General features: G+C 52.9%; 106 protein-coding genes and 1 tRNA gene (2 of these 107 only partly in view). 51 read left to right on the top strand and 56 right to left on the bottom strand.

The annotated features are described in order from the left end of the window. On the top strand, window positions 1–53 hold the 3' portion of the coding sequence (ccmI, locus tag ACFO3I_RS17090) for a c-type cytochrome biogenesis protein CcmI (RefSeq protein WP_377336086.1). It extends 1,135 nt beyond the left edge of the window; the window shows 53 of its 1,188 coding nt (coding positions 1,136–1,188); its start codon lies off the left edge, out of view; it ends in the stop codon at window positions 51–53. Window positions 54–258: 205 nt separating this feature from the next. After that, a complete protein-coding gene (locus ACFO3I_RS17085; RefSeq protein ID WP_377336085.1) occupies window positions 259–1,677 on the top strand; it encodes a peptide MFS transporter in 1,419 nt (472 codons plus the stop codon). A gap of 132 nt (window positions 1,678–1,809) precedes the next feature. Here the strand turns inward: ACFO3I_RS17085 and ACFO3I_RS17080 are convergent, their stop codons facing one another. The 8 genes from ACFO3I_RS17080 to tsaA all read right to left on the bottom strand — a co-directional run bounded on the left by ACFO3I_RS17080 (window position 1,810) and on the right by tsaA (window position 9,603). Continuing rightward, window positions 1,810–2,670 (bottom strand): SH3 domain-containing protein, encoded by an 861-nt coding sequence (locus ACFO3I_RS17080; protein ID WP_377336084.1) that lies wholly within the window; start codon window positions 2,668–2,670, stop codon window positions 1,810–1,812. 16 nt (window positions 2,671–2,686) lie between these two features. Next, the gene (locus tag ACFO3I_RS17075) at window positions 2,687–3,826 is read right to left on the bottom strand and encodes an alpha/beta hydrolase (RefSeq protein ID WP_377336083.1); all 1,140 of its coding nucleotides are present in this window, start codon (window positions 3,824–3,826) and stop codon (window positions 2,687–2,689) included. Window positions 3,827–4,045: 219 nt separating this feature from the next. Then, window positions 4,046–4,807, bottom strand: coding sequence for an MlaA family lipoprotein (locus ACFO3I_RS17070; protein WP_377336082.1), 762 nt, complete (start codon window positions 4,805–4,807; stop codon window positions 4,046–4,048). A gap of 111 nt (window positions 4,808–4,918) precedes the next feature. Then, window positions 4,919–5,710: a TetR/AcrR family transcriptional regulator gene (locus ACFO3I_RS17065; RefSeq protein WP_377336081.1), complete on the bottom strand. Its 792-nt coding sequence runs from the start codon at window positions 5,708–5,710 to the stop codon at window positions 4,919–4,921. Window positions 5,711–5,712: 2 nt separating this feature from the next. Then, window positions 5,713–6,018, bottom strand: coding sequence for a DUF6170 family protein (locus ACFO3I_RS17060; RefSeq protein WP_377336078.1), 306 nt, complete (start codon window positions 6,016–6,018; stop codon window positions 5,713–5,715). A gap of 47 nt (window positions 6,019–6,065) precedes the next feature. Further along, window positions 6,066–7,787 (bottom strand): proline--tRNA ligase, encoded by a 1,722-nt coding sequence (locus tag ACFO3I_RS17055; RefSeq protein ID WP_377336076.1) that lies wholly within the window; start codon window positions 7,785–7,787, stop codon window positions 6,066–6,068. Between the two features lie 57 nt (window positions 7,788–7,844). Then, window positions 7,845–8,924, bottom strand: a complete 1,080-nt coding sequence (locus tag ACFO3I_RS17050; protein ID WP_377336074.1) for a Kelch repeat-containing protein — start codon at window positions 8,922–8,924, stop codon at window positions 7,845–7,847. After that, window positions 8,842–9,603 (bottom strand): tRNA (N6-threonylcarbamoyladenosine(37)-N6)-methyltransferase TrmO, encoded by a 762-nt coding sequence (tsaA, locus tag ACFO3I_RS17045; protein ID WP_377336072.1) that lies wholly within the window; start codon window positions 9,601–9,603, stop codon window positions 8,842–8,844. The genes ACFO3I_RS17050 and tsaA overlap by 83 nt, the downstream gene beginning before the upstream one ends. A 262-nt stretch (window positions 9,604–9,865) precedes the next feature. On the opposite strand from tsaA, the gene purU reads away from it, so the two are divergent. Genes purU through ACFO3I_RS17030 form a run of 3 tightly spaced genes read left to right on the top strand, consistent with a single transcriptional unit; the run spans window position 9,866 to window position 11,738 of the window. Next, window positions 9,866–10,699, top strand: a complete 834-nt coding sequence (gene purU, locus ACFO3I_RS17040) for a formyltetrahydrofolate deformylase (RefSeq protein ID WP_377336070.1) — start codon at window positions 9,866–9,868, stop codon at window positions 10,697–10,699. Between the two features lie 32 nt (window positions 10,700–10,731). Continuing rightward, a complete protein-coding gene (locus tag ACFO3I_RS17035; protein ID WP_377336068.1) occupies window positions 10,732–11,214 on the top strand; it encodes an acyl-CoA thioesterase in 483 nt (160 codons plus the stop codon). Next, complete coding sequence (locus ACFO3I_RS17030; RefSeq protein ID WP_377336066.1) at window positions 11,214–11,738, top strand: hypothetical protein; 525 nt, start codon at window positions 11,214–11,216, stop codon at window positions 11,736–11,738. The genes ACFO3I_RS17035 and ACFO3I_RS17030 overlap by 1 nt, the downstream gene beginning before the upstream one ends. Here the strand turns inward: ACFO3I_RS17030 and can are convergent. Then, window positions 11,725–12,381 carry a carbonate dehydratase gene (can, locus tag ACFO3I_RS17025; RefSeq protein WP_377336064.1) on the bottom strand — a complete coding sequence of 219 codons (657 nt, stop codon included), beginning with the start codon at window positions 12,379–12,381 and terminating at the stop codon, window positions 11,725–11,727. The genes ACFO3I_RS17030 and can overlap by 14 nt on opposite strands. Window positions 12,382–12,551: 170 nt before the next feature. Between can and galU the strand changes: the two genes are divergently transcribed. Together galU and ACFO3I_RS17015 are read left to right on the top strand one after the other, a co-directional pair. Further along, complete coding sequence (gene galU / locus ACFO3I_RS17020) at window positions 12,552–13,445, top strand: UTP--glucose-1-phosphate uridylyltransferase GalU (RefSeq protein ID WP_377336062.1); 894 nt, start codon at window positions 12,552–12,554, stop codon at window positions 13,443–13,445. Between the two features lie 168 nt (window positions 13,446–13,613). Beyond that, the gene (locus ACFO3I_RS17015; RefSeq protein ID WP_377336060.1) at window positions 13,614–14,141 is read left to right on the top strand and encodes an H-NS family histone-like protein; all 528 of its coding nucleotides are present in this window, start codon (window positions 13,614–13,616) and stop codon (window positions 14,139–14,141) included. A 74-nt stretch (window positions 14,142–14,215) separates the two neighbouring features. Here the strand turns inward: ACFO3I_RS17015 and ACFO3I_RS17010 are convergent, their stop codons facing one another. Continuing rightward, a complete protein-coding gene (locus ACFO3I_RS17010; RefSeq protein ID WP_377336058.1) occupies window positions 14,216–14,959 on the bottom strand; it encodes a YciK family oxidoreductase in 744 nt (247 codons plus the stop codon). A 210-nt stretch (window positions 14,960–15,169) separates the two neighbouring features. Between ACFO3I_RS17010 and ACFO3I_RS17005 the strand changes: the two genes are divergently transcribed. The 3 genes from ACFO3I_RS17005 (at window position 15,170) to ACFO3I_RS16995 (ending at window position 19,287) form a co-directional block, all read left to right on the top strand. Next, a complete protein-coding gene (locus ACFO3I_RS17005; protein WP_377336056.1) occupies window positions 15,170–17,548 on the top strand; it encodes a VolA/Pla-1 family phospholipase in 2,379 nt (792 codons plus the stop codon). Window positions 17,549–17,647: 99 nt separating this feature from the next. After that, window positions 17,648–18,640: a protease SohB gene (gene sohB / locus ACFO3I_RS17000; protein WP_377336053.1), complete on the top strand. Its 993-nt coding sequence runs from the start codon at window positions 17,648–17,650 to the stop codon at window positions 18,638–18,640. After that, a complete protein-coding gene (locus tag ACFO3I_RS16995) occupies window positions 18,640–19,287 on the top strand; it encodes a thiopurine S-methyltransferase (protein ID WP_377336050.1) in 648 nt (215 codons plus the stop codon). The genes sohB and ACFO3I_RS16995 overlap by 1 nt, the downstream gene beginning before the upstream one ends. Before the next feature lie 68 nt (window positions 19,288–19,355). Here the strand turns inward: ACFO3I_RS16995 and ACFO3I_RS16990 are convergent, their stop codons facing one another. Continuing rightward, window positions 19,356–20,663 (bottom strand): dicarboxylate/amino acid:cation symporter, encoded by a 1,308-nt coding sequence (locus tag ACFO3I_RS16990; RefSeq protein WP_377336047.1) that lies wholly within the window; start codon window positions 20,661–20,663, stop codon window positions 19,356–19,358. 256 nt (window positions 20,664–20,919) lie between these two features. Here ACFO3I_RS16990 and ACFO3I_RS16985 point away from each other — a divergent pair, with 256 nt between their 5' ends. Beyond that, window positions 20,920–23,127 (top strand): Ig-like domain-containing protein, encoded by a 2,208-nt coding sequence (locus tag ACFO3I_RS16985; protein WP_377336045.1) that lies wholly within the window; start codon window positions 20,920–20,922, stop codon window positions 23,125–23,127. Between the two features lie 66 nt (window positions 23,128–23,193). Here ACFO3I_RS16985 and astB read toward each other — a convergent pair whose 3' ends face one another. Beyond that, entirely contained in the window at window positions 23,194–24,531 is a 1,338-nt protein-coding gene (gene astB, locus ACFO3I_RS16980; RefSeq protein WP_377336043.1) for an N-succinylarginine dihydrolase, read from the bottom strand. Window positions 24,532–24,761: 230 nt separating this feature from the next. Here astB and topA point away from each other — a divergent pair, with 230 nt between their 5' ends. After that, entirely contained in the window at window positions 24,762–27,350 is a 2,589-nt protein-coding gene (gene topA / locus ACFO3I_RS16975; RefSeq protein WP_377336041.1) for a type I DNA topoisomerase, read from the top strand. 68 nt (window positions 27,351–27,418) lie between these two features. On the opposite strand, the gene ACFO3I_RS16970 is transcribed toward topA, so the two are convergent. Together ACFO3I_RS16970 and ACFO3I_RS16965 are read right to left on the bottom strand one after the other, a co-directional pair. Then, the gene (locus tag ACFO3I_RS16970; RefSeq protein WP_377336039.1) at window positions 27,419–28,174 is read right to left on the bottom strand and encodes a hypothetical protein; all 756 of its coding nucleotides are present in this window, start codon (window positions 28,172–28,174) and stop codon (window positions 27,419–27,421) included. Between the two features lie 91 nt (window positions 28,175–28,265). After that, window positions 28,266–28,958: a sensor histidine kinase gene (locus tag ACFO3I_RS16965; RefSeq protein WP_377336037.1), complete on the bottom strand. Its 693-nt coding sequence runs from the start codon at window positions 28,956–28,958 to the stop codon at window positions 28,266–28,268. 135 nt (window positions 28,959–29,093) lie between these two features. Here ACFO3I_RS16965 and cysB point away from each other — a divergent pair, with 135 nt between their 5' ends. Then, a complete protein-coding gene (cysB, locus tag ACFO3I_RS16960; RefSeq protein WP_377336035.1) occupies window positions 29,094–30,071 on the top strand; it encodes an HTH-type transcriptional regulator CysB in 978 nt (325 codons plus the stop codon). A 62-nt stretch (window positions 30,072–30,133) separates the two neighbouring features. Here the strand turns inward: cysB and queC are convergent, their stop codons facing one another. Further along, window positions 30,134–30,793: a 7-cyano-7-deazaguanine synthase QueC gene (queC, locus tag ACFO3I_RS16955; protein WP_377336033.1), complete on the bottom strand. Its 660-nt coding sequence runs from the start codon at window positions 30,791–30,793 to the stop codon at window positions 30,134–30,136. An 89-nt stretch (window positions 30,794–30,882) separates the two neighbouring features. Between queC and queE the strand changes: the two genes are divergently transcribed. Next, window positions 30,883–31,548, top strand: coding sequence for a 7-carboxy-7-deazaguanine synthase QueE (gene queE, locus ACFO3I_RS16950; protein WP_377336031.1), 666 nt, complete (start codon window positions 30,883–30,885; stop codon window positions 31,546–31,548). Between the two features lie 38 nt (window positions 31,549–31,586). Here the strand turns inward: queE and ACFO3I_RS16945 are convergent, their stop codons facing one another. The 9 genes from ACFO3I_RS16945 to ACFO3I_RS16905 all read right to left on the bottom strand — a co-directional run bounded on the left by ACFO3I_RS16945 (window position 31,587) and on the right by ACFO3I_RS16905 (window position 39,398). Next, on the bottom strand, window positions 31,587–32,003 hold the full coding sequence (locus tag ACFO3I_RS16945; RefSeq protein WP_377336029.1) for a DUF2069 domain-containing protein: 417 nt from the start codon (window positions 32,001–32,003) through the stop codon (window positions 31,587–31,589). After that, entirely contained in the window at window positions 32,000–32,584 is a 585-nt protein-coding gene (wrbA, locus tag ACFO3I_RS16940) for an NAD(P)H:quinone oxidoreductase (protein ID WP_377336027.1), read from the bottom strand. Before wrbA ends, ACFO3I_RS16945 begins: the two co-directional genes overlap by 4 nt. Then, window positions 32,581–32,928: an arsenate reductase (glutaredoxin) gene (gene arsC / locus ACFO3I_RS16935; RefSeq protein WP_377336025.1), complete on the bottom strand. Its 348-nt coding sequence runs from the start codon at window positions 32,926–32,928 to the stop codon at window positions 32,581–32,583. The genes wrbA and arsC overlap by 4 nt, the downstream gene beginning before the upstream one ends. A gap of 9 nt (window positions 32,929–32,937) precedes the next feature. Then, window positions 32,938–34,398, bottom strand: a complete 1,461-nt coding sequence (gene bepA / locus ACFO3I_RS16930; RefSeq protein ID WP_377336023.1) for a beta-barrel assembly-enhancing protease — start codon at window positions 34,396–34,398, stop codon at window positions 32,938–32,940. After that, window positions 34,399–35,067 (bottom strand): hypothetical protein, encoded by a 669-nt coding sequence (locus ACFO3I_RS16925; RefSeq protein WP_377336021.1) that lies wholly within the window; start codon window positions 35,065–35,067, stop codon window positions 34,399–34,401. Window positions 35,068–35,183: 116 nt separating this feature from the next. Beyond that, entirely contained in the window at window positions 35,184–37,187 is a 2,004-nt protein-coding gene (locus ACFO3I_RS16920; RefSeq protein ID WP_377336019.1) for a TonB-dependent receptor family protein, read from the bottom strand. Further along, window positions 37,187–38,299 carry a PQQ-dependent sugar dehydrogenase gene (locus tag ACFO3I_RS16915; protein WP_377336017.1) on the bottom strand — a complete coding sequence of 371 codons (1,113 nt, stop codon included), beginning with the start codon at window positions 38,297–38,299 and terminating at the stop codon, window positions 37,187–37,189. Before ACFO3I_RS16915 ends, ACFO3I_RS16920 begins: the two co-directional genes overlap by 1 nt. 94 nt (window positions 38,300–38,393) lie before the next feature. Further along, window positions 38,394–38,861: a thioredoxin-dependent thiol peroxidase gene (bcp, locus tag ACFO3I_RS16910; protein WP_377336015.1), complete on the bottom strand. Its 468-nt coding sequence runs from the start codon at window positions 38,859–38,861 to the stop codon at window positions 38,394–38,396. A gap of 9 nt (window positions 38,862–38,870) precedes the next feature. After that, complete coding sequence (locus ACFO3I_RS16905; RefSeq protein WP_377336013.1) at window positions 38,871–39,398, bottom strand: glycine cleavage system transcriptional repressor; 528 nt, start codon at window positions 39,396–39,398, stop codon at window positions 38,871–38,873. Window positions 39,399–39,526: 128 nt separating this feature from the next. Here ACFO3I_RS16905 and dapA point away from each other — a divergent pair, with 128 nt between their 5' ends. The 12 genes from dapA (at window position 39,527) to ACFO3I_RS16845 (ending at window position 54,268) form a co-directional block, all read left to right on the top strand. Further along, complete coding sequence (dapA, locus tag ACFO3I_RS16900; protein WP_377336011.1) at window positions 39,527–40,414, top strand: 4-hydroxy-tetrahydrodipicolinate synthase; 888 nt, start codon at window positions 39,527–39,529, stop codon at window positions 40,412–40,414. Between the two features lie 113 nt (window positions 40,415–40,527). After that, a complete protein-coding gene (gene bamC, locus ACFO3I_RS16895; protein WP_377336009.1) occupies window positions 40,528–41,490 on the top strand; it encodes an outer membrane protein assembly factor BamC in 963 nt (320 codons plus the stop codon). Window positions 41,491–41,586: 96 nt separating this feature from the next. Then, window positions 41,587–42,303, top strand: a complete 717-nt coding sequence (gene purC, locus ACFO3I_RS16890) for a phosphoribosylaminoimidazolesuccinocarboxamide synthase (RefSeq protein ID WP_377336007.1) — start codon at window positions 41,587–41,589, stop codon at window positions 42,301–42,303. Window positions 42,304–42,375: 72 nt separating this feature from the next. Next, window positions 42,376–43,521, top strand: coding sequence for a DUF2066 domain-containing protein (locus ACFO3I_RS16885; protein WP_377336005.1), 1,146 nt, complete (start codon window positions 42,376–42,378; stop codon window positions 43,519–43,521). A 2-nt stretch (window positions 43,522–43,523) separates the two neighbouring features. Further along, window positions 43,524–44,243 (top strand): DnaA regulatory inactivator Hda, encoded by a 720-nt coding sequence (gene hda, locus ACFO3I_RS16880; RefSeq protein WP_377336622.1) that lies wholly within the window; start codon window positions 43,524–43,526, stop codon window positions 44,241–44,243. 94 nt (window positions 44,244–44,337) lie between these two features. After that, complete coding sequence (pheS, locus tag ACFO3I_RS16875) at window positions 44,338–45,318, top strand: phenylalanine--tRNA ligase subunit alpha (protein WP_377336002.1); 981 nt, start codon at window positions 44,338–44,340, stop codon at window positions 45,316–45,318. Window positions 45,319–45,333: 15 nt separating this feature from the next. Continuing rightward, on the top strand, window positions 45,334–47,721 hold the full coding sequence (pheT, locus tag ACFO3I_RS16870) for a phenylalanine--tRNA ligase subunit beta (protein ID WP_377336000.1): 2,388 nt from the start codon (window positions 45,334–45,336) through the stop codon (window positions 47,719–47,721). Window positions 47,722–47,723: 2 nt separating this feature from the next. Continuing rightward, entirely contained in the window at window positions 47,724–48,035 is a 312-nt protein-coding gene (locus tag ACFO3I_RS16865; RefSeq protein WP_337840308.1) for an integration host factor subunit alpha, read from the top strand. A 134-nt stretch (window positions 48,036–48,169) separates the two neighbouring features. Next, complete coding sequence (locus ACFO3I_RS16860) at window positions 48,170–49,111, top strand: YbgA family protein (RefSeq protein WP_377335998.1); 942 nt, start codon at window positions 48,170–48,172, stop codon at window positions 49,109–49,111. Beyond that, window positions 49,111–50,523 carry a deoxyribodipyrimidine photo-lyase gene (phrB, locus tag ACFO3I_RS16855; RefSeq protein ID WP_377335996.1) on the top strand — a complete coding sequence of 471 codons (1,413 nt, stop codon included), beginning with the start codon at window positions 49,111–49,113 and terminating at the stop codon, window positions 50,521–50,523. The genes ACFO3I_RS16860 and phrB overlap by 1 nt, the downstream gene beginning before the upstream one ends. Window positions 50,524–50,602: 79 nt before the next feature. Further along, window positions 50,603–51,796: an RsmB/NOP family class I SAM-dependent RNA methyltransferase gene (locus ACFO3I_RS16850; protein WP_377335994.1), complete on the top strand. Its 1,194-nt coding sequence runs from the start codon at window positions 50,603–50,605 to the stop codon at window positions 51,794–51,796. A 66-nt stretch (window positions 51,797–51,862) separates the two neighbouring features. After that, window positions 51,863–54,268 (top strand): EAL domain-containing protein, encoded by a 2,406-nt coding sequence (locus ACFO3I_RS16845; protein WP_377335992.1) that lies wholly within the window; start codon window positions 51,863–51,865, stop codon window positions 54,266–54,268. Here ACFO3I_RS16845 and ACFO3I_RS16840 read toward each other — a convergent pair. Beyond that, complete coding sequence (locus ACFO3I_RS16840) at window positions 54,260–55,087, bottom strand: CvfB family protein (RefSeq protein ID WP_377335990.1); 828 nt, start codon at window positions 55,085–55,087, stop codon at window positions 54,260–54,262. The two genes, ACFO3I_RS16845 and ACFO3I_RS16840, sit on opposite strands and share 9 nt — an antisense overlap. Continuing rightward, window positions 55,081–55,728: a YaeQ family protein gene (locus ACFO3I_RS16835; RefSeq protein WP_377335988.1), complete on the bottom strand. Its 648-nt coding sequence runs from the start codon at window positions 55,726–55,728 to the stop codon at window positions 55,081–55,083. Before ACFO3I_RS16835 ends, ACFO3I_RS16840 begins: the two co-directional genes overlap by 7 nt. Before the next feature lie 60 nt (window positions 55,729–55,788). On the opposite strand from ACFO3I_RS16835, the gene ACFO3I_RS16830 reads away from it, so the two are divergent. Next, complete coding sequence (locus ACFO3I_RS16830; RefSeq protein ID WP_377335986.1) at window positions 55,789–56,088, top strand: hypothetical protein; 300 nt, start codon at window positions 55,789–55,791, stop codon at window positions 56,086–56,088. Between the two features lie 15 nt (window positions 56,089–56,103). Here the strand turns inward: ACFO3I_RS16830 and ACFO3I_RS16825 are convergent, their stop codons facing one another. Continuing rightward, window positions 56,104–57,597, bottom strand: a complete 1,494-nt coding sequence (locus ACFO3I_RS16825; RefSeq protein WP_377335984.1) for a DUF3413 domain-containing protein — start codon at window positions 57,595–57,597, stop codon at window positions 56,104–56,106. Between the two features lies 1 nt (window position 57,598). Next, entirely contained in the window at window positions 57,599–57,826 is a 228-nt protein-coding gene (locus ACFO3I_RS16820; protein WP_377335982.1) for a YejL family protein, read from the bottom strand. A gap of 72 nt (window positions 57,827–57,898) precedes the next feature. On the opposite strand from ACFO3I_RS16820, the gene yejK reads away from it, so the two are divergent. Continuing rightward, window positions 57,899–58,936 (top strand): nucleoid-associated protein YejK, encoded by a 1,038-nt coding sequence (yejK, locus tag ACFO3I_RS16815; RefSeq protein WP_377335980.1) that lies wholly within the window; start codon window positions 57,899–57,901, stop codon window positions 58,934–58,936. A gap of 24 nt (window positions 58,937–58,960) precedes the next feature. On the opposite strand, the gene ACFO3I_RS16810 is transcribed toward yejK, so the two are convergent. The 5 genes from ACFO3I_RS16810 to ACFO3I_RS16790 are packed head-to-tail and all read right to left on the bottom strand — an operon-like array spanning window position 58,961 to window position 61,943. Beyond that, the gene (locus ACFO3I_RS16810) at window positions 58,961–59,206 is read right to left on the bottom strand and encodes a DUF2897 family protein (protein WP_377335978.1); all 246 of its coding nucleotides are present in this window, start codon (window positions 59,204–59,206) and stop codon (window positions 58,961–58,963) included. Next, entirely contained in the window at window positions 59,206–59,925 is a 720-nt protein-coding gene (locus ACFO3I_RS16805; protein WP_377335975.1) for a M15 family metallopeptidase, read from the bottom strand. The genes ACFO3I_RS16810 and ACFO3I_RS16805 overlap by 1 nt, the downstream gene beginning before the upstream one ends. Then, the gene (gene dapE, locus ACFO3I_RS16800) at window positions 59,922–61,055 is read right to left on the bottom strand and encodes a succinyl-diaminopimelate desuccinylase (RefSeq protein ID WP_377335973.1); all 1,134 of its coding nucleotides are present in this window, start codon (window positions 61,053–61,055) and stop codon (window positions 59,922–59,924) included. The genes ACFO3I_RS16805 and dapE overlap by 4 nt, the downstream gene beginning before the upstream one ends. 10 nt (window positions 61,056–61,065) lie before the next feature. After that, complete coding sequence (locus tag ACFO3I_RS16795; RefSeq protein WP_377335971.1) at window positions 61,066–61,425, bottom strand: ArsC family reductase; 360 nt, start codon at window positions 61,423–61,425, stop codon at window positions 61,066–61,068. A 14-nt stretch (window positions 61,426–61,439) separates the two neighbouring features. Then, on the bottom strand, window positions 61,440–61,943 hold the full coding sequence (locus ACFO3I_RS16790; protein WP_377335968.1) for a PTS glucose transporter subunit IIA: 504 nt from the start codon (window positions 61,941–61,943) through the stop codon (window positions 61,440–61,442). Between the two features lie 559 nt (window positions 61,944–62,502). Here ACFO3I_RS16790 and yfbV point away from each other — a divergent pair. Further along, complete coding sequence (gene yfbV, locus ACFO3I_RS16785) at window positions 62,503–62,946, top strand: terminus macrodomain insulation protein YfbV (RefSeq protein ID WP_377335966.1); 444 nt, start codon at window positions 62,503–62,505, stop codon at window positions 62,944–62,946. Here yfbV and ACFO3I_RS16780 read toward each other — a convergent pair. Beyond that, window positions 62,943–63,569 (bottom strand): energy-coupling factor ABC transporter permease, encoded by a 627-nt coding sequence (locus ACFO3I_RS16780; protein ID WP_377335964.1) that lies wholly within the window; start codon window positions 63,567–63,569, stop codon window positions 62,943–62,945. The two genes, yfbV and ACFO3I_RS16780, sit on opposite strands and share 4 nt — an antisense overlap. Beyond that, window positions 63,569–64,381: an exodeoxyribonuclease III gene (xthA, locus tag ACFO3I_RS16775; RefSeq protein WP_377335962.1), complete on the bottom strand. Its 813-nt coding sequence runs from the start codon at window positions 64,379–64,381 to the stop codon at window positions 63,569–63,571. The genes ACFO3I_RS16780 and xthA overlap by 1 nt, the downstream gene beginning before the upstream one ends. A 136-nt stretch (window positions 64,382–64,517) precedes the next feature. On the opposite strand from xthA, the gene ACFO3I_RS16770 reads away from it, so the two are divergent. Together ACFO3I_RS16770 and deoC are read left to right on the top strand one after the other, a co-directional pair. Further along, on the top strand, window positions 64,518–65,201 hold the full coding sequence (locus tag ACFO3I_RS16770) for a M48 family metallopeptidase (protein ID WP_377335960.1): 684 nt from the start codon (window positions 64,518–64,520) through the stop codon (window positions 65,199–65,201). A 234-nt stretch (window positions 65,202–65,435) separates the two neighbouring features. Then, window positions 65,436–66,173 (top strand): deoxyribose-phosphate aldolase, encoded by a 738-nt coding sequence (gene deoC, locus ACFO3I_RS16765; RefSeq protein WP_377335958.1) that lies wholly within the window; start codon window positions 65,436–65,438, stop codon window positions 66,171–66,173. A 22-nt stretch (window positions 66,174–66,195) separates the two neighbouring features. Here deoC and ACFO3I_RS16760 read toward each other — a convergent pair whose 3' ends face one another. Together ACFO3I_RS16760 and ACFO3I_RS16755 are read right to left on the bottom strand one after the other, a co-directional pair. Then, a complete protein-coding gene (locus ACFO3I_RS16760) occupies window positions 66,196–67,884 on the bottom strand; it encodes a tetratricopeptide repeat-containing response regulator (protein ID WP_377335956.1) in 1,689 nt (562 codons plus the stop codon). A gap of 138 nt (window positions 67,885–68,022) precedes the next feature. Further along, window positions 68,023–68,107, bottom strand: a tRNA-Tyr gene (locus ACFO3I_RS16755). A gap of 111 nt (window positions 68,108–68,218) precedes the next feature. Between ACFO3I_RS16755 and ACFO3I_RS16750 the strand changes: the two genes are divergently transcribed. Beyond that, window positions 68,219–68,695 (top strand): VC2046/SO_2500 family protein, encoded by a 477-nt coding sequence (locus ACFO3I_RS16750; protein ID WP_377335953.1) that lies wholly within the window; start codon window positions 68,219–68,221, stop codon window positions 68,693–68,695. A gap of 10 nt (window positions 68,696–68,705) precedes the next feature. On the opposite strand, the gene ACFO3I_RS16745 is transcribed toward ACFO3I_RS16750, so the two are convergent. From ACFO3I_RS16745 to ACFO3I_RS16735, 3 genes are all read right to left on the bottom strand, one after another. Next, window positions 68,706–69,206, bottom strand: a complete 501-nt coding sequence (locus ACFO3I_RS16745; RefSeq protein ID WP_377335950.1) for a YchJ family protein — start codon at window positions 69,204–69,206, stop codon at window positions 68,706–68,708. Between the two features lie 88 nt (window positions 69,207–69,294). Next, window positions 69,295–69,738 carry a SulA-like leucine-rich domain-containing protein gene (locus ACFO3I_RS16740; protein WP_377335948.1) on the bottom strand — a complete coding sequence of 148 codons (444 nt, stop codon included), beginning with the start codon at window positions 69,736–69,738 and terminating at the stop codon, window positions 69,295–69,297. Window positions 69,739–69,824: 86 nt separating this feature from the next. Beyond that, the gene (locus ACFO3I_RS16735) at window positions 69,825–70,253 is read right to left on the bottom strand and encodes an SEL1-like repeat protein (RefSeq protein ID WP_377335946.1); all 429 of its coding nucleotides are present in this window, start codon (window positions 70,251–70,253) and stop codon (window positions 69,825–69,827) included. A 128-nt stretch (window positions 70,254–70,381) separates the two neighbouring features. Between ACFO3I_RS16735 and ACFO3I_RS16730 the strand changes: the two genes are divergently transcribed. The 7 genes from ACFO3I_RS16730 to ACFO3I_RS16700 all read left to right on the top strand — a co-directional run bounded on the left by ACFO3I_RS16730 (window position 70,382) and on the right by ACFO3I_RS16700 (window position 83,396). Then, complete coding sequence (locus tag ACFO3I_RS16730) at window positions 70,382–71,128, top strand: DUF3581 family protein (protein ID WP_377335944.1); 747 nt, start codon at window positions 70,382–70,384, stop codon at window positions 71,126–71,128. Further along, window positions 71,116–71,421: a YciI family protein gene (locus tag ACFO3I_RS16725; RefSeq protein ID WP_377335942.1), complete on the top strand. Its 306-nt coding sequence runs from the start codon at window positions 71,116–71,118 to the stop codon at window positions 71,419–71,421. The genes ACFO3I_RS16730 and ACFO3I_RS16725 overlap by 13 nt, the downstream gene beginning before the upstream one ends. A 108-nt stretch (window positions 71,422–71,529) precedes the next feature. After that, window positions 71,530–73,401, top strand: coding sequence for a tetratricopeptide repeat-containing diguanylate cyclase (locus ACFO3I_RS16720; protein ID WP_377335940.1), 1,872 nt, complete (start codon window positions 71,530–71,532; stop codon window positions 73,399–73,401). Window positions 73,402–73,436: 35 nt separating this feature from the next. Further along, window positions 73,437–76,886 (top strand): exodeoxyribonuclease V subunit gamma, encoded by a 3,450-nt coding sequence (gene recC / locus ACFO3I_RS16715; RefSeq protein WP_377335938.1) that lies wholly within the window; start codon window positions 73,437–73,439, stop codon window positions 76,884–76,886. Then, window positions 76,886–80,554, top strand: a complete 3,669-nt coding sequence (recB, locus tag ACFO3I_RS16710) for an exodeoxyribonuclease V subunit beta (protein ID WP_377335936.1) — start codon at window positions 76,886–76,888, stop codon at window positions 80,552–80,554. The genes recC and recB overlap by 1 nt, the downstream gene beginning before the upstream one ends. A gap of 23 nt (window positions 80,555–80,577) precedes the next feature. After that, window positions 80,578–82,491, top strand: coding sequence for an exodeoxyribonuclease V subunit alpha (gene recD, locus ACFO3I_RS16705; protein ID WP_377335934.1), 1,914 nt, complete (start codon window positions 80,578–80,580; stop codon window positions 82,489–82,491). Between the two features lie 92 nt (window positions 82,492–82,583). Continuing rightward, on the top strand, window positions 82,584–83,396 hold the full coding sequence (locus ACFO3I_RS16700; protein WP_377335932.1) for an undecaprenyl-diphosphate phosphatase: 813 nt from the start codon (window positions 82,584–82,586) through the stop codon (window positions 83,394–83,396). A 64-nt stretch (window positions 83,397–83,460) separates the two neighbouring features. Here ACFO3I_RS16700 and ACFO3I_RS16695 read toward each other — a convergent pair whose 3' ends face one another. From ACFO3I_RS16695 to wecA, 4 genes are read right to left on the bottom strand one after another with little or no spacing between them, the layout of a single operon-like run. Next, complete coding sequence (locus ACFO3I_RS16695; protein WP_377335930.1) at window positions 83,461–84,666, bottom strand: polysaccharide pyruvyl transferase family protein; 1,206 nt, start codon at window positions 84,664–84,666, stop codon at window positions 83,461–83,463. Continuing rightward, window positions 84,659–85,696, bottom strand: a complete 1,038-nt coding sequence (locus ACFO3I_RS16690; RefSeq protein WP_377335928.1) for a nitroreductase family protein — start codon at window positions 85,694–85,696, stop codon at window positions 84,659–84,661. The genes ACFO3I_RS16695 and ACFO3I_RS16690 overlap by 8 nt, the downstream gene beginning before the upstream one ends. After that, a complete protein-coding gene (locus tag ACFO3I_RS16685; RefSeq protein ID WP_377335926.1) occupies window positions 85,693–87,009 on the bottom strand; it encodes a flippase in 1,317 nt (438 codons plus the stop codon). Before ACFO3I_RS16685 ends, ACFO3I_RS16690 begins: the two co-directional genes overlap by 4 nt. A 7-nt stretch (window positions 87,010–87,016) precedes the next feature. Continuing rightward, window positions 87,017–88,084 carry a UDP-N-acetylglucosamine--undecaprenyl-phosphate N-acetylglucosaminephosphotransferase gene (wecA, locus tag ACFO3I_RS16680; protein ID WP_377335924.1) on the bottom strand — a complete coding sequence of 356 codons (1,068 nt, stop codon included), beginning with the start codon at window positions 88,082–88,084 and terminating at the stop codon, window positions 87,017–87,019. 247 nt (window positions 88,085–88,331) lie between these two features. On the opposite strand from wecA, the gene ACFO3I_RS16675 reads away from it, so the two are divergent. The 6 genes from ACFO3I_RS16675 to ACFO3I_RS16650 all read left to right on the top strand — a co-directional run bounded on the left by ACFO3I_RS16675 (window position 88,332) and on the right by ACFO3I_RS16650 (window position 94,291). Next, on the top strand, window positions 88,332–89,384 hold the full coding sequence (locus tag ACFO3I_RS16675) for a glycosyltransferase family 4 protein (RefSeq protein WP_377335922.1): 1,053 nt from the start codon (window positions 88,332–88,334) through the stop codon (window positions 89,382–89,384). 27 nt (window positions 89,385–89,411) lie between these two features. Continuing rightward, window positions 89,412–90,137: a WecB/TagA/CpsF family glycosyltransferase gene (locus tag ACFO3I_RS16670; RefSeq protein ID WP_377335920.1), complete on the top strand. Its 726-nt coding sequence runs from the start codon at window positions 89,412–89,414 to the stop codon at window positions 90,135–90,137. A gap of 102 nt (window positions 90,138–90,239) precedes the next feature. Further along, on the top strand, window positions 90,240–91,142 hold the full coding sequence (locus ACFO3I_RS16665; protein WP_377335918.1) for a glycosyltransferase: 903 nt from the start codon (window positions 90,240–90,242) through the stop codon (window positions 91,140–91,142). Beyond that, on the top strand, window positions 91,139–91,813 hold the full coding sequence (locus tag ACFO3I_RS16660) for a hypothetical protein (RefSeq protein WP_377335916.1): 675 nt from the start codon (window positions 91,139–91,141) through the stop codon (window positions 91,811–91,813). The genes ACFO3I_RS16665 and ACFO3I_RS16660 overlap by 4 nt, the downstream gene beginning before the upstream one ends. Beyond that, on the top strand, window positions 91,801–93,057 hold the full coding sequence (locus tag ACFO3I_RS16655) for an O-antigen ligase family protein (RefSeq protein ID WP_377335914.1): 1,257 nt from the start codon (window positions 91,801–91,803) through the stop codon (window positions 93,055–93,057). Before ACFO3I_RS16660 ends, ACFO3I_RS16655 begins: the two co-directional genes overlap by 13 nt. Continuing rightward, a complete protein-coding gene (locus tag ACFO3I_RS16650) occupies window positions 93,047–94,291 on the top strand; it encodes a lipopolysaccharide biosynthesis protein (protein ID WP_377335912.1) in 1,245 nt (414 codons plus the stop codon). The genes ACFO3I_RS16655 and ACFO3I_RS16650 overlap by 11 nt, the downstream gene beginning before the upstream one ends. 62 nt (window positions 94,292–94,353) lie before the next feature. Here the strand turns inward: ACFO3I_RS16650 and wecC are convergent, their stop codons facing one another. Continuing rightward, window positions 94,354–95,586, bottom strand: coding sequence for a UDP-N-acetyl-D-mannosamine dehydrogenase (gene wecC, locus ACFO3I_RS16645; protein WP_377335910.1), 1,233 nt, complete (start codon window positions 95,584–95,586; stop codon window positions 94,354–94,356). A 179-nt stretch (window positions 95,587–95,765) separates the two neighbouring features. Here wecC and ACFO3I_RS16640 point away from each other — a divergent pair, with 179 nt between their 5' ends. After that, complete coding sequence (locus ACFO3I_RS16640; protein WP_377335908.1) at window positions 95,766–96,497, top strand: hypothetical protein; 732 nt, start codon at window positions 95,766–95,768, stop codon at window positions 96,495–96,497. A gap of 31 nt (window positions 96,498–96,528) precedes the next feature. Here the strand turns inward: ACFO3I_RS16640 and ACFO3I_RS16635 are convergent, their stop codons facing one another. Next, the gene (locus ACFO3I_RS16635; protein WP_377335906.1) at window positions 96,529–97,572 is read right to left on the bottom strand and encodes a Leu/Phe/Val dehydrogenase; all 1,044 of its coding nucleotides are present in this window, start codon (window positions 97,570–97,572) and stop codon (window positions 96,529–96,531) included. Between the two features lie 212 nt (window positions 97,573–97,784). On the opposite strand from ACFO3I_RS16635, the gene ACFO3I_RS16630 reads away from it, so the two are divergent. Next, the gene (locus ACFO3I_RS16630) at window positions 97,785–98,207 is read left to right on the top strand and encodes a DUF4826 family protein (RefSeq protein ID WP_377335904.1); all 423 of its coding nucleotides are present in this window, start codon (window positions 97,785–97,787) and stop codon (window positions 98,205–98,207) included. Between the two features lie 73 nt (window positions 98,208–98,280). Here the strand turns inward: ACFO3I_RS16630 and ACFO3I_RS16625 are convergent, their stop codons facing one another. The 5 genes from ACFO3I_RS16625 to ACFO3I_RS16605 all read right to left on the bottom strand — a co-directional run bounded on the left by ACFO3I_RS16625 (window position 98,281) and on the right by ACFO3I_RS16605 (window position 103,152). After that, window positions 98,281–99,435 (bottom strand): ribosomal protein uL16 3-hydroxylase, encoded by a 1,155-nt coding sequence (locus tag ACFO3I_RS16625; RefSeq protein WP_377335902.1) that lies wholly within the window; start codon window positions 99,433–99,435, stop codon window positions 98,281–98,283. 62 nt (window positions 99,436–99,497) lie between these two features. Further along, window positions 99,498–100,868 carry an adenylosuccinate lyase gene (gene purB / locus ACFO3I_RS16620; protein ID WP_377335900.1) on the bottom strand — a complete coding sequence of 457 codons (1,371 nt, stop codon included), beginning with the start codon at window positions 100,866–100,868 and terminating at the stop codon, window positions 99,498–99,500. 11 nt (window positions 100,869–100,879) lie between these two features. Further along, window positions 100,880–101,515, bottom strand: coding sequence for a high frequency lysogenization protein HflD (hflD, locus tag ACFO3I_RS16615; protein ID WP_377335898.1), 636 nt, complete (start codon window positions 101,513–101,515; stop codon window positions 100,880–100,882). Between the two features lie 3 nt (window positions 101,516–101,518). Further along, entirely contained in the window at window positions 101,519–102,619 is a 1,101-nt protein-coding gene (mnmA, locus tag ACFO3I_RS16610) for a tRNA 2-thiouridine(34) synthase MnmA (protein WP_377335896.1), read from the bottom strand. Between the two features lie 68 nt (window positions 102,620–102,687). Then, window positions 102,688–103,152: an NUDIX domain-containing protein gene (locus tag ACFO3I_RS16605; RefSeq protein ID WP_377335894.1), complete on the bottom strand. Its 465-nt coding sequence runs from the start codon at window positions 103,150–103,152 to the stop codon at window positions 102,688–102,690. A 228-nt stretch (window positions 103,153–103,380) separates the two neighbouring features. Here ACFO3I_RS16605 and ACFO3I_RS16600 point away from each other — a divergent pair, with 228 nt between their 5' ends. Continuing rightward, window positions 103,381–105,603: an NADP-dependent isocitrate dehydrogenase gene (locus ACFO3I_RS16600; RefSeq protein ID WP_377335892.1), complete on the top strand. Its 2,223-nt coding sequence runs from the start codon at window positions 103,381–103,383 to the stop codon at window positions 105,601–105,603. Window positions 105,604–105,678: 75 nt separating this feature from the next. Here the strand turns inward: ACFO3I_RS16600 and cspD are convergent, their stop codons facing one another. Then, window positions 105,679–105,894, bottom strand: coding sequence for a cold shock domain-containing protein CspD (gene cspD, locus ACFO3I_RS16595; protein ID WP_337840253.1), 216 nt, complete (start codon window positions 105,892–105,894; stop codon window positions 105,679–105,681). Between the two features lie 251 nt (window positions 105,895–106,145). On the opposite strand from cspD, the gene clpS reads away from it, so the two are divergent. Continuing rightward, window positions 106,146–106,466 carry an ATP-dependent Clp protease adapter ClpS gene (clpS, locus tag ACFO3I_RS16590; protein WP_377335889.1) on the top strand — a complete coding sequence of 107 codons (321 nt, stop codon included), beginning with the start codon at window positions 106,146–106,148 and terminating at the stop codon, window positions 106,464–106,466. Between the two features lie 43 nt (window positions 106,467–106,509). Then, window positions 106,510–108,777: an ATP-dependent Clp protease ATP-binding subunit ClpA gene (clpA, locus tag ACFO3I_RS16585; protein ID WP_377335887.1), complete on the top strand. Its 2,268-nt coding sequence runs from the start codon at window positions 106,510–106,512 to the stop codon at window positions 108,775–108,777. A gap of 59 nt (window positions 108,778–108,836) precedes the next feature. On the opposite strand, the gene infA is transcribed toward clpA, so the two are convergent. The 4 genes from infA to trxB form a co-directional block, all read right to left on the bottom strand. Further along, window positions 108,837–109,055 carry a translation initiation factor IF-1 gene (gene infA, locus ACFO3I_RS16580; RefSeq protein WP_008610216.1) on the bottom strand — a complete coding sequence of 73 codons (219 nt, stop codon included), beginning with the start codon at window positions 109,053–109,055 and terminating at the stop codon, window positions 108,837–108,839. A gap of 96 nt (window positions 109,056–109,151) precedes the next feature. Next, on the bottom strand, window positions 109,152–109,853 hold the full coding sequence (locus ACFO3I_RS16575) for an aspartate/glutamate leucyltransferase (protein WP_377335884.1): 702 nt from the start codon (window positions 109,851–109,853) through the stop codon (window positions 109,152–109,154). Further along, on the bottom strand, window positions 109,846–110,568 hold the full coding sequence (aat, locus tag ACFO3I_RS16570) for a leucyl/phenylalanyl-tRNA--protein transferase (RefSeq protein WP_377335882.1): 723 nt from the start codon (window positions 110,566–110,568) through the stop codon (window positions 109,846–109,848). The genes ACFO3I_RS16575 and aat overlap by 8 nt, the downstream gene beginning before the upstream one ends. 16 nt (window positions 110,569–110,584) lie before the next feature. Beyond that, window positions 110,585–111,541 carry a thioredoxin-disulfide reductase gene (gene trxB, locus ACFO3I_RS16565; RefSeq protein ID WP_377335880.1) on the bottom strand — a complete coding sequence of 319 codons (957 nt, stop codon included), beginning with the start codon at window positions 111,539–111,541 and terminating at the stop codon, window positions 110,585–110,587. A 188-nt stretch (window positions 111,542–111,729) separates the two neighbouring features. Here trxB and ACFO3I_RS16560 point away from each other — a divergent pair, with 188 nt between their 5' ends. Further along, window positions 111,730–113,968, top strand: partial view of an ATP-binding protein gene (locus ACFO3I_RS16560; RefSeq protein ID WP_377335878.1) — the 5' portion only. 1,010 nt of this gene lie beyond the right edge of the window; 2,239 of the gene's 3,249 nt are visible here — the first part of the coding sequence; it begins with the start codon at window positions 111,730–111,732; its stop codon lies off the right edge, out of view.

The following is a 113,968-nucleotide window of genomic DNA, read 5'->3' as shown; positions in this document are numbered from 1 at the left end:
TGTTGGACTTGGCCAATTCGCCGCTGCAGCTGAGTCTGACCCTGCAGCCCTGATGCTCTGCGGGTTGATTGATTTTTGAGCAAACAGCCCCTGTTATCCCAAAGCCAGCCCGCTGTGGCTGGTTTTTACTTTTCATTTGCAGCCCAATCGGCTATAACACGGCAGTTTGCCTGCTGTTCAGGCAGGCTTGAGTTGCTGTATAGCGCTCTGGTTGTGACCCGCAACATAACTAAAACAACAGAACTCTAGGAACACGTTATGAATCAACCTCCAGCTTCGGGCACCCTGTTCGGGCACCCGAAAGGACTATTTTTATTGTTCTCCACGGAAATGTGGGAACGTTTCTCTTACTACGGTATGCGTGCGCTGCTGATCCTGACCTTGGTCGCAGCCACTGAATCCACCAACCCTGGTTTTGGCATGAGTAATGGCGATGCCTTATTAACCTACGGGTACTACACAGGTCTGGTCTACGCCACCACCTTGTTTGGTGGTCTGATTGCCGACAATTGGTTAGGCCAACGCCGCTCGATCATTATTGGCGGCATTTTGATGGCCATCGGCCAGTTCACTTTGTTTGCGGCCACACCACATAGCCTGGATCTGTTTTACGTCGGTTTAGGTTTTATTATCTGTGGTAACGGTCTGTTCAAACCAAATATCTCGGCGATCGTGGGTGATTTGTATCAGCCAGGTGATGCCCGCCGTGATGGTGGTTTTAGTATTTTCTATATGGGTATCAATATCGGTGGCTTCCTGGCCCCGTTAATCACGTCCTCGTTAGGTGAAAGTGATGCCTTTGGCTGGCGCTATGGTTACTTAGCCGCTGGTGTTGGTATGACCTTGTCAGTCGTCATCCAGCTGTTGTTCGCGCAAAAGTACCTGGGCGATTTAGGCCGGGTTCCGGGCCGTATCTTATCTCATACTGAAGCCGGCACGGCGGCGCCACTGACCAAAGTGGAATTTGATCGTCTGCGTGTGGTGTTATTCCTGTTTATTTTTGTGACTATGTTCTGGCTGGCCTTTGAGCAGGCTGGTGGTTTGATGAGCCTGTTTGCCTTGTCGCATACCGACCGTTTTATTGGTACTTTTGAAGTGCCTGCCGGTTGGTTCCAGTCACTGAACTCGTTATTTATTATAATATTTGCGCCTTTCTTTGCCTGGTTATGGGTGACGTTAAGCTCAAGGAAAATTCAGGCCGATGCACCTATTAAGATCCTGTTCGGTATGCTGCTGACCGCTATTGGTTTTGGTTTCCTGATCATGGGTGTGTTTGAGATGCAAACCAGCCCTGGCTCCAAAGCTAGCATGCTGTGGTTGACCCTGGCTTTCCTGTTCCATACCTTTGGTGAGTTATGTATTTCTCCGGTCGGTTTGTCGCTGATGACCAAACTGGCGCCGGTGAAGCTGGCCTCTCTGGTGATGGGTATTTGGTTCCTGATGCCTGCTGTGGCTCAGTACCTGGCAGGTTTCGTTGGCGCTTACTCAGACTCTGCTGGCGATAACCCTGCGATGGTCGAGTTTGCTGCGTCTCTGGGCGTACGTCAGGCTGATGCCGGCTTGCTGGTGGTGTTCGGTGGTATCGCTGTCGCGCTGGTGGTGTTTGCCGCTGCGCTCTGGTTACTGTCCGGTACCTTAGTGCGCTGGATGCACGGCGCCGAACGCTTACAAGCTTAAGTTGCTTCAGGCGCAGGCCGCTCAGCCCAGCCCGCGCCATTGAGCACTAAAAAAGCCAGTTCATGACGAACTGGCTTTTTTCTTGCCGCCTTCTCTGCTGTCGGCATGCCTGATGGCCATAGCTATGCCGCTTTAGCTTGTCAGGTAATCTCTGCGGCGCACGAACCTGTCTCTTGGTACTTTTTCGTCGCTACACCAATAGGTTTCATCTGCCATAAGTTGTGCCATGGCGCCGCTGTTATAGCGGACCAGCAGTGGTTGCAATTTCAGCCTGCTCGATGGGGTGTAGTCACCCCGATAGCGTAAATCGACCACCAGATCCTGTACTTTGGCCGGAAGCTGCGCCCAGTCGGTTGGACCATAACGTGCCACCAGATCTGGTTTGCGGCAAATTCGCATCACATCGCTTAGCATCTGCTGATAAGTCAGGGTAAAAAGTTGTTTTTGCTGAGCCGGGTTGATTTCAAAACTGCCAAGTTGTTGTTGAAGCAAAAAGCGCCTGGCGGTTGCGCCACTTAAACCGGCGGCACGGCTAAATTGGCTGGCACTGTCGCTGCTAAGTCCGCAGCTGGTTAAATCGGCTTTAATGCTCGCCGGGGTTTTGTCACGCATATCGTAACCTCGGCCTAACGTGACGCCAGAGCTGTCAGTGGGCACATGCGGCTGGCGGCTAAAGTAGCGGCCAGGTTGTTCCATGCCTTCCGCATCAAAGGTAAGCTGACCTGCGGCCACCTGAAAATCATTCTGGTTGTGGTCTGACGGTATCGGCCCTGAGGCGGCCGGCTCTGGTAACGGGGATGACAGGGCGATATAGGCTTTGGCTGCGTAGCCTTGCTGATTGCCGGCGCGGATGCGATACCAGTTACCGGCTTCGGCCAGCACTTGCACTGGCCTGTTTTTGCTCAGGCGAGCCAGGACAGGGCTTTGGCTGTCTGGCGCCTGGCGCAGCATCAGCTGGCCGGATTTGATTTGAATGGAGCCTGCTTGATTCATGGGTGCTCCTTCTGGCTTAGCCAAATAGCCAGACATTGGCATACAAGGGGTGGCGAAGCCGGCGTAGCATTGGGTCGGCCGGACTGACTCCATCCATGCTGTGGCGCAGGTCGAGATTGATATCGCCCATCAGGTAATAACTGTGTTCAACCAGGCCCTGTACTACGGCACTGCAGTCGAGTTGCTGAATTTTTTGATGCAGTGCAGCTGGGCGGGCAGCGCCTGCTGAACCTAAACGGTCTGGATTGCCTTTTGTGTAATCAGAGATCACCAGCGCATTGTCGCCTTTGTTGTGATAAACCGTGACTTGCCGTGCCAGTTCATGCAAGCGGCCAAGTTTGGCCGGATCCTCCAGCGCCGTGTCGTCGACATCAGGTGCACATAAAAATACCTGTTCGAACAGCCGGGGCAATGCATTGCCAGGCGTGAAATCATCAATGCGTTTTAAGGTGTGCTGCAACAGGTAGTTGCCCATCGAATGGCAGAGTAAATGAATATTCTGGCCGCACAACGCTTGGCCCTGGGTGCTGCGGTCGCGCAAGTTCGCCAGAAAGTCGCGCAGTTTCAGTAAACCACGACCAAAGGCCGCGCCAGAGCCTTCAGCTTCGGCGCGGTCACTGCGGTAAGAGGTAAAGGGCAGCGCCTGGCCGTCAGAGGGCCAGGTGAATAACAACACCAGCACCTTTTGTTTGGGGTCTCCATAACCAGGACGATTCAGCATCAGCTGCAGAGCTGCCGCATTGGCGACTGCATCTTGCCAGGACACATTAAAGCCATGAATAAACACCAGCACGTCCGAGCTTTGCAGCATGGCTTGTTGCACATCCTGAAACAGGGCGGCGGACCCCAACCGGGCATCCTGACTGTCCTGGTGAATGTCGTTTTGCAACTTCTCTTCGTAGGCCTGGATCCTGGCTTTAGCCACCTTGCTGCTCAGATAATCCATCAGCTTCAGGCCGTCGCCAGCACCGAGCTCGCCTACCTGTGCGACCAAATGCTTTTGCACTTTGCTGTCATCCAGCTCCAGACTGACCCGGCCGAACCTAAGGTTCTCCATGCCGTCGTCACTGAATTTTTTGCCATAACCTGAAGGTTGCCAACGGTCTTTGCCCAGATGGCAGCGGTTGGTGGCGTAATAGAGATCAAGTTGAGTCATCACATCCTCCTTGTTGTGGGTGAGCTGAGCGGTTCAATCCTAGTGCAAAGCCGGAAAACTGCCAGCAAATCTTCTGGTCTTGTCGCTGGCGCAGCCGCATAAAAAAAGCCAGTCGGCAAACGGCTGGCTTTTCATCTGTTCTGAAAGGGGTCTGAGAAAGGGGTCAGGTCTTGTATTTTGCATTGCAATGCAAAATACAAGACCTGACCCCCAGTGGATTTAGTTATCCAGATAGTCGTCGAGGTAGGATTCGTCTTCTTCTTTTTGCGGCGGGCTGCCGTCATGAACTTCGTAGTCGCGGCGCTGGAAGTAGGCTTCTTTGACAAAGCTGTACGGGTCGACCGATTCTTTCAGCAGTTGCTCACTGGACATCAGCTGCTCGCGGGCGCCCAGAATATTCAGGCCTGCTTTGGTCAGCGCCAGCGGCGTATTCAGCCAGGTGGCCGGGAAATACAGGTTGTCCACCACGCGGCCTGCTGCATCGCTGGCCGTGCTTGGCCCCATGGCCGGGATCATCAGGTACGGGCCTTGCGGCATGCCCCAAACGGCCAGTGTCTGGCCAAAGTCTTCATCCTGCTCTTTTAAATCCAGTGCGGTGGCCACATCAAACAAGCCCAGTAAACCCAGTGTGCTGTTGATGACAAAACGACCTGTACCGACGGCGGCACTTTTGGGTTTGAATTGCAGTAAGGCGTTGACCACATTGACCGGCTCGTCCAGGTTATTCACCAGATTGGCGATACCCTGGCGGGCAGGTTTGGGCACAACGGTCATATAGCCCACAGTGGTTGGACGCAGGATATAAGCGTCCAGCACGTCGTAATTTAAATCCCAGACGCCACGGTTAAAGGACTCAATTGGGTCTCTTGGGTCTGCGTAAGAATTTTTTGCCTGTTGTTCCGTGTTGCCGGTACTGGCGCAGCCGCTGGCCAGTGTGATGGCAAGCAGAGGCAGAACCAAACGCATCATGCTTAATTTCATTAAAGAAATTCCTTTGATTGATCATTCCAGGGTGGCGGGCATTATAAAGCGAAATGCCCGCCGGAAACATCTGCATTTTCCAATGCGAACAGTTCGAATTTGTAACAAAACTCAGAGCTGCAGCGACGCCGGAAGTTCAGCCATTTCAGCAGCGAACACTTCGTGAGCCACCCGTTGCCAGCTGGCCTGATAATCAAAGTCTGCGCTGAGTGGTTGCCATTGCATGCCATCGAGCAAGGTATTGAGGTTAAACAAAAAAGGGTTCATTCCGCCCAGCCTGCTTATACTGTGGCTGGCTCTGGCATTGAGTAACAAGGCGATGCCACCAAAGGCCATCGCCCAGTTGGCAAAGGCCATCAGCTCCATTGACGACTCGGTGTCGCAGCGCAATTCCTGTTGCTCCACTGCCTGAGCCAGCAGGCTGTCGATCAGCAGGGTGATTTCCTTTTCTAAATCCTGCTGCATCAGCGTGCGGGCTTGAGAGGCTTTTTCCTGCACAAAAGGGCTTTTGGCGGTCAGCACACAATTAAATAATACGGGGTTGCGCTCAGAAGCCAGCAAATAGGCAAAGTGCATCGCCAGTGCTTTTTCCCGGCTGTTGCCCTGAAAATCGCGGGCTTTGCGGTACAGCACCAGCTCTTCGCGCATGGCGGCGTTACAGAGCGCGACAATCACGTCTTCTTTGCTGCAAAAATGGTTGTACAAGGTGCCTTTGGAATACGGGCTGAGTTTGGTCAGCCGCTCCATGGTCAGGTTGGCAAAGCCTTCTTGTTTCACCAGCTCAAAGGCGATACCCAGCAGCTCTTGTTCGCGGTCAGCGATGGCCTGTTGCTTACGGCTGATCCGGTTTTGCAGCGGGTACACCGGATCTTTGCTGGCCAACTCACACAAGAACTTCAGCATGCTTAGTCCTGCGGGTCTAACTTTAGCTGGCTTCTGCTCTGGCGCAGATAAGGCCGACAGAGTTTAAAGGTCAGCGGTCTGGTGAGCAGCGGGTAGGCGACCAATAACACCGCTATCCATAACAAATCAGCCGCGTTCTGGTAGCGGGCGATCAGCATAAACAATGGCACCAGAATGGCCAGTTTCAGCAGATTCAGCACCAGCTTTTTCGGGGTAGGCAACTGATCGGTGGCTTTGCGCACCACTTGCATGCGCTCTGCAAAGTTCAGCCCCTGCAATTCATCGATGGTATGACTGGAAAAGTGCATAACAGCTCCGAAGCAGGCTCACCCCAGGATGAGCCCGCAATTGCCGGTTAGACCAGAGACTTCAGGACCGCTTGCACCTGGTTCAGTTCAAGCAGTTGTTTTTCACCGGTCAGACGGTTTTTCAGTTCGACTTTCTGTTCATCCAGATTGCGTTCACCCACGATAATATGGAAAGGCACACCCAGCAGTTCCATATCGGCAAACATCACTCCAGGACGCTCTTTCCGATCGTCAAACAGCACTTCAAAACCGGCGGCAGTCAGTTCGCTGTACAGCGCCTCAGCCGCTTCCTGGATACGCACAGATTTGTGCATATTCATCGGCACCAGCGCCACAGTAAAGGGGGCAATAGCGACAGGCCACTTAATGCCAAACTCGTCATGGTTTTGCTCTATGGCGGCTGCAACAATACGGCTGACGCCGACCCCGTAACAACCCATGGTCATGATTTGGTGTTTGCCTTCTTCGTTCAGCACGCCGGCTTTCATCGCGGATGAATAGCGGTCGCCTAACTGGAAAATATGGCCCACTTCAATACCACGACGGATCACCAGCGTGCCGTTGCCGCATGGGCTTGGGTCACCTTCAACCACGTTGCGTAAGTCGTAGCTTTGGTAGTTTTGAATATCGCGGTCGAAATTCACGCCAGTCAGGTGGAAGCCATCTTTATTGGCGCCACAGACAAAATCCGCCAGATGCGCGGCGCTGTGGTCAACAATGACCGGAATGCTCAGGCCAACAGGACCGACAGAACCCGGAGCTGCACCACAGACGGTTTTCACTTCGTCTTCGGTGGCAAATTGCAGCGGGCTGGCAATAAGCGGGTGTTTTTCTGCTTTGATTTCATTCAGTTCATGGTCGCCACGCAGAATAAGCGCGACGAAGCTGACTGGTGCTTTTTCGTCGTCCGAGTGGGCACGCACAATCAGGGTTTTGGCAATTTGAGCTGCCGCGACCTGCAACAAGGCAGACACTTGGTCGATGGTTTTGGCATCAGGCGTGGCGACTTCGGCTTTGGCCTGACTTGCGGCAGGACGGGCACCGGTTGGCGCCAGCGCTTCAGCTTTTTCGATATTAGCGGCGTAGTCGCTGCCATCGGAGAACACAATGGCATCTTCACCGGATGCCGCCAGTACATGGAACTCATGCGACATGCTGCCACCAATGGCGCCGGTGTCGGCCAGTACTGGGCGGAAATCCAGGCCCAGACGGGTGAAAATATTGCAGTAGGCCTGGTACATGGCGTCGTAGGTTTGTTGCAGGCTTTCCTGGCTTAAATGAAAGGAATAGGCATCTTTCATTAAAAACTCACGGGCGCGCATCACACCAAAACGTGGACGACGCTCGTCACGGAATTTAGTCTGAATTTGATACAGATTGATTGGCAGCTGTTTGTAGCTGGTGATCTCTTTACGTACCAGGTCGGTGATCACTTCTTCGTGAGTCGGGCCTAACACGAAGTCGCGCTGGTGGCGGTCTTTAAAACGCAGCAGTTCGGCGTCCATTTTGTCCCAGCGGCCAGATTCCTGCCACAGCTCGGCGTGCTGCACCACAGGCATCAGCACTTCAATGGCACCGGCTTTGTTCATTTCTTCGCGGACAATCTGTTCCACCTTGCGTAACACCCGCAGGCCTGACGGCAACCAGGTATAAAGGCCTGAGGCGAGGCGACGTACCATACCTGCACGCATCATCAGCTGATGGCTGATAATCTCGGCGTCTGCAGGGGTTTCTTTTAATGTAGAAATTAAATACTGACTTGTCCGCATACTGAATTCCGTGTTGTTTTCTTCTTAATAATTACAGCCATTCTACCAAGGTGCAGCTCAGGGCTGAAGTTTAATCTGATGTTGGGTCCACTGGTTTGTGACTTGCTGGCCTTTGAGCATACCGCCCAGGCTATATAATTCGCCATTCAGGCTGATCAGGGTTCGCAGGTCCATCACGCCCTGGCCTGGTTCGGCTTGTTGCCATTGGTTACTGGCCGGGTCGAACAACCAAATGGCCGTGCTGGGTTCGGCCGGCTGGCCGTTGTAGCCCATGCCATTAAAGTTATACGCTGTTTCGCTGCCGCCTATAAAGGCCAGATAAACCTTGCCATCCAGTGTGACGGGGCTCGCGGCCATCCGGTAGCGGGATTTGCCGTCAGGGTGGGGCAGCACTTGCCAGCTAATTTTGGCCGGGTCTCTGTTGTCAATGTCGCCGCGCCAGCACTGCGCCAGCGCTTGATACTGCCGTGGTGGAGGTTGGTAGCTGACGGCGACACCGTCACACAACACCAACACTGAGCCAGTGATGGCGCCGGCCAGGCCAAAGCTGGGCGTGCCCGGAAATGGGGTGGCCTGACTCCATTTTTGCGTGAAGTTGTCAAAGCGTTGTATCAGATTGACATTGCCGTCCTGCGACCAGCCGCTGGCGAGGTAAATGTATCTGTTCTGATAACTCAGCGCGACGGCGTCGTCGACCGCCACTGGCATATCCGGCAATTTGTTGTAAGTGCGGGTGACCGGACTGTAGCGATAACTCTCAGCGCTGGTGGTTTCGCTGCCATCGGCCGCCACTGTGTAGCCACCAAACAGGAAAAAATGATTTTGCAGTGTAACGCCGCTGGCGGCCAGCCGGCCGCTTAACCGGGCGCGACTGGGTACAGGGCTGACGTTTTGCCAGACCGGCTCGCCCTGCGTCCATTGCCAGGCTCTGTTGTGCACATCCTTGGCTGTTTTGCCGCTGCCAAGCCCCATAAAACTGCTGACATAGGTTTTACCACCCACACTGGTCGCCAGCACCACCTGGTTACTGACCGGTTCCGGCAGGGCGGGCAGATCAGTCGCCTGTGTTGTCGGGCTCAGTAGCAGCGTCAGCAGGCTCGCGGCTGTTATCCGGTTGCAGGGAAATTTCGGTAACATGGTTGTGGCCTCCGTTCACTGTCCATTTGATATTAAAGTGATACAGGGTCATGCCATAGCTTTGTGTGTCACTTCGTTGTTTTTTGTACTGGGGTCTGGGGTCTTGCTTCAAGACTTTTTCGATCAGCAGGCGCAATTCCGGGACTTGCTGTTGGCGCTGACAAAAGGCGTCGGCCTGTTCAGAAAAGCTGACCGTCATATCGGTTTCTGGCGCACTGTCGGCAAAGCCGCCGCTGGCGTCCGGCAATGCATCGGCGTAAGGCAGGTAAGGTTTGATATCAAGAATGGGGGTGCCGTCGAGCAAGTCCACGCCGGATAATTGCAATACCAGACGGCCCTGACGGCGCAGCACGCCTTCCAGTTTCACCACAGATAAACCCACAGGGTTGGGCCTGAAAGTAGCCCGGGTGGCAAACACGCCTTTTTTGGCATTGCCGCCCAGGCGGGGCGGCCGCACCAGCGGTGACCAGCCTTTGTCGGCAGTTTCATGAAACACAAACACCAGCCATAAATGACTGAAGGCTTCAATGCCACGCACCATCGCATCGTCGTCATAGCCTTTTTCCAATACCAGCTCGGCTTTGGCTTCGGCAATCAATCCCGGCTGACGGGGAATGGCAAATTTTTGTTTGTATGGGGAGCGGACGTAACCCACGACCTGCAGTTGATAAGAGGGCATTCGATCCTCAGGGCAACGGGTGCCTGACACTAATAAGCAACTAATAACAAGGCGGTATTATGGCAGTTCCTTTCTGCAGAGGACAAGTTCGTTGCTGCAAAGCCTAAGCTAGAAGAAAAAGTGCTTTACAATCCGCCGGATATACAGGATACATTAGCAAATAAGCAAGCCAGAGAGCCTGCAGCCAATCAACCCGTGTTGCCTTCCACGTAAATTCCGCTCTGCATGTTGTGCCTGAAGATTTTGACGAGAATAGTGAACCATGGAAAAGAAAGTACTGTTAGTGGAATGCCCGGATTCCAAAGGGCTGATCGCGCAAATTACCAATATTTGTTACAAGCACCAGCTGAATATTATCCGCAACACCGAATTTGTAGACCCGGACTCCGGCGTGTTTTTTATGCGCACGCAGCTTGAAGGCATTTTCAATGACCAGACGCTGTTATGGGACCTTGACCATGCGTTGCCCAACGGCAGTAAACGCCAACTGATTGCCCAAGGCAAAAAACGGGTGGTGATTCTGGTGACCAAAGAGGCCCATTGCCTGGGCGATATTCTGATGAAGGTGTATGACGGCTCTTTGCCGCTGGATATTGCTGCTGTGGTGGGCAACCATCCTGAACTGCAAAGCTTAAGCGAAAAATTTGAATTGCCCTATCATTGGGTCAGTCATTTGCATAAAAGCCGCGAACAGCATGAGGCGGAGCTGCAACAGGTGATTGACAGCTACCAGCCGGATTATCTGGTGCTGGCTAAGTTTATGCGGGTGTTAAGCCCGGCTTTTGTGGCGGCCTATAAAGGGCGCATCATCAATATCCATCATAGTTTTCTGCCTGCCTTTATTGGCGCCAACCCTTATCATCAGGCACATAAACGTGGGGTGAAAATCATTGGTGCTACGGCGCATTTTGTCACGGACGACCTCGACGAAGGCCCGATTATCAAGCAACTGGTGACCCCGGTGGATCACACCTACAGCGCGTCCGATATGGTGAAAGCCGGCCGTGATGTGGAAAAAAATGTGCTGAGTAAAGCGCTGCAGCTGGTGCTGGAAGACCGGGTTTTTGTCTGTGGCAATAAAACCGTCATTCTTTAAGCCAGCTATGCTTAGCGAAAAAAGGAGTCTGTATGGCATTGCGACGACAGGTTGAATTTCGTTTTCTGGCAGAACCCACCCATGTGAATTTTGGCGGTAAGGTGCACGGCGGCATGGTGATGAAATGGATTGACCAGGTGGCTTACGCTTGTGCCGCCGGCTGGAGTGGTTTGTATTGTGTCACAGTGTCGGTAGGGACTATCCGCTTTCGTCATCCGATCCTGGTGGGGCATCAGGTTGAGCTGGTCGCCCGTATTGTCCAGACCGGCACCACCAGCATGCAGGTGCTGGTGCAGGTCAGCTCCTTTGACAGCAAAGGCGGCGCCAAACAGGAAACCAATCATTGCATTATCAGCTTTGTCGCGCTGGACGCCGAAGGCCAGCCCGCCGCCGTGCCGGCCTGGGTACCGCAAACAGATGAAGATCGTTTTTTAGAAGCTTATGCCCGCAAGACCAAAGCTTTTTCGCAGGAGGTTGAGCAGGACATGCTGGATTTCTATAAGGAGAGTCCCTGATGAAATGCATTGCTGTGTTGTTAGTGAGTGTTGTCTGGCTGGCTCAGGCTGCTGAGCCGGTACTGCATCCGAAACTGGAAGTGTTCAGGCCTCTGCTGAATAGCTTCTGGCAGGGTGATTTAACTGAACCAGGCAAAACAGAAACCATGATCGATAAATCCAGCTGGCTGCGGGTGCTCAATGGGCAGGCCATTAAAACCATTCATTCGATCAATGAGGGGGCATATGGCGGCGAAAGCATGATCTTCTGGGACGAAAAACAGCAAAGCCTGGCCTATTACTACTTCACCACCGCAGGATTTTATACCCATGGCACCATGCAGGTTGATGAGGTTACTGGCGCTATTGTGGCACTGGAGCAGGTAGAAAATAATGCCCAGGGCATTACTCAGGTGCGCTCGCGCTCAGTGATGCAAGGAGAAAAGCTGGTGGTGGAATCTGAGTACCTGAAAAACGGCGACTGGGTGAAAGGGCACAGTGCGGTGTATCAGCGCACTGCACCCACAGAGATTATTTTTCGCTGAGGGATTCGTCCATCGGCTCCAGCTGATAAATATTGTCGATTTGCGATGGGTTGGAGTGACTGACTTTTAAGTCTTTCACCCGGCCATTGCGCAGACTGTAAACCCAACCATGTACCGTCAGTTCCTGGCCACGCTCCCAGGCGTCCTGTACAAAGCTGGTGTGACAGACATTGCGCGCCTGTTCGACCACATTCAGCTCACAAAGACGGTTCAGCCGTGTCGCTTCATCGGCAATGCCATCCAATTCATCACGATGCAGTGCATACACATCTTTAATATTGCGCAGCCAGTTGTCGACAAAACCAATACGCTGCTTGTTCATGGCGGACGCAATGCCCCCACAACCGTAGTGACCCACCACCATAATGTGTTTCACTTTCAGCACATCAATGGCGAACTGCAACACAGAAAGGCAGTTGATATCGGAATGCACCACCAGATTCGCCACATTACGGTGTACAAACAGCTCACCAGGTAACAAACCGACGATTTCATTGGCCGGAACCCGGCTGTCTGAACAGCCAATCCACAAATATTCGGGCGCTTGTTGTTCAGATAATTGTTTAAAAAAGCCCGGAGCTTCCTGCTCAATCCGGTCTGCCCATTCTTTATTGTTAGCAAATAATTGTTTGATATCTGACATAGGCTCACCTTAGAAAAAACTGCGCTACGATACCTGATCCGTCTCGGGGAAGAACCCCGACCAGCTTTCGGATTCGGTCGGGATACAGAAAGCTGGTCGCATTATAGTCCCTGCATGTATCATAGGAAGAGAAAACTCTTGTTTATTGCTGTAGAGCAAGGATTGTTGCGATGATGAAATTAAAAAAAGCGGTGATTCCAGTCGCAGGCCTGGGAACCCGGATGTTACCGGCAACCAAAGCCATTCCGAAAGAAATGTTACCTGTAGTTGATAAACCCTTAATTCAATATGTGGTCGAAGAAGCGGCAGCCGCAGGTATTACTGAAATTGTGTTGGTGACTCATTCCAGTAAAAACTCGATAGAAAACCATTTTGATACCAGCTTTGAATTGGAAACTCAGCTGGAAAAGCGGGTTAAACGTTCATTGCTGGACGAAGTTCGCTCCATCAACCCAAAACATGTGACAGTGATTTCAGTGCGCCAGCCTGTCGCACTGGGGTTGGGTCATGCCGTGTTGTGTGCTGCACCTGTAGTCGGAAACGAACCTTTTGCGGTGATATTGCCGGATGTACTGATTGATAAATATCAGGCCGACCCGCGTAAGCATAATTTGAAAGCCATGATTGAACGATTTGAACAAACGGGCGCCAGCCAGATCATGGTGGAACCTGTTCCTCAGGCTGAAGCGGACAAATACGGCATTGTCGATCTAAATGGTGCCGTATTAGAGGCGGGTCAATCGGTATCGATCAAAGACATGGTCGAAAAGCCGGATTTGGAAGACGCGCCTTCGAACCTGGCTATTACAGGCCGTTATGTGTTATCTGCCAACATTTGGGACTTATTGCGCCGAACCGCCCCCGGTGCTGGCGGAGAAATACAGCTGACTGATGCATTGCATTCTTTGCTCGCGAAGGAAACGATTGAGGCGTACCATATTCAGGGCAAATCACATGATTGTGGTAGCAAGATAGGGTACTTGAAAGCTATTGTTGAATACGGCTTACAAGATCCAGTTCTGAAAAAAGACTTTGCTGCATTTTTGAAACAAAGTCCGGTGTAATTTCGTACATCATTTACTGGACAACATATAAATCTCATCTAGCTTTTTAAGCAGTATCAGCAAAATCATCAGATTCTTGCTGACCATCTGTTTATATAAGCAAAATATATTAGCTGCAGAGCACAATTTCGTAGTATTCTGCGGCTAATTTTATTGTCGGAGGTTTAAATGTCTTTGTTATTAGATAAAAAAGAGCTGAAAAAAGCGGCGAAAGAAATCACGACCATCAAATTACAGGAAGTAATTGATACCTTAAATTCTGTACTGGTTGAGCGTCAGAAAGAAACGGAAGTATTGGAACAGATCCGTGCTTTAGCCAAGTCACAGGGCTTTACCCTGGAGCAACTGGGTTACAAACTGGATGCAGAAGCTGCCGTTGTGGCGACTGAATCTGCCGAACCAGTCGGCAAACGTCCTGTGAAGCCAAAATTCAAAACCATCAATAAAGAAAGCCAGTTTTTCTATATAGATGGTGGCAAGTTGCATCTGTTAAAAACCCACACCATGAAACAAGGTTTGCTGGACCGTGGTATCAAGGTGGTTCCATTTCATAAAGTGGAAGCAAAGTATGCGAAAGATGTGGAAGCATTGTTAGCAGACGCTGTAGTGCAAGCGGGTGAAAACTACAACACCAAAGTGGATGTATGGAACCTGTGGGCTCAGGCCAACGGTGAAGAGTTGTTGCAGAAGAAATAATGCAGCCGTCCGTTATGGATAAAACGACCAAGGCCCCTAAGTAGGGGCCTTGGTCGTTTTAGCAGAGACTGCATTTATTTTTGTTGAGCATCCAGCGACTGGCCATTCACGCTCAGGCTGTCATCGCTCATCAGGTACAAATAGACCGGCATAATGCTGTCTGCGGTTGGCAAACTTAACTGGTCTTCACCTGGATAGGCTCTGTTACGCATTTTAGTGCGGGTGGCGCCAGGATTAATGGCATTCACCCGGATCACCGAGCCTTCGTATTCGTCAGCCATCAGCTGCATTAAACCTTCAGTGGCGAACTTAGAGACCGCATAAGGCCCCCAATAGGCACGGCCTTGCCGACCCACTCCAGATGAAGTGAACACGATAGACGCATGCGGAGCTTTCTTCAGCACAGGGATCAACGCCTGGCTCAGCAACATAGCTGAGGTCAGATTGACCTGCATAATGTCATTCCAGGTTTCCAGGTCGATATGCTCAAAGGGACTCAATACCCCTAAGATACCGGCGTTATGCAGCACGCCATCCAGCTTGCCAAATTCAGCCGTGATGGTTGCGGCCATATCTTTGTAATGTTTGGCTGTGGCACCTTTTAAATCCAAAGGAACAATGGCGGGCTCAGGATGACCTGCGGCGACAATCTCATCGTAGACGGCTTCCAGCTTTTTGGTGGTTTTGCCCAGCAGTATCACAGTGGCGCCAAAAGCGGCGTAGGTTTTTGCGGCTGCTTTGCCGATGCCATCACCTGCGCCGGTGACCAGAATCACTTTGCCTGCCAAGGCATTTGGGGCAGCTTGATAAACAAACATAATACTATCTCAGACCTTAAAAAATGGCGGCAGCATACCTGCTTCAACAGATTTTTGCACCTTTCTTTGGGTGCCCCTATTTTGCGCTAGCGAATTTTTTTGGTTTGGGTTAAGTTTAACTGGTCGTAGCTGTTAAAGCTCGGATCACAAAAACAAAAAACGCACCAGATCGGTGCGGAAACAAAAAAATACAGGACACGGGGAGATCATATGAAGAAGCTTTTGCTTAGCTTTGCCGTTGCCAGTGCGTTGGGCCTCACTGGTTGTGGTGGCGGTGAATCACTGGATGATATTAAAGACGACACAGAAACCGGAGGGCAGGTACAGGTTCCTCTGTCCCGCGTGGTATTTGACCCTTCAGCCGGAACTTTGTCTGTACCCAATGATTTGTTGTTGCAGGGCACCAATGACGGCACCTTATATATGCCAGGCGAAAAAAGCCCGGTCACAGGCGCAGCGCTGGCAGCGCCGAATTATGCAGACCCTTCAACGGCTTTAGGGGCTCTGGACGGCTGGTCAACCCAAAACCCATTTTCCATCAGTTTAAGTTTTGCCAGCGGGGTTTCATTGGACGCTGCCACAGCCTCTATGCCGGGTTCGGTGATGCTGGTTGAAGCCGTGATGGGCGACCCGATGTCAAGCGACGCGGACTGCCGTGCTGTACCCCGAGGTGTGGCCTGTAAACCGGTAAAGAAGCTGACCTTTGGTGTGGATTACATCAGCAAAGCCAGTGGCAACAGTGTGGCGGTGATCCCGTTAAAACCACTGAAATCGAACACCACCTATATTCTGGTGCTGACTGACCAGTTAAAAGACTCCGATGGCCGTTCTATTGCTGGCTCAGTTACTTATGAACTGGTGCGCCAGGACATCGCGACCAAGCCACTGGGTTCAGCTGCACAGCTGGCGCTGCAAGGCGTGATCAATAGCTTCGAAAATGTGGTTTCGACGCAAAGCATCAATAAAGACAGCATTATTTATACCGCGGCTATCACGACCCAATCGGTGCAACCAGTATTTGCCACCATCAAAGGCTTGATGGGACAAACGGTCGGCACTGCTGCGTCGCCTGTATTGAGTCTGACCAATACTGGCTTAACAGTCGCTCAGGCATCACCTCAGCTAGCCGCAGCCAGTCCTTTATTCCAGATGGCCAGACTCTATACCGGCACAGTGAACCTGCCTTATTACCTGGGCACACCAACAGAAGCCAACCCAACTGCGCCACTCAATGTGCGTTGGTCGGCCCGTTGTGATTCTGGTGCCATTATTGGAATGATGTCCGATGCACAAAAGACCGATGCTGCAGCAAAGATCACGGATCCAGCGCAAGCAGCCAATGATGCATTTTGCGATGTTGCGTCTAAAGGCCAGCTGCGTGATTTTGGCTTGGATACATTCCGTCACCTGACCAAGTTTAACGTTATTCCTAAAGTAAACTCTGTGCAAAACGTGCCTGTACAGGTCACAGTACCGGACGAAACTCTGGTGGCCAGCCTTGGCGTCACCAAGCCTGCGGCCGGTTGGCCTGTGGTGATCCTGCAACACGGTATTACATCACGTAAAGAAGACATGCTGGCGATTACAGGTGCGCTGTCTGCCCGCGGTTTTGCGACTATTGCCATCGACCATCCGCTGCACGGCGCCCGTGGTTTTGGTCAGATGAACGCCACCACTGTGGACGCGACAGTCTATATGAACCTGTCGAATCTGCTGGTGACCCGCGATAATCTGCGTCAGAGCATTGCCGATATTCTTGGTTTGCGTTTGGGCATGAACTTTAATAACCAACCTGGTTTGCTGAATACGCAGGATGTGCAATTCCTGGGTATTTCATTAGGTTCTATCAGCGGTGTTTCTGCAGTGGCTATGGCCAATAGCAGCACTGGCAATGCTCAGCTGGATGCCTTCTACAAAATGCGTTCGGCCGCCTTATCAGTACCTGGCGGTGCTGTAGCGAACTTCCTGTTGGAATCTGCTGCTTTCGCGCCAACCATTAAAGCCAGCATCTTGTTGGGTGCCGGTGGTACGACAGCACAGGGTTACATTGACTTCGCCACAGCTCAAGCAGGCTGTGGTGGGGCTCAGACGGCACCTTATGCAGCTTGCTTCAAGCCATTCGTGCAGTACCTGACCAGCACTGGCAATACTGCCGCAGTCGCTGCTTTGAATGCTGCCTTTACCCAGTTTGCCTTTGCGGCGCAGACGGTGACTGATTCTGGTGATCCAAACAACTTCGCTTCAACCTTTGTTGCAACGGCCACTCCGGCTTATATCAACGAAGTGGTTGGCAATGGCGCTGACAGCCTGTCGGATCAGGTGATCCCGAATAAGGCTGAGATGCCATTAGCAGGTACTGAGCCACTGGCTCGCCTGTTAGGCGCAACTGCAGTGAATAATGTGGCAGGCACTTACCCTGTCACCGGTACTTCGCTGAGCCGCTTTATTGCCGGTGAGCACGGTTCACTGTTGCGTCCTACTGTACCGGCCGTGACCACCGAGATGCAAACTCAAACCGTCAGTTTCTTGTTAAGCCGCGGCGCTGGCCTGAGTGTGGCCAACGGTGCTGTGATGGCTCCGGCCAACTAAACTTCTGTACTGACCAAGGCCCGGCTTTCGCCGGGCCTTTTCTTTTGCTGAACTCAGCAGCGGCAGGCTAGAATGCCCTTTTTGCCTTAAGGAAATCCCGTGGAATTTTTGTATCACTATGGCCTGTTTCTGGCCAAGGCCGTGACTATTGTGCTTTGTGTCGCGTTCATTCTGATCCTGGTGGTGAGCAGCCGACAAAAGGGCCAGAAAGCTGGCCTGGAATTTACTGACTTATCCGCCGACTACAAGGATCAGCAACTCGAACTTCAGCACCAATTGCTGGACAAAAAGGCCTTTAAGCAATGGAAGAAAAGTCAGCCGGAAGACAAATCAAACGGGGCGGATAAACAGCGACTTTTTGTGATCAACTTTAATGGCAGTATGGACGCGCATGAAGTTGGAGCGCTGCGTGAAGAGGTGACGGCGGTGCTGGCGGTTGCTAAGCCGAGCGACGAAGTGCTGGTCCGGCTGGAAAGCCCTGGCGGCGTCGTGCACGGCTATGGCCTGGCGGCCTCACAACTGGAGCGGCTTCGCCAACGTGAGATCCCACTGACAGTCGCCGTCGATAAGGTGGCGGCCAGTGGCGGTTATATGATGGCGTGCATTGCCAACACCATTATTGCTGCACCTTTTGCTATTGTGGGTTCGATTGGCGTGGTGGCGCAATTGCCCAATTTTCACAAACTGCTGAAGAAAAACCATATCGATGTGGAGCAGTTCACTGCTGGTGAGTTTAAACGCACTGTGACAGTCTTTGCAGAAAACACCGACAAAGGCCGGCAAAAGTTTCAGCAGGAGCTGGAACAAACACACCTGCTGTTTAAAGAGTTTGTTGCCCGGCACAGACCAGTTCTGGATATCGATCAAGTAGCAACAGGCGAGCACTGGTTTGGTTATCAGGCCAAAGAGCTGAAGCTGGTCGACAAGTTGCAGACCAGCGATGACTACTTGCTGGCGAATTACGCCGAAAAACATGTAGTGCAGGTGAGTTTTCAGACGAAAGCCAAACTGGCCGAGCGTCTGGGGCTGGCAGCAGCTGCAGCCGTACATAAAGCCTGGCTAAAGTTGGCACAGCAGACGGGCTGGCACTGATGCAGGCTGAGTTTTGGCAGCAATGCTGGCAACAGCAACGCATTGGCTTTCATCAAACCGAGGTACATCCGCTGTTGCCGGTGCTGACGCAGCAATTGCAACTGTCGTCGTCCGTCAGCACCTTTGTGCCTTTGTGTGGAAAAAGCCTGGATATGCTGTGGTGGCGACAGTTTGGCTCTGTCGTCGGTGCAGAGTTGTCGGAATTGGCCTGCCAGCAGTTTTTCCTCGAAGCTGGTTTCGCAGCGTCCTGTCAGTCGCAAGGTGCTCACCAGCTCTATAGCGCGGAGCAGATCAGCCTGTGGCAAGGCGATTATTTTGCCTTAGAATCGTCGCAGTTAGGCCCTGTTGGCTTGATTTACGACAGAGCGGCCTTGATTGCATTGCCAGATGCGATGCGTACCCTCTATGTCGAAAAGCTGAAGCAGTTGTGTCCTGCTGCGTCCTTGTTATTGCTGACGCTGGACTATCCTGCTGCCGAAATGCAAGGTCCACCTTTTGCGATACCTGATCACGACGTGCATGCTTTGTTTCGCTTTGCTCAGTCGGTTGAGCTATTGGCGGTGCGGGATTTGACGGGACGGCCTTTTGCTCAGCGCCAGTTTAAAGTCAGCCGACTGATTGAGCGGGCTTACCTGATCCGCTGGTAAACAAAAAAGCCGGAGTGAACAACTCCGGCTTTTTTGTTGTCGTTGCAGCAGCTTGCTGCAACCCGACGTCAGAGCGATTTGCCTGCATTCGGGTCGTCGTAAATGCTTTGATCAAACTGCTTTTCGCTTTTGCCAATCAGGCAGGACACCATCGCATCGCCAGTAATATTGACCGCTGTCCGGGTCATATCCAGTAGACGGTCAACGCCAATAATCAGCGCTATACCTTCCACCGGCAGGCCAACCTGCTGCAGTACCATCGCCAGCATAATCAAGCCAACGCCCGGCACCCCTGCGGTGCCGATGGAGGCGAGGGTGGCTGTCAGGATCACCATCAGATAGTCTGTAAAGGTCAGGTCAATCTGGAACACCTGGGCAATAAAGACGGTGGCCACACCCTGCATAATGGCGGTACCATCCATATTGACGGTAGCGCCTAAAGGAATTGTGAAAGAGGCAATGTTGTTGCTGACACCAAGGCGTTTGGTGGTGGCATCCAGGTTCACCGGAATGGTGGCATTGCTGCTCGACATGCTAAAAGCAAACAGCGCTACATCTTTCATTTTGCGGAAAAACATGAGTGGGTTTAACTGACCAGCCAGTTTCAGGAAACTGCCGTAGATGATAAACGCATGGAGCAACAGCACAAAAAGCACGGTGCCAAAGTACCAGGCCAGGCTGCTTAAGTCGGATAAATCAAGGGTGGTAAACAGCTTGGCCATCAGGAAAAACACGCCGTATGGCGCCAGCGCCATCATAAAACCTACCAGCTTCATCACCACTTCGTTTAAATCATTAAACAAGTTACGCACCCGGACACCGGCGTCACCACTAAGCGCAATGGCCAGACCCATCAACACGGCAAACACAATAATTTGCAGCATTTCGCCTTTGGCCATGGCTTCCACTGGGTTGCTGGGGAAGATATTGATCAGCACCTGTACCAGTGAAGGGGCCTGAGCCACGCTGAAACTGGCCTCTGAGGTCATTTCGACACCAGCGCCAGGGGAAACCAACACCGCAAAAAAGATAGCCAGTGCGATGGCGATGGCGGTGGTCAGCGTGTACAAGCCAAGTGCTTTGCCGCCTAAACGGCCTAAAGTTCCGCCGTCGCTCAGTGAGCTGGTACCGCAGACCAAAGAGATAAACACCAATGGCACGACCAGCATTTTCAGGCTGGCCATAAAAATTTGGCCACCGATATGGAACAGACCGTCGACAAAAAATGCTTTGAGGCCAATATCCAGTCCGAGCAGGGAAATGACCCGCTCGTCTGCACCGGCCAACAGGCTTTTAAAGCCGGCGCCAACCAGAACCCCCAGGGCCATTGCAATCAGAATGCGGGCCGTCAGACTGAGTTTTTTTGAGTTATTCATTAAGTGTAGAGTCCAGTACAGTCCAAAAAACGCCGCCTAGACTAGCAGTTTGGCCACTAAAAGAAAAACAGCAAATGCTTAATATACCGAAGTGTCGGCTTCACACGCGCTTCGCAAGGGACCATTGCAGGTTAATGTGCATTTGCTTCCGGCGAAATTCGGTTTATTGAAGTTAGTTGTGGAGAAAGCTAACCTGCGCCGAAATTCAGGGCTAAGCTTGAACCAATACAATAAGTTAGTCATTCAGGGAGAATGGATGATGACGATCTGTCGTTATGGTTTGCTCGGACTCTTGTTGCTGATCCATGGCTGTGGAGGCGGTGGTGGCACCATCGAAAATCCCAACCCGGGACAGCAGGAAGTGATCAGCATCAACCTGAGTCTGAGCTCCGCGTCGGGTCAAAGCAGCTCCGAGCTCAGTGTGGTGCAGCCGCTGACGCTGCAGGCGCAGTTAACTTCGTCCACAGGCCGGTCTATGACAGGGCAGTTGCTGACCTTTAGCTTGTCTGATGCTGAATTGGCTAGATTCAATAACGATGCCGGTACCGCCCAGACCAACGGCAATGGCATCGCCAGCATTGGTTTAGTGGCCGGCAGTAAAAGTGGCGCCGGTGTGGTCACGGCCCGTCTGTCGGACACCGTCAGCGCGCAAATCAGTTTTAACTCAGCTGGTGATGCAGATGACGAACAGCCGTCGTCCCCTGTGGGTTCAGTGCGGCTGGTTGCGCAAAACTTGCAGTTAGGCTCAGGTGCCAGTGAAAAAGTGGATTTGTCAGCCCTGGTACTGGATGCCAACAATGTGTTGCAGTCCGGCGTTTCCGTGCAGTTCAGTGCCAGCTCAGGGGAGTTGGAAATTGTCTCTTCACTGACCGAAGCCGATGGTGTGGCCAAAGCAAAGCTAAGCAGTACCTCAGACAAAAGCCTGCGGACCATTGACGTGACCGCAGCTGTTGGCAACAAAACGTCGACTGTGAAGGTGGATGTGGTGGGCACTGGTATTTTGTTATCAGCCCCGCGTTCTGTGGTGCTGGGTGATGCGGTGACCATGACTGCAGACCTGACCGACTCGGCAGGTACAGGGATCCAGGGGGAGCTGCTCACCGTCAGTTCTTCGCTCGGCAATCCTGTCAGTGCAGCGAGCTTTGTCACGGCTGGCAACAGTGGCCGTATCAGCTTTAGTTACCGGGCCCAAACAGGCGGACAAGACGAACTACGGGTTGTGGGTCTTGGCGCTGTTGCTGTGCAGGCTATCGCTATTCAGACCGACAGCTTCAGTTTTGTGCCAATCACTCCTGCAGTGCTCGAAGTGCCGCTTGGCACGGAGCAGACGTTGACCTTGAGTTGGCTTATCAACGGCATGGCCAACGCCGGCAAAGCGGTGAATTTCAGCACCACCCGCGGCCGGCTTGGCTTAATCAGCGGTGCACTGAATTCGGTGTCGGTCGACAGCCAAACCAATGATACCGGGCAGGCCCAGGTGCTGGTGGGCTCTGATTTTGCCGGTATAGCCAATATTGCGGCCACAGAAATTCGCACTGGGGCAACGGACTTGTTGTCCACCCGGGCTAGTGTTGAATTTGTCGCCACTGTGCCTGCGCAGGTCGAAGTTCAGGCCAATCCGGCTCAGGTTGGGTCAGGTGAACAGTCGGTGATCCGGGCTGTGGTGCGTGATATCAATAACAATCCGGTGAAAAACCGCACTGTGGCCTTTAACCTCAATGGAGCGCCGGGCGGTCAATTGGATCCGGCGACCGCTGTCACGGATTCGCAGGGCCTGGCCAGCACCGTATTTACCGCCGACAGTCTGACCGGTGCGGCGACAACTCATAACCTGAATGTCTCTGCCGTGGTGCTGGATACTGCTCCGGCCGTGAGTTCCGATGTCGCTTTGGCGGTTGGCGGCCGTACCTTGTTCTTCCGTTTCGGCACCGGCAACAGCATTGAAATTCCAAGCCAGTCGGCCTTTAGTCAGCAGTTTTCGGTGTTTGTGACGGACTCGTCCGGTAACCCTGTGGTCGGGCAAACCCTGAGTGTCGCGGTGTTGCCTCTGTCGTACGATAAAGGCTATTGGGTAGAATCGCCCGATGCGTCGAATTTCAAGCTGTGGGTCCCTGTAGCCACCATTGCAGGTTGTGCTTCTGAAGATGTGAATTTTAACGGCATTCTGGATGCCGGAGAGGACTGGAACGGCGATGGGCAATTAACACCTGGCAATGTCGCTTCTGTGCCCAGAACAGTTCAGGCAGACAGCAATGGTGTGGCCACTTTTAATCTGTCGTATCCGGCTGACCATGCGCCCTGGACAGTGGTTGAGTTGAAGGTATCAGGCAGTGCTGCCGGAACAGAAAATATCAGCAGCCGAAGTTTCCAGCTGAACGTGCCTGGTGTCTATGTTTCGGAACAGACTGCCGCGCCGGCCAGCAACCCCTTTGGCCGAAGCTCCAGCTGTGCAGATACCCTGTGAGGCAAAAAACAAGGCCTGGTGAGACCAGGCCTTGTTACCCATAGAGCGGTTTCGCTTGGCAGCTGATTAACGTTGGAACTGGTATACAGAGCCTAATTTCAGGATCTGCGTCAACTCATCCAAGGCCTGACGGCTTTCAATCAGCAGTTGTGGATCGGCCAGATCTGCTTCAGTCAGCTGGTCGCGGTAGTGCTGGTCTACCCACTGATTCAAGCGGCCAAACAACGCATCGTTCATAAGCACGGCTGGGTTGACGGCGGCCAGCTCCTGTTCCCCCAAGGCCACGCGCAACCGTAAACAAGCCGGGCCTCCACCATTTTGCATGCTTTGTTTCACGTCCATATAGTGCACCTGGCGCACCGGCGTACCGCGGCCTGTCAGTTGTTCCAGATAGGCGGACACTGTCGCACTGTCGCGGCATTCGGTGGGGGCGATAATCGCCATGTCACCGTTCGCCAGCGTCACCAGCTGAGTGTTAAACAGGTAGGTTTTCACTGCTTCTTCGACACTGACTTCACTGGTTTTCACTTCAATAAAGTGCAGTGCATGGGTGCCAAACTTGCGCTGAATTTCAGCGAGCTTTTGTTCGGTATGTAAAAACGCCTGCTGGTGATAAAACAACACGTTCTGATTGCCGACGGCAATCACGTCATTGTGGAATACGCCCTGGTCAATCACGTCCGGGTTTTGTTGCATCAGCACCAAGGTCTCGTCCGTCAGACCATGCAGGCGGGCCACTGCTTCACAGGCTTCTTTGGTATGGCGGGCCGGGTACTTTTGCGGGGCCGGTTGCTGCTGGTCAAAGGCGGTGCGGCCATAGACAAAAAGCTCCACCCCTTTGTCGCCATAACCGCGGCATAACCGGGTATGGTTGGCGGCGCCTTCATCACCAAAATGGTCGTTATCCGGCAGGTGGCTGTGATGGGCAAAATGCCGCTCATCACTGAACATGGCTTTTAAAATGCGGCCTGTGGTTTCGGGCTCCAGCGAACGGTGAAACTTATTGGTCAGGTTGGCCGGCGTAAAATGCACTTTGCCATCCAGAGTGTCGGCACTGGGGGAGATAGTAGCTGCGTTAGCTGTCCACATGCTGGAGGCTGAACACACTGCCCGCAACACTTCAGGCGCTTGTTTCGCTGCCTGTTGAATCACCTGAGCATCATTGCCACTAAAGCCCAGACGCCGCAGGGTGTAGACATCGGGCCGCTCTTGCGGAGCCAGCACCCCTTGTACCAGACCTAGCTTTGATAAGGCCTGCATTTTCTGCAGCCCTTGTTTAGCCGCTTGTTTTGGGCTGGATAACGATTTGGCATTATTCAGCGAGGCGACGTTGCCGACAGACAAGCCGGCATAGTTATGCGTCGGGCCGACCAGCCCGTCAAAGTTAGCTTCATAAAAGTTCATTTTTGCTTTATTCCTTCGAAAAGGTGATGTGGCTCTGTTGTTATTTTTTGCGAGGCCACTTTAAGTTTGCTTCATTGGAGGTCGCTGTTTTATTCAGCGAAAGGCCGTGAATTCACGGTCTTTGGGCATAATAATGAACTTATACTCTTGTCACAACTTGAGTTTACGGATATACGTTAAAAAAGAACTGTCTTCTAACACGCTCTCAGGGTCGGGATCTAAATCACAAAATGGCGAAATCTCTAGTCATAGTCGAATCACCTGCAAAAGCCAAAACGATCAACAAATACCTGGGTAACGACTTCGTCGTTAAGTCCAGTGTTGGCCATATTCGCGACCTGCCTACCAGCAGCAGTAAAGATAAAAGCAAAGATTCTGCCTCCAAGCTGAGTAAAGAACAGAAGGAGTATCAGGCGCTGGTCGATCGGATGGGCGTGGACCCAAAAAACTGGCAGGCCCGCTACGAAATTCTGCCCGGCAAAGAGAAAGTGGTCAAAGAACTGAAAATGCTGGCAGAAAAAGCAGACACTGTTTATCTGGCAACGGACTTGGACCGCGAAGGGGAGGCCATTGCCTGGCACCTGCAGGAGATTATTGGCGGTGAACCGGAAAAATTTAAACGGGTGGTGTTTAACGAAATTACCAAAAACGCCATTCAAAATGCGTTTAAAGAGCCTGGTCTGGTCAATACCGACCGGGTGAACGCGCAGCAGGCTCGGCGTTTTCTCGACCGTGTGGTCGGTTTTATGGTGTCACCACTGCTGTGGAAAAAGGTGGCGCGTGGTTTATCCGCTGGCCGGGTTCAGTCGGTCGCGGTGCGTTTGGTGGTTGAGCGTGAGCGTGAAATCAAAGCCTTTGTGCCAGAAGAATACTGGACAGTCGATGCCGACACCCAAACCGCATTAAAGCAAGCGTTGCGGCTGGAAGTGAGCAAAGAGGGCGGCAAAGCCTTCCGGCCACTGAATCAGGCGCAGGCCGATTTAGCCGTAGCCGCGTTAAGCAAAGCCAGCTTCACTGTGCTTGAGCGCGAAGACAAAGCGTCCAGCAGCAAAGCTTCTGCACCTTTTATCACCTCCACCTTGCAGCAGGCGGCCAGCACCCGTCTGGGCTATGGCGTGAAGAAAACCATGATGTTGGCGCAGCGCTTGTACGAAGCCGGTCACATCACCTATATGCGTACCGACTCGACCAACCTGAGTCAGGATGCGGTGCAAGCCTGTCGCGCTTACATTGAACAGAATTTTGGTAAGAAGTACCTGCCAGAGCAGCCGATGTCTTATGGCAGCAAAGCCAATGCGCAGGAAGCTCACGAAGCCATTCGCCCATCTGAGGTCAACGTGCTGGCGTCCAGTCTGGGTGACATGGAAGCCGATGCGCGTAAGCTGTACGAGCTGATTTGGCGTCAGTTTGTTGCTTGCCAGATGCCAGCAGCCTTGTACGACGTGACCACCATTACGGTGCAGGCTGGTGACTTTGAATTAAAAGCCAAAGGCCGGGTGCTTAAATTTGATGGCTGGACCCGGGTACAGCCGGCGCAAAAACGCAAAGATGAAGAAGAACTGGAGCTGCCGGATGTGAAGCCGGGTCAGAGCCTGAGCCTGCAACAACTTTACCCGGTACAGCACTTCACCAAACCACCGGCGCGCTTTAGCGAAGCCAGTCTGGTCAAAGAGCTGGAAAAACGAGGTATTGGCCGTCCTTCGACCTATGCTGCCATTATCTCGACCATTCAGGAGCGGGGTTACGTCAAAGTCGAAAACCGTCGTTTCTATGCTGAGAAGATGGGGGAAATTGTCACAGACCGTTTGGTGGAAAATTTCAGCGATCTGCTGAGCTATGACTTTACTGCCAATATGGAAGTGCGGCTGGACGATATTGCCGAAGGTGAGCTGAAATGGCGTGACGTGCTGGACCAGTTCTATGGCGATTTTTCCGGCAAGCTAAAACAGGCCGAAGCCGATCCTGAACAAGGTGGCATGCGCACCAACCAGTTTGTATTGACCGACATTGCCTGCCCAACTTGTGGCCGCAAGATGGGCATTCGTACCGCCAGTACCGGCGTGTTTTTAGGCTGTTCAGGCTACAACCTGCCACCGAAAGAGCGCTGCACCACCACGATGAACCTTACGCCAGGCGACGAAGTGGTGCAGGTGGCTGATGACGATGAGCTGGAAACCGAAGTACTGCGCCACAAAAAGCGCTGCACCAAGTGCGGTACGGCGATGGATCATTACCTGATTGATGAGCAGCGCAAGCTGTACGTCTGTGGTAATAACCCGGGCTGTGACGGTTATCTGGTGGAAAGCGGCGCCTTTAAACTGAAAGGCTATGACGGCCCGAGCATCGACTGTGAAAAATGTGGCAGTCAGATGCAACTGAAGTCAGGCCGCTTTGGTAAGTACTTTGGTTGTACCAATGACGCCTGTAAAAATACCCGTAAGCTGCTGAAAAATGGCGAAGCGGCACCGCCAAAAGAAGATCCGGTGCATTTGCCTGAACTGAAGTGTGAAAAGTCGGACACTTACTTTGTGTTACGTGATGGCGCGGCAGGTTTGTTCCTGGCAGCTGCCACTTTCCCTAAGTCAAGGGAAACACGCGCACCGCTGGTGGCTGAACTGGTTCGCTTTAAAGAGCGGCTGATGCCGAAGTTCCATTACCTGACTGAAGCGCCGGCTCAGGATAGCGCTGGCAACCCGGCTATACTGCGTTGGTCGCGTAAGACCAAACAGCAGTACGTAATGACGGAAAAAGATGGCAAAGCCACCGGTTGGTCGGCCTGGTATCAGGATGGCCGCTGGGTGGTCAGTAAAGAAAAATAAGCGGTTTTAACAGACTAAAAAAGGCGGGGAAACCCGCCTTTTTTGTATCTGCAGACCAGCTCAGCAAATCACCATTTGCGCTTGGGCGCAAACAGCACATCCAGATCGTTGCTCTCTTGTTCGGCGCGTTTTTGCCGGTCACGCAGGTTGCCTTCCTTCAGCTCAGTGGCAATATCTTCCAGGATCATGCTGACTTCGGACTTGCGGTTGGTCACATAGTCGTCGGCGTGCGCACAGTTGCTCAGGGTCGCCAGGGCTTTTTCATAGCATTGGCGGGCCGAACCTAACATGGCGCTGGCGCGCGCCTGATTACCGCGTTTAATCTGGCTTTCCACATTGATGCGCAGTTGCAGCATCTCCAGGCGCCTGTCTTCCTGCACCACACTTTGGGTATCAATATTGCCGCGGGCATGTTCAGCCCGCAAAATGGTGCGTAGTTTTTTGATACCCTGGATCATGCTGATGATTTGTTTGTCGTTATCGGGCATGGTCAGGCCTTCGCTGCCCATACCATCATTACCATCATTCAGGCGTTTTTCGGTTTCGGCAACGCGCTGTTTCAGATCTTTGGAATTAGGTTCCAGCTCCAACATGGCTCGTAAGGTCAGCAGAATGCGTTTTAATAACATGGTAATGATGCCGCGGGTCAGCGGAACATTCGCTGCGTTCAGCAAAATGTCTTCGGTATCTTCCAGCGCGTTCCGTAATTTCGAAAATTCAGCGCGCTTGAGCGCAGCGAGGCGCTCTTTGTGTTGCTGGATAGCGCTGACAATCACCGCAACCACCACCAGCGTAATGACTAAAACAATAATAATGGCAAACAATATCCCAACTCCAATGTGTCCTGAAGACTTCAGGGCTCAATTGTTATCTGCTCAATGTTAAACCCAAGCCAAACAAAATGCTATGACCCGGTCAGGGCAGTGACAAGCTGAATACAGCACCACCGAATTGACCGCCATTTTTCAGGCGGATAGCACCGGTTTGGCCATGATTTCGGTGTGCTTTAGCGATAAGCCCTGCAAAAAACAGGCCTAAACCTGTGCGGCCTGAGCTCAGATTTAATTCTTTCATCAGTGTATCGGCCTGTTCCAGCATAAAACCAGGGTAGCCCGGGCCGTCGTCATGAATTTCGATTAACAAGCCTTTGGCGTTTTGCTCAGCCGTTAGCAGCAATTTGCTTTTGGTGTAACGCAGCGCGTTAATAAAAATATCATTGAGCAGGCTTCGGACCAGGTCCTGATCGAAATAACCCATCAGGTCCGGGTCTGCATTGACCTCGACCTGAATCTGCAGCTGTTCACTGTAGATCTCATTATTCAGCTGAATTTCTTCAAACAGATCGGCGACCGGGTACTGGTCAATCTGCAGTGGCAGCTGGTCTTTTTCTAAGCGATACAATGACAACAGCTGCAGCAGATTGATATTGAGCCGGTTCGCTTCATAATGAATGCGGGACAGTTCTTCACGCGCCGCCGGCTTCAGTTGGCTTTCTTCCTGCCGCAAGGTGTCCAGCGACTGAATGAGCAGACAAAGAGAGTTTTTCATGTCGTGCGCCGCGCTGGCCAGCACAGTGGCAAAATCTATTTCCGGAACGCTGTCTGCCATACTCAGTCCACCTTGGTGCAAAAGCTGATTTTAGTTACTAATCGTTATAGTCCAACATCAAAACGAAATAAGTTGGAATATCTAAACGATAGCGTATAGTGTGGATATCATATGCCAAGAATGGATAGCTGACACATGAAATTACAACAACTTCGTTATATCGTTGAGGTACTTAACCACAATCTCAATGTGTCTGCGACGGCTGAAAGTCTGTATACCTCGCAGCCGGGGATCAGTAAACAAGTCCGGATGCTGGAAGACGAATTGGGTATTCAGGTGTTTGGCCGTTCGGGTAAACATTTAACGCATGTCACTCCGGCTGGCCGTGACGTGATTGATATTGCGCAGCAAATTCTGGCGAAAGTCGAAAGTATCAAAGCTGTTGCCAAAGAACATACCTTGCCGGATCAGGGCAAGTTGAATATTGCCACCACCCACACGCAGGCTCGGTATGCACTGCCACCGGTGATCAGTGGTTTTATGAAGAAATTCCCAAAAGTGTCGTTGCATATGCATCAGGGCACACCGTCGCAAATTGCCGAAGCCGCTTCCCGCGGGGATGCAGATTTTGCCATCGCGACCGAAGCGATGCATTTATTTAACGACCTGATTATGCTGCCTTGTTATCACTGGAACCGTTCGGTGATTGTGCGCCATGACCATCCACTGGCCACCATCAACCGCAAGCTGACGGTCGAAGATGTGGCCGAACACCCTATTGTGACTTATGTGTTTGGGTTTACCGGCCGCTCTGAGCTGGACCGTGCTTTTGGCGAAAAAGGTCTGGAGCCAAAAATTGTGTTTACCGCAACCGATGCCGACGTGATTAAAACCTATGTCCGGTTAGGCTTGGGCGTGGGGGTGATTGCGTCGATGGCGATGGACAAAGATCTGGACAAAGACCTAGTCGCACTGGATGCCAGCCATTTATTTGCGGCGTCCACTACCAAAATCGGTTTCCGCAAAGGCTCGTTCTTGCGTACCTATATGTATGACTTTATTGAACGTTTTGCGCCGCATTTAACCCGCGAAGTGGTAGAACGGGCCAATATGATGCGTAGTCAGGAAGAAATTGACCGGATGTTTTCCCGCTTCGAATTACCTGTGAAGTAAAGCGCGGGGGATAGTGTGCAGATCCAGAAAAGGCCGCTGCCTTTTCTGGGCTTGAGTGCCAGTCAGGCTTCGTAGGGCAGAGGGTCTGTGGCCTTATTCAGTTCAAAGGCTTCCAGTCGCTCCTGGCAAGAACCACATTTACCGCAGGCTTTGGCCCGGCCATTGTAACAAGTCCAGGTTTTGCTGTAGTCCAGGCCCATTGCCAGGCCGTCGCGCAGGATTTCGATTTTATTGCCGTTCAGGTACGGGCTGACAATGTCCACCGGCTCGTAGTTGGCGATCTGGCAAACCTCATGCATTTTCAACACGAATTCCGGACGGCAATCCGGGTAAATAAAGTGGTCGCCTGAATGGGCGCCGTAATAAACTGCCCGCGCATTGAGCGACACCGCATAACCAACTGCCAGCGACAACAAAATCATATTGCGGTTGGGCACCACGGTTGATTTCATGTTGTCAGCGGCATAATGGCCTTCAGGCACATCGATATTGTCGGTCAGACTGGAACCCGCCAGCAGCTGATTGATGGCGGAAATATCCACCACTTTGTGCGACACCCCCAGCTCCTGACACACCTGGCGTGCGCAATCCAATTCCTTGACGTGGCGCTGACCATAGTTAAATGACAAGGCATGGACTTCATGACCGTCAGCTATGGCTTTATGCAATACGGTAAACGAATCCATACCGCCGGAATAGATCACAACAACTTTTTGCGGCATCAGAACAGGGCTCCAGCTATAATAAGCAACTTTTTTCGGGCGCGCATTGTACTTGAATCTGCCGCCAAGCTAAAGGAAAACCCCCGCAGGTGTATAAAGTCAACGAAATTTTCCAGACGATCCAGGGCGAAGGCAGCTTTACCGGCACCCCCTCCATTTTTGTCCGCTTGCAGGGTTGCCCGGTCGGATGTGCCTGGTGTGATACCAAACATACCTGGGCTATCCCTGCTGATCTGGAGGTCGGCCCGGCACAGGTGCTGGCAAAAACCGAAGAGACTGAGCAGTGGTGTAGCCAGACGCCGCAGCAGCTGCTGACATTGTTTGCTGAGCAGGGCTACCAGGCCAAACATGTGGTGATCACCGGTGGCGAACCCTGCATTTACGATTTAAACCCTTTGTGTGAACTGCTGCATCAACATGGCTATCAGACGCAAATCGAAACCAGTGGTACCTTTGAGGTGCTGGTGCCGTCGGCAAGCTGGGTCACCGTATCGCCCAAGGTCAATATGAAAGGCGGTTATCAGGTACTGCAAAGTGCTTTAGAGCGCGCCAACGAAATTAAACACCCTGTGGCGATGGAAAAGCATATTGAAGAACTGGATGCGTTGCTGGCCGGTTTAGACCTGTCGGGCAAGCTGGTGTACCTGCAGCCTATCAGTCAGGGCCGTCGGGCTACAGAGCTGGCGATTGCAACCTGCACAGAGCGCAACTGGCGCCTGAGTGTGCAGGTGCACAAGTATTTGGGTATCAGCTAACAGGGACCAAAACAGCCGCTTTCGCGGCTTTTTCTGGTTTAGCGGGTAGGGCCTATTGGATCGTCTTTCAGCTTGGGGATTTTCAGCCCCAGCTCTTTACCGCGGTGTTTTGCATAGTAGGTGCAGCCGACAAACATCAGACTGCTCAGTAGTAGCTCCAGCACAGCCAACCAGAACACCAGGCCTGAGCTTATCCATAAATGGGTCAGGCTGTGAATGAAGTACCACATCACAATAAAGTTAGCCCAGGCAAAGGTATAGGCTTTGCCTTGCACTATGCCCCAGAGTGGCAAAAACAGCGGGCCCCACAGTAATGCCAATAAGGTGGTGCTGCTGCCCATTTGTGGTGGCACTAAATAAAGTACCCACAATGGCATCAAGACAAAAAGACCAAAAAAGCCACTACGGCCTAACCAAAGGTAACGGCGGGTGAGGGCGGACATCGCAACTGTCATGGCAACACATTTCCGGCTTGTTTTAAAATCTGCGCCATTGTAGCCAGACGTTTTCCTAATGCAACTGCCAATTCGGCTGCCTCTTTTGCCAAAGGCCGGTCGCCGCTCAGGCCCGACACCTGGCTGGCGCCATAAGGGCTGCCACCACCCTGAGTTTGATGCAAAGCCGGTTCGGAATACGGCAAGCCAACAGGCAACATGCCGTGATGCAAAAGCGGCAGCAACATACCAAGCAAGGTGGCTTCATTGCCGCCATGTAAACTGCCGGACGAGCTGAATACAGCAGCAGGTTTATTGATCAGGCTGCCTTTGATCCATTCAGTACCCGTACTGTCCCAGAATTGTTTTAACGGCGCTGCCATCAGACCAAAGCGGACTGGGCTGCCAAAGGCAAAGCCATCGGCCAGCTGCAGTTCATCAGGCTGGAATAAAGGATGGCGGGTCGATTGACTACCATCTGCTGCGGGCAACGCGCGAATGGTGGCTTCAGCGCCGGCCTTTACAATGCCAAGCGCGATCTGGTCGGCAAGCTCAGCCACAGCGCCATGGCGCGAATAATACAGCACCAAAATGCGCGTCATGGCAGCAACGCGAGCAGATTTTCAACCGGACGGCCAATGACGGCTTTGTCATCACGCTGCAGTATCGGTCGTTCAATCAGTTTTGGTGTGCTGACCATAGCGGCAATCAGTTGCTGCTCGGTGAGTGCCGGGTTATCCAGCCCTAAGTCTTTGTATTCAGCTTCTTTGCTGCGCAGCAGCTGACGGGCAGGAAGACCAAGTGCTGCCAGCAGAGCACTGAGTTCCTCTGCGCTCAGCGGCTGATCCAGGTAATAACGGATCTGAAAAGGCAGTTGTTTTTGTTCCAGTAAAGCCAGAGCTTCCCGGCTTTTGGAGCAGCGATTGTTGTGGTACAGCGTATACATAACAAGTCCTTACAGGCGTTTTAACCGGTTCAGCTCGGTTTGCCATTGTTTCTTTTTCGCTTCGAGCCGGCGGTTTTCCAGTTGGTTTTCCGGCGCCAGATGATTTAATGCTTCATTCAGATCATCAATGGCTTTCGGGTAAATCGCCAGTTGATAGTACATATCGGCTCTGGCTTCGTAATAACGCGGGTAGTCTTCCATCGCTTTGTAGGTGTCGGCAATCATTTCATAAGCCGGAAAAATGTCGCTGCGGTAGTACAGCAAATTACGCAGTAAATGCAGTGCCAGCCGGTAGGACTTACCCTGAATGGCTGCATTGGCGTAGTTCAGCGTAATCACCTGATTATTCGGCTTTAACTGGTACTGCTGCTCCAGCATCGTCATGGCGTCGTCGTATTGGCCTTTGGCGATCAGGATGTCGCTGTATAAATCGATGTAGTACAGGTTATCCGGTTCTTGCTGGCGTAGTTTCAGTACTATTTGCTCAGCTTCTTTCACCTTTTTGCCATCAAAGTAAGCCAATGCCAGACCATATTGGTTGGCTTTGGTATTACCGCCCGGGCTGGACAGTCGTTTTAGAAAAATGGCTTCGGCATCTTTGATGCCATAGTGGTAACGTGCCAGCACACGGGCTTTGGTCAGCGCATAATCCGGGCTGTCGGCGACAAAACGTTTCTGGAATTGTTCGGCGCGCAGACGGGAGTCGGCGACCCGGGCTTGCGACAAGGGGTGTGTATACAAAAATGCCAGCTGCGCATTGGCAAAGCGGGAACGTTCTGCCAGCTTGTTAAAAAATTCCGGTACTGCATAAGGGTCATAGCCGCTGTCTGCCATTAACTGAATGCCAATGCGATCCGCTTCCTGTTCATTGGCGCGGGTGAAGTTAATTGCACTTTGTTGGGCTGCGCCCTGTGTAGCCATAATCCCAGCCATACCGGCTTCCGGGTTGACGGTGGCCAAAATAATCGATCCCAATAGCGCAGCCAGCGTCAGCGGCGCATTTTGTGAGCGGGCTTCCACCGAACGGGCGATATGGCGCTGCGTGACGTGGGAAATTTCGTGCGCTATCACCGAGGCAAATTCACTTTCGGTGTCCGACACTGCCAGAGTGCCGGTGTGAGAGACTATGTTGCCACCCAGGGTGGCAAAGGCGTTGATGTTTTTGTCGTTGACCCAATAAAAGCGGAACGGGAACTTGACGTCCTGCGCTTTGGCCACCATCTGGTTGCCGAGCGAATTCAGGTATTCATCCAGTAAGGGATCATACACCATTGGCAACTGGCTTTTGGTCTGACGCATCATCACGTCGCCCAGCTGCTTTTCGGTGTCTGGCGTCAGGGTAGAAAACGCGCTGCCGCCAATGTCCGGTAACGTAGTATTGGCCTGAGCTGTCACTGAACTGAGTACACTCAACGCCAGACCGGCCCAGAATGCCGGTTTTTTCAACGAAGATACTGCCACTTGAATCATTTATTTCCTGAACTCTGTCATTCCTGCTTTGATAGCCGCCAGTTTCAGCTCATCCGGATCCGCGCTGCCTAATTTGCGCTGCTGGATTTCGTAATACTGCTGAATAGAGGTGCCATCCACTTTCACCACATCGACCACAGTTTTTAAATGCTGGATCAGATCCATCACCGTTTTATGGGCGTGAATGATTAATGCCCGGTCCGCATCATCGCCATACTCAAAGTAATAATCGACAAACTTATGCATCTGATTGATCCGCAGAATTATTTTCATGGTGTGCGGGTCCCAGACATAAAAGTCCAGTAGCTTGTTACCTTTCACATACTGATCGATTTGTGTCTCTTTGGCATAACAACAGGCCTGAAGTTCAAATCCTCGGTCAGTAAATACCTGATGCAGTGCAATTCTGGGTTTATTCTCGCAATGAATAATATTGCTGTTGTCGATAAAGCCGCCCAAGGCCTGTAAATTCCAGTTGCGCTTGTCGCTGATGCGTCGAATGGCATTATCAAAGCCATGGGTCAGCACCCCTTCAGACTCGCCTAGCGATTGCGCCACCATATGATAAAAAGGCGGCAGTTCACCCCAGTTAATTTGCTTTTTGTACCAGTTAATCTCTTTTAACGTTGGATTGTCTGGTAAATGGGCTCTGGAATGTGATGTCGACATAGCGATAGCTCTTCGGTACTGGTTTTATCGAATTATAACGGACAAAGCCCGGCCGAAAAGCACTGTTCTGCGCCGCCCACAATGTTTTTTTCATTTTTTTGCGGTTTCGCGACCACTCAGAACGACAGACGCAGCGACGCACTGAACTGGCGTGGCAATGCCGGTTCAAAAGCACGGCCATTGGTCTGATTGACCACCACAGCGCCGACATAGTCGGTGTCCGTCAGGTTCTCTGCGGCCAGTTCATAACTCAGCCGGTAACTGGCCAGCGGCAGTTCGGCTTGCCAGCGCAGATCCACGCGGGCATAACCCGGAGCGAAGCTTTGATTCTGATCGGTACTGGCTATTTTGCTACGCAGCGTGGTGCTGAGGAGCAGTTTCGCATCCGGAGTCTGATCCGGCAGGTAACTCAGAGCCCAATAAAGTTGTTGCCTGGCCACGCCTGGCAGCTGCTTGCCTTGCAGCCCGCCATCGGCAAAACGTGCATTCAGTAAGGTCAGGCTCAGCTGTTGTTGCCAGTGTGGCGATGCCTGCCAGAGCCACAACCATTCCAGACCTTCGCGTTCTGTCTTGCCACCATTTTTGTAGGTGGTGCGACCGCCGCTGGACTGATCGGCCAGCAGTTCATCGTTGGTGTCGGTACGAAACAGCACCAGACTGCTGCGCCACTGCGCAAATTGCCATTTATGGCCCAGTTCCACTGAATCCGACTGGCTTGGCTTTAACGCAAGGTTCAGGCCGGAGCCCTCGTTCTGATAGGCCATTTCTGTCAGAGTTGGGGTTTCAAAGCCCTGTCCGGCGCTGACAAACCAACTGCTGTTGGCAGTGTAGTGATGGCTCAGACTGATGGCTGCACTTTGTTCGTTAAAGGTTGTACGGCCGCTGTCATCCGGATTGCTGTCGTTGATATAAAAATCTTCGACCCGGACCCGGCTTTCGCTGTGCCGCACACCGCCACTGAGCAACCAGTCTGGCTGCAACTGGTAACTAAAGCGGCTGAACCAGTCGGTACTGCTGAATTTGCCTTTTTCGTCGCGTCGTAAATCTGCCGCCTGGCCTTGCTGGTTGACGTAGCCCTTACGTTCGTCAGTGCTTTGCTCATAGGAGGCGCCCAGGCTCAGGCTCAACGTGCCGAATTGCCATTGCTGCAATGCAGTTGCTCCGGCAAAAGGCCGGTTGAGATCCACCACGCCACCAGCCGATGTGGGGCTTAGCCCATCAAAGCCAAGGTTCTGGCTGACCTGACGTTGGCCTGTCCAAAGCCCCAGTTGCCAGAACTGTTCTGCCTGTTGCTGGCTTAGCGTCAGGCTGAGTTGGCGCTGGCGGCTGCTTTTTTTAGTGTCAAAGCGTTCTGCATTGGCGGCAGTTTGATTGGGGTCTGCCCGCCATTCGGCTTCAGTCAGCCCCAAGGGGTCTTGCAATAAAGGATCGCGCGACCAGTCATAGCGCAGCATCAGATCGGCAAATTCCAGCGGGCTGAACCAGATCCACTGGCCCTGTTGTTTTTCGGCCTCACTGTGCGGGCGCTGGCTCTGCAGCTCTGCCCGTTTCAGGCTAAGCCGGCTGCTGCTGTCGCCATAACGTTGTTGTACCGACAGCGATTGTTGACCGGCAAAGCGGCTTTGCGACAATAGCACAGACGCTTCGTCCTGCTCTGGTTTGCGGCTGTGTAAAGACACCACACCACCTGCGGCATTGCCGTAGAGGGCCGCCATCGGCCCGGTAAGTACTTCAAGGTGGTCCAGCTGGTCGAGCAGCACTGAGCTTAACTGGCCCTGGCCATCCGGAGCGGACAGCGGAATACCGTCCTGCAACAGGCGTAAACCGCGAATGCCAAAGGCGCTGCGGCTGCCAAAGCCGCGGCTCGACAGGCGGGAGTCTTGTGCATAGTTGGCTCTGCTGTCCGCCTGAAAACCGGCGACGCCATTAAACAGGCTGGCGGCGTCGTACCAGGCTGACGTTGAGTTCAGTTGCACGTGCTGCGCATTGGACGGGTCAGTCAGCCATTGCTGTGACTGGCTTTGGGCTGTGACATGGATACGCTCAACGGCCTGTTCCTGTGCGCACAGAGCAGGGGCCAGCAGGGCCGGCAGACAACCGGCCAGCACAAGGTTGTTCATCAGTTAGCCGGGCTAAGTTTCAGAATTTTGCCGTTGTCTTCGTCGGTCAGCAGGTAGACCGCACCATCCGGAGCCACTTGTACGTCACGGATACGGGCCCCAATGCGGATACGCTCTTCGTGGCTGACTTTTTCTCCGGTCAGTTCAAGGCGGACCAACTGGCCAAACTTCAGTGAACCCACCAGCAGGTTGTTTTGCCAGCCGGCAATAGCTGGTTGGGTGTAGAACGTCATGCCACTTGGCGCGATAGAAGGTACCCAATAATGCAGAGGCTGCTCCAGACCGGCTTTACTCTTCTGACCAATGACGCCACCGCCGTATTCTTCGCCGTAGGTGATCAGCGGCCAGCCGTAGTTTTTACCTGGCTGGGCAACGTTAATTTCATCGCCGCCCTGTGGGCCGTGTTCATGGGTCCAGGTGGCTCCGGTTTCTGGGTGAATTGCCACGCCTTGCAGATTGCGGTGGCCATAGGACCAAATCTCAGGCTTGGCACTGGCATCGCCAGTATAGGGATTGTCTTTTGGCACAGAACCGTCGCTGTTGACCCGAATCACTTTACCAAAGTGGCCATCCAGCTTTTGCGCATCGTCGCGGCGTGAGCCACGATCACCTGTGGTAATAAAGAGTTCGCCTTTCGGGCTGAACACCAGGCGGCCGCCATAATGGTACTGGCTGTTAATGGCTTCAGCCTGGCGGAAGATCACTTTCACGTCTGACAGTGCGTTGCCGTTCAGTTTGGCTTTTGCCACCGCAGTACGACTGGTGTCGTTGTCAGCGGGTTCTGAAAAACTCAAATAAATCTGCTGGTTTTTGGCAAAGTCCGGGTCGAGGATCACACCCAATAATCCACCCTGGCCAACCGCTTTTACCGCAGGTACACCAGTCACAGGTTCTGACTTTTCACCTGTGCTGCTGACAATACGCAAGGTCCCGGCACGTTCAGTGACCAACATACGGCCGTCTGGCAAAAAGGCCAGTGACCATGGGTGATTGTACCCCTGACTGAACTCGGTCAGATCCAGCTTGGCTTTTTCGGTGACCAGAGGTGCTGCCTGGGTGGTGCCGCTGAGCAGCATCAGGCCGACAGCAAGAGTAGTGAAGGTGGATTTCATCTGGAATTTCCTTTTAGTGAAGTGTCTACCAGCATAATAATTACTCAGAGTCCGGTTGACGCTGATGCGATTAACAGACGTCCGGCCGGGACGTTTAACTTTGGCGCAGATGATCCAGCACCACCTGATGGTGATTACTGGTTTTAAACTGGTCAAACACCTTGCTGATTTTGCCATCCTGTTCAATCAGGAAGCTGATACGGTGTAAACCATCGTACTCTTTGCCCATAAACTTCTTCGGTCCCCAGACTGCATAAGCGTCGGCCACCTGATGATCTTCATCGCCCAGCAGCAGGAAATTCAGTTGCTCTTTTTCGATAAATTTCGCCAGTCGTTTGGGGGCATCAATACTGACGCCAACCACCTGCACGCCAAGTGCTGCCAGGTCCGCATTGCTGTCCCGCAGGCCACAGGCCTGAACTGTGCAGCCCGGTGTCATGGCTTTTGGGTAGAAATACAGTAAGACGCGGCCTTGCTTTAGCAGGCTGCTCAGGCTGCGCAGTTCGCCCTGGGCATCAGGTAACGAAAAGTCAGGGGCTTGTTGGTGTTCAGCTAACGGCATAAAAACTCCTTAAATCTGGGCCTCAAAGCGTCCGGTTAATTGCAACTGGTTCAACAGGGCCATCACTTGCTGGCGAATGAGGTCGGGTTCAGCGCCTTCGGGCAGCTCGACCGTCATTTCACAAAGATGTTGCGCCAGACCCGATTGCGGGTCTGTCGCCGTCTGGGTGCGCAGTGCACCTATATACACCTGATGATGCGCCAGCAGGCTGGAGATGGCACCAAGGGTACCTACTTTATCTGGTCCTTTGTATTCAAGTACATAGTGGGCTGACACTGGCTGCATCCGGTGGCCTGAGGTGCGTTTGGTCATTGTCAGCAAATCCAGCTCCAGACCGAGCCCAGGCAGCAGGTGTTCAATCCGGCTGATCGCACTTAAGTCACCCGCCAACAGCATAATAAAGGTGAACTCGTTGCCCAGAATGGCCATACGACTGTCGACAATGTTGCAATTACAGTCTGTGACCAGCCGGGCCAGTTTACTGACAATTCCTGTACGGTCCGCCCCGATAGCGGTAACGACCAGATGTTGTGGCATAAGGTATTCATTCCGGGTCAAAAAATGGCGCAAGTGTAGCATAGTGCGCCTATTTTTCACTGCTTTCGGCTTGTGCTTGTGTGACGTCGTCATTACCATAGGCAGCCTGAAAATTTTGGAGCCTTTTTATGTTAAGCGGAAGTATTGTTGCCTTGATCACTCCTATGCACTCTGACGGTTCGGTCGATTTTGCCAGCCTCAAACGTTTAGTGGAGTTTCATCTGGCCAATAAGACTTCTGGCCTGGTCATTATGGGCACTACGGCAGAGTCAGCCACACTGACCTTTGATGAGCAGTGGCAGGTACTGAATGCGGTACTTGAGCAAGTCGCAGGTCGTATTCCGGTGATAGCCGGCAATGGCTCCAACTCAACGGCGGAAGCTATTGCCAAAACGCAAAAATTCTCCGAATTGCCAGTTGCCGGTTTTTTGACCGTCACCCCGTATTACAACAAGCCAACACAAAAAGGCATGCTGGCGCACTTTCAGGCGGTGGCTGCTGCGACCGACAAACCCGTTTGGCTTTACAACGTACCAGGTCGCACCGGCGTTGATTTGCAGGCGGAAACTGTGGCTGAACTAGCCAAAGTGCCAAACATTGTCGGTATTAAAGAAGCGACAGGCTCGTTTGAACGACTGGAACAGTTAAAAGCCTTGTGCCCGGCCGATTTTGTGTTGTTATCCGGCGATGATGCCACCTGCTGCGATTTTATTTTACAAGGTGGCAAAGGGGTGATTTCGGTCACATCCAACATTGCTCCGGCGCTGATGGCACAAATGTGTGCTCAGGCGCTGGCCAAAGAACAGGTCGCTGCGCATCAGACTGACCAGGCGCTGCAGGCACTTCACCGCGATTTATTTGTTGAGTCCAACCCAATTCCGGCCAAATGGGCTTTATTGCAAATGGGCCTGATTGCCGATGATATGGCAAGATTGCCACTGACACGATTGGAACCAATTTATCACAGCGTAATCGAACAAGCGCTGAAACAAGCACAGATCACAATCCAGGAGTAAGAAGAGTGCAGTATGGGATACCGGCAAGTGTACTTGCCTCATTGCTGTTGACAGGCTGTTCGCTGTTACCGGACTGGTCAGCACAAAACAGCTCAGCGTCACAGGCACAATCAGTGACAGAATTAAAAGTGCCTGCAGGACTGAGCGTAGCGAAAAAACCGTCTCAATATGACATTCCTGCAGTGCCGAATGCACCAGTGTCGGACGCCGAACTGAAATCGCCGATGCAGGTGTTGGCACTGGCTACCAACAGCCGGGTGGAAGAAGAAGAGAAAGAAGCACGGATTTGGTTTGAGCGTTCAGAATTTACCGGCGAATTGTTACCGTACCTGCAAAAAAGCATTCAAACCTTTGCCACTGAAAAAAATATCGATATCAAACAAAAAGACGACCAGGGGTTGGTGTTTGAATCTGGCTGGGTCACCCGCAGCGAAGAAGAAGGCTGGTGGTGGTGGAAGCAGATGGTAGAAAAAGAGCAAAGCCGTTTTTTGCTCGTGTTGGAGCCGAAAAGTCATGGCCGCAGTATTGGTGTGCGCAGTCAACTGCTGGAACACCGTTACCTGGATGATGAATCGCGCCAACTGACGCCTATTGCGCAAAAACGCGAGGAAGTGTATTTCCTGAACCGCTACATTGATCAGGTCGCCACCATTGAGCTGGCGCAAATCAAGCTGAAGAAATCTCAGTTAGCCAAAGTGAACCTGACCACTGGGTTTGACGCCGATGGCAATGCGGTGATGCTGACATCACAAAACATCGACCAGACCTGGTCACAGCTGGAAATGCTGTTTGAACAAAATGGTTTTGCCGTGACCGATTTAAACCGCACCAGCTACACCTACTACCTGAGCTACAAACAGCCTGAAACCGGGTTCTGGGATAGCCTGTGGGGTGCTGAAGAGGCGATGCAACTGCCACTGGCCGAAGCGGATTATCAACTGGTACTGAAAAAACATGAACTGGGCACGGCATTAAGCTGGCGCGACAGCGAAGGCAAAGTGCTGAGTGCTGAGCTGGTGAACAGCTTGCATCAGGCCTTATTGCCGATGATTAAGAAAGCCGGGCTGGAGCTGTAAAAAGCGGTTAGTCCTGCAGAAAAAGTGATATGCGAACAGGCGAAAGGTTATTATACTTGCGCCTGTTTTTTTTAGCCCCTGCCGCCGGAGTTTAAAATGGTCGAGAAGACAACTGAGTTGTACCGTGGTAAAGCCAAAACTGTGTATGCCACCAGCAATCCTGATTTACTGGTTCTGCATTTTCGCAACGATACGTCTGCCTTCGACGGTCAGCGTATTGAACAGTTAGACCGCAAAGGCATGGTCAATAACAAGTTCAACTTCTTTATCATGCAAAAACTGGAAGAAGCCGGCATCCCGACGCAGGCGGTTGAACTGCTGTCTGATACGGAAGTGCTGGTGAAACGCCTGACCATGATCCCAGTGGAGTGTGTGGTTCGTAACGTCGCCAGTGGTTCACTGGTTCGTCGCTTAGGTGTGCAGGACGGCCTGGAGCTGAACCCGCCAACTTTCGAAATGTTTCTGAAAAACGATGCGTTGCACGACCCAATGGTGAATGAATACCATGTTCGCTCTTTTGGCTGGGCAACAGAAGAACAACTGGCCCGCATGAAAGAGCTGACCTTCCAGGTGAACGCTGTGCTGAATAAATTGTTTGACGACGCCGGCATGATCCTGGTGGACTTCAAACTGGAATTTGGTGTGTTCAACGGCGAAATCGTGTTGGGTGACGAATTTTCTCCGGATGGTTGCCGTTTGTGGGACAAAGCCACCCGCAACAAACTGGATAAAGACCGTTTCCGCCAGGGCCTGGGCGGTGTGGTCGAAGCCTACGAAGAAGTGGCAAATCGCCTCGGTGTAAAACTGGATTAAACTGGTTGAAGGCGACAAAACCACCTGCGGGTGGTTTTGTTTTTCCATGCGGTAAACGGATTGAGGACAAGCATGCGTTCGATTGTGGCAATTCTGATGATCGGGGTTCTGGCATTTGCACTGCAAGCCAAAGAAGTCACCGGGCTTTATGAAGCACAGGTGCCGGCTAACGTTAGCCAGAGTCAATGGCAGCAGTCAGCGCTGCAACAAGTGCTGGTTAAAGTCAGTGCCAATCCGGACGTGCTGGAGCAGGGGGCAGTGAAAGCTGAACTCGGCAATGCCGCTAATTATCTGAAAAAATTTGAGCCTGTCGCGGGCCCTGCGCCGCTGTTAAAGGTGACGCTGGATGAGCAAAAGGTTCAGCAGTTTCTGACCTCCTTGCAGGTGCCGGTCTGGGGCAGCCGTCGCCCTGCTATTTTATTTTGGCCGGTGGAGCAGACCGCCGACAGCCGTCAGTTTCTGCAAGGACCTGATCAGCCGGTGTTGCAGCTGTTAAAACAACAGGCTGAGCAGCGCGCTTTGCCTTGGTTATTGCCCTCTGCCGACGCTAACTTTGCCACCAGTTTAAGCCAGGATGATGTCTGGGCCGGTAACTGGTTGCAAATTGACCAGGCCAGTCTGGCATTCCAGCCTGATCAGACCATGATTTTGTTGTTTGACCAACCGGCCGAATTGGCGCCTCAGGTTCGCCTGACCTGGCAAAGCTTTGAGCAAGGGCAATTGGTCAGCCAGCAGCTGGTGGCGGATGATCAGATAGAAGCGGTCCGCCAGTTTATCGAGCAGCAGGTCAATGCCCAGGCGTCACAATACGCCGTGCGTTTGGGCGCCAATGCCACAGAGCTGGAATTGCAAATTGATGGCGTGACCAACTTTGTGCAAATGGTGCAGGTGCAAAAGGTGCTGGCTGCCATGTTGTCGGTACAGCGCGTTCAGGTGCAGGCACGGCAGGCCGACAGCCTGTCGCTGAAATTGCAGCTGGAGTCCGACGCCCAGACCTTTCTGAATGCGCTGCGTCTGGACCGACGCTTTCAGGCAGAACAATCCGATAACAATAGCGCATTGGTAACAGAACCGCTGCAAAGTCCGGTTGCCGAAGAAAGTACAGACCAGTTGTTTGCTGAACTGGAGGCTGAAATGGCCGCAGAGCAACAGCAGTCGGCCGCCGCCCCGGCTGTCATGGCCAGCGGGCCATTACGTTTCCGGTTTGTGCCCCAGTGATGATGCCGGTGCAGTACACTCTAGCGGTCACTTTGCCAGAGGATGAAACACTCGATAGTTTTTACGGCGCTGAACAAAGCCCGGCCGTTGCTGCTATCAAAGCCGTGTTGACAGGAAAAGCACCCCGTCATCCGCTTTACCTTTTTGGTGCCAGCGGCAGCGGTAAATCGCATTTGCTCTATGCCTCCTGTGTCAAAGCGCAGGAACTCGGTTTAACCAGCCAGCTGCTGTCGCTGGATGACTACAAGGCCTGGAGCCCGCGAATTCTGGACGGCCTGGAAGAGCTGGACCTGGTCTGCCTGGACAATATTCAGGCCATTCATGCCGATTTAACCTGGCAGGTGGCGGTGTTTGATTTGTACAACCGCATGCTGGAACAAGGCAAAGTGCTGATTATTGTCGCCGATGCCGCACCGACTGACCTGGGTTTAAAGCTGCCTGATTTGGTGTCGCGCTTACAAGCCTGCACCAGTTTTCAGCTGCGTTTGCTGATGGACGACGACAAGCAAAAATTGCTGCAGCAAAAAGCGCATTTACGCGGCATGGAACTGCCGGATGAAGTGGCGCGTTTTCTACTCAACCGCCAGCAGAGGGATATCCGCGATTTAGTGCGTATTCTGGACTTGCTGGACAAAGCCTCCATCGTGCATCAGCGCCGCCTGACCATTCCTTTTGTCAAAGAAATTCTGACCGACCCATTGCCCATTGCGGCAAATGCTTAAAAAATCACAGTTTTGGCTTAGAAGCGCCAGAAAATCTGGTGTATTATAAGCGCCTTTTTTACAGCAATGATTCACCTCAGATCCGAGGATTACCATGAACTTAAACGCCATCTTGGCCGAAGCCCTTCAGGCTGTCACTGCCGCTCAGGATATCAACGCGCTGGAAGACGTGCGTGTTGCATTTATGGGCAAAAAAGGTTCCATTACCGAGCTGCTGAAATCCTTAGGCGCAATGGATGCCGAGCAGCGTAAAGCTGCAGGTCAGCAGATCAATGAATTAAAACAGCAGGTGCAAGACGCGCTGAACCAAAAGCGTGATGCGATGCAGTCGGCTGAACTGGCTGAAAAACTGGCCAAAGAGCAAATTGATGTGACCCTGCCAGGCCGTAGCCTGGAAACCGGTGGTTTGCACCCGGTCACCCGCACCATCCGCCGTATTGAAAGCTTTTTTGGTGAGCTGGGCTTTGAAGTGAAAAAAGGCCCGGAAATCGAAGATGATTTCCATAACTTTGACGCACTGAATATTCCAGAGCATCACCCGGCCCGTGCTGATCACGACACCTTTTATTTCAACCCGAAGCTGATGCTGCGTACTCAGACCTCCGGCGTACAAATTCGTACTATGGAAACTGAACAGCCGCCGCTGCGCATTATTTCGCCAGGCCGCGTCTACCGTAACGATTACGACATGACGCACACGCCAATGTTCCACCAGGTCGAAGGCCTGATGGTGGACAAGCATGTCAACTTTACCGAACTCAAAGGCATTCTGCACGACTTCCTGAATAACTTTTTTGAAGAAGATTTGCAGATCCGCTTTCGTCCTTCATTTTTCCCGTTCACAGAACCGTCAGCCGAAGTGGATGTGATGGGTAAAAACGGCAAATGGCTGGAAGTGCTGGGCTGCGGTATGGTGCACCCGAACGTGCTGCGTTCAGTGGGCATAGACCCGGAAGTGTACAGCGGCTTTGCGTTTGGGATGGGCGTCGAGCGTCTGACCATGCTGCGTTATGGCGTGACCGATTTACGGTCTTTCTTCGAAAACGATTTGCGCTTCTTAAAGCAGTTCAGATAAGCAGGAGCAATACCAATGAAATTCAGCGAATCCTGGTTAAGAGAGTGGGTGAACCCAGCGTTATCCACCAACGAACTGGCAGAACAAATTTCCATGGCCGGTCTGGAAGTGGACGGCATTGATGCCGTTGCTGGCCAGTTCACTGGTGTGGTGGTCGGCCACGTGGTCGAATGTGGCCGTCACCCGGAAGCCGATAAATTACAAGTCACCAAAGTCGATGTCGGCACCGGCGAGCTGCTGGACATCGTCTGTGGCGCAGCCAATTGCCGTCAGGGCCTGAAAGTCGCTGTGGCCACTGTCGGCGCTGTACTGCCGGGTGATTTCAAAATTAAAGCCGCCAAATTGCGTGGCCAGCCATCCAACGGTATGTTGTGCTCGCTGCAGGAACTGGGCATGGCCGACAGTTCAGACGGCATTATCGAACTGCCGGCTGATGCGCCGCTTGGCAGCGACATCCGCGACTATCTGAAGCTGGATGATGTGACCATCGAGGTTGACCTGACACCAAACCGCGCCGATTGTTTAGGCCTGTTGGGCCTGGCCCGCGAAGTGGGTGTGTTAAACCAGCTGGACGTGACAGCGCCGGTGATTGAGGCTGTGGCCGCTACTATCGCTGAGCAAAAAGCCATTGTGCTGTCGGCACCTGAGTATTGCCCACGGTACTTGGGCCGGGTGATCCGTAATATCAATCCAGGCGCGGTGACGCCGCTGTGGATGGTGGAAAAACTGCGTCGCAGTGGCATCCGTTCTATCGACCCAGTGGTCGACGTGACCAACTTCGTGTTGCTGGAATTAGGCCACCCAATGCACGCCTTTGATTTGGATAAAATCGACGGTGATATTGATGTGCGTCTGGCCAAAGAAGGCGAAACGCTGACGCTGCTGGACGGCAACGAAGTGGCGCTGAAGCCTGACACCCTGCTGATTGCGGACAGCCAAAAAGCACTGGCGATGGCCGGTGTCTTTGGTGGCCTGCACAGTGGTGTGACGGCACAAAGCCAGCATATTTTCCTGGAAAGTGCCTTTTTCAGCCCGGTAAAAATGGCCGGTAAAGCCCGTCAATATGGTCTGCACACTGACGCGTCACACCGCTATGAGCGTGGTGTGGACCCAGAGCTGCAGCGCACCGCGATGGAACGTGCCACAGCCTTGTTGCTGCAAATTGTTGGTGGTGAAGCCGGCCCTGTAGTGGAAGCTGTGTCTGAAAGCCATTTACCCAAAGCTGCGCAAATTACCCTGACTCGCGCCAAGCTCGACAAGCTGATTGGGATCCATATTGCCGACGCCACAGTACTGGATATTTTCCAGCGTCTGGGCCTGAAAGTAACCAGCACTGCGGACGGTTGGCAGGCCATTGCGCCAGGTTACCGTTTCGATATGCAGATTGCTGAAGACTTAGTCGAAGAAGTGGCTCGGGTCTATGGCTACAACAATATTCCAAACGTAGCGCCTCAGGCGGCTCTGGCAATGAGCCAGCACCGTGAAGCCCGCATCGATGTGCACAGCCTGCGTGATTTACTGGTCGGCCGTGGCTACCAGGAAGCCATTACCTACAGTTTTGTGGACCCGAAAGTGCAGCAGGTGCTGTTCCCGGCGCAGCAGGCGCTGGTGTTGCCAAATCCAATTTCTGCCGACATGTCCGCCATGCGACTGAACCTGTGGCCTGGCTTGTTGCAGGCGGCGCTGTATAACCAGAACCGTCAGCAAAACCGCATTCGTTTATTTGAATACGGCCTGAAATTCATTCCGGACGCGACCGCGGAAAATGGCGTACGCCAGGTGGAAGTCATTGGTGGTCTGGTGGTTGGCAGCTATGGCAACGAGCACTGGGCTATTGCTGAACGTGCTGTGGACTTCTATGACGCCAAAGGCGATGTCGAAGCCTTACTGAGCTTAACGTCAGCACCGGGCGAGTTTAGTTTCAGCAAAGGGGAACACAGTGCCTTGCATCCGGGCCAGACCGCTCTGGTCAGCCGGAACGGTCAGCCAGTTGGTTATATCGGTGCTTTGCACCCTGAAGCACAGAACAAATTGGGCATTAAAGGCAAAGCCTACCTGTTTGAGCTGGAATTGACAGCCTTTGGCGATAAACATATTGTTTTAGCTGAAGAATTATCAAAATATCCGGCCAATCGTCGCGATTTGGCGATAGTTGTTAAATCCGATGTGCGTTTTTCAGATATCCTTGCTACTATTAGAAAAGTTAGCGGAAATCAATTAGTTGACCTAAGATTGTTTGACGTCTACACAGGGCAGGGCGTGGCAGAGGGCCACAAGTCATTGGCGGTGGCTTTGACGCTGCAAGACAAAACCCGCACCCTGGAAGATAAAGACATTCAACAGGTGATCACAGCTGTAGTTGACGTGTTAAAAACAGAGTTCAACGCAACGTTGAGGGATTAAGAATGGCGCTTACCAAAGCCGATTTAGCAGAGCGTTTATTTACCAAGTTTGGCATCAGCAAGCGCGATTCCAAATTGATCGTCGAATCATTTTTTGAAGAAATCCGGCTCGCGCTCGAGTCCGGCGACCAGGTAAAACTGTCCGGTTTTGGTAACTTCGACTTACGGGTGAAAAACCAACGACCAGGCCGTAACCCGAAAACAGGCGAAGACATTCCTATCTCCGCCCGTTGTGTGGTGACCTTCAGACCAGGCCAGAAATTAAAAAGCCGGGTTGAAGTGGGCACCGCCAAGAAGGCGCATCAGTCCAAATAAAAAAAGCAGGCGAAAGCCTGCTTTTTTTTACCCGCCATTTCGCCAGCTTTACAGTCACGTCAGTTTTCATGCCGCCAGTGGTGATCCATTGCTGGGTTCTGGCCGTAGCAGCTTAAAACAGTGCGAGGTAGTGTATGCGCATCCAGGTTGGGATCAGTGCCTGTGTATTGGGCCAAAAAGTCAGGTTTAATGGCGGCCATAAAGCGCTGCCTTTTGCGACGGATCAATTAAGTCGTTTTGTTGATTTTGTGCCTTATTGTCCTGAGGTTGCAATGGGGATGGGGACACCAAGGGAAACCATTCGTCTGCAACTGGATACTCATCAGCAAATCCGTCTGGTGAGCAGTACCGACGCCGCCATCGATCACACCGAGGCGATGCGCAGCAGCACGGCCAAGGCGTTGCCAGCTATGGCAGCGCTGTCGGGTTATATCGTCTGCGCCAAATCACCCAGTTGTGGTATGGAGCGGGTGAAGGTGACAGACATTACTGGCTTTCCCGTTGGCAAACTTGGCGTCGGCGTTTTCACTCAGCAGTTGATGCAGCAGTATCCCTGGTTACCAGTGGAGGAAGACGGCCGCTTGCATGACGCCAATTTACGGGAAAACTTCGTCACCCGGGTTTGGGCTTGTTATCAATACCAGCAGCTGCTGCAATCCGGCTTTACGGTCGGCAAACTGGTGGCGTTTCACAGCCGTTATAAGTTTCTGGTGATGGCGCACAGCCCGGTCGCGTACCGAGAGCTTGGCCGGCTGGTGGCGCAGGCGAAGTTGTTTTCACCAGATGAGCTGGCGCTTCGCTATTTGACCGACCTGATGCAGGCATTAAAGCAAACCGCCAGCCGTAAACAGCAGGCCAATGTTTTGCAGCATTTGCTCGGCTTTTTTAAACACAGTCTGGCGGCTTCCGCCAAACAGGAGTTACTGCGTTTGATTGAGCATTACCGATTGGGGCATTTGCCGCTGTTGGCGCCGTTAACTCTGCTGAAGCATCATCTGAGCCAGCAGCCGCACGCTTATCTGCAGGCTCAGGTGTATTTTCAGCCGTTTCCGGACGAATTGGGGTTACGTGCCTGATGACTGCTGCTGAATTTGCCCTGGTCTGGTACCGCAATGACTTGCGCACTTATGATCATCTTCCTTTAGTGTCTGCCTGCCAGTCCGGTTTACCGGTGCTGGCGCTGTTTATCGCAACGCCGGGTAGCTGGCAACAACACCATATGGCGCCAATTAAACAGGATTTGATCCGGCGCCGGGTTCGCGCGCTGGAGCAAGAGCTGAGCGAACTGAATATTCCATTACTGGCGGTGGAAGCCGAGGATTACCAGAGTTGCCTGGCGGTGCTGGCAGCCTTAATTCAGGCTGGTGCGCAGGCGCTTTATGCTGAAACCGAATATGAACTGCGCGAGCAGCAGCGTGATGCAAAGGCGACTGCGTTGTTCCAGAATAGTGGCAAGGCAGTGTATTTCAGTGACAGACGTGCTTTGATGCCGCCGGGTTCAGTGCTGAATAAAAGCAGCGAGATGTATCAGGTCTTTACGCCCTTTAAGAAAGCCTGGCTGCAGCAACTGGCGGGCCGCGGTGTGCAGGTGCATAAAAGGCCGGCACCGCAGCTGGTGGCGCCTGTGCTCACATTGGATATGCCTGCGATGCAACCGGGTGACCAAAGCTCGTTGGCCTACGAGGTCGGCGAACAGCAGGTGCTGGAGCAAATGCGCCGTTATTGCCAGGTGCAGGTGCAGGACTACCAGCAAAAGCGCGATTTTCCGGCGCTGGATGCCACTTCTGGCTTATCGGCTTATCTGGCCATTGGAGTGATCTCGGTGCATCAGGCGGTGGCCAGGCTGCAGCTGGAGCATGGCCAGACCCTGAACCAAGGCGATTCCGGCCCGGCGGTCTGGTTGTCCGAGCTGATTTGGCGCGATTTCTATATACATATTCTGGTGGCGTTTCCGCAGCTGATTAAGCACAAAGCTTTTCAGGCTGAGACCGATCAGATTGTCTGGCCGAATGACCCACAGCTGTTTCAGGCCTGGTGTGACGGCAAAACCGGCTACCCCATTGTCGATGCAGCGATGCGTCAGCTGAATCAAACCGGCTGGATGCATAACAGGCTGAGGATGATTGTCGCCAGTTTTCTGGTGAAGGATTTGCATATCGACTGGCGCTGGGGCGAACGCTATTTTATGTCGAAGCTGATCGACGGTGACTTTGCTGCCAACAACGGAGGCTGGCAGTGGGCCGCTTCGACCGGCACTGACGCTGCACCCTATTTCCGCATTTTTAACCCGGTGACGCAAAGTGAACGTTTTGACCCCAAAGGCGATTTTATCCGCCGTATGGTCCCGGAGCTGGCTGACCTGCCCGCCGCGCAAATTCACTGGCCCCATCCTTTACCCATGTGGTCGGATTATGTGGCACCTGTGGTGGATCACAGTCAGGCGCGACTCATCACTCTGCAGCTGTTTAAAGCAGTGAAACATAGCTGACTCGGTTGGTCATTGAAGTTTTGCTTGCTGACTTGACAGGCGGCGCCTAAGATCGCGCTCCAGTTTGCCGGGAGCCAAAATGAAACCAGTGATCCACGCTTTAATGACCGACCGTCTGACTCAGCTGCTGTTGCCAGTGCTGAGCGAAGAACAGCCTTTGGATAAAGCCTTGTCAGCCTTGTTTGCCAAAGAGAAATACTCGGTCAGTGAGCAGGCCAGCGCGGTGCAGCTGGCGCATCAGCTGATGCGTGGCTTAAGTCTGTATCAGGCTCTGGCGGATTGTCTGTTTGTCGATAACCCGGCCGAGATCTGGGCAGTGCTCGCCAGTTGGCATGGCTATTCCATCTATGGCCAGTTGTTGCCTGATCAGGCTGAGCTGCAAGCTATAGCCTCTACCTTACCTGCTCATATACAGCAGGGCTGCCCGGATTGGCTGGAGCGGCTGGGCCAGCAGGAACTGGGTGAGCGATGGGCGTTAGAACGCGCCGCCTTGTTCCTGCGGGCACCGCGTTACGTTCGTGCCAACTTACTTAAAACCACGACCGCAGCGCTGCAGCAGGCATTGCTGCAGGAAGGGATTGAAAGCCGCCTGGTACCTGGGGTGCCGACGGCGCTGGAAATTGTATCCGACTGTGCTTTATTTCAAAGCCAGGCATTTAAACAAGGCTGGTTTGAACAACAGGATGCTGGCTCACAGTGGGTTGCGGACGCTTTGCAGGTCAAACCCGGCAGTCGGGTCATCGATGCCTGTGCTGGTGCTGGCGGCAAAAGTCTGGCACTGGCGGCCAAAATGGCGGGCAAAGGCCGCTTACTGGCAATGGATATTGAAGAGTGGAAGCTGGCGGCACTGCAACAACGCTCTCGCAGAGCCGGTGCCGGTAACATCGAAACAAGGCTGATCAGCTCCAGCAAAACCATTAAACGACTGGCTGACAAAGCAGATTTTCTGTTGTTGGATGTGCCGTGCAGTGGCAGTGGTGTGTTGCGGCGTAATCCGGATGCCAAATGGCAGGCACCGATGCGTCTGGCTGAACTCAAGGCGTTGCAACAGGATATTTTAATCCGCTACAGCAAAATGCTGGCCATAGGAGGTGAGTTGCTTTATGCCACCTGTTCCATTTTCCCGTCAGAGAATCAGCACCAGGTGCAGTGGTTTTTACAGCAAAGACCTGACTTTGTGCTGGAGCAGGAACAGACTATCAGCCCGGCTGCCACAGGTTTTGACGGTTTCTACTGGGCCAGATTAAGGCGGCAGGCTGTCATCACAGTGTAAAATTTTTTGATTGCGTTCAGTTTTCGCCTCGTCTATAACAGAGCTGTCTGAGTAGTAGAAGAGTCCATGACGACCGTGGCCAGCCAGAAGCCTGAGATCCAAACCCCTGATCCGCTCACCGCCGAGTTGGTGCGGCTGCAGCAGGAAAACCACCATTTGCGGCTGATTAATCAGTTTGCGATTGAACTGCATGATTTATCCAATCCGGATGAAGTGCTGGATTATGCTGCCAAGCAAGTGGTGGCTGGTCTGGGTTTTGTCGACTGCGCTATTTTCATTTTTGATGCGAAAACACAGCTGTTAAAACGCAAAGCGGGCAGTGGCACCCGGGATTTACCTGTCCATCTTGGGGTGGCAGAGCTCAGTCTGGAACAAGGCCTGGTCGGTTATGCCGCCCGGCAGAAACAATCCGTACTGGTGAATGACACCCGGCAGGATCCCTATTATGTGCCGGATTATTTCCCCAGTTTGTCTGAGCTGGTGGTGCCAATTCTGGACCAGGGCGAACTGCTTGGTGTGATCGATTGCGAACATTCGCAGCTGGGTTTTTTCCAGAGCGCACATCAGTTGGTGCTGGAAAAAGTGGCGTCCATTCTCGCCAGCAAATTACGCAAGGCACAAATGCTACAGCGGCTGGAGCAGTCGGTCAGTCAGCTGGAATATGCTGAACGTCTGCAAAAAGCACTGTATCAGATTGCTGCATTTTCCAGTTTTGCCGACGAGTTTTCCGGCTTTTATCAGCGTCTGCACCAGATTGTCAACTCGTTGATCTATGCGCCGAACTTTTACATTGCCTTGTATGACGATGCGACGGAGTTGCTGCATTTCCCTTATTTTGCGGACACTGAAGACGACGAAATTGACCCGAACCAGGCTTTTGGTAAAGATGTGCTTGAGCACAGTCTGACCGGTTATGTATTTAGAACCAACCAGGCGCTTTTGATCGATAAAGCTCAAATGCTGGCGTTTGACCGCGCGCATCAGATCCGTATTTACGGTTCAGTACCAGAGTGCTGGCTGGGGGTGCCTTTTGTCGGCAGTGACACCATCCGTGGTGTGGTGGTGGTGCAAAGTTATATGCCACATATCCATTATTCTGAGCGGGATCTGGAGCTGCTGACTTTTGTCTCCCAACATATTTCCAATGCGCTGGAACGGGTTTTCTCTGAGAAAAGGTTGCAGCATCAGGCGTTGCATGATGCCTTAACAGGGTTACCGAACCGCAGTTTATTGCTGGACAGGATTGAGCAGGCCTTTAAGCGGATGCAACGTTTCCCGGCCAATCAGCTGGCGGTTATGTATCTGGATTTAGACAGATTTAAAGCCGTCAATGACAGTCTGGGCCACCCGGTGGGCGATGCCTTTTTAGTCGAAGTGGGCCGGCTGCTGAAGAACTGTATGCGTCAGTCCGACACGCTGGCCAGGCTGGGAGGAGACGAATTTGCGGTGGTGCTGGAAGATATTGGTTCAGTGCAGGACGTCACCGAAGTGGCTCAGCGTATCTGCGACAGTTTGCAGCAACCTATCCTGGTGGCCGGGCATTTATTGCAAAGCTCCTGCAGTATTGGCATCGCGCTGACCAACGCCAGGGAAGGGTTGACCGGGGCTGATGAGCTGATCCGCCGCGCCGATATTGCGATGTATCAGGCGAAACAGGATGGCCGTGGTTTGTTCCGCTTGTATCAGGAGCATATGGGCCGGCAGGACAGCGAAGAGTTTCAGCTGGACCAGGATATTAAAGCCGCCTTGACTCAGCAGCAGTTTCAGCTGCATTACCAACCTATTTTTGCACTGGGCAGCCCGCGTTTACTTGGCTTTGAAGCGTTAATTCGTTGGCCTCACCCGCAAAAAGGCTGGATAGCGCCCGACCAGTTTATTCCGTTTGCGGAGCAGCATGGCCTGATCAGTCGGATTGACCGTTATGTGTTACAGCAGGCGGTGGCTCAGTTAGTGGCCTGGCAAGCACACTGGCCAGAGCACTGCTATATCAGTGTGAATGTGTCGGGTCTGGCTTTTTCGGAAGCGAATTTCGCCACACAATTGCTTGAGCTGATTGCTGACGCCGGTATTAAACCCGCCTGGTTAGCCATTGAAATTACCGAACGTGCGCTGATTGAAAACATCGCACAGGCCAGAACCGCGTTAAAAGAGCTGCGGTTGGCGGGCGTAAAAGTCCTGCTGGATGATTTTGGCACCGGCTATTCAAGCTTAAGTTATCTGAACGAGTTTAAACTGGACGTGCTGAAAATTGACCGTTCATTTATCGCCAGCATGAAACCGAAAATTCAGGACAACCCGGTGATCAATACCGTGATTGCATTGGCGAAAACACTCGACTTGCTGGTAGTGGCTGAAGGCATTGAAAACCAATGCCAGTGTGAACTGTTAAAGTCATTGGGCTGCGACGCAGGTCAGGGCTATTGGTTCTCTCGCCCAGTACCTGCTGCAGATGCAGTTTGCTGGTTAAGCTAACGCAATATGGTCGGATTCAATCCGGATGGAGCCAGCTTTATATAAAGCGCCAATGGCTTGCTTGAATACCTTTTTACTGACACCAAACTCAGCAGCTATTTGCTCAGGACTGCTTTTGTCTGACAGAGGCAAACTGCCGCCAGCTTTGGCTAACTTGGCCAGGATCACGTCGGTCAATGCCTGGGTTTTTTCATAACCTGGTTTATCCAGCAGTAAATCGATTTTGCCGTCGTCACGCAATTTCTGTACATAAGCTGTGCCTTTGTACCCTATACGCAGCGGTTTAAACACCTGGTTGTTGTACAGCAAACCCCAGTGTTGATGATCCACCACCACTTTGTACCCCAGGTCGGTGCGGGCGGCCACGATAAAACTGACGGCTTGACCTGCCTGGTACCGGGCAGGTTCTTTACCGATAAATTTATCCAGTTTGGTGGAGGCGACAATACGATTACTGCGGTCAACATAGCAGTACACCAGGGCCCATTTATCGGTTTGCAGTGGCAGGTTTTGCTCGCTGAATGGCACCAGCAAATCTTTTTTCAGACCCCAATGCAAAAAGGCGCCAACTTTGGTGCTGGCGACTACTTTTAATTGCGCCACCTGACCGACCATTACCAGAGGTTTTTCTGTGGTGGCGATCAGCTGATCTTCGGAATCCAGGTACAAAAAGACTTCAAGCTCGTCGCCAATGGCGGTGTCTTGAGGTACGTACCGCTTGGGTAATAAAATGTCCCCCCAGCTCAGACCATCCAGATAGAGGCCGAAATCGACCAGTTTTTTCACCTTTAATCGGTTTAACGTGCCCAGGGCTAACATTCGGCCTCCCAAAGAAAAAGTTCAGTGCTGGCACTTTGTACCCGTGTCAGCGCCAGTTGTTCGGTGCGATCGCTGGTGCCAAACCAGATCTGCCCTTCGTTAATGGTGCATTGCAGCTGCATACTGCGGTCGCAAAAACTCTGCAACAGGCTCAGATGCTCCGGGCTTATCGCAAAAATACTCAGGTTGTCCAGCGCACGCAGCGCTTTCTGCTCACTTTGATACCATTTGCTGACGGCACTGCCGCCGTACGCCAATAACAATACCTGTTTGGCTTTGTGGCTGGCTTTGCGCAAGCGGCGTTCTTCTGGTAATCCTAGTTCAATCCACAGCTGGCACTGGCCGTCCAGGCCGGTAATGGCCAACGCGGCTTCATCGTCGTCCGAAATGCCTTTACCAAACTGTAACTGCTCATCGGCGCACAGCGCAAAAGCCAGCAGACGTAACATCAGGCGTTCTTCAGTTTCTGACGGGTGGCGGGCCAGCGTCAGCTGATACTCCTGGTAATGGTGCCGGCTTAAATCCGATACCTGTAATTGGGCTTTGTGTATTGTTGCTTTAAGCGCCATAAAAACGGCTCTGCTGTCAAAAATGGCCGCCAGTGTACCTGCTTTGCCCGCACAATTCAGCAGTTGTCGCAAAAGCTGTGCTTTAATGGCATCAAGTGCAGGTCAGCAGATAAAGCAAAGCAGGAGAGTGGGATGGGGCTGGATTGTCGGGACTGGCTGGACGTCAAAGAGTATGAGTTTTTACTGAATTATTTTATCCGGCGCCAACGTGACACCGGTTTGGCATTTCTGGACGAACCACTCAGCTATGATGGTTATTCGACCTATGACCAACTGGCCACTCGTTTGATGCAGGAGGCTGCAGTGGCCTTTCTGGAAACATTTGGCAAACAGGCGCCGGCGCTGGCGTACACCAATTTATTTCACCTGGCGGAGCTGGAGCTGCAAGGTAAACGCAGCAGCTTGCTGGCAGCCCCACGCAGTATTAACTAGCGATAAAAAAACGCCCTAGGGCGCTTTAATCCGTTTCAGTGCGTCGGTCAGCACAGGCAAATCCATTTTTTCATTCAGTGGTACCAAGGTACCAGCGGACCAGACACCGTAACTGCCATCGTCACGCACTACGGTCATTTTGTCTTTTTTAAAGCTGATCAGCTGATGCTTGGTCAGGTTCAGCTTGGGCAGGGCTGAAGGTACCTGCAATGCGTCACCTGGCCAGTTGCTTTGACAGCCGCTGCTATACAGCAGGCTAGGCAACAGGTCCAGGTGCTGGGTAACCGGTTGTTGTTTGCGATCCGGCCAGCCAGACCAACGCACCAGCATTGGGGCAGGGGCGAGCAGCAGTTGTGGGTGTGACGCGGTCAGCGCAATGACCAACGCAGCTTCATCCGGTTGCAGCAGCTGTTGCAATTGTTCGGCCTGGCCGACAAAGAGTAACTGGGCCTGACTGTCCTGGGTGGAGGTTTGCAGCCAGCCAAGTTCGGCTGGCCAGTCGGAGGTTTTGCCAACGCGAACTTGCTGCTGTTGTGCAAGCCAGGCTGGCGCCTGCTGCAACACAGCGCTGCTGTCGGTCAGTTCCAGTTGGCCATATACCAGGTTCAGCAGCGCCAGTTCGCTGCTGACGGGGGCAAAGTGCTGTTCGCTGACGGCAAAGCCCTGTTGCACTAACTGCTGCTGAACCGCTTGGTTGAGCTCTTGTACCACGTAGATACGGAATGCCGGTGCAGTCTGAGCGCTGCAGCTTAATGGCTGCACCGACTGCCAGCTGGTTTGTCGCTGCAATCGTTCCGCTCTGTCGTGTTTGAGCTGCTTTAAATCCAGTAAGTCATAGCGAGCCAAAAAGGTGTTGGCGGTGGCCGGGTAGGTCAGCGGCAGCACATTGTCTTGTTTGGTGACATCAAATTTCAGCTGGGCGTCAGCCCAGATATGCAGGCTGTGGCTGAACACAAAACTGCCCAAAAACAGTGCCAGTAAGGGGCGACCAAACCCAGAGTGTTGCAGGCGCTGCACTTTCTTCCAGCAAAAATTCGACAGCGTCAGCTGAATGACCAACAGCAGTGCCGCCACCGCAGCGGTGATCAGTACAAAATTACGTAAATTGGTCACCACCTGCTGGCGCAACAGCTCGATGGTCTGTTCGCTGGACGCGCTGCCGGCGTGGTAGCCCAGGCTTTGATAGACATAAGCGTCAAAAATCAGCGCGACCAGACCGCCGGTGGCCAGCACTGCGGCAATGCCACGCACATGGCGCTGATAAGGAAACACCAGGCTGATCGGAAAGATGGTCAGAATAAAAAACAGGAAACACAAAAACGCGGTGTGGCCCAGCCAGTTGCTGAGTAAATACAACCAACCGGGCAGGCTCACAGGTAAAGGCTCCGCCAGCCAGAAGGCACTGGTCACCGCCAGTGCCAGCAAGGTATTGAAAAACGTAAACCAATGGCCCCAATTCAGCAGCCGGTTGACTTTACTGACCAGTGACAGGTTCTGTTCTAATACCATCTTAAGACGACTTCGGACCTGAAACGGCGTCAATCAGTGCCTGGCCAAACTGACGGGCAACGTCGGCACGTTGTGCTTCAGGCACATGGGTATTAATGATATGGCTAATGCTGTTTCCCAGACACATCAGGCTCAATTCTGTGGTGGCCTGTTGCTGACGTAACTCATCCAGTAATGCGTTCACGATTTTTTCAATCTGGTCTGTGGAATACTTTGATACAATCGGCATGACTATCTCTTGCTTAAAACACCGGTTAACAGCCGGGAATACTAGCAGAATTACCGCTGAACAGGAAAACTTATGTCTGTCGATGTCCTTCATTTGGCTATCAATTTTATTCAAAGTCAGGAAAATGACCAGCTCAAGGCGCATTTTCGTCAGGAACTGGTGCCGGTTTCGGCAGAAGTTGCCCATCTAATTGAGCAACTGCACCTGGCCTACAACGGCAAACCGGCCAAAGGTTATGCCAGTTTCCATGAGGAGCAGCAAAGCCGCTTGGCGGAACCGCTGGAGCGCTGGCAGCAACAGGAGCTGTCCTATCTGCAACTGGCTGAACATGCAACGCAGGAGCTGGTGTTGCAGCTGGTGCAGCACCAAATTCCGGAGTCGGGCTATTTTGTGTTCTGTCATTACCGGTATTTGGCCAGTGAGTACCTGCTGGTGACCTTGCTGGGCAGCAAAGACCATTTCAGTGTCACTGCTGATCTACAACTGTCGACTGACCGTCACCTGGATATTGCCCGTATGCAACTGGCCGCCCGGCTGGATCTGACCGAGTACAAAAGTAACCCGGAGCAGCAGAAATACATTTCTTTTATCCGTGGCCGCGCCGGTCGCAAAGTGGCCGACTTCTTCCTCGACTTTTTAGGCTGTGAAGAAGGCATTGTTGCCAAAGATCAAAGCAAAATGGTGTTGGCGTCGGTAGAAGAGTACCTGGCCGCCAGTGACTATGACGCCAGCGAAAAAACCGATGTGCGCAAGCAGGTGTACCAATACTGCGAAGAACAGGCCAAAGCAGGCCTTGATGTGCATCTGGAAGAGCTGTCCAGCACCATCGACAGCAATGACGCCCGCGCATTCAGCCATTATTGTGCCGAGCAGAATATTGCCGTGCCTGAGCAATTTCCTGTGGATGTAAAAGAGCTGAAAACATTAGTGAAATTCGCAGGTGCAGGTGGTGGTGTCAGCATCAGTTTTGAACAGAAGCATTTAGGCGAACGGGTGAAATACGATATGGACCGTGATTTGCTGATTATTCAGGGTGTGCCGCCGAATCTGAAAGATCAGCTGCAGCGCTTTCTGAAAGGTTTTTCAAGTTTTGATCACAAAGGCGGCTAACGCGATTCTGGGCGCTGAGGCGGTTTAATCAGCGCCTCCATCTGAGGCATCTGTGGATGACGAGGGGTCTGAGTGTTTGCTGTGACTAACATCCACTGCGCTGCCAGCACCCAATGCTGTGCTGGTAGTGGCCCCATCCTGACTTTTCTCCCTGCTGGCCTGCTGTTCACGCCATTTAGCGTCCTGCGCTTTGTTGTGACGCAGCAGCCACAGGTTGCCCAGAATAATGCCAAACACCAACAGCAATACCCACCAAAATGTCGCCGTCATCATGACTCCTGACAGATGCTTTTGACATAACGCTGCATCAGTTCGGGCAATAATGCAAGCAGCAGTTCCTGCTCTGGCAGCTCACTTTGCCGGATGGCGTCTTGCAGCATCCAGAGTTCAAAGGCATCGAGCAGCGGGCTTGCTTCCGGGGCGTAGCTCAGATGCCAGAGCTCTTGCGCTACTCCGCCAGTATCCTGCCGGTAAGGCCGGAAAAAGCCAAAGTCAGCCGCATGCTGTTCCAGCCATAAATGCAGTGGGTAAAACGGGCCGCCGCTGTTGTATTCGCTGTCGAGCAGTTGCACCTGATAATCCGCAGCGACCGCGGCCTTGTCATACAGATCAAAGTCCGTTCCCCAATGATGCCGGCTGGCTCCTGGCAAGGCGGAGTACAGCAAAATGGCGCGGATTTTGGCTTCGGCGTCCAGACTGTGCATAGCCACCAGCTGCTGCTGTTGGTCGTACACTGGCCGTTGGCCCTGGTATTTCGCCAGCCAAATTCGTTGTTGCTGAGCAAAAGAGCGGTAAGACGACACCAGCGCCAACTCGATGCCATCTAAACGCGCTTGTTGCTGCATCAGAACAAAGGCCTGCGCCGTGGCAGCCGTCAGCCGATGTTTTTCATCGAACTGCTGCAAATGGCCGTCATCACGCCCGGTCAGCCAGCGCGACAACTGGTCCGGCGTGTCAAAAACCAGGGAGGCAGGCCTGTGCTGACTCATGCCGCCACCAGTTGTTCCAGTATCAGCTCGTACATCTGCACCAGCAACTCCAGGTCGGCTACTTTGACGCACTCGTCAATCTTGTGAATGGTGCCGTTGCACGGGCCAAGTTCCAGTACCTGGGCACCGGTAGGCGCAATAAAGCGGCCATCCGAGGTACCGCCTGTGGTCTCCAGTGAGGTGGCAAAGCCCTGCACTTTATCCACTGCATGCACAGCAGCAGCCACCAATGCCCCTGAGTCGGTTAAAAACGGCAGGCCATTCAGTACCCAGTTCAGCTCGTACTTCAGCTGGTGTTTGTCCAGAATCGCCAGCACCCGTTGTTGCAGCTGCTCTGCTGTCACTTCGGTGCTGTAGCGGAAGTTAAAGGTCAGCGTGACATCGCCCGGAACCACGTTGGTGGCGCCGGTGCCGGCATGGATATTGGAGATTTGAAAACTGGTCGCCGGGAAAAAGGCGTTGCCCTGGTCCCACTCGGTACTGGCCAGTTCCGCCAGTGCTGGTGCTGCTTTGTGGATGGGATTGTCGACCAGGTGTGGGTAGGCAACATGCCCCTGGATGCCTTTGACCGTCAGGTAACCAGTCAAAGAGCCACGGCGACCATTTTTGATCACATCACCAATGGCCTTGGTGCTGGATGGTTCACCGACCAGGCACCAGGTAATTTTTTCCTGCCGCGCTTCCAACACTTCAATCACCCGTTTGGTGCCGTTGATAAAAGGGCCTTCTTCATCGCTGGTGATCAAAAAAGCGATGTCAGCGTTGAGCTGTGGGTGCTTGCTTAAAAAGCGCTCCGTGGCCACAATCATCGCGGCCAGACTGCCTTTCATATCGGCTGCGCCGCGGCCGTACAGGTAACCATCACGGATTTGTGGCTCGAATGGCGGGCTGGTCCATTGGTCTAACGGGCCCGTTGGTACCACGTCGGTGTGGCCGGCAAAACAAAACAGCGGTTTGCCTGTGCCACGGCGGGCCCACAAATTCAGGGTGTCTTCAAAAAACATCGATTCAGTAGTAAAACCCACCGCCTGCAGGCGTTCAGCCATCAGTTGCTGGCAACCGGCATCTTCCGGAGTAACTGACTGGCGGCGGATTAATTCTTCGGTCAAAGCCAAAACGTCGTTGTACATAAAACCCTCATCAAGCCGTCGGCGTCGCGGCAAAAAATTCCTGATAAGCGCTGGTAGAGAAACCTACCAGATAGCGTTGTTGATGCACCAATACCGGCCGTTTAATCAAGGCCGGTTGCGCCAGCATCAGTTGTCTGGCTTTTTGTTCGGTCATATCGGCTTTATCGGCGTCAGACAAGGCTCTGTAGGTGGTACCTCTGGTATTGAGCAGTGCCTGCCAGCCTAACTGCTGACAAAAGCTGGCCAGTAATTCAGCGGTCAGGCCGTCGACACGGTAATCCCAGAACTGATAAGGCTGATTCTGTTGCTCCAGATAAGCGCGGGCTTTTTTCATGGTGTCACAATTTTTTATGCCATAAAGCAAAGTCATGCGAAGGTATCCTTTTAACTACTGAGTTGCAGCGCCAGCAAATCATCACTGTAGGCCTGATGATAACCGGCCCGGCAATAAATCCGGTTGATTTTGGGGTGAGGGTGCAGTTTGAGCATCACGCCTAGTGGGTTTGGTCCGAGCGTCAGCAGGCCAAGGTCAAACAGCGCCATTTGTTGCCCGGCCACAACGCTGGTCTGCTGCGGCACCGACCAGACAAAACCCTGGCCCATTCGCTCTTTGGTGAAATCAGGAAAGTCGAGTTGCATCACCAGGCCGCTGCTATGGCGCCAGCATAGCTGTTGGCCTGTGGCATTGCTGCGGCTGAACTGGCCAGAGAAAGGAGCAAGGATTTGATTTTCCCGCAGCTCCAGCCAGATACCGTCACCGGCCAGACCGCTGGAAAACAATGCTGGTGCCCGTTCGTTGCATGGCCCTGCATGGCCGTGCACCGGACTTTTCAGACGCAGGGATAAGGTGGAGTTGAGGGCTGATACCCATTGGATCCGACTGAACAAAAGCTGACCCGGCCAACAAAGCTGAACATGGTTTCAGATAGTATCGAAAAATACCCTTGGGTGAAATACACAGAAGCTAAAAGACTGTCACAGAGTAAAGTGATGAAAATGGCCGTTTTACCTGTTAAATGCCGTTAACCCTGTAAAATTTAATGTTATTTTTGGCACCAAATTATGCGGATGCATTAGTTTACTGATTTTGGGTTGTCCACAGATTCTGTGGATAACTTTGTGCGTTACTCTGTTTATTTTGGTTATTTTGTTGATTTTAAAGGATATAAATCGATGGCACAAATTTTGTTTAATGACAGTTGTAAGTAAATTAAATGAAAGCTCGAAGAAAAGCATGTTTTTTACCCTGATAGGAAATGAAATCGCTTCCAGATAGAGCTAATGAATGTTTCAATTATGTTATAAATGAGCTGGAGACCAGGAAAAGTAAAAAAATCAACGCAAAAGCATTGAGTTTTGCTGGGTTTTCACCGATATAGATAAGGTAGATACCAATTCATGGAGCGGCACGCCGTTTCCAGTCCCAGCCTTAAGCGGAGAACTTGCCATGTCGTTCTGGTTAATGACCTGCAAAAATGGTTACTTATACAGCAAGGAATGGCCGCAAATTGCCGAGCTGAACGCCGTCTTTGTCGAAAACAAAGTGATTAAACTGACTTTGTTCGCTCAAAAAGCTTGTCCTGTGGTCGCTGTGTGTGGCGCCTGGGTGCAATACAGTCAACTAGGCGCAGCCCACTTACCAATGATCTTTACCCTGATGCTGGCGATCCTTTCGATGCCATTACAAGGCTTTTATTGGCTGGGGAAACGCGCCGAGACGCAACTTCCTCCTTCGTTGTCCAGCTGGTATCACCAGGTGCTGCAAAAAATGCAGGAATCAGGGCTTGAGCCCAAAACCCTGCAGCGGCAACCCCGCTATCTGGATTTAGCCCGCTTGTTGAAACAAGCCTTTGCTCAGCTGGACAGCACGTTTATCCGGCAATGGCTTTAATTCGGATCCAGGTACTGGCGCTGTGAGAAGGTTTTCACCCACTGCGGTTTGTACACCACCAACAGCGTCATCGCCATGCCATTGAGCAGGGCTTCGGGTAAGGCGGCCAGCGGAATAAAAATCAGATAACTCTCTGTCAATTGCAGGCTGCTGTAGTTTTGCCAGAAAGGTAAGGCTTTGAGCAGCAGAAAAACGCACAGCGCGAGTGCACTGTTAAGAAAAGCAGCAACAAACACATAGACAAACAAGTGCCTGGGTAAATACAGATACACCAGCCAGACCACCAGCGAATTCAGCCACAAGGTCCAAAAGGCACAGCACAGCAGCCACAGGCTGTGTTCCAGGTTCCAGCCTGATTGCCAATACCCTAAAGCACAGACCAGCGCGGCTAACAGGCTGGCCAGCCGCAGCCCAAACAACAGCAATACTGTGGTTAAGCCAAGAAAATGAACCGACAGCGGCGCCAGCACCTCAGCATCGGTTTGCCAGAGCAGTGCCAGTACGCAGCAGCTAGCACCGTACACAGACCAGGGGGCATTGGTTTGTTTCAGCTCTGCCCAAAATGCCTTGTCCAGCCAGAGTAAAACTCCGGCCAGCAAGGTCAGGGCAGTGAGTAGCAGCATTAGTCCAGCTTAAAGCTCGACCAGACCGGAGCATGGTCAGAAGGGCGGTCAGAGCCACGGATTTCATAATCGATGCCAGCTTCCACACATAAAGCAGCCAGTGGAGCTGTTGCCATTACCACATCAATACGCAGCCCTCTGTTGTCATCAAAGCCTTTGGAGCGGTAGTCGAACCAGCTGTATTGCTCTGTGGCGTCCGGGTGCAAAGCCCGGAAGGTGTCAATCAGGCCCCAGGCTTTTAGTTTGCCCAGCATGTCGCGCTCTTCCGGCAGGAAGGAACATTTGCCGTCTTTTAACCAGCGTTTAGCGTTGTTGTCGCCGATGCCGATGTCTAAATCCAGCGGGGAAATATTGATGTCACCAATCACCGCAATCCATTCATCCGGGCTGTGATGGGTTTCCAGGTACTGCATCAGATCGGCATAAAACTTCTGTTTGGCCGGGAATTTTGTTTCATGGCTGCGGTTTTCCCCTTGCGGAAAATAACCATTAAGCAGGGTCAGAGTTTTGCCATTGGCCAGCTTGAATTTGCCTATCAGCATCCGGCGCTGTGCGTCTGGCTGGTCGGTCGGAAAGCCATACAGCATCGATTCGGCTGGCAGCTTACTGAAAATGGCGACACCGTAGTGGCCTTTTTGCCCGAAGTAATACAGCTGGTACCCAAACTTCTGCATTTCTGCCAGTGGAAATTCATCGTCGTGAACTTTTATTTCCTGTAACCCGACGAAATCGGGCTGGTGCTTGGCCAGCAACGCTTCAATTTGATGCGGACGGGCGCGCAGACCATTAATGTTAAAAGAGATTATTTTCATAATAAGATCAACCCAATAAGAACCGAGGTATGTGTTGGCCCATACTAGCATTTTGTCAGCGACGGCGAAAACTGCAGTTGCGCTGCAGCCGGCGAGCTTTTAAGCTCTGCGCTTCGAATTCAGGGCAAATAGCAGCGTGTCGTTACCTCCATATCAATTACGTTATTCCAGCAAGCGCCGGACCTTGCAGCTGCAGATCAAAGCAGGTCAACTTCGGGTCGCGGCTCCTGTTGGTTTGTCGTTGCGCCAGATAGAAGACTTTATCCGCGAAAAAGCCGGTTGGATTGAGCGGCATTTGTCTGTGCCTGAGCCGTTGGTGCCAGACTGGTTGACTCAGCAGCAACTGCCTTATCTGGGGCGCCACTTGCAGCTCAAAATAGTGACAGATACGCTCAATGCCTGGACTTTGGAAGGCGATACCTTGTGGTTGCAGTTAAGCAGCCGCAACAAAGCGGAGAATCAACGACGTTGGATGCAACAGTTGGTGCAGCAGTTTTATGCCAACGAAGCCGAACTGTGGTTTGGTCACAGTGCTGCCAGGTTCGCCAATGCTATGGGGGTCCAGTATCAACGCATTCGCAGCGGTGACTTTAAGCGTAAATGGGGCAGCTGCAGCAGTAAGGGCGATTTGCAATTTAACTGGCGGCTGATGATGGCCCCGGAATGGATTTGCACTTATGTGCTGGTGCATGAACTGGCACACCTGAGGCATATGAATCACAGTGCAGACTTCTGGCAGTTAGTCAGCCAGTTTAACGCAGACGCCAAACCAGCCCGCGCCTGGCTGCGGCAAAATCAGCACTGGATGCAACTGGACTAAAAAAGAAAGCCGGCATCATGCCGGCTAAAAATACTGCTTAGGGAGAAATAAAATCCAGATACTGCTCTGACTACGCTGTATCGAAAAAATTCCGCGGCTGACAAGAAATATTGGCAATTGGCTATTTCTCACTAAATTTGCATCTTTCCGAGTTTAGGCTTTTCTGTTTTAATCCAGCGTTTTATGACGAATACAGAGGCGTACAGCGCCCTCATCAACAGTGGATCAAGGTATATGACACACCCATTACGTCTGCAGCAGTTGGTCAAGCTGGTGGACTTAACCCGACTGAATGACCAGGACAACGAAGTGGCTGTGGAGCAGTGGCTGGAGCAGCAATTGTCAACGCCAGCAGCCGTGCCACCAGCGGCCATTTGTGTGTATCCGGCTTATCTTCCTCTGGTGCAGCATTGGCTGCAGCAGCGCGGCATCCACTGCCGTTTGGCAACAGTGGTAAATTTCCCTGCCGGCAATCAGCCCATAGAGCAGGTGGAGCGGGAGATAGCGACCGCTCTTGCTGCCGGCGCCGACGAAATCGACTGTGTATTGCCTTACCAGCAACTGGTCAAAGGCCAGTTGGATGAGGTTCGTACTTTTCTTGGTCGGGTGCGTACCGCTTGTGGCCAGCAGTTGCTGAAAGTCATTATCGAAAGCGGCGAATTAGCTACGGCGCAGCAAGTCTGCAAAGCGACTGAGTTGGTGATAGACTGCGGTGCTGATTTTGTGAAATCGTCCACAGGCAAGGTGCCTGTTGGCGTGACCGAAGATGCGGCCAGAATTATGCTCACTGCGATTGCTGCGGCCGATCGTTCCGTTGGTTTTAAAGCGTCTGGTGGCGTTCGCAGTATTGAATTTGCTGAGCGTTTGCTGGGGTTGTACGAAGAACTGACCGGACAATTGGCGACTGCGCAGACGATGCGCATTGGTGCCAGCGGTTTATTGCAGGATATTCAGCAGGCGCTGGATTATTAGCAGCCTGACTAAGCGCAGTGGTTTAGCGGAAGCTGCGCTTTTCTTCTTTCAGTTTATTAAACTGGTTGAGCAGCTCTTTATAACGCTCTTTGTGATGTTCGGGCAGTGGCATATTGTCGACGACCCGAAAGGTTTTGCGGCACTTTTCCACCAGATCCACAGGCTTTTTCAACTTAGGATCAGCCATCATCTGAATAGCGGTTTGAATTAAGTTAAGCGCGCTACCGGTATTCATCGGCGCCACATCCAATGCCTGCTCAAACAGTTGTAATGCCTGGGAATAATTGCCTTCTTTATAACTCTGAATACCGCGTTTATTCAGCTCCTGGAACTGAACCCTACGTTGTTCAACCCGCTGTTGCTGCTCATCAAACAGCTTTTGTAGTACAGGATCAACCACACCACTGAAGCTTTGCAGGCGGTCCGCCAGGGCAACCGCCTGTTCGTATTCGCCGATCTGGTTCAGCAACAAAATGGCGTCTGCCGTGCTATGTGGCGGTGGTGGTACGTCATCTGGTGTTTCTGGGTCTGCTTCCGCTGTCAGTTGTGCTTCAACCCGCTCAGCCACTTCGGCATAGGTTTTTTTCGCCAGGTATTGCTGTCCGCTGAGTGATTCCAGCCGGGCCTGGCACAGGCTTTCGAACAACTCAAAGTCAAAGTCGCGGATCACAGTGTCTTCACGTTTGGCTCTGTGCAGAGCCAGCAAAGCTTCCTGCTGGTATTTGTTACGCTGAGCCGTTTCTTCACTGCGGCTGGCGGCGTCTATCACAGTGCGGATATAGTTCAGCAGATGGATCACTTCCTGCCGGGCTGCCCGACGGGTAATTTCATAAATCTGCTTGCTGGCCATCACCAGGCTGGGCAGGTCGCTCAGTTCGCGGGCAATATCCATTAAAAGGTTTTGCCGGCTGACCGAAAAAGGAGAAATAGTCACCGCGTGAGTCACTATCGCCATGGCTTCTTCGAGTTGCCCCTGAGCGATCAGGTTGCGGGCTTTTAAGTCCATTGCCTCGGCAAAAAGGCGGTTGGTGTCGATCGCTTCATTACAGAATTCCATGCTTTCATCAAAGCGTTTTTGTTCAAAGCACAACCGTGCCTGCAGTAACAGCGCCCAGTTCACCCGGTTAAAGGCCAGCACTTCGGATAACAAGGATTCAGCATCGGCATACTGCTGCAATTTCAGATGGGTTTCTGCCTGAATGCGGGTGCACAGGTTTTGATAGCGGCTGCTGGTTGCCCGCTCTTGCTTACAGGCTTCAATTACCAGCTCGGGCTGATCATCATGCATCGCCTGATAGATAGGCGCGAGCTGGGCTTTGCGGTTCTGAATTTTTTGCAGTCGGGTACGCAGCACGCTTTGAGAAAAAGGTTTGATAATGTAATCGTCAGGTTCAATTTCAACGGCACCAATCACCATAGGTACATGGTTTTCGCCAGTGACAATCATATAAATAGCGGCAGGGTGCAGCAGTTTTTTCTCGCGCAGGTCTTCCAGCAATTGGCGGCCATTCTTGCCTGAGCCAAGGTTGTAATCGACAAAAAGCACATCAAAAGGGATGTGGCTGCATTTGCTTAGCGCCTGCTCTCCGGTCTGGACAAATGCAATATTGGTTGCGCCCATCGAATACAAAATACCTTTGAGCAACAGCTGGAAAGGGCGTTGGTCATCAACAATCAGAACCCGAAGATTTTCCAGAGTTTTATACGGCATTCAGAAAAACCCAGACAAAGAATTATGGCAAGTGTTGATAATATGTAAGCGTTTGGCAAGCAATAATTCAGAAACACAGTGCAAAGAGTCAGTTTTTAAACAACGGGATAACATGCAAGGAAACAACAAGAGGAGAGATGGTGGAGGGGGAAGGATTCGAACCTTCGAAGGCAGTGCCGGCAGATTTACAGTCTGATCCCTTTGGCCACTCGGGAACCCCTCCACGAGTGCGACGCATCTTACCAAAACGAGCTTTGATGTAAAGAATTTTACTTCACTTTTTTTACTGACTGCCGATAAAGCAATCAACACTGCTGCAAAGATGCGATTTTCAATGTTAGTTAACGAATGGCAAACCGGACAACGGCTGAATCAGGCTGTGCAACAGCAGCGTCTGGCTGACTTTGCGTTGGTGCTGGCGATGTATTCACCCGACGTGAGGGATTTTGCTCAGTTTCATACGCCGGAATCAATGGAGACGCCCGTCACCCTGGATTTGTATCAGCAGTTAGGTGTGACTTCACAGCGTGATTACGGCTGGATACCTGGGGACGAGCTGCGCTTAAATAGTCAGACTCAGGCTCTGCAACTGGGGGGTGCTGCCAGTTGTCACTTACAGCAACTGCTGCAACCCGATCCGTGGGTGATGCAGCACGACGCGAAAAAGTTGTCGGATGAAGTCAGACGAAACTTACCTTTGCATTGCCTGCGCTTGTTGCAACAAGTTGAGGCCCCGGCCAAAACTGAAGCGGATGCCACCGGCTTGTATGAGATCCTGAATGAACTGCATCAGCCGGAACTTGCTGCCTGAATGAGCCGCTTTACTGTGAAAGCGGCTGGTGCTGGCACTTTTTAAACTTGATACCGCTGCCGCAGGGGCAGTTGTCATTACGGCCAATTTTCACAGCTGGATGAGCAATCAGTTTGCCGTTGCGGTAATACCAGCGTCCGTCTAGCTGTTCAAATGACGACACTTCTTCCAATTGCTCCAGCCGGTCTTGTTGCAGGTAACTGGCGATAAAGTGCACCTGGTCGGCCGCTTGGGTATCTGCAAGGATACGCAGGCCAATAAAGCTGACCGCGTCACCGAATTCTGCCAGTGCTGCAACCGGATGACTGGCTTGTAAGTCGGGCACATAGGTTTGCTGAATATAGAGGTAGTGGCCAAGGCAATAGGCACTGTAACGCGACCTCATCAGCTGTTCTGCAGTGTTGGCACTTTGTCTATTTAAAATCAGCGGTTCACAACATGCCGAATAAAGGCTGCCAGAGCCACAAGGGCAAAGCAAAGGCGTCTGAGCGTGAGAAGCGTGGCTTGTCATTAATGAACTCCGAAAAACGCAGAGTGTAAAACAACAGCCAGTGTCATTCCAGCGGCCGCATTAGTGCGGCCGGCCTGATGAATTTGAATTAATGGGTGGTGTTTTGAAAGACTGGCTGCTCGTCCAGGGTGCTCAGCTGGTAAAAACAAGTCTGGTGCAGTTCCGCTAAATCCTGGTAGCGGTACAAAGACTGTTCACTGAATTGGTCCTGCCACACCACCACCGCAGCGCAGGTGCTACTGGCCAGCGCATAAGCTAATACAGTATCAATATTGCTGATTTGTTTTTGCTGGATCAGCAGTACCCGGGATAAATCAACACCACAGGCGGCCAGGCGACTTTTATCGGGCAACTGATTCGGTGCGACCAGCAGGACCCAGCCCGTCTGATGTTGGTGCTGACGCAAAATAAACACCAATTCAGCCAAGGCGGATTGATCCGCCTGCACTTGTAACTTGCGGTAGTACAACGGGCTTTTGCTACGGCGAACAAAAGCGGGAGCAAATGAAAAAGCAGAACCTGAATTCAACATAATGGCAAACCTCAAGCTGTGTATTTATACAGTGTATGCATATGCAGTAGTTTTGCGCTGTTTAAAAAGCAAGCTCTTTTTTTCAGTTATTTTGTGTTTTGTTCCAAACGTTCTGCCGCCAGGTATTGTGCCTGCTGCCACTGGGCAGCGTTTAATCGGAGCTGCAATGCGGTCAGTGCCCGCTCTGCATCTGCATGGTGCTTTAAAGCGGCCAGCTGGAACCAGCAGGTGGCGTGGCATAAGGATAACGGACGGTCTTGTCCTTTCAGATAGGCTAAACCCAGCTGGTATTGGGCTTGGGCATTGCCTTGCTTGGCGTGTTGTAAAAGCGGGTCTGCCGCTGTCGTCGGCACCGAATCGGCTTGTGCGGGCTGCAGCGCCATCACCAGCTCAGGTTGTCCGGCCAGCTGTTGGATAAACTGCTGTATCTCCAACAATTTCCGCTGAACTTCATGGAGCGTCAGTTCATCCATGGTCTGAAACTGGTTATTGTGGGGCAGGTGACTGTGTGGCATGAATGGCTCCGCGATAAAATTCGGCGCTATTAGACCTAAGCTGCTCTGTCAGGTCAACCACTGGCTGGACCAATTAAAAAGCAAGACTGGGGTACACTGCCGCCGATATGATTAGTGAGAAGAGTCCGATGTTTTTACAGCAGTTTATTAATCTTCAGGGCGAAACGGTGCAGTTCAGCCGCGAACAAGCCTGCCGTTTTGCCAAAGAAGTGGCGACAGACTTTAACCCTATCCATGATGCTTACAGTAAACGATTTTGCGTTCCAGGCGATTTGCTGTTTGCTCATATGGTGGCTCAACATGGTCTGGCTGCTCAGCTGGAATGCAGCTTTGCCGGTATGGTCAGTGCAGATGTCCCGCTGCGTTCAGTACAGCAGGATGATCAGTGGTTGCTCAAAGACGCGGCGGATAAAAACTACCTGATCCTGCGCCAGCAAGGCGAGTTAGTCCATGACGCCGCATATATAGAAGCCTTGGTAAAGGACTATGTCCGCTTTTCTGGGCAAAACTTCCCACATATTTTGCAGCCACTGATGCAACAGCACCAAGTGATGATCAACCCACAGCGACCATTGGTGATCTATGAGCGGATGTCGTTGCAGTTTGACCGCTTTGGGCCGTCCGCGCCCAGTCTGCAATTGGCGGACTGTCAGTTGCAGGTGGAAGGCAAACGTGGGCTGGCGATTCTCGGGTTTGAACTGATTGCCGACGGTCAATACATTGGTCGCGGCGAAAAGCGCATGATCCTTAGCAACCTGCAGCCTTACAACCATGAGGTGATGCAACAAATGGTCGATTTTTACAATGCCCGGAAACTCCAGTTTGCTGATAGACTGCCAGCTTCAGCCAAAGGAGAAGCCCTATGTGGTATATGATTTGTTCCGAGGATGTACCAAACAGCCTGGAGAAACGCAAAGCGGTGCGTGAACAGCATCTGGCGCGTTTGCGTGAATTAAACGAAAAAGGTCTGTTGCTGTTAGCTGGCCCTTTACCCGCAGTGGACAGTGAAGAGCCGGGGGAAGCGGGCTTTACCGGCTCGCTGGTCGTAGCGCATTTTGACAGTTTGCAGGCGGCGCAAGATTGGGCGGCAGCGGACCCTTATATTGCCGCTGGTGTCTATCAGCGCTCGGTCGTCAAGCCATTTAAGAAAGTGCTTCCTGCCGCCTGAGCCGGTGAACACGGCATCAATTGGCCTCGGGAGAGGCCAAAAAATTTCAATTTTTTCAGTTGTTTGCTATAACAGATCCATTCCATTCTGACGTGAAGTGTCCGGTCTATGCGGTTTTGGTTTGCACTTTGTTGTTTCTTGAGCGTCGCCGCGACTTTACCTGTTCTGGCGACGCCGCAAGCCTTTGATGAATTGGCGGAACAAATACGCTCAGGCAGTCGCTATGCACTGCATCAACAGGACCAAGAGGCGTTATTCGCTGAGTTAAAGGCATTGCTGCCAGCCGGCGACCCTGACCGAGAAAGTCAGTACCAGCGCCTGAGCTGTGCTTTAACCTGGCAGCAGGACCCTGCTACAGGCTTGAAGCAAGTACAGGCCTGGCAGGCACAAAGCGAAAATCCAGTCCATCAAAGTCACTATTTGCAGTGTCAGACGGAGCTTTATCATTTGCTGGGTGAAGCGGAAAAAGCCGATAACTCTGCACTGGCTGCGGTCGATTTGGCCCGGCAAGGCAACGACCCTTATGTACTGGGCCAGGCGCTGCTGTCGACTGCTGATCTGCATTCATTTCGTGGTGAATATGCGTTGTCGCTGCAGCAATTATTCGAAGCCAACCAGCTATTTGCAGCCTTGGATTACTCCTATTGGCAGGGCTACTGCATTGAGTATATCGCCACTGCCTACCGCAGGATGGGGGACTATCCAGAAGCGCTGCTTTATATTGAGCAGGCTGAACGCGACTATGTGCCGAAAGGGGATCGGTTTCGTATCGCATTTTTAATGCATGAAAAGGCCTATTCTCTGGCTGAATTAAAGCGATTTGTTGAAGCCAGAAGGTTGTTTGAAGCGTCACGAGTGATTTATCAAGAGCTGCATGAACCTTTGTGGGTGCAGTACAGCAATGCCAATCTGACCTGGATCTTGTACGAAACCGGACAGTACCAGCAAGCGCTTGCACTTGGGCTGCAAACCGATAAGCAACTTCAGGCTGCCGCTGAAGGCAGTAAAGTCAACACCAATATTTACCGGGCTTTACTGAAAATGTATTTGGGGCAGATACAGCAAGCCTTGGGTCAACCTGAGACTGCACTGAAAAGTTTTACCGAGTCTGAACACTTTATGAAACTGGATCACAGCGCCCGGCATTTGTTGTTACTGTATCAGGCCAGAGCTGGTGTGTACCAGCAATTAGGCTTGTATCAACAGGCATTGCAGGATGTGCTGGAAGTACTGCGATTACGCACCGAGCTCACCAGTGCAGCGCAGAGGCAACAAGCTGACTTATTGCGCTACCAGTTTGATACCGAACGACAGCAGGCGCAAAGCGAACAACTGGAGCGGGAGCGAAACCTGAGTCAACAGCAGGTGGAAACGCTGAAGCGGGCGCAGCGCTGGCAATATGCGGCTCTGGCGCTCATGGTGGTCTCTTTTGGTTTATTAGTCTGGTTGCTGTCCAACCAATTTAAACGTAATAAACGTTTGCATCATTTGGCGATGACCGACGAGCTGACGCAAGTGGCTAACCGCCGCCGGGTGTTGCAGCAGGCAGAAACCTTGCGTTTACAAGCCGAGCAAAACCAACAGCCCTTACTCGTCTGTCTGATGGACATCGATCATTTCAAACAAGTCAATGACCGCTATGGCCACGACAGTGGTGATTGGGTACTGCAGCAGGTGGCCCAATGTTGTCAGCATTTGCTGCGCAAAGACGATTTTCTGGGCCGCACCGGCGGCGAAGAGTTTCTTTTATTGTTCCCTGCAACGGCATTACAGGACGGTATAGCGGCGGCTAACCGCTTGCGTCTTGCGGTGCAGTCGCTGCAGTTTGAACTGATTGATCCGGCGCTGCAGGTGCGCGTCAGTCTGGGGCTTGCGCTGCTCGACCCTGCGGAAAGCCTGACTAGTCTGATCAGCCGGGCAGATAAAGCGCTGTACCAGGCCAAAGCCAATGGCCGCAATCAGGTCTGTGTGGCAGAATAACGGCAACACAAGGACAGTTGCTTGCAGTGATTACAATGTCATTCCCTTCTATTGAACCTGGTTTTCTGGTGGTGCATTCCAATCAACTGGAGCAACTTCGTGCTCTGGTGGTGCAGTTTTGCCGGGCTTATCCGCTGCAGCCGCTGGAGCTGGAGCAGGTGCTGGTGCAAAGCAATGGCATCGCACAATGGCTGAAATTAGCGCTGGCTGCCGAGCCGGATTCTGACGAGCTGGGCGGCGGGCTGGGTATTGCCGCCGCTGTGCAGATGCAGTTACCTGGCCGTTTTGTCTGGCAGATGTACCAACAGGCCTTACCCGAGTTTGCCCTTAGCCAGCAATCTGTCTTTGATAAAGGCGCGTTGCGCTGGCGTTTGTACCAGTTGCTGCCGCAGTTATTGGCGCAGCTGCCGTTAGGCGAGCTCAGCCAGCTGAACTGGCAAGACCCTCAAGTGCTGGCGGGCTTAAGCCATACGCTGGCCGACTTATTTGACCAGTACCAGGTGTACCGAGCGGATTGGCTGAACGACTGGGCAGAGGGCAATGCGGTGCTGCGTCAACTGGACGGCAGTGTCAAAGCCATGCCGGACAGCGAGTTATGGCAAGCCAGTCTTTGGCAGCAGTTAATGAAAACCCTGCCAGCGCAAGAGCAACAGCACAGCAGGGCCGTGCTCCATCAGCAGTTTTTGCAACGGGCCCGACAATGGACGCAGCGACCGGCCTTTTTACCGCGCCGGGTCATTGTGTTTGGTATTTCCTCCTTGCCACAACAAAGTCTGGAACTGCTGGCCGCCATTGCCCCTTATTGTCAGGTATTGCTGGCGGTACTGAACCCCTGTCAGCTGTACTGGGCGGACGCCATTGCTGAAAAAGACCAGGTGCGGGTGGCCCGTCATCGTCAGCAGCAGAAACTGGATTTCGCCGCTTTACCGGCGGAGCTGGGGGCCATGCAAACCCAGCCGTTGCTGGCCAGTTGGGGCAAACAAGGCCGGGACTATATCCGGTTGCTGGACCAGTTTGATGAAACCGCTGCGCACCGTCATTTATTCAACCAGCAGCGGGTCGACTTATTTGTTGAGCCGGATGTCGGCCATTTATTGGGTCAGCTGCAAAGTGACATTCTGAATTTACGTTCGCCACAGGAAACCCAGGCGCAGTGGCCAGCGTTGTCGCGGCAACAGGCCAGGGCCATTGAGTTTCATTCGGCGCACAGTGCGCTGCGCGAAGTCGAAATTCTGCATGATCAGTTATTGCAGCGGTTTGCACAAAACCCGCAGCTTAAACCGCGGGATGTGATGGTGATGGTGCCGGATATTCAGGTGTATGCGCCTTTTATCCAGGCGGTGTTTGGCCGGATCCCAGCGTCGGACAGCCGTTTCATTCCGTTTAGTATTTCGGATCAGGCCGGTGCGGCACAGCAGCCGCTGCGTCAGGCATTGCAATTGCTGTTGTATCCGGAGCAGCAACGGCTTAGTGCCAGTTCGGTGTTTGACGTGTTGGATTTATCCACGGTGCAGCAACGTTTTGGTTTGTCTGCCGCTAGCCTGCCAACGCTGAAAGTCTGGCTGGAGCAGGCCGGTGTGCGCTGGGGCTTGAACGAACACCACAGAGCAGAACTTGGGCTCTCGCCCAGTTTTGCCGAGCACAGCTGGTGGTATGGCTTAAAGCGCATGTTGCTTGGTTACGTCAGTAATGGCGACAGCTGGCAGGGCATTATGCCCTTTACCGACAGTGCCGGGCTGGAGGCGGCAGAGCTTGGCCCTGTGTTTGAACTCTTTGACGCACTGGAACACTGCTGGCAGCAGTTACATCAAACACGCACAGTGGCGCAGTGGGTGCAGGTATTTACCGCCTTATTGCAGCAATTTTTCAGCCCGACCGACCTGGACACCGAGCAGGAGCTGCAGCAGCTGCAGCAAGGGCTGCTGCAGTGGCAGCAAAGCGCCGAATTAGCCCAATGTGAGGTGGAGTTGCCGTTACAGGTGGCGCGGCAGGCCTGGCTGGATGAACTGCAAGGTCCAGGTTTACAGCAACGTTTTATCACTGGTCGGGTCAATTTCGCCACTTTGTTGCCGATGCGGGCCATTCCATTTGAATGCATTGCGCTGCTTGGTATGAACGACGGCGATTACCCAAGGCGGCAGCCTCGTTCAGACTTTGATTTACTGGCGCGAGATTATCGGGCCGGTGACCGCTCCCGTCGCGACGACGACCGTTATCTATTGCTCGAAGCGCTGCTGTCGGCGCGTAGTCAGCTCTATATCAGCTGGGTGGGGCAGAATGTGCTGGATAATGCCAGCAAACCGCCCTCCGTGCTGGTGATGCAGCTGCGTGACCACCTGCAAAATGGCTGGCAGCTGGCGGCTGCTGAAAACCCGGCTCAACAGGGGCTGCTGCACAGCATTACCTTTGAACATCCGCTGCACAGTTACAGCCGTCGTTACCTGCAGCCTGACAGTGGCCTGTTCAGTTACCGCCATGAATGGCAGAGTTTGCATCAAGCGGGCACGACTCAGGCGGCGCCGCCTGAGGCTTTGTCGTTGCCAGAGCCGGCCGAGTGGGGGCTGTCACAGCTCAGTGATTTTTTGCGTGCCCCGGTGAAGTTCTTTTTCCGTCAGCGGCTGAAACTGGATCTGGAGATTGAGCATCTGGCCAGTCTGGATGATGAAGATTTTGTGTTGCAGCCACTGCAGCGCTATCAGCTGCAGCAGCAATTGCTGGCGGAGCTGCGCAGCAGCATCGAACAGCAACAGGACTGGCAACAGGCTTGCCACCATTGCCTGGACAAATTCCGCCGGCAGGGGTTGCTTGGTATAGGCGCGGCCGCTGCGTTGGCGCAGCAGGATTTAAGCCAGGGCCTGGCTGAGCTGGCTGCTCGTTTAGAGGAGCTCTGCGGCCTGTACCCAGAGCCGCAGGACCTGTGCGAGCTGGCTTTTCAAAGCCCGGATGCCAGTGTGCGGCATCTATTGTCCGGTCTGCGCCGGGGCGCTACAGGGCTGGCGCTGTGGCAACTGGTACCGGTCGGTCTTTATGCCAAAGCGGAGCTCAATGTGCGAGCTGCTATTCCTGGTTACCTGACGCAACTGCTTTGTTCGGCTTCAGGCCTGCAGTGCAGCCTGTATCTGTTATCACGGCAGGGGGAATTATGCCTGCCGCCTTACCCGCAGCAACAGGCAGAGCAACAACTCAGGGCACTGCTGCATAGGTTACGGCAGGGCCTGTGCATGCCGTTGGCGCTGGAGCTGAAACTGGGGCTGGAAGCACTGAAGCAGCAGGACAAAGCCTCACCACTGACCGAAGCAGCACTGCAAAAGTTAAGCACGCTCTACCATGGCGACGGTTTTAATGCCGGGGTGCTGCAGTATGATCGCTATTTACAGCGTGCCTGGCCAGACTTTGACAGCCTCTGGCAGCAAGGCCAGCTGCTGGGCCTGGCCGAATCCTTGTACCGCCCCTTGCTGTCGTTAGGGAAAGGGGAGACTGCCTGATGTTGCCATTGAATATTGCCCAATTCCCGCTGCAGGGCAGCCAGCTGATTGAAGCCAGCGCCGGGACCGGAAAGACCTTCACCATTGCTGCTTTGTACCTGCGACTGGTGCTGGGACATGGCCGGTCCGAACCTTTACTACCGCCGGATATTCTGGTGGTTACTTTCACCGATGCTGCGACGCGGGAACTGACTGAACGGATCGCGCAGCGTCTGGCTGATGCTGCCCGTTACTTCCGGCAACTGAGCGAGCAGGCCGATCCGGTGTTGACTGAACTGCGGGCCAGCTACCCGCCAGCCCAGTGGCCGCTCTGTGCCTACCGGCTGGAGCTGGCCGTGCAGTATCTGGATGAAGCAGCTATTTCCACCATTCATGGCTGGTGCAACCGGGTGCTGGCGGAATTTGCCTTGCCGACTGGTCAGGTGCAGCAACTGCAGCTGGTGACCGACACCGACCCGCTGCAGCAGCAAGTGATGCGGGATTACTGGCGCTGCTGGTATTACCCCTTGCCTGAGACGCAGTTATCGCAGGTGCTGGAGCTCTGGCAGCAGCCGGAGCAACTGCTGTCGGCAGTACGGCCAATCTGGCCCCATCTGGCGCATTTTGAACAACCCGCAGCTCCGGCTGAATCCCTGCAGGCGGTGCAGCAGCAGAAACAGCAGCTGCTAACAGCGCTCAAAGCTCCCTGGCTTGATTGGGCTGACGAGATTGAACAGCTGCTGCTGCAGGCCATTGCCGCCAAGGCGGTGGACGGGCGTAAACTGAGGGAAAACTACCTGCGGGGCTGGCTGGATAAATTACGCGCCTGGGCGCAGGACCCTGTGGCCGAGCAGCTGGATTTACAGACCGGCTTTACCCGGCTGACGCCGGAAGGATTGGCCGAGGTGTTTAAAGGCCCGGCCCCGCAGCACCCGGCGTTTGACGCGATGCGCCAGTTGCCCGCTCAGCTGGCGGCCTTGCCACAGCCGCGGCGCGCTTTGCTGCTGCATGCCGCCTGGTGGTTCTCTGCACGGTTTTCCGCGCAGCTGCAGCAGCGCAGCGAACTGGGCTTTGATGCCTTATTAACCCGGTTGCAGCAGGCGTTGACTGGGACAGAAAGCAGCCTGGCGCAGCGGCTGCGTCAGCGTTACCCGGTGGCGCTGATTGACGAATTCCAGGACACGGACCCGGTGCAGTATCAGTTGTTCGACGCCATTTACCGGCTGGAAGACAACCGGCAGGACTGTGCTGTGGTGCTGATTGGCGACCCGAAACAAGCGATCTATGCCTTTCGGGGCGCGGATATCTACAGTTACCTGCAGGCCAAGCAGGCCACCCTTGGCCGGCATTACCAGCTGATGGTGAATTACCGCTCCACACCTGCGCTGATTGATGCGCTGAATTTTGTCTTTACCAGTGCCGAACAGCGGCCACTGGGCACCTTTGTGCTGGCCGAAAAGCAGTTGCTGAATTACCAGGCCGTCTCTGCGGCCGGGCGCAAAGAACAGTTTTATCTGGATGGCGAACCTGCCGCCGCGCTTGCGCTCTGCCTGTACCCGACAGCTCTGGACAAACCGCTGGCCAAAGCGGAGTATCTGGCGCAGATGGCCCAGGCCTGTGCCGAACAAATTGCGCTTTGTCTGAACCAGACGCAGCAGCAGCGTTGTGGTTTCTGGCAACCTGATCAGAATGGCGTGGCGCAGTTTACCGCGCTGCAAAGCAATGACATTGCGGTTCTGGTCAATAACCAGCAAGAAGCGCGGCAGGTGAAGCAGGCGCTGCGTCAACGTGGCTTACCTGCGGTCTATTTATCCGATAAGGGCACAGTGTTTGACAGCCCGCTGGCGCAGGATGTACTGCTCTGGTTGCGTGCTTGTGCCGAGCCGGAGCGGGAGTCTTTGCTCCGCAGTGCGCTTGGTAGCTGGAGTCTGCAGCGCTCTTACGCTGAGCTGGCGACACTGCTCGACGACGAGCTCGGCTGGGAGCAATTGCGGCTGCAGTTTGACAGTTATCATCAACGCTGGGCCGGTCAGGGCGTGTTGGTGATGTTGTGGCAGCTGATGCAGGACTTTGCGGTTGCGGAGTTTTTACAGCAATTGCCGGACGGCGAACGGCTGCTGACCGATTTGCTGCATCTGGCGGAACTGCTGCAGCAAAAATCTGCTGAGCAGGAAGGTATGGCTGGTCTGGTGCGTTATCTGGCGGAGCATCTGGCCGGCACCGGCCAAAGCAGTGCCGATGAGCAAAAGCTGCGACTGGAAAGCGATGAGCAGCTGATCCGTATTGTCACTATTCACAAATCCAAAGGTCTGGAATACCCCTTGGTGTTTTTGCCTTTTATTGCAGCCAGCCGCACGCTGGATGCCAACAAAGGCCCGATCAGTTACCACCCGAGTGCCGCCGAACTGGTGGTGCGGCTGGACGCTTCTGACGACGAGCTGGCGCTGGCCGAGCGGGAGCGGCTGGCCGAAGAAATGCGAAAACTCTATGTGGCGCTGACCAGGGCCCGGCATTATTGCTGGCTTGGTCTGGCGGCGCAAAAAGACGCCAGTGCCATTGGCTATCTGCTGTCAGAGGATGCCCGTTTAAGCCCTCAGGCGCTGGCGGAGCAGTTCAGTCCCTGGTTGGCGCATCAAGCCATAGTGCAGGCGGAATTCCTGGCTGGCCAGCAAAGCCAGGTTCAGCTGGCAGAGCCTTTGAGCGACCAGCAGGCGTATCGGCAGATGCAGCGACCGGTGCGCGAGCTGTGGTGGATGGCCAGTTACAGTGCTCTGTTAAGCAAACACGATGAACAAACTAAAGCGGCAGAGCTTTACGCTGAACTCTCGGTGGAACAGCAAGGCGCGGGCGCAGCTGCGGCCATGGAATCGGACTCGCCTGTAGCTGCAGTGCAGCCAGAGCGTTTCTCTCAGCAATTCAGCAAAGGCAGCAAGGCCGGCAGTTTTTTACATGACGCGCTGGAATGGGCGGCCGGACAAGGTTTTGCTCAGGCGCTTGCTAAACCGGATTTGTGGCTGGAGCCACTGTCGCAACTGGCACAACGCTACCAGTTAATGCAGCCGCTGCCGGACGAACGCTGGCAGGCCAGCTGGCAGGATGAGGCTGGTTCCAAACAACAACTGCTGGCACCTGTGCTGGACTGGTTGCTGGATTTACTGCGCGCCCCTGCCTTGCAAGGGCAGAGCCTGGTCATGCTGAGCCCAGGCCAGTACCAGGCCGAGCTGGAGTTTTATCTGCCGGTGCAGCAAGTGCCGGTGAAGGCGCTGGATCAGCTGATCAGCGCTGCGATTTTGCCCCAGCAGCCAAGGCCTGCACTCAGTGAGTTGGTGCTGGGTGGCATGCTCAAGGGTTTTATCGATCTGACCCTGGTGCAGCAGGGCCGTTATCAGGTGCTGGACTATAAATCGAATTTTGATGCCAGTGGCCAGTACGACCAGGGCCAGCTAAGCCAGCAGTTTTTACAACACAGATATGACGTGCAGGCTTGTCTGTATCAGCTGGCGCTGCATCGTTTACTGAAAAGCCGCTTGCCTGGCTATCAGCCGGCGCAGCACCTGGGCCCGGCGCTGTATTGGTTTATTCGGGGAGCTCAACTCGCCGGTGCCGGGGTATTGACGGTGGATATTCCACTGGATGTGCTGCTGCAGCTGGACGCCTTGCTGTCCGGTCAGCGAAACACAGGCCATTGATGGAGTCGCAATTGGACAGGACCATGCAAACTTTGGAACCAAGCTATCAGGCTCAGTTGCAACTGGAGCTGACGGGCAGCCGTTGGCGCGCCATCGACAAAGCGCTGGTGCGGTTTTTTCAGCAGCAATGCCCGGGCTTATCCGCACTCTGGTTGCTGCTGGCCGGAGAAACCAGCAAAGCCAGTTCAGAAGGCCACTTGTGTCTGGAACAGCAAGACGCCGAAGCCTATTTGTTACGGGCCGGCCTGGCGCTGCCGGACTGGGCCGTCAGGCTGGCGGAGGCGCAGGTGCTTATTTCGCCGGCGCAACTGGATGAACGGCCACTGGTGTATGCCAATGGCGCCTTGTATTTTCGTCGTTATTACAGCTGCCAGCAGCAAATTCAGGCCTATCTGCAACAAGGCTCCACGCAGAGCCAATGGCTGCGCAGCCAGATGAGTGTGCCTGCATTAAAGGCCTTGTTAGATGGGCTTTTTGCTAAGAGCGCGGAAGCGGACTGGCAGCGTTTGGCCTGTGCCTTAAGCGCCAGCAGCCAGTTCAGTGTGATCACTGGTGGGCCAGGTACAGGTAAAACCACCACAGTCGTGAAATTGCTGGCGCTGCTGCAGCAATGGCAGCGCCAACAGCAACAGCCTCCGCTGCGTCTGGTGCTGGCTGCGCCCACCGGCAAAGCCGCTGTGCGGCTGCGTAGTTCAATTCAAAAAGCGCTGGCATCGTTAGCACTGGAGCCAGAAATTGAGTCTGTGGTGCCGACGCAAGTGTCGACAGTACATAAACTGCTTGGCGCCCGCTCTCATAGCAAAAGCTTTTATCACAATGCGCAGCAGCCATTGGCGCTGGATTTACTGGTGCTGGATGAAGCCTCCATGCTGGATGTGGAGTTATTCAGTGCTTTATTGAGTGCCTTACCGGCCAAGGCCCGGCTGGTGTTGTTGGGAGACAAAGACCAACTGGCTTCGGTGGAAGCCGGCGCTTTGTTGGGGTCTTTGTGTGCCTTCGCAGCAGAAGGGCGTTACAGCAACGCGACCATGCAGTGGCTAAGCGCTTTGGGTGACGCGCCGTTACCCGCTGAACTGGAAGCGGCGGTGCCACAAGCGCTGGATCAGCAAATTGCTATGTTGCGCCAAAGTTACCGCTTTTCGGCCGACAGCGGCATTTTTGCGCTGGCTCAGGCGGTCAATCAGGGCGATCTGATTCAGGTGCAGGCGCTGTGCCGCCAGCCGAAAGTCGACTTGCAGGTGTTGTTGCAGCCGTCCCAGTTAAGTCTGCGTCAGCTGGTGCTGAGCGGCCAGGCCGACGGTCAGGGCCAATCCGGCTTCAGTGGTTATTTACAGCTGGTACGGCAACAAGTGAGAGCAGACAGTCCGTGGGCCGACGAGGACCAATGGGCACAGGAAGTGCTTGCGGCGTTCGGCCGTTTTCAGTTGCTCTGTGCTGTGCGGCAGGGCGAATTTGGCGTGCAGCAGGTGAATCAGCAGGTGGAGCAGTGGTTACAGGCCAAAGGGCTGGTGGATGCGCATACCCAGTGGTATCCAGGCCGGCCTGTGCTCGTCAGCCAAAACGATTATGGGCTTGGCCTGATGAACGGCGATGTGGGCATTTGTCTGCGGCGCGACTGGCAGGGCAAGTCGGTGCTGGCGGTGGCTTTTGCCTCAACGGAACCTGGGCAAGCCATCCGCTGGGTGTTGCCGGGGCGGTTACCCGCCCATGAAACGGCCTATGCCATCACTGTGCATAAGTCGCAGGGGTCGGAGTTTGACCATGCGGTACTGTTACTGCCGGCTGAGCCGTCTGCGGTATTGACCCGCGAGCTGGTCTACACCGCCATTACCCGCGCAGCACGGCAATTTAGTCTGGTGTGCCCGCAACCGGCCTTGCTGCTGCAGGCGGTCAGCGCAAAAACCAGCAGGGCAGGTGCATTGCGGCTGGAACTTTAACTCAGGGCTGGAGTCTTTGTGCTTGCAAAACCGCAGTGTCGCCGGATAATAGTTGGCTGATGCGCATAAACCATAAATAAAAGGGTAGTTGAATGGATATCTGGTTGTTAATTAAGGCCTTTATTTTAGGCTTGGTCGAAGGACTGACGGAGTTTTTGCCTGTGTCCAGCACAGGACATTTAATTGTCGTTGGTGATTTAATTGGTTTTCATAACGATGGACGGGTGTTTGAAATCGCCATTCAGCTGGGCGCTATTCTGGCGGTTGTGTTTGAATACCGTCAGCGTTTTACTTCGGTGCTGACCGGTCTGACCCATGACCGCAAAGCGCAGAATTTCGTGTTAAACCTCTTTGTCGCCTTTTTGCCGGCCGCTGTGATTGGCCTGTTGTTTATCAGCAAAATTAAAGAGTACCTGTTTAACCCTATTACCGTAGCGACCATGCTGGTGTTGGGGGGGCTGGTGATCCTCTATGCCGAGCGCCGGGAGCATCAGGTTCGTATTCATGACGTCGACGACATCAGCTGGAAAGACGCGCTAAAAGTGGGCTGTGCTCAGGTGATTTCGATGATCCCAGGCACATCCCGCTCAGGCGCTACCATTATTGGCGGGCTGTTTTTTGGCTTCGACCGTAAAGTGGCGGCCGAGTTTTCGTTTTTCCTGGCGGTGCCAACCATGGTCGCAGCCACTTTCTACGATATTTTCAAGCACCGCGACTTGCTGTCGACCGATGACTTACCGATGTTTGCTGTTGGTTTTGTCACTGCCTTCCTGTCGGCTCTGGTGGCCGTGCGGACCTTTGTGCGTTTTGTCTCCAACCACAGCTATGAAGTCTTTGCCTGGTACCGTATTGCGTTCGGTGGCGTGATTTTAGCCACCTGGTACTTCGGTTGGGTTAGCTGGTAACAGCACTACAATGCAGCAATAAAAAAACCGGCGATGCCGGTTTTTTTATTGCCTTGGCAGTCAGTTAACGCGCCAGATACTTATCCAGCGTTTTGTACAATCCTTGCCACATGGTCTGATTTTTATGCTTGAGTGAGGCGGCGTTGCTGGCCAGCACCGGGCTCAGCTGCTCGCGTTCGGCCATCAGCTGGCTGATTTTTTGTGTCAGGCTGACCGCAGAGAGTTTCTCCAGACAATAATCGCCCATGCCAAAATCCGCCATCATGGCGTGGTACTTGTGGCTCCAGCTGGTGGCAATACAAGGCACGCCCTGACTCAGCGCATTAATGGCGCCATGGAAGCGTGAACTGACCACCAGGCTTGCATTGCCGATAAAGGCTTTTACCGCCAGCGGATCTTCAATACGGATGATTTCACAAGGGGCCAGCCGGGCAATTTCTTCACAAAGACGCTGATCCTCTTCACCTTCATGGTTGACTAACAGCACTGCATAACCCAGCTCAACCAACTGATTGGCGGCGGCGGCAAAGGCTTCCACATAGTTGGTGCGCTGCGCTTCGGCATTGGCATGGTTGAATTTGGACACCACTTTGCTGTTGGGAATAAGCGCAGCAAAAGGCCCGTCAATCAGTGGAAAGGCGCTGCTGCTGTGGCCTTTAAGACCAATGGTAAAGTCCGGTGTTAACCGTACTGTGTCGGGCAGGCTGTCGACACAGCCTTTAACATGCTCCAGCGACACCGGATCGCGCACATAGACCAGTGCCGCATGCTGAATAATATCGCGCATAGCGGCCTGGCTTTCAGCGCTGGCAAAAGGACCAAAGGCCTGAGGCATAAAAATAAATGGTTTACCGGCCTGATGGAAACGTTTGACTTCGCGGGCGGTGTTTTGCAAAAACTGCAGTGGCCACTGGTCGCCGTAGGCAAAACCACTGGCTTCGAGGATCACGTCGACATCGCGTTCTGTGACGATGCCGTAGCGGCGTAATACCCGGCGTAACGCGCCCGGCAGTTTGCCTAAGGCACCGGTCAGGTCCAGGTCTTTGCGGCGAAACGACAGTTTCTGCCAGGCACCCAATAAAGCCCGCTCTTTGTATGGCAGGTTCGGGCCCGGCGACAGCACCAGTTCGGTGTTGTTCAATGTTTTCAGGCCTTGCAGGCAGGCCAGCAACATTAAATAGGCGCCTTTGTTGCGAAATTGCACCCCTTTGATTTCGACCAGCAGTGGGCGCGATGAGCGCTCGGCATCGTTCTGGTGTAATTCAGACATAAGACAAAAGCTCCGTGGCAGTTTTCTTTTCGGAATGTGGGATCAGTGCGGCAGGGTCCGGATACCCGACAGCTATCAGCATCACCACCCGTTCAAACGGCTGTAATTTCAGCAGTTTGGCAATTTTCTTTTCGTAGTTTTCAATATCAGGCCAGTTGATGGAGCAGGACGCCAGGCCCTGCGTTTCCAGTGCCAGCATCAGCTGCATATTGGCCAGACTGGCATCGATATAAATCACGTGGCGGTCGCGCTCAAAAGGGTAGGCGCTTAAATCACCGACCACTGCCAGCAGTGCAGGAATACCATTGGCATAGCCGACAGTGCCCATCGGCAGATTGGCCAGTTTGTTCAGCATATCGCCTTCGGTCGCGGCAATATAACGAAATGGCTGACGGTTGCAGGCACTGGGCGCCTGGGCGGCAGCACTGACGGCTTTTTCCAGCTCAGCACGCGGCACCGGCTGTTTTAAAAAGGTGCGCACCGAACAGCGCTGCTGACACAAGGTGTAAAAATCGTCATAACTGATGGGCGCCCGTGGCCGCTCTGCATAAGGTGCAGGCGCGGCCAGCCGGCCATGCTTTAAACGCGGTTTGATTTGCTGCTGTAAGGCAGCAAACTGCGCAGGTTGTTTGGCGTTATCCGGCCATTGGGTGACTGCAAAATAACTGTCCAGCACATCGTGGCAGTATTTCAGCAACACCAAATCCAATGCCTGGTGGTCGTGCAGCAGGTTCTGCAGCGCGTTCAGGGTTTCGTCAATATAATCCAGCGCAAACAGGGCTTTGCGTGGCACCATGCTCAGGCCTTTTTCCAGCCGGTGAATGTTGCGGCGCAAAATGACGCTGGCAATGCTGCTGCTTTCTTCGTGCTGGTGATAGTGCAGGCGACCGGCAGCGGTGGCATGCTGTTCACGACGAAAATGCGGGTTAAAAAACGCATAATACAAGGTGGCGGCCAGCCGGCTTTTGGCGGCATAAGGCAATAAAACCCGGTCCAGCTTTTGTCGCAATTGTTGCAGTTGTTTCTTCATACAGGTTCACTCTTGACTGGCGTCTGGCCAAGCCGGACTTTGCATAACTGCCAGAAATGAGCACGGCAGCGGCGCGAGAAAAACAGAAAAAAGAACGAGGCGTAGGCATAGGAAATCAATGTTGCCCAGGCCGCGCCTTGCAGGCCGTACAGTGGGATCAGCCAAAAATTCAGCAGCACGTTCAGCACAGCACCGACGCCATGGCTGGCCAGCGACAAAGGCTCCTGGCCGGTGATCACTAAATGCTGGCTGATGAGGTAGCGCACAAATATAAACACACCGGCCCAGATATGAATTTGCAGCACTGGCACCCCGGCGATAAAGGCGTCGCCAAACACCAGCGGCACCAAAGGCGGCGCCAGTACAAACATCAGCAGCGCAATGGTGAGCGCCATGCCAAGAAAATAACCACAGTACTTGCGCAGCAGCAGTAAATAGCTGCTCCAGTCGGCCTGATGTTGTTTAAGTAAGTCCGGATAATAACGTACTGCCAGTGTGGCCGGGATCACGTACCAGAGTTCAGATAATCGACTGACGGCTGAGTAAACGCCGGTTTGTTCAATGCCAAGCAAACGTTCAATCATCACCACGTCGATGCGTAAATACACCACCGACAAAATGCCGGACATCCACAACCAGGACGAGCGCTGCACCAGTTCTTTGGTCCATTTCAGCCGCGCTTTCACTTTGGAGAAACGGCCGAAGTCGTTATTATGACGGCAAAATAACAGGTACTGATACAGACCTGTGACGGCGAACTCAATACCCAGCACCCAAAACAGCGCGTCAATGCCGTAGCCTGCAAACAGCACCCAGAGTTTGGCGACCAGACAAATCATCGCAATGCCAAGGCGGCCATAAGCCAGGGTGCGAAAGCGGCCCTGGTAGTTTTCGTGGTATTCAAACAGAATAAAGGCGATAAACAGCTGGCCGGCAAAAAGGGCGGCGACGCTTGGCAAATAAGGGTCAAATTCGGCAGGCAGGTACCAGGCGAAGCCTGACCACATCAGGGCGCCAAACAGCACTCCGGCACCCAGCCTGAGCCAGACAGCAGTAAATAAAATGGCGGACCCATCGCTCTGGCTCGGAGCGGCCTGCACTTGTTTTTGCACCAGGTTATTCATGCCGAGGTTGGCCAGTGGCGCCAGAAAGGCGCTCCAGGTCATCACCACGGCATAATAGCCGGTTGCAGAAGGGCCCAGCATCTGTGCCACGATCACCGTCACCACAGCGGCTGCGCCTAAACGGATTAAGCGTTCGCCGACCAGTGCGACAGCTCTGGCCTGTGCCAGTTTTTTCAGTAATTTAACCACGGGTGTCTTAACCAGAGCCTTTGTTCTGATAACGTCTCAGCGCACGGATAATGCGCCAAATATGTTGCAGGCCGTATGAATAAGCACTGAATACGGCAAGGAACAACAGCAGCATAATCAGGTCTGGCACCATCAGGTACTCGCCAATCACGCCAATGGTGGCGAGCATGCAGGAGAAACTGGTGATCACCACCAGTGCCTGGCGGGAATTCAGGCCAAGCCGCAGGAAAATATGGTGCAGGTGTTCGCGGTCGGCCTTAAAGGGCGACTGCCCCTTACGGATCCGGCGCAGCATAATGGCCACCATATCCATCAGTGGTACTGCAATCACCCACAGCGCAGTAATAGGACGGAAGCTGGCGCTGTCGCTCTGGGTGCCGATGATCAGCAACCAAATCACGGTGAGGCCAATCAGCATTGATCCGGCATCACCCATAAAAATCTTGCCTTTGCCTTTGCCCACCACATCCAGGTTAAACAGCAGGTAGGGGATCAGTGCAAACACCAGTATCATCGGTAACAGCGCGTGATCCAGCTGGCCGCCGACGCCCATCATCAGCGTCACGGACACAAAGCTGACGCCCGCCATCATACCGGCCAGACCGTCGATGCCGTCAATCATGTTAAAGGCGTTAATGGCGGCGATCACCGCAATCAGAGTAAAAGGAATACCGATGTAACTCAGGCTGACGTCACCCAGTGCAAACAGATTGCCGAGGTTACTGACATAAAGCCCAAGGCCATACACCATGGTGGCACCGACCAGCAATTGCACCACCAGCCGCAGTTTGACGCTTAAATCGTAGAAGTCATCAAAGACCCCAAGCAGCACAATAATGCCGCCGCACAGCAGGTAGTAGTAATGCACATTCTCCGGCAAGCCATACCAGCTTAAGGTCAGGGCCACACCGGTAAAGACGCAGATGCCGCCAATCAGTGGCACGGCGCCAACGTGTTGTTTGCGGCCTGCAGGTTTGTCCACCAGGCCGATTTTATTGGCGATGGGGATCATCAGGAAAATGGCTAGCAGGGTGATAACAAAGGTGGTGATGAATAACTGTAGATGATCGGTCATACAAAGTCCGCAGAGCAGCTGATCCAGCCGAAACTGGCCTGATTATAGGGGAGTTTTTTCTGGCTGACTATCGGCGCTGACGGAGAATCTTATCCGGCATAACGACTTTGGTTTAAAAAAATGCTCTAATGCGATCTATTCGGCAGGCCGAGCGCTAAAGCCTGGGCTGCTGGCCAAAATATCTACTATCTATCAACTGGTTAGTGGCGAAATCAACGATTTAACAACACAAGGAAAGAGGGCTTAGTTGGACCCGCGTATTTTAATTCTGACCAATATGGGACCCAAAGCGTCAGCGCCTTTTCAGGGGCAGTTTGTCCGCACCCAAATGCAGGCGCTGTCGGCCTTGCTGCCGGTGCAGTATTTTTATATGAGCTGGCACTCCGATTCCCGTATCAACCGCCTGCTGAAATACCCGGTGTTGTTTCTGCAGTTTGTCTGGCGCTTTGTGCTGAGCCGGCAAAAACTGGATTTGCTGCATGTGCACTTCTTTTATCCGACCATTTATCTGGCCATTGTCTACAAGGTGCTGCGCAACCCCAAGGTAAAAATTATGGTGACCTGCCACGGTAGCGATATCTATTATTACGAACCCTTTTCGGCCTTGTACCGCTGGTGCAGCCGCTGGGTGGATCAATGGGTTTACAGCAGCAGGCCGCTGAAAGCGCGGGCCTGGCAGGCGCCGGATGATGCGCCGGTAATTGCCGCTGGCATTGATGCTACCTTTGCCCAGACTGAGTTTTTAAGCCGTGAGCAAAAAGATATTGATCTGCTCTATGTCGGTTCTTTGGACCAGAACAAAGGCATGGACCGGTTGATCCGGCTGTTGCCAGCGCTGGCCGGCTACCGGTTGGCGCTGGTGGGCAAAGGGCCCTACCAGTCCCGGCTGGAGCAAGCCATTCAGGCCTACCCGAATGTGCAGTTACTTGGGCCGAAAAACAGTGATGAATTAAAAGCCTTGTATCAGCGCTCGCGCTGCTTTTTAAGTTTGTCGCGCAATGAATCTTTTGGTCTGGTGATGACCGAAGCCATGGCCTGTTACACCCCGGTGATTGCCACCCAAACTGACGGTTCGTTGCAGCAACTGGCGGACAGGCCCGAATGGATAGTGCCACAACAGGATGAAGCCAGACTGGACGCGGTGTTGCTGGAAAAAATTCAGCAGCTATTAAGTTTATCCGCCTCAAACTATCAGGCATTGCAACAGGTCGGACGAGCGCAGGCGATGCCCGCTGTGGTCAGTCAGGTTGCACTGCAGGTGCAGCAGCTTTATCTGCGCTTGCTACAAGACAACGATTAACAACACGCCTGCGGGCAGAGGAATTTTATGGTGCAGCAACCCGAGGTGGTGCAGGTGGGGGGGATTGGTGTGATGGCGTTTGCCGACATGCCGGAGTTGGTGAATTACATCGTTCACGATGATGGCACCGTCTTCGCCGGCTCTGCGATTGCGATGAACCCGGAAAAAGTGATTGCCGCCGGTAAAAACCCTCAGTTGATGCAACTGCTGAATCAGGCTGATATCCGTTATGCCGATGGTATGGGCGTGGTGAAAGTGATGCGCCGTAAACTGAAACGCAAAGTCAAACGTATCCCCGGCTGTGAGCTGTGGCAGGAACTGATGGCCAAGGCTGCGCAGACCAAAACGCCGGTGTTTTTAGTCGGTGCCAAACCACAAGTGCTGCAGGAAACTGTGGCCAAACTGCAAGCCATGGGCGTGCAGGTGATGGATTCGCAGGACGGTTATTTTAAAGACGAAGACGCACTGATAGAGCGCATTGCCGCCAGTGGCGCCAAGATGGTCACTGTGGCGATGGGATCGCCGCGTCAGGAACAATTTATTGGCAAGTGCCAGCAGCAATTGCCTGACGCCTATTATATGGGCGTCGGCGGCACTTATGACGTATTTACCGGCCATGTAAAACGGGCGCCGGCACTGTGGTGCAAATTGCATCTGGAATGGGCGTATCGATTGTTGTCACAGCCGTCCCGTATTGGTCGTCAGATGAACCTGGTGACCTTTGTCTGGCGTTACCTGACGCACAAGGTCTGAAGCAGATAACCTGGTCGACTGAGGTTGCGGGGCAAGCCGCAGTGCAGTAAATGCTGCTGCAGCTTCAGGGACCAAGGGTAAAAATTACAACAGGGTGTTGCAGTGAATAAAACCGAGCTGCCATTAATCAGTGTGTATATGCCAACCTACAACAGGGCCGAGATGTCACAGCGGGCCATTGACTCTGTGTTGGCGCAGGACTATCCGAATCTTGAATTGCTGGTGGTTGATGATGCGTCCAGGGATGACACCTGGGCGGTGTTGAACCAGCGTTATGGAACCGACCCGCGGGTGCGGTTGTTCCGGCAGGCCAGCGGGCAGGGCGCCTGTGCTGCGCGCAATCTGGCCATTGCCGAGGCCAAAGGTGAGTTTGTCACCGGCATCGACGATGACGACGAATTTCTGCCCAACCGGCTGAGTTCGTTGTACCAGGCCTACGATGACCAGTTTGCTTTTGTCTGCTCCAGTTATTTCTGGGACTATGGCAGTCACCGCAAACAGTTGTATCCGGACCAGGCGCAAATCGGCCTGGCGGAATTGCTCGACGTGCATGTGCTGTCCAATCAGGTGCTGGTGAAACGCGCCCGGATGCTGGCACAGGGCGGTTTTGACGTGCAGCTGGCTGCCTTTCAGGATTACGACATGTGGATCCGTTTAGTTGCTGCCTATGGCAAAGCGCTGCGCCTGGCCGAAGCCACCTATGTGGTTCATGTCGGCCATGAACTGGGCCGTATTACCACGTCGCCGAAACGGCTGGCGGCACAAAGTTACTTTATGGAAAAACACCTGCCGCTGATGAATGAGCGCAACAAACAAAACCAGTTGTTTTACCGTTTGGTGATGGAGCAGCAGAAGCTGAGTTTCCCTGCGTTGCTGTTCTTCTGCCGCTATGGCCTGTGGGGCACCAAAATCCGTTACTACCTGAAACAAAAGCTACACTGGCTGATCAAACTGCGTCAGCAGCTGTTGACCAAAGGCATTAAAGGACTCTTTTCCGGCAAATGAACAACTCCAGTGATTTTATGCTGCAAAGCCTGAGGCTGTTGCGCGAGCGCGGCCTGCTGCTGTTGGCCAGTGCACTGTTGTGTGCAGTGGCCGCCGCGCTGTTAGCCTCTTTGCTTGCGCCTCTGTATCGCAGCACAGCGGTGCTGACCCTGACCGACTGGCAGGCTGAACGACTGGCCAGGCGTGATGCGCCAACAGACAACAACCCAGCCAATGTTGGCGGCGCAGCTGCCGATGAAATGAGCCGGGCTCTGGTGCAGCTCAAATCTGCCGATTTATGGGCAGCGCTGCAGGCTAAACCTGAGCAACTTAGTTTCGAACATAAACGCCGTGGCAATGTGCTGGAACTGCGAATGACCAGTGAGCAGGCGGGTCAGGCAACGGAGCTGTTGCAGCAGTTGGTGCAGTTGTGGGATCAGCGTCTGCAACAAGCCTTTATTGCTCAGCGCGAGCAACAGTTACAGCAGGTTGCCGATACACAAATGGCAGTCGAATTGCAGCAGGCCAAGCTGTTATCGCCTTTTGCGCTGCGCTTTTTGCAGGCACCGAGCCCAGCTGAGTTGCCGTTATCCCGCCCTTGGTTTTATTGGGCACTTTTTAGCGGCGCAGCGGCCTTTGTGCTGTTGTTTCAGCTGCTGTTGTTCAGACGTTTATTTGTATGCAAAGCCTGACGGCTTGGCGCGGTGCAGACCGCCTGTTGCTGGGTTTGTATTCGGCGTATTTGCTGGTGGATGCCTGCAATGGTTTTTTGCTGAATGAACTGGGACGGGCCTTTGGCCTGTCTGCCTTGTACAAACTGACGTTGATGGGGCTGACTTTCTGGCGCTTGACGACACTGGCGCCTGCGCTGGCCAGTGGCCTGATGCTGGTTGGCTGTGTGCTGCTGTTGGGGCCTGGTTATTCCTGGTTACGTTATGGGCTGCCGTTGACAGAGGATATTGCGCTGGTACTGAAACTACTGGCGCCAGCACTTTGTTTTGCTTATTTTGCCGCACTGTGCCGGACCAATCCGGATGAATTTCGACGCAGCAGCTACTGGCTGTTGGGTCTTAATCTGGCCACTGTGCTGCTGAATTTTGCCTTGGGCGCTTTTGGGTTTGGTTACAGTTCCTATTTGCCGCAGCCGCATTTGGCGACGCAGGCGCTTGGCAGCAAAGGTTTTTTTAATGCGGCCAATGAGGTCTCTGTGGTGCTGTTGGCGCTAACTGCGCTGAGTCTGCCGTTGCTGTGGCAGCGCCAGAAGGGAGCCTTTGGGCTGCTTGCTGTGGCTTTGTGTGGTTGTGCCAGTCTGCTGATGACCAAAAGTGGCCTGGCTGGTGTGCTGCTGTTGGCAGCCCTGGTGCCGGTCTGGTGGTTGTGGTCTCAGCTGAGTCAAAAACAACGTGCCGTACTGCTCGCTACTGTGGCGTTATCTGTGCTGCTGGTCGCTTTTAACCTGCCTGCACTGCTGGCCAAACTGGGTCTGTGGCAAAAGCTGCAGTATGTATACCAGAACCAGGGGCTGGCAGGGGTTCTGCTGTCGTCACGTGATCAGTATGCGCTGGCCATTTGGCAGATCAGTTCGGATTATTACTCAGCACTGCACCGGCTGTTCGGCATTGGTCTTGCCGGCGTCAGCAACCATAGCTGGAAGTACTGGGCCGAATCTGATGCGTTTGACTTATTTATTTTTTATGGCGTGCCGGGCGCACTCTGGGCCAGCTGGCTGTTTTTCGGCTTTCTGCTGCACAGTCTGGTCTGTCATCTGAAGCGGCCTTCCGTATTGAGCGCCTCTGTGCTGCTGTTAAATGCGTTGTTGCTGAGTATTGCGGTGGTGGCCGGCCATGTCCTGAGCTCTGGCATGTTGTGGCCCTTATGGGCGCTAGCCAATGCCTGGTTGCTGTTGCCTGCAGAAGAGACTCCCGATGCTGAGTAATGATTTTGTCCGCAAACTCTTTAACAACAGCCTGGCGCATGGCCTGAACTTTGGGTCGCGTTGGCTGCTTAACCTGCTGCTGGCGCGTTACATGCTGGACGCCGATTTTGGCCTGTTCAGCTACGTTTATATGCTGGCTAATCTGTTTTTCCCTGCCATTGCCTTTGGCGTCAGCTTTTACCTTATTCACCACAGCGCGCATCGGCAGGAACCAACGTTGTTATTTAACTCACTGCTGATGTCCTGCGGCGTGTTTTTGTTGCTGTTGGCAGGGGCGGCGATTTGGGTGGCCAGCGGTCAGAGCGAAGTAGCGTTCGAACTTTATGTACTGAGCTTAGGCATTGGCTTGCTCTGGGCCCTGGCGCAGGCGCTGTTTTCATACCTCAAAGGCCGCCAGCAGTTTTTTGTCGAGGTCAAAACCAACTTTGTCAGTGCGTTATGCCTGGGCCTTGTGTTGCTGCTGTTAATGTTTGATCTGCTGAATTCGGTGGATGAAGTGTTGTGGGCCATTTTAGCCTGTGCGCTGGTGCCGGTGGCGATGGGACTGCAGGTGGTCTGGCCGGATTTACGTCAGCACTGGCCGTTGTACCGGGGGCAGTTTAAAACCGTCTTTGGCTGGCCTGCCGTGGCGGAGCGTTTGCCCTTTGCCTGGGCCGATCTATTTGCCATTGTGATGACGAATATTCCGTTTATTTTCCTGGCACTGTTTAGCACCTTGCTGGAACTGGGCCAGTTCAGAAAACTCTTTATTCTGTTTATGCCCATCACTTTATTGCCGGTTATTTTCTCGCAGGTGTTTTTAGCCAGGCTGAGCCGACTCACAGAGCTGACCACTAAAATGCAGTTTTTCCGCAAAGTAATGCTGCTGTCGTTACCTCTGTTATCACTGCCGTATCTGCTGATGTGGCCGCTGGCTGAGTGGCTGTATGAGCTGTGTTTTCATGAAGTGCTGGCGGCAGAGGTGGTGCTGATGTTGCACCTGGTGTTGGCAACCTTGTGGCTAACGCTAGTCAAAACCTACTTCGAAGTGCTGTTGACGTCTGTGGGGGCTAACAAACGCAAAGCCTCGCTGGTGACGCTGGCGGTCGCACTGACTTCTCTGGGGTATTTATGGTTTAACACTGACTTAACTGTCGCGGTGACGTCTTGGTTATTCCTGGCGGGTAACTTAACCATCACATTGATGCTCGCGATTGCCTGTTGGCTGGAAGTGCGCCGTCAGTCAGCGCCTTGATGCAGGTGTGTGAGCAAAAAAGGGCGCTTTCAAGCGCCCTTTTGACAGAGTGAACAATTGGCTTAACCTGCGCTACGCAGTGGTCCCACCACGTTAATCAGGGTGTTTTTGCTGAAGTCCAGATCACCAAAGCCTTTGTGATTGACCAGGATCACGATGATGTCGGCTTTTAAGCCTTGTTCGACCGATACCAGTTCTACATTAGCCGCCAGCTTCGTCGTTTTCTCGACGTTCGGCTCGACCGCATAAATTTTACCTTGATAGGCTTCGGCTAAATCGTTGACGATATGCAGCGCCGGGCTTTCCCGTAAATCATCGATATCCGGCTTAAAGGCCAGACCAAAGCAGGCGACTGACGGTTTGTGCAGGCTGTGGTTGGCCACAGTCGACAGAATTTTTTGCAGTACCCACTGAGGTTTAAAGTCGTTCACTTCGCGGGCGGTGCGGATAATTTTGGCCTGCTCTGGCGCTGAGTGCACAATAAACCAAGGGTCAACCGCGATGCAGTGACCACCGACACCAGCCCCCGGCGTCAGAATGTTGACCCGCGGATGGCGGTTGGCCATTTTAATCAGTTCCCACACATTGATATTCAGCTCGTCACAAATCAGCGACAGCTCGTTAGCAAAAGCAATGTTGACGTCACGAAAGGCGTTTTCGGTCAGCTTGGACATTTCGGCGGTGCGGGCGTCACTGATCAGGCACTCGCCGGTAACAAAGGTCTGGTACAGCGCTTTGGCTTTTTCTGAACAGGCCGGGGTTAAGCCACCGACAATACGGTCGTTGGCGATCAGTTCATACACCACGCGGCCTGGCAGTACGCGCTCCGGGCAGTAGGCCACATGAATGTCCGGCTGAGCAGAGTCTGTCGGCACTGTCAGATCAGGACGGGCTTCGCTGATCCACTGACAGATTTTTTCGGTGGTGCCAACCGGGCTGGTCGATTCCAGTACCACCAGGTTGCCTTTTTGCAGTACTGGCGCAATCGACTTCACTGCCGCTTCGACATAAGTTAAATCCGGTGACAGATCATCAAAAAACGGGGTAGGGACCGCAATCATAAAGGCATCGGCCGGTACTGGGTTGGTCTGCGCTGATAAATAGCCACCTGTGACGGCCGCGTGCACCAGCATATCCAGTTCAGGTTCCACAATGTGGATTTTGCCCTGATTAATGGTATCGACAGCGTGTTGGTTCACATCAATACCTATGACGCGCAATTTGCGTGAGGCCAGCATAGCGGCTGTTGGTAAGCCGATATAACCCAAACCAATCACTGATACCGTTTGAAACATAGCGTTCTCCATTGACTTGCTATATAACCGAAAAAGTTAGCGTCATCTTAGCATAGCGCCGGTCAAGCCGAATCGGGCTGAGGGGGCCAGGCGATAAAAATTTTTCAGCAAAATAACAAACTTAGCTGAATGGCGCCTGAGCAGGTATGATGGCGGCAGGACAATTCGGGAGACCTGTCGTGAAGGACATACTGGAACCTTTTTTGTACCCGCATAACCTGTTTTTATGGGGCTTGTTGCTGGCCTGTGTTTGTTACCGGCGCAAAGGCCTGTGGTTGCTGTTTTTCTGGTTTTATCTGTCAGGCAATACTCTGGTGGCGAACCAGTTGCGTGACTGGTATCAAAGCCAGATCCAAAGCAGTCTGCCGGCAGGCTTTAGCGGCGATTATGTGCTGCTCGGCTGTGGTGGTAACGAACACAGTCTGCCCGATTGTGCCCGTAACCGTATTCTGCAGTTAGCCCGTATGCTCAATGCCCAGCAGCGCCCAGCGAAGGTGTATATGACCACCTTGCACTGTGGCCCGTATTTAAAGTTATTGCAGGAACAAAGCGCTTATGCCGAAGCCAGCTGCTTTGATGCAGGGCCCACTACGTACAACGAAATGGCGACGCTGGAAAAGAAGCTGGACCCGGCTCAGCACTACTTGATGATTAGCAGTGACTACCACGCGCTGCGGGTGGCGGCACTGGCCAGACAACATGGTATTCAGGCTCAGGTATTTGCGGCCTCCAGCAGCACCTTTCGACCAGTAAACTGCGGGTTAAACTGTCTGCTGACGGTGAATTTATCCAATTTTGATCTCTGGTCCAAACTCAGTGCCGAAGGCGCCAGCATGCTGGTGTATCACCTGACCAAGGGATGGACAGATTGGTATCAGCCAGTACCGGAAAATGCAAAAGGGCGGGAATAATCCCGCCCTTTTCTTTGCGCGCCCGGCGCTATTAACCGCGGGCGTTTCGGATAATTTCCTGAGCAATTAAGTCAGCCACTTCGTTGGTTGGCTTTTGTTCGCGTTCAGCCCGTTCAAACAGATTCAGCAGCGTATGGTAAATCTGGTTGACCTTGGCGGTTGATTCGTCGGCGTTGTAGCCTTCAGGGCGAATTTCCAGCGACACGTTGATAATGCCACCGGCGTTAATGACGTAGTCTGGTGCGTACAGAATGCCCATCTGACGCAGAATGTCCCCATGACGGCTTTCTTTCAGCTGGTTGTTGGCACAACCGGCAATAATTTTGCACTTCAGCTGAGGAATAGTCTGGTCGTTGATGGTGGCACCTAAAGCGCAAGGGGCGTAGATATCTGCCTGCTGGCTGTAGATTTCATCCAGACCCACAGCGGTCGCACCAAACTGAGCGACGGCGCGGGCGACTGAATCCGGGTTGATGTCAGTGACAATCAGTTTGGCGCCTTCGTTATGCAGATGTTCACACAAGTAAAAACCAACACTGCCTAAGCCCTGAACTGCAACCGTCAAACCTTCAACAGAGTCCAGCCCCAGTTTGTGTTTGACCGCGGCTTTAATGCCTTTGTAGCAGCCCAACGCGGTAAAAGGCGACGGGTTACCGCTGGCACCTTCTTTACCGGCGACATACGGCGTTTCTTTGCTGATCATCATGATGTCAGCTGTGGTGATGTTGACGTCTTCAGCGCTGATGTAGCGGCCGCTAACTGAATGCACAAACTGACCGAATTTACGGAACAGCGCTTCGGATTTGATTTTTTTCGCATCACCGATAATGACTGACTTGCCGCCACCCAAGGCTAAACCGGCCATAGCGTTTTTGTACGTCATGCCACGCGACAGGCGCAACACGTCCACCAGTGCTTCTTCGTCAGCCGCATAGTCCCACATCCGGCAGCCACCTGTGGCTGGGCCCAGGGCTGTGTTGTGGATGGCGATGATGGCTTTTAAGCCAGTGCTTTCATCACTACAGAACACCACTTGTTCATGGTTATCGAATTCAGGATGGTTAAATACTGCCACGTGGAGATCTCCGTTGGTTGTCTGGCGCCGCTTCTGTAGGGCTGGCGTCCGGTTTTTGCGCCGCGGAATGTACCATTTCAGCCGCGGCAACGCCATGTTTTCGCGAAAACAAAATCTGGTAAGACCAGGTGATTGTCGACAATCTGTCACAGGGCTTGATTGCTGGATTCGGCTCGCATAGAGTAACGGCACTTGAGTATAGGAAGTAAATCATGTCAAATCAGTCTGACGCTCAGCGCGACGAGCAAAACAGCGCCTGGGTGCGCCAACAATTTCAAAAAGCCAATCAACACCTTGCCGAAAAAGGCATTCTGCCTGACACAGTGGCTGTTTCTGAATCCCGTTATTTGCCGCCATTAATGGCCGTCTGGAAGATGAAAGCACAGGACCGGAAAGAATACTGGGTGATTAGTGGCGATTTACCAACCGATCATATGGCTCTGTCGGCAGCCAAAGATGCCCGCGAAGCAGTGCGGGCGTTTTCACTGCATTGGCAGCTGAAAGCTCAGCAAATTATGGATGCCGGTGGTCTGGATAAAACCAAAGTGGATTTTGCCAACCTGCTGGTGCACAGAGCCGAGGCTTTGTACGAACTGTTTGAGCGTGAAGACTTGTGGAACAAAGTCGCAGTGTAATGCTGAATGTACAGCATAAAAAAAGAGGCCTGTGGCCTCTTTTTTTGTCCTCACTGTTTTTATGTCCGAACTCTTATTCGGTAAAGTACCAGTAGCCTTTGTTGATCAGACTGGTCAGCAGTGCCAGCCGGCCTTCATCTTCAGCAAAGAATTTCCCGTCATCCATCGACAGGCTGATTTGTTCAGTCAGTTTTAGCACCGCGGCTTTTTCTGTGGTCGGCAACAGGTAACGCTCACCGTTGATAAACAGCTGAATATCGGCATCTGGGCTGCTTTGGTAATACAAAGTCCGTAAGCCACCCAGTTTGGTCAGTACCGAGCCTTCGTCCAGGTACTCTGCAATCTCATCATGCTGGTAGTGTGGGTCCGGCTCCGTGCTGTCCAGCTCATGTTTGGCATGGCTGATGTAAGTGCCAAACCATTGGCTGGTGAAGTCTTTGTCATCAATCATCGCACGTAGCATCTGCTGCACCTGAGCCAGATCCTGATCGCTGATGGCGCCTACAGATTCCGGCACAGAGCGGCCTGCGTCAGTAAAGCGCAGACCAGTCAGCTCATGGTCAATCAGGTGGTCGGCCAGGCCTGTGACTAAATCTTTCTGCGCCGGCGCACGGAAGCCAACTGAGTAGTTCAGTGACGGTTCGAGCGAAATGCCGTCATGCGGGCAGCCTGGCGGAATGTACAGAATGTCACCAGGTTCAGTGATCACATCGATGCAGTCTTTAAAGGGCGTGACTTGCAGCAAGCGTGGGTGAGGGCAGTGTTGCTGCAGTGAGCTGTCAGGCATGCCGACCCGCCAGTGACGACGGCCTAAACCCTGAATAATAAACACGTCGTATTGGTCCAGATGCGGGCCTACACCACCATCTTCAGTCGAAAAGCTGACCATCAGATCGTCAATACGCCAGTTGGGAATAAAGCGGAAGGGTTCAATTAGCGCCGCGCAATCCGGGTGCCAGTGGTCTACCGCTTGCACCAGCAAGGTCCAGCCACGGTCGCCAAATTCGTCAAAGTCTTCAAAAGGACCGGTTTCCAAGTCCCAAACGCCATTCTGCTTGCTGACGATACGGGATTCAATGTCTTCTTCGCCGGCCAGGCCGGCCAGTTCATCCGGACTGATCGGATCCTGAAAGTTTTTAAAGCCGCCTTTAATTAATAAAGGTTTTTTTTGCCAGTACTCGGCCAGAAACTGTGCTGGCGTGATGTCGTTGAGGTTCAGTTCAAACATAGCGTCATCCGAAGTAAAACAGGGCGATTGAATCGCCCTGTGGTAGTTAGCTGCTGTGCCTTTTAGTTCAGGCTGTCGACCAGTGCAATGGCGGCGCCAATATAGTTGTCTGGTCGAAGTTGTTTCAGTTCGGCTTTCACCGCGTCTGGCATTTCCAGCTTGTCGATAAAGACCGCCAGATCGGCAGGCGACACCCGCTTGCCACGTGTCAGCTCTTTTAATTTTTCGTATGGTTTTTCAATGCCGTATTTACGCATCACGGTCTGGATAGGTTCGGCCAGTAATTCCCAGTTGCCATCCAGCTCTGACAGCAGGTTGGCTTCGTTGACTTCCAGTTTGCTGATGCCTTTTAAGCTGGCATGGTAGGCAATCACGGTATAAGCAAAACCTACACCCAGGTTGCGAAGTACAGTCGAATCGGTCAGGTCACGCTGCCAGCGTGACACCGGCAGTTTGGCGGCCAGATGCTGGAAAATGGCGTTGGCCAGACCCAGGTTGCCTTCTGAGTTTTCAAAATCAATGGGGTTGACTTTGTGTGGCATGGTGGACGAGCCGATTTCACCGGCAATGGTGCGCTGCTTAAAGTGACCCAGCGCAATATAACCCCAAACGTCACGGTCGAAGTCCAGCAAAATGGTGTTGAAACGAGCGATGGCGTCAAACAGCTCGGCGATGTAATCATGCGGTTCAATCTGGGTAGTGAACGGGTTCCAGCTTAAACCCAGGCTGGTGACAAACTGCTCGGAAAGTTGGTGCCAGTCCAGTTGTGGGTAAGCGGACAAGTGCGCGTTGTAGTTACCAACAGCGCCATTGATTTTACCCAGCACTTCGACGGCTGCGATTTGGTCGCGTTGACGCTTCAAACGCATATAAACGTTGGCCATTTCTTTACCCAAAGTGGTCGGCGATGCTGGCTGGCCGTGGGTACGGGCCATCATAGGAATGGCTTTGTACTGCTGAGCTAACTGTTTAATTTCTTTCAGTAACTGATCGCAAAGTGGCAGTAAAACTTTATCGCGGGCTTCAGTCAGCATCAGGCCGTGTGACAGATTGTTGATGTCTTCTGAGGTACAGGCGAAGTGGATAAACTCGCTGACTGCGGCCAGTTCCGGGTGGTCTGCCACTTTTTCTTTCAGCAGGTATTCGACGGCTTTGACGTCGTGGTTGGTGGTGCGCTCAATGTCTTTGACACGTTGAGCATCCGCCAGCGAAAAATTGTCGACAATCTGGTTCAGCACTGCATTGGCACTTTCTGACAACGCCGGCACTTCAGCAATACCTGCCGTTGCTGCCAGCTTTTGCAGCCAACGCACTTCCACCAGCACGCGGAATTTAATCAGACCGAATTCAGAGAAATACTCGCGTAATTCAGCCGCTTTGGCGCCGTAGCGGCCATCAACCGGGGAGATGGCGGTCAGTGCAGTTAATTCCATGGGGGCTCCTATCAGTGCATCGTCGAAAGTTGTTGTAAGACTGCTTTGGCTTCGGCCAAAATGGCTTTGCGTTTAAAAATAAAATGTAACCGGCTGCCGCCTGCCTGACGCCATAACACCGCCGAACGGATAGCCGCCAGCAATAAAGCGCGCACTTTGTGCTGCACCAGGTTTTGCTTTAACAGCTCAGGCTGGCCTGCCACCTGAATACGGGTGCCCAGCGAGCTGATGCATTCCACGTAAGTGTCCGCCAGCGAACCAATCACCGACTCATCGGTAATAGAGAAATGCTGCAGCTGTTGCTCCAGCCGGCTGAGCTTTTTACCCAGTTGTTCCAGGTTGGCCGGTGTTTTGTTTAACTTGCGTTCCAATGCGATCACCGACACCACATAGCGGGTCAGCTCCACATCTTTTTTGCTGTTGTCACCCAGCTGCGACACCAAGGCCTGGTAGCCGTCTTTCAGATGCGCATAACTGCCGCCATACACATCCAGCGGGTCCTGCGGATTCAGGTTGGCCACAGTGTTCAGACTGTGATGTAAATCTGTGCTGGAAAGCTCAGAAGTGCGGGTGACTTTTTGTAACAGGCGCAGTGCCTGACAAATGCCGGCCAATGCCAATGTTTGATTTTGAATACTGTGCTGCATAGGTTATTGGATTGCTGAATGAATAATGCCGCCGCCAAGACAAACCTCGTCGGCGTAAAATACGGCGGATTGCCCTGGTGTGACCGCTTTTTGCGGTTCATCAAACACCACCACCACAGTACCGTCTGGCATTGGCGTCAGGCTGCAAGGAATATCGGTTTGACGGTAGCGGGTTTTTACCGTGCAGCGTAGCGGCGCTGCCGGGCCTGTCCGGTCAACCCAGTGCAGCTGATTCGCCACTAAACCTTTGGACTGCAGTGCCGGGTGGTCGTGGCCCTGAGCCACAATCAAGCGGTTATTGATTAAGTCTTTGCCAACTACGTACCACGGTTCGTCGCCGCCGTCTTTCTGCCCACCAATCAACAGGCCTTTACGTTGACCCAGGGTGTGGTACATCAGGCCTTCGTGTTGGCCAATCTTTTGGCCATCCACAGTGTAAATCTCGCCCGGCTGCGCTGGCAGGTAACGCTGCAGGAAATCTTTGAACTTGCGCTCACCGATAAAGCAGATACCAGTGCTGTCTTTTTTGTCGTGAGTGATCAGGCCCTGTTGTTCAGCAATAGCGCGTACCGCAGGTTTTTCCAGATGACCGACCGGAAACAGGGTTTGCGCCACATGTTCTTCGCCGATGGTGTACAGGAAATAACTCTGATCTTTGTTAGTGTCTAGCCCACGCAATAACTGCCAGTGACCATCCTGTTCGCGACGCTGCACATAGTGCCCTGTTGCGATATAGTCGGCGCCCAGCGCTTCGGCGGCGAACTCGAGAAATGCCTTAAATTTGATTTCCTTGTTGCACATAATATCGGGGTTTGGTGTGCGGCCGGCTTTGTATTCAGCCAGGAAATACTCGAATACATTGTCCCAGTATTCAGCGGCAAAATTGACTTTATGCAATTTGATGCCGAGTTTGTCACAGACAGCTTGGGCGTCTTTTAAGTCTTCGGCTGCTGAGCAGTATTCAGTGTCGTCGTCTTCTTCCCAGTTTTTCATAAACAGGCCTTCGACCTGATAGCCCTGTTGCAACAACAAATAAGCTGACACGGACGAATCAACGCCACCTGACATACCGACAATGACTTTTTTACTGCTGTTTTCCGACATGACTCTCTTTTCTGTACCGGGATAAAACGGGCGCGGATTATAACATCAAACTCTGTCAGACCACAGCCCTATAATGCCGCCAGCGGCAGCTGAATTGCCGATAAAGGCAACCAGCTTTGCTGAAAAAATTGCTCAGTGGCGTGCAGCACCAAAGGGCTGCGAAGCGGCAGTGCAGGGGCCTTTAGCTGCTCTGGGCTTAGCCAGTGCAGCGCCAGAATGTCGTTGTCTTGTGGCTGAAAGTGCGTTGGCAGTTTCGTTGGCATAAAGACAAAATTCAGCCGCACATAAAAGTGACCATTGCTGGCGTTTAGTTGAGAGATCCCCAGCCAGGCGCAAGGAGAAAGCGCAAGACCGGTTTCTTCATACAGCTCGCGCTCAACCGCTGCAATGACCGATTCTCCGGGTTCGACATGGCCGGCTGGTTGGTTCAGCACCCGCTGACCGGTGTTTTTGTCACGCTCTTCCACCAGTAAAAATTTGCCGTGGTAATACAGCACCGCAGCCACTGTTAAATGCAAAGAGGATCTGTCCATTAAGTTTCCAAACTGAAAAAAATGCCGGTCAGCACTTGGTTTTTTTCTGTGCTGGACTTACCTAGTCAGATAAGCAGCTTCGACTTCAGTCGAAGCTCGGCAGGCACGACTAGGCGCTGTCAGATTGCGCTGTTATACTCGGTCACCGCAAGTCTTTAATCGCGTTTAAAACAGCACAGATCTCAGGGTTCTTGCTACAAAAATATCGCTGTAACACCAGGAAGCACTATGACCACTTCAAAAATCATTTACACCATTACGGACGAAGCACCGGCGCTAGCGACTTATTCCCTGTTGCCAATTGTTCAGGCTTTTGCCAAAGCGGCAGATATTGCCATCGAGACTCAGGATATTTCTCTGGCTGGCCGCCTGCTGGCTCAGTTCCCTGAGCGTTTAACCGATGCGCAGCGTCAGAATGACGCCTTAACTGAATTAGGCGTGTTGGCGACCCAGCCTGAAGCCAATATCATCAAGCTGCCCAACATCAGTGCGTCCATTCCGCAATTAAAAGCCGCGATTAAAGAATTACAAGCCAAAGGCTATGATTTACCGGATTACCCGGAAGAAGCCAAAACTGACGCAGAAAAAGACGCCCGTGCCCGCTACGACCGCGTGAAAGGCAGTGCGGTAAACCCGGTGCTGCGTGAAGGTAACTCTGACCGTCGCGCACCCGCGTCAGTGAAAGCCTATGCCCGTAAAAACCCACATTCGATGGGCGCCTGGAGCAAAGAGTCAAAATCTCATGTATCCCATATGAGTCATGGTGATTTTTATGGTAGCGAGAAATCCGTCACAGTGGCAGAAGCCGGTGCCGCGCGCATCGAATTGACTACCATTGCCGGTGACGTCAAAGTATTGAAAGATAAAGTCAGCCTGCAAGCGGGTGAAATTATCGATGCTTCGACCATGAGCAAAAACGCACTGCGAGCCTTTTTAGCTGAGCAGGTTGCGGATGCCAAGGCCAAAGGCGTGCTGTTCTCTGTGCACTTAAAAGCCACCATGATGAAAGTGTCAGACCCCATTTTGTTTGGTCATGTGGTGACCACCTTCTTTGCTGAGGTCTTCGCCAAGCATGCGGCTACATTCGCAGAGTTAGGGATCGACGCTAACAACGGTCTGGGTGATGTCTACAGCAAAATTGCGGCCTTACCTGCGGACAAAAAAGCGGAAATTGAAGCTGATATTCAGGCCGTGTATGCCACAGCGCCAGCACTGGCGATGGTCAACAGCGACAAAGGTATCACCAACCTGCACGTACCAAGCGATGTGATCATCGACGCCTCGATGCCGGCGGCTATCCGTACTTCAGGTCAGATGTGGAATACTGCAGGTAAACTGCAGGACACCAAGTTTGTGATCCCAGACCGCTGCTACGCTGGTGTCTACCAGGAAACTATCAGTTTCTGTAAAGAACATGGCGCATTCGACCCACGCACCATGGGCTCAGTACCCAACGTCGGTTTGATGGCGCAAAAAGCCGAAGAATACGGTTCACACGACAAAACCTTCCTGATCCCAGCAAACGGTACCGTCCGTGTGATGGATCAAAAAGGCACAGTGCTACTGGAACATAAAGTGGAGCAGGGCGATATCTGGCGTATGTGCCAGGTGAAAGACGCACCAATCCAGGACTGGGTGAAATTGGCCGTCAACCGTTCACGTCTGAGTGGCACACCGGCGGTGTTCTGGCTGGATAAAAACCGAGCTCACGATGCGCAGCTGATTGCCAAAGTCGAGCAGTATTTACAGCAGCACGATACTGCAGGTCTGGATATTCAAATTCTGTCACCGGAAGAGGCAACCCGTCACAGCCTGGTGCGGATGAAAGCCGGTCTGGACACTATTTCTGTCACTGGTAACGTACTGCGTGACTATCTGACTGACTTATTCCCAATCCTGGAGCTGGGCACCAGCGCCAAGATGTTGTCTATCGTACCGCTGATGAATGGCGGTGGCTTGTTTGAAACGGGTGCTGGCGGTTCTGCGCCTAAGCATGTTGAGCAGTTTGTGGAAGAAAACCACCTGCGTTGGGATTCATTAGGTGAGTTCCTGGCGCTGGCCGCTTCTCTGGAGCATTTAAGCCAGGTCGCGGGCAATCCGAAGGCTCAGGTGCTGGCGGATACGCTGGATCAGGCAACAGCCAAGTTCCTTGACAACGACAAATCGCCAACCCGTAAACTGGGTCAGCTGGATAACCGTGGCAGCCATTTCTTCCTGGCGCAGTACTGGGCTCAGGCGCTGGCTGCACAAAGCAAGGACAGCGCACTGGCTGCCAAGTTTGCGCCACTGGCCGCAGCATTAACTGACAACGAAGCCACTATTGTGACTGAACTGAATACAGTGCAGGGCAAAGCAGTGGATATCGGCGGTTACTACAAACCGGATGATGTGAAAGCTGCAGCTGCAATGCGTCCAAGCCAGACCTTTAACCAGGCACTGGCTGCGCTGTAAGGCAGACGGATAGACAGTAAAAAGCCGGGCTAGACCCGGCTTTTTAGTTTGGCTGCATGGCCTTGGGCTGGCGCATCAGGATTTTTGTTCGGGCAGTACAATATTGACTGCATGCAGACCTTTAGGTCCTTCCGACAGATCAAAAACAACATCCTGACCAGCTTTCAGCGTACGGTAGCCATCCATGTTTATGGTCGAATAATGAGCAAAGATGTCCTCATCACGGCCATCTTCACGAATAAACCCAAATCCTTTGGCATTATTAAACCACTTCACTTTACCGGTAGCCATACTACTTCCTTCTCTAAGTTAGCTCAATTCTGTATTCTTGGCGGTGCGTCCTAAGGAGCCGCGCTGGACTCCATCAAATACTGTAGATAATTTGTTCATCTAGTCAAGTTTTTTACCAAAAGCCAAAGAAAGGCTTGCGTCACTTTTGACGGTGTTTATGCTTGAGAAAGCAGACATTTGTCGCCATTAACAACCATGCAGTATTTCTGCATCTTCCCTTGGAAGCTTGATACAGGCATAGCTATAGTTTTATGAGTGGTTCAAAAGAAAACAACGTTACAGACTACGGAGTGGTGGAAAAAACGCGGCAGCAGCTGCAACCACCCTCGATGTACAAAGTCATACTGCACAATGATGACTACACACCGATGGATTTTGTCATCGACGTACTGACACGCTTTTTTAATATGCAGTATGAAAAAGCCAGCGAAATAATGCTGAAAGTGCATTATGAAGGCTTGGCGGTGTGTGGTTTATTTACTGCGGAGGTTGCAGAAACCAAAGTGCAACAAGTGTCAGATTACGCGAAAGAGCATGAGCATCCATTGTTGTGCACAATGGAGCGGGCCTGACGGCTGAAGGCAGTCATAACTCAGGTGGATTTGGGGGTGATGTATGTTAAATAAAGATCTTGAGTTAACGTTAAATCTGGCGTTTCGGTTTGCCCGTGAGCGTCGTCATGAGTTTATGACGGTAGAGCATCTGTTATTAGCCTTACTGGATAATCCGGCGGCTGGTGAAGCCTTGCGTTCCTGCGGTGCCAATATAGACCGCTTGCGTCAGGATTTAGCCCATTTTATTGACTCCACAACCCCGGTGTTACCCGAAGGTGATCTGGACCGGGATACGCAGCCGACCTTGGGTTTTCAACGCGTACTGCAACGTGCCGTGTTCCATGTGCAGTCGTCCGGTAAGTCAGAAGTCACAGGCGCCAACGTATTGGTGGCCATTTTCAGCGAACAAGAATCGCAAGCTGTCTATCTGCTGAAAAAGACCGATATCAGCCGGCTGGATATCGTCAATTACATTTCCCATGGTGTGATCAAAACCGAAAAAATTGAGCAGCAGGATGAACAGCAGGAAGACGGTGGCGATTCCACAATGGATGAACGCAGTTACCTGGAAAATTTTACTGCGAATCTGAATATTCAGGCGAAAAATGGCCAGATTGACCCGCTGGTTGGCCGTGACATGGAGCTGGAGCGGGCAATTCAGGTGCTGTGTCGCCGTAAAAAGAATAACCCCTTGCTGGTGGGCGAAGCCGGTGTTGGTAAAACGGCTATTGCCGAAGGCCTGGCCTACCGTATTGTGAATCAGCAAGTGCCGGACGTCATTGCCAATGCGACCATTTATTCGCTGGATATGGGCGCGTTACTGGCTGGCACCAAATACCGGGGTGACTTTGAAAAACGACTGAAATCCTTGCTGAAAGAAATTGAGCGGGAAAAAGATGCGGTGCTGTTTATTGATGAAATTCATACCGTGATTGGGGCAGGCGCAGCTTCCGGCGGGGTGATGGACGCGTCCAATCTTATCAAGCCCTTGCTCTCCAGTGGTCGTTTACGTTGTATAGGTTCCACTACTTATCAGGAATTTAAGAACATCTTTGAAAAAGACACCGCGCTGGTGCGGCGTTTTCAGAAAATTGATGTGGCTGAACCCAGTGTTGAAGACACCACCAAAATTTTGCTGGGCTTAAAAGAACGTTATGAGGCGCACCACAATGTGCGTTACACCCAAAAAGCCTTGCGCGCTGCGGCTGAGCTGTCGGCCAAGTACATTAACGAGCGGCATCTGCCGGATAAAGCCATTGATGTGATTGATGAAGCCGGTGCCAGTCAGCGTTTATTGCCAGAATCCAAACGCAAGAAAGTGATCAATGTGCCGGAAATTGAGCACATTATTGCCAAAATGGCGCGTATCCCTGAGAAGTCGGTGTCGGCGTCTGATCGGGATGTGCTGGCGAATTTGGATCGCAATCTGAAACTGGTGGTGTTTGGACAGGATGCGCCTATTGATGTGCTGACTGCTGCTATTCGTTTGTCGCGTTCTGGCCTTGGCAGTGAAGAAAAACCTATTGGGAATTTCCTGTTTGCCGGGCCTACTGGTGTTGGCAAAACTGAAGTCACCAAACAGCTCGCTAAAATTATGGGCGTCGAGCTGCTGCGCTTTGATATGTCCGAGTATATGGAACGTCATGCCGTTAGCCGTTTGATTGGTGCGCCTCCTGGTTATGTTGGCTTTGATCAAGGCGGCTTGCTGACCGATGCAGTCTCCAAACATCCGTATTCAGTGGTGCTGCTGGATGAAATTGAAAAAGCTCACAGCGATATTTACAACATTTTGCTGCAGGTGATGGATCATGGCACTTTAACCGACAACAGCGGCCGTAAAGTGGATTTCCGCAATGTTGTGCTGGTGATGACCACCAATGCAGGTGTGCAGGAAACGGTGCGTAAAACCATTGGCTTTAAACAGCAAGACCATAGCCATGATGCGTTGGCGGAAATTAACAGGACTTTCAGCCCGGAATTCCGTAACCGGCTGGACGGCATTATCTGGTTCCAGCATTTATCCAAAGACATCATTCTGCAAATTGTCGATAAATTTATCTGCGAATTGCAGGTGCAACTGGATAAAAAACAGGTGTCGCTGGAGCTCAGTGGCGCTGCGCGGCAATGGCTGGCCGATAAAGGCTATGACCAAGCCATGGGCGCCCGGCCTATGGCCAGAGTGATCCAGGAGCAGCTGAAGAAGCCATTGGCGAATGAGATCCTGTTCGGCCGCTTATCGCAGGGAGGGGATGTCCGGGTTGACCTGAAAGGCGACAATCTGGAGTTTGACTACCTGGTTGAAAGCCATTTGCTGGAGGCGAAAGCCTGATCCGCAGGAAATGACACGAAAAAAACCGGCCTTCAGCCGGTTTTTTTCGTTATACGCTGTTAGCGCTGACGGAAAACGATACGGCCTTTGGTCAGATCGTACGGGGTCAGTTCCACAGTGACTTTATCACCGGTCAGAATACGAATGTAGTTCTTGCGCATTTTGCCAGAAATGTGTGCGATCACCACGTGACCGTTTTCCAGCTCTACTTTGAACATAGTGTTTGGCAGGGTATCCAGAATGGTCCCTTGCATTTCAATTACGTCTTCTTTCGCCATCTAAGCGTGCCAGCCTCTTATAAAAATTCGTCAGGTCAAAAAACTGCCGCAGATTTTGCCGAAAACCACCGCATAAGTAAAGCAACAGAGGCAGATTTAACCGAAGTGTTGCCATTTTCCTTCAATAAAACGTTGTTGGGGGCGGAACTTGTCCTTGTAATTCATTTTGGTGCAGTCAGCGACATAGTAACCTAGATAGATGTACTGGATGGCCTCCTTTTGGCAGTGGTCAGCCAATGCAAGTACCGCCAGTTGGCCCAGGCTTAGTTTATGGGGCCACTGATAAAAGCTGTAGACGGCAGAACAAATGCCAAAGAGCTGATCCACCACTGTGACACCCACCAGCTCCTGCTGCAGGTATTGTTCAAGAAAGACAACCTGTTGCCACGCGCTTTGCCAGAGGTATCGCATCTGTTCCTGATTGGGCGGCCACATGCTGCCGTCGCGATGTTTGGATTCGATGTAGCGCTGGTAAAGTGGGTAATAACGCTGTTCATCTGGTGCCTGACTCAGGCGGTACGACCAGCCTGCGGCTTTTGCGCGTTGCCACAAACGACGTTGGGACCGGCTGAAACTGAATTCCTGCATATCCAGCCGAACCGACTGGCAAGCCCGGCACTGATCGCAGTAGGTGGTGTACAGCTGGTCACCGCTGCGGCGGAAGTTGTAACTGATCAGTTGCTGGTAAAGCGCCATGCTTATGGGTTGGTCGGGCAGGGTGAACAGCAAGCGTTCTTGCTGATCGAGCAGGTAATGGCATTGCTGCGGGTAACTGACACCCAGTTTCAGGTCACTCATACCACCACGACTCCGGTAATTCTGTGGCGGCCCAGCAGCCAGGGGCAAGTGAGTCTTGGCCGAGGTCAGACAGCCGTTGCAGGTAGTCAGCACGGCTGATGGTCGTGGCACCAAGTTGCTGTAGAAAAGGGTTCATTAACTGGCAGTCTATCCAGCCACCACCAAAACGTTGCAATTGGTACTGCAGCGCGCACAAAGCCACTTTGGCAGCGTTTGCTTCGCGGTTAAACATCGACTCACCACAAAACAGCAATCCTGTCTGTACACCATAGCAGCCACCAACCAGCTCGTCATCCCGCCAGACTTCCACCGAATGGGCCAGACCAGCCTGATGCAACTCCAGGTACGCCTGTTGCATCGGCGGTAAAATCCAGGTGCCAGCCTGGCTGGGGCGTGGCTCACTGCAGCCCTGGACCACGGCGGCAAAATGCTGATTAAGTAAAACCCGGTACTGGCTTTTGCTCAGTTGTTTTCGCAAGCTGCGGTTGATTTTTAGTGTGTCAGGTTCAAAGGTTGCACGAATGGATGGGCTCCACCACAACAAAGGATCGCCCTCGCTGAACCACGGGAAAATGCCTTGTTGATAAGCCTGTTGCAGACGGGGGACTGACAAGTCCCCGCCCATGGCGAGCAAGCCATCCGGTTCGGACAGGGCTCGGTCTGGAGATGGGAACTGACTGGGATCGGCGGACAACTCGGGAAGATAAATCACCATAGAGTCCGCCACTACCTTATTTACTTAATGCATCCAGATAACGCTCGGCATCCAATGCCGCCATACAACCACTGCCCGCAGAGGTAATGGCCTGACGGTAGATATGGTCGGCGACGTCGCCTGCAGCAAAAACGCCCTTAATGCTGGTCTGGGTTGCATTGCCTTCGGTACCGCTTTGGACTTTCAGGTAGCCGTTGTTCATTTCGAGCTGACCGGCAAAAATGTCGGTGTTGGGTTTGTGGCCAATGGCAATAAAGACTCCGGCAACAGCAACATCTTCTGAAGGCTGGCCGTTGGTTGATTTTAACCGCATTCCATTCACGCCCATATCATCGCCCAGCACTTCTTCCAGCTCGCGGTGCAGGTGAAGTTTAATGTTGCCGGATTCCACTTTGGCCATCAGGCGGTCAATCAGAATTTTTTCGGCTTTAAAGCTGTCACGACGGTGCACCAGGTGAACCTCTGCGGCGATATTGGACAGGTACAGCGCTTCTTCCACCGCTGTGTTGCCACCACCGATAACGGCAACTTTCTGATTGCGGTAAAAGAAACCATCACAGGTGGCGCAGGCGGATACACCGCGGCCACTGTAGGCCTGCTCAGACGGAAGCCCCAGGTATTTTGCCGAAGCACCAGTGGCTATGACCAACGCATCACAGCTGTATTGACCATTATCGCCTGTTAACAGGAAAGGGCGTTGCTGCAGGTTTACGGTATGGATATGGTCAAACAGAATTTCCGTATTAAAGGTTTCGGCATGGGCTTTCATCCGGTCCATCAGTGCCGGGCCGGTCAAACCGTGTGGGTCGCCCGGCCAGTTTTCCACTTCAGTAGTGGTGGTCAGCTGGCCACCGGCCTGCATGCCTGTCAGTAACACGGGTTGCAAATTGGCGCGTGCTGCGTACACGGCCGCTGTGTAGCCCGCAGGGCCTGAGCCTAAAATTAATAAACGGCTGTGTTTAATTTCCGACATGCTTTACTCCGCAATTCATGGATTTGCTTGCTTTATGGGGCCGATTCTAGGGGATTGCAATGCTCAGTGAAAGCAGATGGTCAGAATTTATGCCTCAAGACTGGGAAATCTGCGTTGCTATGGTATTGTTTCTTTACGACTTCTACTCTTTGTTGCTGATAGGGAATCAAGTTCGGATGGCGCCAGAATTGAATAAACTGCTCCGGATCCTATGGCTGCTCCCCCTGATAGTGTTTAGTGTCACCTTTAGCCTCAAGGCTGAAATGACCCGATTGATTGTGGATGATGGTTTGCCCAATACCAGTATTTACCAGATTCTGCAGGATGACGCAGGGTATATCTGGTTTGGGTCGACCAACACTGGCTTATTAAGGTATGACGGTGGCCGATTCGAAGCCTTTGATATTGGGCTGGCTTCTGCCTCTGGCCCTCGGACTGTGCCAGATATTGACGCCATGCTGCTGAGCGAAGACGAATTATGGCTTGGCACCTGGGGTATGGGGTTAAACCGGCTGACCATCAGCAACGGGTCAATACAGCATTACTCAACCGGAACAGATTCAGCCCTGGCGCTGCAGAGTAACTTTATTCAATCCCTCTATAAGGACTCACAAAAACGCCTCTGGATTGGTTCCCGGGATGGCTTACAGCGGCTGGATCCCGATGGCCGCCTGCACTCCATCGGTGGTATGGAACAAGAACTTCCGTTGGTCTCCCAGCGTGTTTGGGCGTTCAGCCAGAGTCCGGATGGCCGGGTATGGATAGCAACCAGCCAGGGACTGCATTGGTACAGTGATTCGGCAGGGCTGAGTGCTGCCGTACAGATCCCTGAATTAATAGCCACAGAAATCCGCGCTTTGCACCGGCAAGGCAACCTGCTGTGGGTGGTGGCCAGAAACCGACTGATCGCGCTGGACTCCCGCACTATGCATGCGGTGCAAATGCGTTTGCCTGATGATTTTCCGCTAATTAATGCCGTGATGGATGAACCTGACAGCCAGCGCTTACTGCTGGCCACCTTTGACGGTATCTACAGATTTGATACAAAAGATTTCCGCTTGATGCCGTTTGAACAAGGCGAGGTATTATTACCAGGCGTGAATGTACGCAGTCTGTTCATTGACCGCAGTGGAGTCTTGTGGGCTGGTAGTCGGGAAAAAGGCTTGTTCTACGGTCGTTACACTGAGTCAGCGTTCAGCAGTTTGCGACGCTGGGGGCCTGAACTGGCGGAGGTTGCTCAGAAAGTGCCAACCGCTGTGCTGGCAGAAAAATCCGACCTGTGGTTAGGAACCTCAGATGCTTTGTATCGTATCAATCGCCAGCACAAGGCGGTTCAGGCTTTTCCATTACAGAGCCGTGTCAATGCGATACGGCGTGATCAGCAGGGCCGACTTTGGGTTGGAACGGATACCGGGTTGTTGCAGGTGGATGAAGTACAGGGCCGCCTCTATCCATGGCAGGCACAGGCCGGGCAGATCCCTCCAATCTTACTGAATGTCAGGGATGTGCAGAGCTCTCTGGATGGCAGCCTTTGGTTGGGCTTGTGGCAGGGAGGGGTCGTACAAATTGCCGCGGATGGCCAGGCGAAACAATTCCTGAACAAAGAGCTTGAGCAGATCTTGGGTGATGCGGTTCAGAGTATGGAGATGATTGACCAGAAGCTTTGGATTGGCACCCGTTATTCTGGCACTTTTGTGTTGGATACCCGCAGCGGGCAGCTGCTGAGCCTGAAGCAGTACCTCAATCTGCCAGACAGTGAACAATACACCGATATCCAGTGCATCGCCAAAGGCCCGGGTCAAACGGTTCTGTTATGCAGTTCAGAGCAATTGCTGTTGGTTGATACAGAAAACAAACTGGTGACGGACCTTTCCGCTCAGTTCGGAAGCGCCGATGTCCCCTTGCTCGGTGCCTACACCGATGAGCTGCAAAATATCTGGTTGATGACATCGAAGGGACTGAAGCTTAAGAACATCAACAAAAATCAATTGGTGGTTTTCGGTCCGTCAGACGGACTGAACAATGATGAAATGTTGTTTAAAGTTTTGTCTGCGTCACCTGATGGCGAACTGTACTTCGGTACCTCTACCGGACTCGCCGTCGTCAAACCCGCTGAGCTGCAATTGAATCAACACGCACCTCAAGTCCGTATCAGTGAGATCCGTATAGGCACTAAGCAGCTGAAACCCAGCATTATGCAGGTAGCCTGGCCAGACCTTGTGCTTGAACCGGGGCAGGGGCTTGAGCTGAGGTTAACCAGTCTGGATTACCATGACCCGGCGCGGAACCAATACATTTATCGGCTCGAAGGGATGGACGCCGAATGGCAATACGGTCAGGGTCCGACGAAGGTGCTGTACCATCAGTTAGCTGCAGGAGAGTATCGTTTTGTCTTTCGTGGTTCGAACCAACATGGCCTGTTTACCC

It is taken from the genome of Rheinheimera marina, assembly GCF_042654345.1.
GTDB classification, from domain to species: domain Bacteria; phylum Pseudomonadota; class Gammaproteobacteria; order Enterobacterales; family Alteromonadaceae; genus Pararheinheimera; species Pararheinheimera marina.
This window is presented reverse-complemented; position numbering and strand designations above follow the sequence as displayed.

Excerpts from the sequence above, each read along its gene's own strand:
- pheS (WP_377336002.1), top strand. The coding sequence starts at position 44,338 with ATGAACTTAAACGCCATCTTGGCCGAAGCCCTTCAGGCTGTCACTGCC.
- topA (WP_377336041.1), top strand. The coding sequence starts at position 24,762 with ATGGCGAAATCTCTAGTCATAGTCGAATCACCTGCAAAAGCCAAAACG.
- recD (WP_377335934.1), top strand. The coding sequence starts at position 80,578 with ATGCAAACTTTGGAACCAAGCTATCAGGCTCAGTTGCAACTGGAGCTG.
- ACFO3I_RS16905 (WP_377336013.1), bottom strand. The coding sequence starts at position 39,398 with ATGCCACAACATCTGGTCGTTACCGCTATCGGGGCGGACCGTACAGGA.
- ACFO3I_RS16795 (WP_377335971.1), bottom strand. The coding sequence starts at position 61,425 with ATGACTTTGCTTTATGGCATAAAAAATTGTGACACCATGAAAAAAGCC.
- infA (WP_008610216.1), bottom strand. The coding sequence starts at position 109,055 with ATGGCGAAAGAAGACGTAATTGAAATGCAAGGGACCATTCTGGATACC.
- tsaA (WP_377336072.1), bottom strand. The coding sequence starts at position 9,603 with ATGCCCTCTTATCAACTGCAGGTCGTGGGTTACGTCCGCTCCCCATAC.
- ACFO3I_RS16575 (WP_377335884.1), bottom strand. The coding sequence starts at position 109,853 with ATGAGTGACCTGAAACTGGGTGTCAGTTACCCGCAGCAATGCCATTAC.
- clpA (WP_377335887.1), top strand. The coding sequence starts at position 106,510 with ATGTTAAATAAAGATCTTGAGTTAACGTTAAATCTGGCGTTTCGGTTT.
- ACFO3I_RS16780 (WP_377335964.1), bottom strand. The coding sequence starts at position 63,569 with ATGCTGCTACTCACTGCCCTGACCTTGCTGGCCGGAGTTTTACTCTGG.
- ACFO3I_RS16730 (WP_377335944.1), top strand. The coding sequence starts at position 70,382 with ATGTTTTTACAGCAGTTTATTAATCTTCAGGGCGAAACGGTGCAGTTC.
- ACFO3I_RS16810 (WP_377335978.1), bottom strand. The coding sequence starts at position 59,206 with ATGACGGCGACATTTTGGTGGGTATTGCTGTTGGTGTTTGGCATTATT.
- cysB (WP_377336035.1), top strand. The coding sequence starts at position 29,094 with ATGAAATTACAACAACTTCGTTATATCGTTGAGGTACTTAACCACAAT.
- ACFO3I_RS17075 (WP_377336083.1), bottom strand. The coding sequence starts at position 3,826 with ATGACTCAACTTGATCTCTATTACGCCACCAACCGCTGCCATCTGGGC.
- ACFO3I_RS16600 (WP_377335892.1), top strand. The coding sequence starts at position 103,381 with ATGACCACTTCAAAAATCATTTACACCATTACGGACGAAGCACCGGCG.
- ACFO3I_RS17015 (WP_377336060.1), top strand. The coding sequence starts at position 13,614 with ATGTCTTTGTTATTAGATAAAAAAGAGCTGAAAAAAGCGGCGAAAGAA.
- ACFO3I_RS16925 (WP_377336021.1), bottom strand. The coding sequence starts at position 35,067 with ATGTCGACATCACATTCCAGAGCCCATTTACCAGACAATCCAACGTTA.
- mnmA (WP_377335896.1), bottom strand. The coding sequence starts at position 102,619 with ATGTCGGAAAACAGCAGTAAAAAAGTCATTGTCGGTATGTCAGGTGGC.
- queC (WP_377336033.1), bottom strand. The coding sequence starts at position 30,793 with ATGCCGCAAAAAGTTGTTGTGATCTATTCCGGCGGTATGGATTCGTTT.
- dapA (WP_377336011.1), top strand. The coding sequence starts at position 39,527 with ATGTTAAGCGGAAGTATTGTTGCCTTGATCACTCCTATGCACTCTGAC.
- ACFO3I_RS16945 (WP_377336029.1), bottom strand. The coding sequence starts at position 32,003 with ATGACAGTTGCGATGTCCGCCCTCACCCGCCGTTACCTTTGGTTAGGC.
- ACFO3I_RS17030 (WP_377336066.1), top strand. The coding sequence starts at position 11,214 with ATGAAATGCATTGCTGTGTTGTTAGTGAGTGTTGTCTGGCTGGCTCAG.
- recC (WP_377335938.1), top strand. The coding sequence starts at position 73,437 with ATGTCATTCCCTTCTATTGAACCTGGTTTTCTGGTGGTGCATTCCAAT.
- xthA (WP_377335962.1), bottom strand. The coding sequence starts at position 64,381 with ATGAAAATAATCTCTTTTAACATTAATGGTCTGCGCGCCCGTCCGCAT.
- purC (WP_377336007.1), top strand. The coding sequence starts at position 41,587 with ATGGTCGAGAAGACAACTGAGTTGTACCGTGGTAAAGCCAAAACTGTG.
- ACFO3I_RS16725 (WP_377335942.1), top strand. The coding sequence starts at position 71,116 with ATGTGGTATATGATTTGTTCCGAGGATGTACCAAACAGCCTGGAGAAA.
- ACFO3I_RS16655 (WP_377335914.1), top strand. The coding sequence starts at position 91,801 with ATGCAAAGCCTGACGGCTTGGCGCGGTGCAGACCGCCTGTTGCTGGGT.
- ACFO3I_RS16695 (WP_377335930.1), bottom strand. The coding sequence starts at position 84,666 with ATGTCTGAATTACACCAGAACGATGCCGAGCGCTCATCGCGCCCACTG.
- ACFO3I_RS16630 (WP_377335904.1), top strand. The coding sequence starts at position 97,785 with ATGTCAAATCAGTCTGACGCTCAGCGCGACGAGCAAAACAGCGCCTGG.
- wrbA (WP_377336027.1), bottom strand. The coding sequence starts at position 32,584 with ATGACGCGCATTTTGGTGCTGTATTATTCGCGCCATGGCGCTGTGGCT.
- ACFO3I_RS16825 (WP_377335984.1), bottom strand. The coding sequence starts at position 57,597 with ATGGTATTAGAACAGAACCTGTCACTGGTCAGTAAAGTCAACCGGCTG.
- ACFO3I_RS16990 (WP_377336047.1), bottom strand. The coding sequence starts at position 20,663 with ATGAATAACTCAAAAAAACTCAGTCTGACGGCCCGCATTCTGATTGCA.
- yejK (WP_377335980.1), top strand. The coding sequence starts at position 57,899 with ATGTCTGTCGATGTCCTTCATTTGGCTATCAATTTTATTCAAAGTCAG.
- cspD (WP_337840253.1), bottom strand. The coding sequence starts at position 105,894 with ATGGCTACCGGTAAAGTGAAGTGGTTTAATAATGCCAAAGGATTTGGG.
- ACFO3I_RS16920 (WP_377336019.1), bottom strand. The coding sequence starts at position 37,187 with ATGAACAACCTTGTGCTGGCCGGTTGTCTGCCGGCCCTGCTGGCCCCT.
- arsC (WP_377336025.1), bottom strand. The coding sequence starts at position 32,928 with ATGTATACGCTGTACCACAACAATCGCTGCTCCAAAAGCCGGGAAGCT.
- ACFO3I_RS17005 (WP_377336056.1), top strand. The coding sequence starts at position 15,170 with ATGAAGAAGCTTTTGCTTAGCTTTGCCGTTGCCAGTGCGTTGGGCCTC.
- ACFO3I_RS16915 (WP_377336017.1), bottom strand. The coding sequence starts at position 38,299 with ATGAAATCCACCTTCACTACTCTTGCTGTCGGCCTGATGCTGCTCAGC.
- ACFO3I_RS17035 (WP_377336068.1), top strand. The coding sequence starts at position 10,732 with ATGGCATTGCGACGACAGGTTGAATTTCGTTTTCTGGCAGAACCCACC.
- dapE (WP_377335973.1), bottom strand. The coding sequence starts at position 61,055 with ATGTACAACGACGTTTTGGCTTTGACCGAAGAATTAATCCGCCGCCAG.
- galU (WP_377336062.1), top strand. The coding sequence starts at position 12,552 with ATGATGAAATTAAAAAAAGCGGTGATTCCAGTCGCAGGCCTGGGAACC.
- ACFO3I_RS17050 (WP_377336074.1), bottom strand. The coding sequence starts at position 8,924 with ATGTTACCGAAATTTCCCTGCAACCGGATAACAGCCGCGAGCCTGCTG.
- ACFO3I_RS17070 (WP_377336082.1), bottom strand. The coding sequence starts at position 4,807 with ATGAAATTAAGCATGATGCGTTTGGTTCTGCCTCTGCTTGCCATCACA.
- yfbV (WP_377335966.1), top strand. The coding sequence starts at position 62,503 with ATGTCGTTCTGGTTAATGACCTGCAAAAATGGTTACTTATACAGCAAG.
- hflD (WP_377335898.1), bottom strand. The coding sequence starts at position 101,515 with ATGCAGCACAGTATTCAAAATCAAACATTGGCATTGGCCGGCATTTGT.
- ACFO3I_RS16820 (WP_377335982.1), bottom strand. The coding sequence starts at position 57,826 with ATGCCGATTGTATCAAAGTATTCCACAGACCAGATTGAAAAAATCGTG.
- ACFO3I_RS16740 (WP_377335948.1), bottom strand. The coding sequence starts at position 69,738 with ATGTTGAATTCAGGTTCTGCTTTTTCATTTGCTCCCGCTTTTGTTCGC.
- ACFO3I_RS16845 (WP_377335992.1), top strand. The coding sequence starts at position 51,863 with ATGACGACCGTGGCCAGCCAGAAGCCTGAGATCCAAACCCCTGATCCG.
- ACFO3I_RS17055 (WP_377336076.1), bottom strand. The coding sequence starts at position 7,787 with ATGCGGACAAGTCAGTATTTAATTTCTACATTAAAAGAAACCCCTGCA.
- wecA (WP_377335924.1), bottom strand. The coding sequence starts at position 88,084 with ATGACCGATCATCTACAGTTATTCATCACCACCTTTGTTATCACCCTG.
- aat (WP_377335882.1), bottom strand. The coding sequence starts at position 110,568 with ATGGTGATTTATCTTCCCGAGTTGTCCGCCGATCCCAGTCAGTTCCCA.
- can (WP_377336064.1), bottom strand. The coding sequence starts at position 12,381 with ATGTCAGATATCAAACAATTATTTGCTAACAATAAAGAATGGGCAGAC.
- ACFO3I_RS16805 (WP_377335975.1), bottom strand. The coding sequence starts at position 59,925 with ATGAGTCAGCACAGGCCTGCCTCCCTGGTTTTTGACACGCCGGACCAG.
- bcp (WP_377336015.1), bottom strand. The coding sequence starts at position 38,861 with ATGCCGTTAGCTGAACACCAACAAGCCCCTGACTTTTCGTTACCTGAT.
- ACFO3I_RS16605 (WP_377335894.1), bottom strand. The coding sequence starts at position 103,152 with ATGGACAGATCCTCTTTGCATTTAACAGTGGCTGCGGTGCTGTATTAC.
- pheT (WP_377336000.1), top strand. The coding sequence starts at position 45,334 with ATGAAATTCAGCGAATCCTGGTTAAGAGAGTGGGTGAACCCAGCGTTA.
- ACFO3I_RS16690 (WP_377335928.1), bottom strand. The coding sequence starts at position 85,696 with ATGAAGAAACAACTGCAACAATTGCGACAAAAGCTGGACCGGGTTTTA.
- ACFO3I_RS16830 (WP_377335986.1), top strand. The coding sequence starts at position 55,789 with ATGGGGCTGGATTGTCGGGACTGGCTGGACGTCAAAGAGTATGAGTTT.
- recB (WP_377335936.1), top strand. The coding sequence starts at position 76,886 with ATGTTGCCATTGAATATTGCCCAATTCCCGCTGCAGGGCAGCCAGCTG.
- ACFO3I_RS16850 (WP_377335994.1), top strand. The coding sequence starts at position 50,603 with ATGAAACCAGTGATCCACGCTTTAATGACCGACCGTCTGACTCAGCTG.
- ACFO3I_RS17085 (WP_377336085.1), top strand. The coding sequence starts at position 259 with ATGAATCAACCTCCAGCTTCGGGCACCCTGTTCGGGCACCCGAAAGGA.
- bepA (WP_377336023.1), bottom strand. The coding sequence starts at position 34,398 with ATGATTCAAGTGGCAGTATCTTCGTTGAAAAAACCGGCATTCTGGGCC.
- ACFO3I_RS16660 (WP_377335916.1), top strand. The coding sequence starts at position 91,139 with ATGAACAACTCCAGTGATTTTATGCTGCAAAGCCTGAGGCTGTTGCGC.
- ACFO3I_RS16885 (WP_377336005.1), top strand. The coding sequence starts at position 42,376 with ATGCGTTCGATTGTGGCAATTCTGATGATCGGGGTTCTGGCATTTGCA.
- ACFO3I_RS17065 (WP_377336081.1), bottom strand. The coding sequence starts at position 5,710 with ATGCTGAAGTTCTTGTGTGAGTTGGCCAGCAAAGATCCGGTGTACCCG.
- wecC (WP_377335910.1), bottom strand. The coding sequence starts at position 95,586 with ATGTTTCAAACGGTATCAGTGATTGGTTTGGGTTATATCGGCTTACCA.
- ACFO3I_RS16750 (WP_377335953.1), top strand. The coding sequence starts at position 68,219 with ATGTTAGTTAACGAATGGCAAACCGGACAACGGCTGAATCAGGCTGTG.
- ACFO3I_RS16995 (WP_377336050.1), top strand. The coding sequence starts at position 18,640 with ATGCAGGCTGAGTTTTGGCAGCAATGCTGGCAACAGCAACGCATTGGC.
- ACFO3I_RS17080 (WP_377336084.1), bottom strand. The coding sequence starts at position 2,670 with ATGAATCAAGCAGGCTCCATTCAAATCAAATCCGGCCAGCTGATGCTG.
- ACFO3I_RS16650 (WP_377335912.1), top strand. The coding sequence starts at position 93,047 with ATGCTGAGTAATGATTTTGTCCGCAAACTCTTTAACAACAGCCTGGCG.
- ACFO3I_RS17060 (WP_377336078.1), bottom strand. The coding sequence starts at position 6,018 with ATGCACTTTTCCAGTCATACCATCGATGAATTGCAGGGGCTGAACTTT.
- astB (WP_377336043.1), bottom strand. The coding sequence starts at position 24,531 with ATGAACTTTTATGAAGCTAACTTTGACGGGCTGGTCGGCCCGACGCAT.
- purU (WP_377336070.1), top strand. The coding sequence starts at position 9,866 with ATGGAAAAGAAAGTACTGTTAGTGGAATGCCCGGATTCCAAAGGGCTG.
- ACFO3I_RS16985 (WP_377336045.1), top strand. The coding sequence starts at position 20,920 with ATGATGACGATCTGTCGTTATGGTTTGCTCGGACTCTTGTTGCTGATC.
- deoC (WP_377335958.1), top strand. The coding sequence starts at position 65,436 with ATGACACACCCATTACGTCTGCAGCAGTTGGTCAAGCTGGTGGACTTA.
- ACFO3I_RS16860 (WP_377335998.1), top strand. The coding sequence starts at position 48,170 with ATGCGCATCCAGGTTGGGATCAGTGCCTGTGTATTGGGCCAAAAAGTC.
- hda (WP_377336622.1), top strand. The coding sequence starts at position 43,524 with ATGCCGGTGCAGTACACTCTAGCGGTCACTTTGCCAGAGGATGAAACA.
- ACFO3I_RS16965 (WP_377336037.1), bottom strand. The coding sequence starts at position 28,958 with ATGGCAGACAGCGTTCCGGAAATAGATTTTGCCACTGTGCTGGCCAGC.
- ACFO3I_RS16700 (WP_377335932.1), top strand. The coding sequence starts at position 82,584 with ATGGATATCTGGTTGTTAATTAAGGCCTTTATTTTAGGCTTGGTCGAA.
- ACFO3I_RS16840 (WP_377335990.1), bottom strand. The coding sequence starts at position 55,087 with ATGTTAGCCCTGGGCACGTTAAACCGATTAAAGGTGAAAAAACTGGTC.
- ACFO3I_RS16865 (WP_337840308.1), top strand. The coding sequence starts at position 47,724 with ATGGCGCTTACCAAAGCCGATTTAGCAGAGCGTTTATTTACCAAGTTT.
- ACFO3I_RS17010 (WP_377336058.1), bottom strand. The coding sequence starts at position 14,959 with ATGTTTGTTTATCAAGCTGCCCCAAATGCCTTGGCAGGCAAAGTGATT.
- ACFO3I_RS16735 (WP_377335946.1), bottom strand. The coding sequence starts at position 70,253 with ATGCCACACAGTCACCTGCCCCACAATAACCAGTTTCAGACCATGGAT.
- ACFO3I_RS16670 (WP_377335920.1), top strand. The coding sequence starts at position 89,412 with ATGGTGCAGCAACCCGAGGTGGTGCAGGTGGGGGGGATTGGTGTGATG.
- clpS (WP_377335889.1), top strand. The coding sequence starts at position 106,146 with ATGAGTGGTTCAAAAGAAAACAACGTTACAGACTACGGAGTGGTGGAA.
- ACFO3I_RS16760 (WP_377335956.1), bottom strand. The coding sequence starts at position 67,884 with ATGCCGTATAAAACTCTGGAAAATCTTCGGGTTCTGATTGTTGATGAC.
- purB (WP_377335900.1), bottom strand. The coding sequence starts at position 100,868 with ATGGAATTAACTGCACTGACCGCCATCTCCCCGGTTGATGGCCGCTAC.
- ACFO3I_RS16625 (WP_377335902.1), bottom strand. The coding sequence starts at position 99,435 with ATGTTTGAACTGAACCTCAACGACATCACGCCAGCACAGTTTCTGGCC.
- trxB (WP_377335880.1), bottom strand. The coding sequence starts at position 111,541 with ATGTCGGAAATTAAACACAGCCGTTTATTAATTTTAGGCTCAGGCCCT.
- phrB (WP_377335996.1), top strand. The coding sequence starts at position 49,111 with ATGACTGCTGCTGAATTTGCCCTGGTCTGGTACCGCAATGACTTGCGC.
- ACFO3I_RS16720 (WP_377335940.1), top strand. The coding sequence starts at position 71,530 with ATGCGGTTTTGGTTTGCACTTTGTTGTTTCTTGAGCGTCGCCGCGACT.
- ACFO3I_RS16745 (WP_377335950.1), bottom strand. The coding sequence starts at position 69,206 with ATGACAAGCCACGCTTCTCACGCTCAGACGCCTTTGCTTTGCCCTTGT.